The organism is Amycolatopsis sp. NPDC004079 (genome assembly GCF_040610415.1).
Taxonomy (GTDB): domain Bacteria; phylum Actinomycetota; class Actinomycetes; order Mycobacteriales; family Pseudonocardiaceae; genus Amycolatopsis; species Amycolatopsis halotolerans.
In genome coordinates this window covers 1-112,288 of record NZ_JBEXMH010000009.1, presented here as the reverse complement: position 1 = coordinate 112,288, position 112,288 = coordinate 1, and the positions used below count along the sequence as shown (strand labels likewise).

Genomic DNA, 112,288 nt, shown 5'->3' with positions numbered 1-112,288 from the left:
GATCCGTGCCGGGTGCGCCGATCCGTTCGGCGCACCCGGCCTACTCTGAATTAGCTGTCGCGGCAAGGGAAACCTGACGGCACAGTAGCGATATTGGCTCACTGCAACGTTTTCCGAACTCTGCTGACAGTGCGAATTCCGCCGACTACTGTTGATGGTCCGTCGGGGGACGCGCTGGTCAAGCAGGGGGCGACGTGGGTACGGCTGACACCGATCTCGCGGACAGACCGGCGCGTTCGTTCCGTGCCGCGGTGTTGCTTCCGCGGTGGAAACTGTGGACCCAGCGGCCCGGTCTGATCGCCTACTGCCTCTTGATCGAGACCGCGGCGGTGGCCACGACCGCGACCGCCGTCTGCACCGAACACTTTTCCGGCCGGGATCTCCTCGTCTTCGGCCTGCTGGGCGGATGCGGGCTGCTGCAGGCCGAGCTGGGCCGCGAGGTCGAACGGCTTCGGCTCATCTCCGGCACCCCGCACATCAACCTGACTTCGGTGTGGAGCTTCGCCGGGGTGCTCGTGCTGCCGTCGGCCCTTGTCACGGGGCTTGTCGCGGTCCTCTACCTCTATCTGGCCACCCGAAGCCCTTATCGCGCCCGCCGTATCTCGGCGTTCCGCGTCGTATTCAATGCCGCACTGGTCATCGTCACCTGCCAAGCCGCCGACGCTGTCTTCGCCCGGACCGCCACCCCCAACCTCGACGAGGCCCTGCACGCCGGCTGGACCGGCTTCGGCAGTCTCGCCCTCACCGCCGCCGCCTACTTCGTCATCGCCGCCCTCATCACTGTCCCCGGGCTCGACGCCTCGGACCGCTCGCTGCGCACCCTTTTCGGCGGCTGGGGCGACAATCTGCTCGAAGCCGCGACCCTCTGCCTCGGCATCCTGACCGCGCTCGCCGTGACGACGATGGCCGAGCTGGCCCTCTGCATCCTGCCGCCGCTGCTCGTCATCCATCGTGCGGTCCTCGTGAAGCAGCTGGAAATCGCCGCGACCACCGACGAGAAGACCGGTCTCTTCAACACCACCGGCTGGCACACCCTGGCCGCCCGTGAGCTCGACCGGGCGCAGCGGGCGGGCTCCAGTTTCGGCGTGCTGATGGTGGATCTCGACCGCTTCAAACGGATCAACGACCAGCACGGGCACCTCAGCGGCGACGCCGTCCTGCGCGCCGTCGCCACCGCGATCACCGGCGCGGTGCGCGACTACGACTCCGTGGGCCGGTTCGGCGGCGAGGAGTTCGTGGTTCTGCTGACCGACACCCGTCAGCCAGCTGTCGGGGTCGTCGCCGAGCGCGTCCGCGAAGCCATCGAGCGGCTCGCCGTAGAGGTGCCCGACCTGAACGGCACGAAGACGATCGACGGGCTCTCTGCTTCGATCGGCATCGCGACCTATCCCGAGGCCGGTTCCGCCATCGATCACCTCGTCCACTCGGCCGACCAAGCGCTCTACAACGCGAAGAACACCGGCCGCAACAAGGTCGTCAGCAGCGCCGACCTCGGCTGACCGCATTGCCCTCGCCGTAAAAATGACATACGGTTCCGCCACTGACACATGATTCCGCAGAGGTGGCCGATGACCCAACGCGCACTGGTACTCGGGTGTGGCGGCACGCTCGGCTTCGCCTGGACCGCTGCCGCCGTCGCCGCGGTCGAGGACCAGCTGGGCTGGGACGCACGCGACGCCGACGTCCTGGTCGGCACGTCCGCGGGCGCGGAGATGGCGGCGTTGCTCGGCTCGGGCATCGGGGTCGGCGAGATCGTGGCCGCGCTGTGCGGGGAGCCTTCCGACGAGCGCGTCGCGCACCACCTCGCCCAGCATCCGGGCATGCTGCCGCCGTTGCCGACACCGGTTTGGCCTGGTCTCGGCCTCACCGCCGCAGCGCTGCGCGGCCGCGTCGACCTGCTGGCCGGGCTCGCCGGAGTGCTGCCGAGAGGGCGCGGCGACGCTGGATGGCTGCGCGATCTCGGCGCCGCGCTGGCCAACGCCGACGGCTGGGTCGACCATCCGCGGACGTGGCTCGTAGGGGCCGACATCCGCACGGGGGAGCGGGTCGCGTTCGGGAATTCGCACCGAACGGATCTCGGCACCGCCATAGCCGCGTCCTGGGCTATTCCGGGATGGTTCCCGCCGGTCGCCGTCAACGGCCGCAAGTACGTCGACGGCGGCACTGTCTCGCCGACGTCCGCCGATCTCGTCCTCCCGACCGGCGTCGAGGAGGTCGTGCTCATCCCGCCGATGTCCACCTCCGGCGGCGCACGGGGGCGCGGCTTCGCCCGGGTCGAACGGCTCGCCCGGCACGCGATGACAAGACGCGTCGACGCCGAGGTCAAGCAACTCCGCGCCGCTGGCATCCGGGTGCTCCGGATTGAACCGGGCCAGGCCGAACTGGACGTCATGGGCCCGAATTTCATGGACCTGCGCCGTCGAGCCGACGTGCTCCGCGCCTGCCGCACCCTGACCCCAGCGCGCGTCCGCGCCGCCATCGAGCAAGGAGCGACCCGATGAACTACCCCAAAATCAACCTCGACGGCGCGTCCGTCGCGATCACCGGCGGCGGTGCCGGGATCGGCCGCGCGGTCGCCAAGTTGTTCGCCAGCAAGGGAGCCCGCGTCGCGATCGGCGACCTCAACAAGGCGGCCGCCGAGGAGACCGCCGAGATGATCGGCGGCACCGCCCACCATCTCGACGTCGCCGACCGCGACTCGTTCGAGTCCTTCGTCGCCGCGGCCGAGAAGGCCCACGGACCGTTGCACGTGCTGGTGAACAACGCCGGCCTCATGCCGAACGGCGGGTTCCTCGAACTCTCCGACGCCACCGACCGGCTGCAGATCGACGTCAACCTCGGCGGCGTCCTCAACGGCCTGAAACTGGCGCTGCCCGGCATGGCCGAACGCGGTTTCGGCCACGTCGTCAACGTCGCCTCGCTGGCGGGCAAGTTCCCGGTCAAGGGGCTGGCCGTCTACAACGCGACCAAATTCGCCGTCGTGGGACTGACGGCCGCGACCCGCCTGGAGTTCGCGGACGCGGGCGTCAGCATCACCGCCGTGCTGCCGTCAGCCGTCGACACCGCGCTCGCCTCGGGCCTGGACATGCGGCCGATTCCGAAGGTGCAGCCGGAAGACGTCGCCAGGGCGGTCGTCGATTCGGTGCACAACCGCCGCGCCGAAATCGCCGTCCCCGGCTACGTCGGCGTGCTCGCCGCGGCCGCGGGAATCACCCCGGAGCCGGTCCTCAACCGCATCCGGCGGCTGGTCCGCGACGACCGCGCGCTGCACTCGGACCGCCCGGAACGCACGGAGTACCGGGCGAATCTCGAGGCACAGCAAGGATCCCGGCGGTAGTCAGGCGACCAGGCGCAGCCAAGCCGCCGCGTGCCCGGCCGGAGTCGGATGGACGCCGTCCGCGGCCAATGCTCCAGCCGGATCTGCCGTGCGCGCTACAGCATCACCATGCTGGATCCGGCTGTCCTCACCCGGGTTGCCGGTGCCGAAAAGCCGGTAGAGCTGCAGCCGGTGCCCAGCATCTGCGCGCGGCCTTGCGCCGCGCTGGTGCGTTCATCGAAACCACGCCGATGGCTTATCTGCGGCGAGTCCGCCTCGACCACGCGCGAGCGGAGTCGCGCGCTGTCCCTGGGCAGACGACTGTCACGCGGGTCGCGGCGCGATGGGGGTATACGCGGCCTAGCGCTTTTACCGCGCACTATCGGGCTGCGTATGAGGAGCTTCCCTCGCAGACCCTGCACGGTGATTTTCGCTCCGCGGCCGCAGCGGAGTCCTAGGCTTCGTCGAAGACTTGTTCCGCCTCAACGGTTATCGCAGCACCTCAGTCGCGACTGTGGGGCGGCCGGAGATTCCCGGTCGCCCCACAGTCGGAAGAAGCTGGGTCAGGGGTGGTAGATCTCCTTGACCTGGGCGATCTGGTCGTCGCCGCTCACCAGGATCTGGGCCAGCGCCGGGGTTCCGCCGGCGAGGGTGCGGCGCAGCTGGTCGGCGTCGCAGCGGAAGGTGCCGAGGCCGTCTTCGCCGACGGTGGCCTGGTTGTCGTTCTGGCACAGCGTGGCCGCACTCCACACGATGGCCCGCTCGGCCAGCGGGAGACGGTAGGTCTTGGTGTCGCCCGCGACCGGCACGTACTCGCCCTGGCCCTGCGGCCGGACGAGCTGGAAAGTGGCCATGTTGACGCTGGCGTCGAAGCCGGTGAACTGCACGGTCTGGGTGGTGTTCGGGAACCGGCGAGGCTGCGGCGCCGTCCCCTTGCCGCTGCCGGAGGGCCGGGTCTCGATCGTGTAGTCGGTGCGGCCGTCCTTGCCGCAGACGCTGCCCTGGGGGTTGGCCTGGTCGCCGGATCCGGCGCAGGTCCAGTGGCCGAAGATGTCGAGCACGCGGTGGCCGGGGCCTTCGCCCTTGGCCGGGATCTCCTGGTAGTACTCGGTGATCACCTTGAAGGCGTCGTTGCAGCCCGGGTTGGTGCCGCTGGTCGCGGACACGGCGATCACGTCCATCTGCGGACCGCCGGGCGGGGTGACCTGCTTGCCTTCCAGCTTGCTGCAGTTGACGTCGCCGTTCTCGTCGGTGCTGCCCTTGCCGGTCGCCTTGCTGGAGCCCCCGGACCCACCGGTGGCCGCACCCGGCGCGGACTGCTGGACGGCGGCGTTGTTCACCGGCGACCCGTTCCCAGCGGTGTTCCCGCTGCAGGCGGAAAGAAGCGCGGTGGCGGCGATCGCCCCGCCGATCATCGCCATCTTGACCGTCTTCTTCGCGGTGAATCCCATCTCCGGCGTCCCCTCTAGCGGCAATTGGTGAAGCTTTGCCCGAGAAGACGCCAGGCGGTCATGGAGGTTGTGCCGGTCGGCCGCCACCACGCAACGCTGCCCGAACGGACGGCCGCATACGACCGGGAAGGCACGGCTCCGGTCAGACGAGCAACCGGGAAGTCAGCCCGCACACCTTGTTCCGGCAGCGCTCTCGCCTGCCGCCGGAACTAGGTGGGAGGTATTGCCACACAGGGGTTTTCAGGCCGCCCACGACAGCGCCGCGATGGCAGTCACGCGGATTCCGCTAGCTCTTCCCGGCTCACCGCCTGCCGCACCAGCGCACCGATCCGCGCCTCCGCTTCCGCCGTCACGTCGGCCAGCGCGAAGCCCGCCGCCCACATCGGGCCGTCGTCCAGCGCGGCCAGGTCGCTGAACCCGAGGGTCGCATAGCGCGCCTTGAACTTCTCCGCGCTCTGGAAGAAGCAGACCACCTTGCCGTCCAGCGCGTAGGCGGGCATCCCGTACCAAAGCTTCGGCTCAAGAACCGGCGCGCTGGCCTTGACGACGGCATGGACCCGCTCGGCCATGATCCGATCCGACGGCTGCATCTCGGCGATCTTCGCGAGCACGTCCCGCTCCGCCTGCGCCGCCTTGTCCGCCCGCGAACCGCCGCGTCTCGCAGCCCGCAGTTCCTTGGCATGGTCCTTCATCGCGGCGCGCTCTTCGGCGGTGAAGCCCTCATGCGTTGTGCCCATAGCCGGTGTCCTTTCGAGAATTTCAGCATCGGCACGCACCGTGCCGATCGAGAATGATGATGGACTCGACCCCCGCTGGTTGTCAACGGCACGCAACGTGCCGATAAGATGACGACATGGCCGACCAGCCCGCCGCACCGCGACGCAGAGGCGCCGCCCGCACCGACGAACTGCTTCAAACGACCCTCGACCTGGCCGCGGAGGTCGGCTACGCGGGCTTGAACATCGAAGCGGTCGCCCGCCGGGCCGGAGTCGGCAAACACACGATCTACCGCCGCTGGCCGTCCATGTCGGCACTTCTGCTGGACGCGCTGAGCCGCGTATGGACCACGGACCTGGACTACCGCGACACCGGCGACGTCCGAGCAGACCTGCGCGAGCAATTCCTGCGTTCCGGCCCCGCGCTCTCCGGCCCGCCAGTCGGCCCCGTCTACCGGGGGCTGATCGCCGAGGCGCAATCCGATCCCGCCCTGCGAGCGACCCTGCACGAACGATTCCTGCTCACCGTGGAGAGGCGCACGCTCGAACGGATCACCCGTGCGCAGCACACCGGAGAACTGGTGGAAAACGCGAACCTGGAATTCGCGGCCGAGGTGCTGTGCGGCACGTTGTACTACCGCCATCTGCTGTCGACCCGCGTGGTCGACGAAGGCACCATCGACCAGCTGCTGGACATGTTCATGGCCGCGTACGGAACTGCCGGTCGGGCGAGCGGGCCCGCGGTCTGACCTGCAGCCGCTGGATGCCGGGCGACCCCGTACGGCTTCTCCTCGAACCGAGCGTGCCAGTTCCGTCATCGGCCGAGGTCCGCCGTGTCCGTGGTCTACCATGGAAACGGTAAGGAGTCCTAACTTCAAGGCGGAGCGCATGACCGGATCGCACGGCGAGGCCGACCTGGATCGGAGGGTGGCCGACGCCATCGAACGGCTCGGAAACGGTCTGCGGTCGCTCTCGCAGCGCAGCGCCCGCGGCCACGGCTTGTCGCCGTTGCAGCAGCAGGCTGTGCTGGCGTTGTCCCGGCAGCCCGAGGCCCGGTGCGAGGTGAACGCGCTCGCCGCGGAGTTCGACGTCACCACGCCGACGATGTCCGACGCGGTCGGCGCGCTGGAGCGCAAGGAACTGCTCACGCGGTCCCCGATCCCGGACGGCCGCCGTCGGCGGCTCGTCTTGACCGCCCGAGGCGAGGAGGTCGCCCGTGAACTGGCGGCGTGGGACGAGCAGGTGGTGACCTCGCTGGGAAAGCTGCCCACGAGCGACCGGGCGACGACCCTGCACACCCTCCTCCAGGTCATCGCGGACCTGCAACGCCAGGGCGTGGTGAGTGTCGCGCGTACGTGCACCACCTGTCGCTTCTTCAGTCCCGACAAGCACTCTGACCCGTCGGCGCCGCATCATTGCGAGCTGCTGCGGACACCGTTGCCGCTGACCGATTTGCGCACCGACTGCCCGGAGCATCAGCCAGCGGCGTAGTGCTCAGAGCGCGCCAATCGCCTCGCAAGCCTTGCGGACTCCGGCGCCGTAAGCGGGGTCTGCCCGGCTGCAGTTCGCGATGTGCTTCTCGACGGTTTCCGTTCGCGCACCCTTGATCGCGCGCGCGGTGTTGTCGAAGAGGGCCTGCTGTTGCGTCTCAGTCATGCGTCGGAACAGGTCGCCTGGCTGCTCGAAATAGTTGTCGTCGTCCTCGCGGTAGTCGAACCGGTCGGCAACCGCTCCGACGGCGGACGCGGGCTCGGCGTGCTGTGGCTGTTCCGTCCAGCGGCCGAAGTTGTTCGGCTCGACGCCCGGGACGCCGCCCTGGTTGCCGTCGACGCGCATGGCTCCGTCGCGGTGGTAGGTGTTCACGAGCGTGGCTGCGCGCGGATAGTTGACCGGGATCTGGTGGTGGTTCACGCCGACCCGGTAGCGGGTCGCGTCGCCGTAGGAGAACAGCCGACCCTGCAGCATTTTGTCCGGGCTGACCGAGATTCCCGGCACCAGGTTGGCCGGGGTGAACGCGGCCTGCTCGACGTCGGCGAAGTAGTTCTCCGGATTCCGGTTCAGTTCGAGTTCGCCGACCTCGACGAGCGGGTAGTCCTTCTTGCTCCACACCTTGGTGAGGTCGAACGGGTGGAACCGGTAGGTCGCCGCGTCCGCCTCCGGCATGAGCTGCACATACAGCGTCCACTTAGGATAGTCGCCGCGCTCGACGGCGTCGTAGAGGTCGCGGTGGTGCGATTCGCGGTCCCGGCCGATGAGTTCGGTGGCCTGCTCGTCGCTGAGGTTCTCGATCCCTTGCTGGGTACGGAAATGGAATTTCACCCAGTGGCGTTCGCCTGCGGCGTTGATGAGGCTGAAGGTGTGCGAACCGAAGCCGTGCATGTGCCGGTAGGTCTTCGGGATGCCGCGGTCGCTCATCACGATGGTGACCTGGTGCAGCGACTCCGGCAGGTTCGTCCAGAAACCCCAGTTGTTCTCGGGATTCCGCAGGTTCGTCCGCGGGTCCCGCTTGACCGCGCGGTTCAGGTCGGGGAATTTCAGCGGGTCGCGGTGGAAGAAGACCGGGGTGTTGTTGCCGACCAGGTCCCAGTTGCCTTGCGTGGTGTAGAAGCGTGCGGCGAATCCGCGGATGTCGCGTTCGGCGTCGGCGGCACCGCGTTCCCCGGCGACCGTGGAGAAGCGCACGAATGTCTCGCACTCGTTGCCGACCTGGCCGAAGAGCGCGGCTTTCGTGTACCGGCTGATGTCGTGCGTGACGGTGAACTTCCCGAAGGCACCGGACCCCTTGGCGTGCATCCGCCGTTCTGGGATCACCTCGCGGTCGAAGTGGGCGAGCTTCTCGAGCAGCCAGAGGTCTTGGAGCAGCACGGGACCGCGCGGACCCGCGGTGAGGCTGTTCTGGTTGTCGGCGACTGGTGCGCCGGCCGCGGTGGTCAACGGATCGGTGTTGTCGGCGGAGGTCATTGCTTCTCTCTTGCTCTCGAGAACGGATAGGTAGGACTCCTAGCGATATTGTGGCATGCTGTCGATGCAGGCACAAGGAAGGCCTTGGCCCCAAGGAAGGCAGCACATGAGATGAACGCTCCCGCCATACCCGGCTACACCCATGACGATCCCGCGCTCCCGGCGTCCCCGGTCACCGCGGAAGACCTCGAAAAACTGAAGGCGACAGTCCTTTTCGGACCGGACGACGAGGCCGCGTTGCGCACGGCCGGCGAAGTCCTCAATGGACAGATCGAGCAGGTCCTCGACGTCTGGTACGGCTTCGTGGGCTCGCATCCGCATCTGCTCGCGTACTTCTCCACGCCGTCCGGCGAGCCGATAGCCGACTATCTCGGCCGGGTGCGGTCGCGGTTCGGACAGTGGATCGTCGACCAGGCCGACTCGGTGCCGCACATCCCGTTGCGCTACCTGATCGCGTTCAGCTACCCGATCAGCGTCACGATCCGCCCGTTCCTCGCCGCGGGCGGGCACAGCGAGGAGCAGGACGAGGCGATGTTCCAGGCCTGGTTCAACCACGACCCGGTGGTCCACCAGCGATCCGCTGACGCTGGCCGGTCTGGAGGCGTTCCTGTCCGAGTACAAGATCAGGTTCCCGGCCGGGTTCGACGCGCACCGCGGCAGTGATCCGACGCCGATCACCTTCGGCCGGTACGGAATGCGGGGCACACCGTCCCCGATACTCATCGACCGCGACGGCAAACTCCGAGGCCGCCTGCACGGTCGACACCTGCACCTGAGGTTCGCACTCCTCGGTGCGCTCGCAAAACAACTCCACCTTTACCTCTGACAGGAGCACTAACCCCGATGTCTCGAGTGACCTTGATCGACCCCCAGGACGCCACCGGCGACGCGAAGTCCCTCTTGTCCGAAATCACCGCGGCATTCGGCACCACCCCGGCCATGTTCAAAGCCGTCGCCAATTCCTCCGCCGCGCTCAAGATGATGTGGGGCGGCTTCGGCGCGCTCGGCGGCGGACGGCTGGGCGCCAAGCTCGGAGAACAGATCGCGGTGCTGGTCGCCGACCGCAACGGCTGCGAGTACTGCCTGGCGGCCCACACCGCACTCGGCCGGAAAGCCGGGGTCTCCGCCGAGCACATGAGCCACGCCCAGGCCGGCCACTCCGCTGATCCGCGCACCGACGCCGCGCTCGGTTTCGCGGCCAAGCTGGTGGAAAACCGCGCCCACGTAACCGACTCCGATGTGGAAACCCTGCGCAAGGCAGGCTTCGACGACGAAGAGATCGTGGAGCTGGTAGCGCACGTCGCGCTCAACCTCTTCACCAACTACCTCAACGTCGCGCTGTCGGTTCCCGTCGACTTCCCGAAGATCGCACTGCGCAAGGCCAACTGATCCGGAGCGGGCGGCAGGTCGAGGGCCTGCCGCCCGCATCGACTGGAAGGAAATGTCCGTGTCGTTAGTTTTCCTTGGCCCGCTGCCCGAGAAGACGCGATGAGCGTCGGACACGTCGCGGTCGTCTCCACCGGTGCCGTGCGACCGATGTCCTGGCGCGGCCGCACAGTACTGTCCGGCATCCAGAAAACCCCAGTGCGCGGTCCGATCGACGTCGGTCCGCTCGGCCTGGCACACGATGAGCAAGGCGACCGGAAAAACCACGGCGGTCCCGACAAGGCAGTTCTCCTTTATCCGGGCGAGCATTACCAGGCCTGGGCCGGAGTCCTGGGCACTGTCGACCCGCCCGCGTTCGGCGAAAACCTCACCACTGCGGGGATCCTGGAAGACGATGTCGTGGTGGGCTCGATCTACCTCGTCGGCACCGTCGCGCTGCAGGTGACTCAGCCGCGGCGGCCCTGCTACCGACTCGCCGCCCACCACAGCCTTCCGGACCTAGCCGTCCAAATCCAGCGCACCGGCCGCACCGGCATCTACTGCCGGGTCGCACACCCGGGCAAGGTGGCTCCGGGCGACCGGCTCGACCTGGTTCTCCGCCCAGCGCACGGAATCACTGTCGCCGAAGTGCACCGCGTGCTCAACATTGACCGCACCGACCGGGCCGCCGCCGAACATCTCCTCAAACATCCCGAGGTACTACCCGCTTCCTGGTCGGCGCTGCTGCGCAAACGCCTCGCCGGGCACCTCGACGACCAATCGACTCGCTTGTACGGCAGTCGAGATTAGGCGTCCGCACTCGATGTCTGCCGTCGCCCGCTCCGGGACGGTCGGTGGTTCGCCCGGCCGGGCCCAGCGGCCCCGACCTGGCGACTCTGGTGGAGGCGGGCATCCCGCGCTCAGGAGACCAGCTCCGCTACTCCCGACGTGTCAAGGGCGAAGTGCACACCGTCCGCGTGCTTGAGGACGGCCAGTTGCAACTGGCGAACGGCTGGCGCTTTCTTTCCGCGACACCTCGTGTCGTGGTCGCGGCACGCGGAAACGAACGTTCTTGTGCGGAAGCTACCCCCAGCGGATCACCGAGCTGGTTGGAGCGCCGGTATTCGAACCCGTGCTGTATCCCGGGGTCTCGCAGTGCGGATGATCGGCGCGGCCGTCGTAGCTCGGGGGCTCTGCCCGGGCGTTGCGCCGTGATCGAACCGCTCAAGACTCTGCTCAAGGCTTTGCTTTGCCACTGGGCGGGTTCTGGCCAAGAGAGGGGTTGGTGACCGCTTCCGGAGTCTGGCTCGGTTGTGCCAGTGGGACGCCGAGCCAGGTCTGCAGTGCTTTGTCCAGCGAGCCCGGGTCGGGTTCGCCCGCCCAGGCAACGTAACCGTCGGGTCGTACGAACAGGGCCGCCGGAGCGTCGTCGGTCAGCGGGGCCGTGGTGATCGTCCGCATGCGGTCGCGGTAGGGGGCAGCGAACTCGTGCAGCGCACCGGAGGGGTCCAGCAGGAGCGCTTTGCCGTCGTGCATGTGGTCGGCGAGCCGGGATCCGTCAGCCAGCGCGTAGTCGGGTGTGCTGGCTCCGGCCAGCGGATGGCCGCCGGAAAGGTCGTATCGCTGCCAGACGCCCGAGATCTTCTTCGCGAGGTACGTGGTGCCATCCACGGTCCGTGCCAAGTCGGCGACCACCTCGCGCAGCGCACGGGCATGGGGCTCCGGGCGCATCACCGCGATCTGGGCACGCGTCCAGTTCAGCACCCAGGCACCGAGGGGATGCCGCTCCGCGGTGTAGGTGTCCAGCAGCCCGTCCGGCGCCGTCCCCCGCACAGTGGCGGCGAGCTTCCAGCCGAGGTTCATCGCGTCGCCCACACTCAGGTTGAGCCCTTGCCCGCCGAACGGAGGGTGCACATGGGCCGCGTCGCCGGCGAGCAGCACTCGCCCCTGCCGGTAGGTCGTGGCCTGACGGGTGTTGTCGGTGAACCGGGTCAGGCTCGTGATCCCGGTGACCGTGGCGTCGGCGCCGGTCACGTGGCGAATGGCTGCCTGCAGGTCCTCGGCGGTCGCTGGGGTGTCGCGGTCGGCCGGTGCGCCGTCGAACGCGACCGTGGTGATCCGCCCGCGCGGCGGGTCGTTGAGGTAGACGCCGGTGTCGGTCGCGTGCCAGCCGACACCAAGGCCCTCCACGCCGACGATATCGGCGATCCCGTGGTAGCCGGTGATTTCCGGGTCGGTGCCGGGGAAGTCGAACCTGGCGAGCTTGCGCACGGTGCTGCGGCCGCCGTCGCAGCCGACGAGCCATCCGCACTGGATCGGCCCCTGATCGGTCGCGACCGTCACTCCTTCGTCGTCCTGCTCGAAACCAGTCACTGCCACCCCGCGGCGAACTTCCACGCCGAGCCTGGCAGCGCGGTCCGCGAGGATCGCCTCGACCTGCTTCTGGTGGACCAGGGCGACCAGGTCCGGGGGACAGAGCCCAGCCAGGTCCGGGTCGGACTCTTCCAGCATCTCGTCGCTGAGCATGATCGCCGCGAAATGTCCGGAGAACCTGGGCAGCGCGCTCGTGCCGTCCGGACGCCGGGTGGAAAGGTAGGAGACGGTCCACTCCGTCTCCTGCTGGGCTTTCCGCAGCGCGGGAAGCAGGCCGCGCCGGTAGAACGCCTCGATATTGGGCCGGTTCAGGGTTCCTGCCTTGAGGATCGGATCGACCTCGGTCAACCGTTCCAGCACGATGACCGAGGCGCCGCCGGCCCGCAACTCGCCGGCCAGCATCAGCCCCGCGGGGCCGGCCCCGGCGACCACCACGTCGCAGTCGACCGGACGCCCGGCCGCGTGGGATCGCGAGGAAGCGGTGGATGGTGTGGTCATGGCGTACCTCCGCACTGGATCGGGTGGCCAAGTCGTCAGGACCTGGCCTGGGCCTCCGACTGGCGAGCGGTCTCGCTCAACCGCTGGACGATCGGTCGAATCACGTGCATCGCCAACCGAAGCGAGGCGTCGTCCTCGGGGGAGAGCGTTGCGAGTAACTCCGTCAGGCGGTCATGGCGCTCGCGGAGACGGTCGGCCACCAGGGTGCGACCGGCGTCGCTGAGCGCGATGAGCGACGCCCTCCCGTCCTGGGGATCCCTGACCCGCGCCACCAGCCCCTGCCGCTCCAGGCGCTGCACCAACTGGCTCGTCGAGGGCTGGCTGGCACCTACCGCCTCAGCCAGTGCGGTCAGCCGGGTCGGGCCGTCCCGGTAGAGCCTGCCCAGGCACGTGATCGCGGGGAACGTCAGGCTTCCGTGGTCGTTCAGGTGCCGGATCATCAGGTGGATGACCTCGTCGAAAGCCTCCGTGACGTCATCCCGCCCGTGGTCGCGCTCGCTCTCGCCCATAGCCAATTTATATCACTAGATTATGTAACGGGCTAGCGACTCAAGGGTCGGCACTGCCCTTTAGGTCCGTTTTATCTTGATATAGACTGGATTTTGGTTGCCCGAGCCTTCTCGCCGATCGGGACAGGTTAGATAACATTCATATGTAATGAAGCGCGGCCGATGTCTGATGCCGTTGCGGATCGGTTCAGCGCGGCCTGGGCGGCCTCGCGGAAGGCGGCCACCAAGTGCGCGGTCTCCCCGTCGCGGGTGGCGAGCACCACCTGGCAGGGCTCGAAGCCGTGCAGCGGGATCGAGGTCAGGTCCGGGCGGGTGCGGTCGGCACGCAGCCCGGCGGGCACGATGGCGACGACCTGCCCGGAGGCGATCAGTTCGAACGAGTCCTCGAGGTGGCCGATCAGCGGGCCGTCGGGTGCCGGCGTGCCGTCCGGCCGGGGGTCCAGCCGCCAGTACGCGTCCCACTCCGCATCGGGCAGCCTCGGCATGGGCTCGGTCGCGATGTCGTCGAGGGTGACTGATTCCCGGCCGGCCAGCCGGTGGTCCCCGGCCACGAGCAGCACCCGGGGCTCCTCGTGCAGGACGGTGACGCGCAGCCCGTCAGTGGCGAACGGCAGTCGCGTCACGACGGCGTCCACCCGGTGGCCGAACAGGGCCGTCCGCACCTCGGACAGCTCCAGGTGCACGGTGTGCACCTCGGCCTCGGGGTGGTGGTGGCGCAGTCGCCGCACTGCCGGCGTGATGATCAGCCCGCGCGTGTGGCCAACGGTGACCCGGCTGGGCGCCGCGGCCGCACGGGCCTCCGCCGCGGCCGTTGCGGCGACGGCGAGCAATTGCCTGGCGTGGGGAAGGAACGCGGCTCCGGCGAGGGTAAGGCGGGTGCCCTGCCGGTCGCGATCGAGCAGCCGGGCGCCGACGCGCTGCTCAAGGGTCCGGATCTGGCGGCTCAGGCTCGGCTGTGTGACGTGCAGCAGTGCCGCGGCGCGGCCGAAGTGCTGCTGCTCGGCGACCATCGCGAAGTAGCGGACCAGCCGGAGGTCGAACTCGGCCGGTGGCAGCGCGTTGGTCGAGTGCACAACACCCAAGGTAGCCCGCTCGCCGGGCCGTGATGCCTGAAACGCGTCATGGGATGCGAAACAAGCCTTGGACGCCCTCCTCGGCAGCGGGGGAGTGTTAGTGCGGAGCGCGAGAACCGCTTAAGCAGAGCCAATGTGGGAGTGTCATCATGATCGAGTACCACGAGACTGTCGTGGTCGGTGGGGGTTTCGGCGGCATCTGCGCTGCGCACGACCTGCTGGCCGAGGGTCGCGACGACTTCGTCATTCTTGAGCGTGCCGCGGAACTGGGCGGGGTGTGGCGGGACAACCGCTACCCCAATGCGGCCTGCGACGTCCCAGCCCATTTTTACAGTCTCTCGGCCGCTCCGAACCCGGCGTGGACGCGCAGCTACGCGCCGTGGGACGAGATTCTCGCCTATATCAACACGGTGGCCGACGATCTGGGGATCCGGGACCGCGTCCGGTTCAACACCACGCTGGTGTCAGCGAGCTGGGAAGAACCCGCGGGCGTATGGAACCTGCGCACCGCCGAGGGAGGATCGCTGTCGTGCCGGTTCCTGATCGTGGCGAGCGGTTCGCTCAGCACTCCTCGCATTCCTGACCTTCCGGGCCGCGAGACGTTTCGCGGCGAGGTGATCCACACGGCGCAATGGGACGACCGAATCTCCCTGGCAGGCCGACGCGTGGTGGTCGTCGGTGCGAGCGCCAGTGCCGCGCAGGTTCTCCCCTGCGCCGTCGACGTGGCCGACAGCGTGCTGGCAGTGATCCGCACCCCGCCCTACGTCATGCCGAAGGACGAACAGGTCTACGACCTCGAGGCGCAGGCACGGTTCCGGGACGAACCGGCGCGGATGGACGCCATCCGTTCGGCGGCCGAGCACAGGTTCAACGTCGAGGCGGAGACACAGGCGGTCATGGACGAGGCCAAACTTGCCAAGCTCGAAGGACAGTGGCGGAGCTACCTGGAGTCGGAAATCCGCGACGCGGGCCTGCGCGAGCTCCTGACGCCGTCGTACCGGTTCGGCTGCCGCCGGCCGGTCATGTCCAGTGCGTTCTATCCCGCCCTCGCCGACCGCAAGACCACCGTCTGGTCGGCAGAGATCTCGGCGTTGACCGCGACCGGCGTCGTGACCGGCGACGGGCGCGCCTGGGACGCCGACGTGGTCGTTCTCGCGACCGGCTTCACCGCGACCGCCATGTTCGCCGGGATCGAGTTCCGCGGTGAATCCGCGCGCTCGTTGAAGTCGGATGCGTGGCGCGAATCGCCACACGCCTACAAGGGCACTGTCGTCGCGGGGTTTCCCAACCTCTTCCTCGTGACCGGGCCGCACACCCAGGCGAGCGGGTCGATCATCGCGGTCATCGAGGCGCAGATGAAGATGATCATGCACTACATCCGGCTGGTCGACGAGAACGGCGCTGCCTCCGTCCAACCGTCGCAGCGGGCTCAGCGGGACTTCAACACCTGGGTCGACGGTGCAATGGCTGACTCTGTCTGGGAGGCCGGTGCGTGCCACAGCTGGTACCGCCAGGGCATGACGGGCAAAGTGGTGACCAAATGGCCCGGAAACCTCGCGAGCTTCCAGAAAATGACCAGCACGCTCGATCTTGACGACCTCGTGCTGAAGCCCGGCGCGGCAGGGTCTCAAGCCCTGTCGGCCACCGGGAAGCGGGTCAGTTCCTGCGCCGAATCGGCGTCGGCCGTGTGGTGCGCGAAGTAGGTCACCGCCAGACCAACCTCGTGGCGAACCGGTTCACCGGTTGACCGATCACAGCGGCTACCCGACGCTCTCCGCGTGGACGCAGGAGATCTCTTCGAGCTTCTGCGCGCCTTCCTGGCGACCGGCCAGCCGCGCACCCTGCCGACGAAGAACATGTGCTCCGCATCGGCGTAGCGCGCGGCAATTTCGTCTTCCGCGGAGAGGATTTCGTCGGTGCGGGCGGGCAAGACCAACGCTAATCCCATGTTGGTGAAGGATTTGGTGGCTGGCGTGATGATTTTTGAGTGGCTCGGTGAGGAAAGGAACTTCCGCAGCTGCCGCGTTTTCGTGAGGCTGTTTTAGTTCGTCAATAAAGGAGACTCATGAGACAGCTAATTCGATTCGGCTCCGTGGTCATGGTGGCCGCGTGCCCAGCCTTCACCGCGGGCCCGGCAGGAGCCGAGGCCGCGGGAATGCACGATGACGCGGCCGTGACGTCCGCGGTGGAAAAAGCGGTCGCGTCGGCAGGTCAGGAACCGGCCGTGCCGTCGTCCGGCCGGGTGGCATTGCGGGACGGGATGGTCACGGTCGCCGGTCAGGCTGCGGGATCGGTACGGATGACCCTGCCTGGCGGTACGGACAAGAAAGCGGTTTCGTTATCCGCGGGGCGATCGGTCACCCGTGACGCGGGACGTGGATACGCGGTTGCTGCGGAGTCGGTCAGAGACGGTGCGCGAGGGCTTGTGGTGCTGAAGGACGCGTCGGCGCCGGAACGCTTCGATTTCACCTTTGACCTGCCGAAGGGCGTATCGCTGAGCCCGCGTGCCGGCGGCCGGGTCGCGATCGTCATGAAGAAGGGGGCTGGAACGCTGGAACTGGGGGACATCGCTGCCCCGTGGGCTCGCGACGCGACGGGCACGGCCCTTCCCACCCGCTACGAGGTCTCCGGTTCCACGGTCACCCAGATTGTCGACCACCGCGGAGCACGGTATCCGGTTGTCGCCGACCCGAAGCTCACCTACGGGCGTGGCGTCTATCTGAACCTGTGGGGCTGGGAAGGCAACGCGATCGGTGCCGCGCTCGGCGCCCTCATCGGTGCAGGCGGATTCGTCGGCTGCAATGTGGCAAATGTGACCGGCATCGCGGGTACTGTGGTGAAAATTATCTGCAACGCGGGTGCTTCGAAGAATGCGGTGGGCATTCTCAAGAATCTAGGGGCGCGTAATTTGGTCCCCAAATGGTGTTACCAGAATCTCATTCTGCCAACGTCGGGTGGTTGGCGGCCTGTCGACGCGTCGAATTGCCGGTAGCGTGGTGATCATGTCGATCGAATTCAGAAAACGGTCCTCATTGGTCCGTTCTTTCAACCGGCTGGTTCCGGCGGGGGTCGGGATCCCGGTCGGCATCGTCCTGGCGATTCTCGACGCGTCGTGGCTCGCGTGGGTGGTCAGTGCCGCAGTGACGTTTGCGCTGATGGCGGCGTTCTACCTTGCCTGCTACCTGACGAGGGACCGGTGAGCGCAGGGGCTTCGCCTGCCAATGCCTGAATCTGGTGCCTCGGCCTGTCGTGACAGCAGGCCGAGGTGCTGCGGCTGGGGATCGGACACGGCCGCGCGCTGCGCGTGTGCCATCAGCAGCGGTGGCGGACATCGCGGCCGAACCTGAGCCCTGCCTGCCCGATGCTGTCGGAGTGTCACCGCGGCAGGCTCAGAGCCAGCCCGCGTCCTGGGCTCGGCGGACGGCTTCGACTCGGTTGCGGGCGCCGAGTTTGTGCAGGATCCGGGTCATGTGGTTGCGGGCGGTTCCGGTGGCCATGTGCAGCTCCCGGCTGATGTCCTTCGCCGTGCTGCCGGTGGCGACCTGCCGGAGCACGGCCTGCTCGCGTTCAGTCAACGGGTTCTGTCCGCCGCGCATCGCGGCGGACAGCAGCGTCGGCGAGATGACCAGTCCACCGGAGTCCACCTGCCGGATCGCGTCGATCACGGTGTCGACGGACACGCCCTTGGGCAGGAACCCGCGGACGCCGGCGTCGAGTGCCTCCCGGATGGTGCCGGCGCGGTCGAGCGCGCTGAGCACGAGCACCCGCGGCCCGGCGTCGCGGATCTGCCGGGCCAGGGCGAGCCCGTCGATGCCGGGCAGGTCGATGTCGAGCACGAGCACGTCCGGTCGGCAGTCCCGCAGCAGCGCGGGAACCTCGTCACCGCGCTCCGCGGCGCCGACGACTTCGATGTCGTCCTCGAGGGCCAGCAGCGCGGTTAGCGCGTCTCGCAGCACCCGCATGTCCTCGGTCACCAGAACCCGGATCGGTTTCACCGTCGTCGTCATCGGATCGGGAGCTCCACCAGCAACCGGAACCGGTCGCCGCCGGCGGGACCGGACCAGGCGTGCCCGCCGAGCTCATGGACCCGGTCGGCGATGATGGACAGCCCGCTCCCCGGGACGGAGAAGCAGCCTGACGCTCCGTCGTTCTCCGCCGTCATGCGGAACACGCCCTCCCGGATCTCGGTCTTCAGCAGGCATGTCCGGGCGCTGCTGTGCTTGAGCACGTTCGTGATTCCTTCCCGCAGTGCCCAGCCGACAACGCGGCCGATCCGCTCGTCCGGCAGGGCGGTGATCTCGATCCGGCAGCGGACACCGGCGGATTCCAGCAAGGCGGTCCCGGTGCTCAGCTCGTTGTCGAAGTCCGGCTGCCATTCGCTTCGTGCGACCTGCCGGACGCCGTCGAGGGCCTGCTCGGTCAGGGTCTGCACCGCCTTGATCTCCATGGCCGCGCGCCCCGGGTCCTGCGGCATGAGGCGCGCCGCGAGTTCCGCGCGCAGCCCGGCCGCGGTGAGCTCCTGGCCGAGCTTGTCGTGCAGCTCACGGGCGACCCGGATGCGTTCCTGGTCGACGGCGAGACCGGCGAGCAGGTCCTGTGCCCGCCGCAGGGCGACCGCTAGTTCGCCCATGCGCACCACGGCGTAGAGGACCGCGCAGGCCAGGAGGTTGTGCAGGACAAGGCCGAGCATGGCCGGCCACGCTGAGATCCAGTTGACGGCGATGCCAGTGAGGATGGCCACGCCGATCAGCGGGAATGCCCATGGCGGGGGAAGCGTGACCAGGATCGTGCAGCCGAGCAGCAAGTTCAGGATCGTCGTGTTCGCTTGGAACTGGGTGACCACGATCACCGTGAGCTGCACCAGCACGATCACGACACCCCGTGGCCACGGCGGCGGCCCATGACGCAGGCGATGCCACGTCGCCCACACCAGAATCGTCGTCGGGGCGAGTAGCAACGTCAGCAAACGTTCGCTCGTCGGGAAGCGTTCGGCCAGCTGTGGTGAGATCTCGAACACGAAGGAACGCCACGCCAGCATGCTCAACGGGAAGCCGATCTCGACGGCGGCCACGAACAGACCCGTCCGCTGGACAACGCGCACGTGCACCCTTCCCGCTGTTCTCTACCCGCCACCCAGGAAACCGCGCACCGGTAACGTCCTGCCGCCGAATCGCCACGAATGAGATCGGCGACACGCTCCAGCGGACGAAGTACTGCGGCCGTGCCGACACCCCCGGTCCCGTGCCCTCCCATCGCGCCGGGAGGGCACGGCCGCAGCGATTGCCAGTGTCGTCGGCAGCCGCACGGACCCGCCAGTGCAAAAAGTCACCGGTCACCGTGCCCCGAGGTCGCCGAGGCAGTCACTTTGTGGACTGTCGGGCCTGGCCCGGTTTCCCGATGCGGATGGCGTGGACTATGAAGAAAATAGTGGCCGTGACGGCCTGCGTCGTGGCGGTCACCGCGGTAGCCGCTCCGCAGGCTTCGGCCAACAGCAGTTCGGCGAGTTACGGCTATCCCGGCGGCAATCGCCTGGGAACCAACGTGCGGGTTGCAGCACGCTGGTCCTTGGCCAGCGAATGCACCTTTCCACTTCAGGCTTGGGCACCCGGGCTTCTCCGCGGGCTGGGAAGCGGATGCGCTGGGACGGTTGCACTCCAGACTTCGCGGGATATGCCGGCGGCGAGCATTCGGGCGGAGGCGCTGACTGCGGAAGCCACGTTGCCCCAGCGGAAGGCGTGATCCTGCCGCCCCTCAAATCGCAGTGGCCTGACCGCGCGCGGCACCAGCCGGGCACAGTCCTGACGATCTCGGCCACTCGCTGGAACGTGACATCCGGGCCGCATGAGGCTGGGCCAATTCCGGTCTACACACCTGAAACCGCGCCAGCTTCAGTCCTGGCCACCGTTCCCGAACTCAAATTGCGTCGGCTGGAACGCGCTCGCCCGAAACCCGCCCTCGCGATCGTGAAGTCCGCCGCTGGCAACAAAAAACAGCTTTACGCGATCGCCGACGCGGTGGAAATACCGGCGACTAAGAAGGCCAAACCGATGCGAAACGCCGTCGGACCTGCGCCCGCATCTCCATCAGCCCGATCCCGGAGGCGTCCGACGGCCGACGCTACTGCACGGAGCACACCTCGGCCGAGGAACGGTGGGATCGCGCGTTACGCCGTCTCGGACGGTCTGTCAGCGCGGCGTGGCCCGCCAGTTTCTCGCCGATCCGCAGTCGGTTCTGGTCGTCTTGGCGCGCGCAAGCGACATCCTGCCGGTCCGGGTTGAAGAACTCGACGGCACAGTGCTGCTCGCGGAGGAAATCCCCCAGGTCCGAGATTCCATCCGAGGACGATGTCGTCTTCGGCCGTGTCGACGCCGGGCGTTTGCCCGCGTGGCTGAACGAGCCGCGCGCACGCTGCATGATCGGACGCCGCGTCGCGCTGGCCATCACGATCGGTGCCGACAGGTCCTACGCGAGGTTGCTGTCCCTGGCCAACGGGGAAGGGCGTTGGCGGAACCAATGCCCGCATCCAGCGCCCTCAGGCAAGCGGAGGGGCGGCATAGTGTCTGGCTCGACAGTGAGTGGTCATACGACGAATATCGATCGTTCGACACGGAGCACCTCGACGTTTTTTCCCCGCCGCTTGCCGGAGGCCGATGACGTCCAGGGCTTTCCGACGAAATGCGGCACCGTATCTCGGAGATGGCCGAGACCCGTCTAATCCGCGAACAGGAAGCCTCCGCGACGACGTGGCTGGCCACGGTACCGGAGGAAGTCACCGACCGCGAGCAGTTGCTCCACCGGTGCCCGCTCGAGAAGAAGCTGCTGCAGGTCTTCGGCGGCGGCGATTGACCGCTGCATTCGAGGTGTGTCCGTGACGCCATGTTCTTTGTTCCCCGGCCGCCTGATATCTGGGCGAGTTGCGGGTACTGGGCTTGAGCCTGGATAGAGGCGTTCCTCGTGATCGGGTGGCAGCAGTCGCGGCTGCTTGCCGCCCCCGAGCCCCGGCGAAATCGGCACGCCAGCGCAATCGGAGGCGATTGGCCTGGGCGCACAGCCCCGAAGTGGATCTTTCGGAAGTCGTTTATGCTGGTCAACGCGTTATAATCGTGGTGGGCCGCCTGGGGCTCGAACCCAGAACCTACGGAGTCAAAGCCCAGGCCAGTGGCTGTTTCTCGTCATCTGCCGATCTTGGCCCTCACCTGCGCGGCCTCACTCCGCGGCTGATCATGCTCGGCCGCCGGTTCTCGTCGTTTTCGATCGTTTTCCGGGGGAAAACCGGGGAGTTGATCATGTTCTCTGACGGGGACTGACGCTCGCCCGCTCAGCCCGCATCTTACCCGCCCACACTTCCCCCAACCCCGATACGAAGCTCACACGCGGTCGGTAGGGCCGGGTCAAGGCACGCTTTCCAGCCTTGACGCGGTGCTACCGACCGTTGTCACGATCAGGCTTCGGGGTGGCCTCAGGCGATGTGTGTGCGTAACAGGTCCAGGATGGTCGGCGACTGTTTGCGCATGGGTGGGTTGTCCGGTTCTGGCACGAGGGTCACGCGTGCTGCTGTCGGGCGGCGCTGGGGTCCGGCACCGCTGGCGGCCGCGCGGCCCGGCCGGTGGGCGGAGCGGAGCGGGAGCCCGCCGTGCCGGGATCGCGGCGGCCGCCTAGGTGAGGGGCTACGGACCGCAGCAGGCGCGCCGCCCGGCGGCGCGCCCTTGATCCCATAGAGCCAAGTTCGGCAGCAACCACTTGTCCGCTCGAATTTTAAATCTCAAGGAGAAGGAAATGCGTAGCAAGTTTCTCGGGAACTACCCCTTGGCGCACGGCGATCGCGCGCGGATCTGGGAAGCTGGAACTATTGTGCTAGATACAAATGCGCTTCTCAATCTGTATAGATACTCCCCGGATGTTCGCGAGAAATTCATAAATGGATTGAGTGCAGTTGCTACGAGATTGTGGAGTCCGTATCAGGTCGCGGCGGAATTTCATGAACTAAGAGTCGGCATCATACGTGAACAAAACGGTCTAAATAAGGAGATCATTGACGCTTTAGAGAGTGCCTTCAATCAGGTTTCTGCGAAGCTTAAGCGGTACAAGAAGAATCCAGTCTTAGACATGGATTCAATAGAAAAGAAGGTCAGGGAATTCGCGGAGAAGACGAAGTCTGAAGTTTCGCAAGAGTACGGCAAGAAGTTTTCAAAGCATGGCCTTACTCCGCAAAGTGACTCCGTTCTGATAGCGGTGGGTGAATTATACGATGGAAGGGTAGGGGATGGATTTGACGATGAGACGCTTGCTGAAATCTACAAGGAAGGGGAATCCAGGTACAAGAATAAAGTTCCGCCGGGATTTCTAGATTCCCGAAAGGGGGGTAATAGAATGTACGGTGACTTGGTTCTTTGGAAGGAGATCATTGCTTATTCCGCCGAAAAGAAAGTTGATGTCCTATTTGTCACTGATGATGCTAAAGAGGATTGGTGGTGGAAATCGCAGGGGGAGATACTGGGACCATTGCCTGATTTGCGACAAGAGTTCCACAAGGAGACGGGAAGACTCTTTTACGCATACAGTCCTGTTAAGTTCATCGAAGAAGTTGGCGCGAAGTTCGAGCTAAATTTGGCCGCGACATTGCTGGATGAGGTCGAGGACACTAGCAAGAGAAGCGCGGAGCGGAATATTCGAGCGTGGGTGGGTGCTGGTGATTTGAAGTCGGATAGAGTGGCGAGAGGGGAAGCGGTTTCTCGTCAGTACTTAAAACTTCAGATAGCCGAACGCGAACTTGCTAAGCTGCGATCTGAGTTGACTAAATCGGAGCGTCGGATAGGAATGCTTCGCAATGATCAAGAAGGGATACGGGACCTTACGCGCCACACTCTTCATCGGGTCGGGCGATTGGAGGCGACACTGGATAGTATCGACGGGTCTGTTGAGCCGGAGGCCTATGCAAATGGCCTAGATAATCGCGATCGGCTTGCCGAGATGGCGAAAGAATTGGACTTGAATAACCGCACTCTGTCGGCAGAGATAGATAAAGCGGTGCGCGAGCGGGAGAGGCTAAGGATAACAATCGAGGATGTGGAGCAGGGTTTAACGAATAGTGAATTCCGACACTTAGTTTCGCGAGGAAGGGAAGGCTGGGAGTCAGGCATCCCTGACGATGGGGGAGAATTTTTGAACGAAGTTGAGGCGAGGGAAGTATGAGTCTCAACTAGTGCTTAATGGGTTAATTGACAAAAGCTATCAACTCAAGTGAAAAATACTGATTCGGATGTTATTCCATGCGTGATGCGAAGACGTGTGGAAGGATGAATGTGGAGAGTGTCAAGAAGATCTACTCGTGTCCAGAGGGCTTCTTTGCTTTCGCTGCTGGTACGGAGCTTTCCGCCGGTCGGATTGGCGCGGAAGCATATAGAAAACTCTTGCCTGATCTCGCCGTCGCTATAGGCAATGACATGATCAGGGTTAGAGTAGAGGCCTATTACGGCGGTTACCTCGCACTGAATCCCAGTTTCCTCGCGCACTTCTCGAACAGCAGCGTGCGCTAGGGTTTCGCCTAGTTCTAGCTGCCCGCCTGGGATTGCGTAGAGGTCGTTGTCGGTGCGTCGGATCATCAAGATCCGGCCTTTGTCGTCCTGGATGAACGCGGACACCGCGACGGCGATGCTGTTGGCTTTGGGTGCGTTGGGGTCGTTGTAGTAGTCGACGCGTGCCATGTGGTGCCTCCTAGATGGTGGCGGGCTTGGCGAGGTTCCAGACGGTCTCGAAGCTCTCCGAGTAGGTCTCGAAGAGGTCCCCGGCGGAGAGTCGGCGCAGGTGGAGCGACGGTGCGTGGGCGCCCTGGAATCCGTAGACGTGCGTGTTGATGATCATCTCGTCGTCGAAGCGGAAGATGGAGTTGTAGAGCGTCGTGTTGTGGAACCGCATCTCGACGCCCTCGACGCCGACGAGCGGCCGGTAGAACGCCAGCGCGTTGCGGACGCGTGCGGGGAGCGTCCCGTCGCCGAGTTGCTCTTCTTCTCCGCGCAGGGCGACGCTGTCGCCGTCCGGGTCGCCGAACGCCAGGCGGACCTTCGCGCCGGCCGCGGCCTTGGCTGCGATGTCCTTGATGAACCGCGGGCGTTCGACCAGGAACAAGGCGGCGTGTACCAGGATTTCCACGGTCTCTGACGCGTCGTTGATCAGCCGGTTCCACAGTTCGACCGGGATCGCGTTGCGGTGCGGGAACACGCTCACCACCTCGGCGGCGGCGGTCTCGGCCCTGCGTTCCGGTGCGACGGAGTCGGGCCACAGGTAGGTCTCCGATTCGCGCGCCATGGCGGCGATCTTGTGCCGGTGCTTCGGGTACGGGGTGCGGCCTTTGGTGATCCATCGCTCGACGGTCTTCTGGTCGACGCTGAGCGCCTTGGCGACTTGTTCCAGCGTGAGCCCGTTGCGCAGCAGCGCGTCACGCAGCCGTTCGTTCGGCATCCGCACCCCTTTGGGACTTTTAGGGACGTCTTCGACCGTACCAGGGACGTCCCAAGATGTCCCGCCACGTGGTGATCATGTCCCGCCTTTTGCCGGAGATTGGGTGGCACGTTGCCGAGACTCGCTCGGCGGCGGAGCCCGAAGGAGGCAGGCATGACGATTGCAAGTGCGGCCCCGGTGATCGGCGGTTGGTCGAGCGATCCGGTAGCGCAGGTGTTCCGTACCCGCGTGGTTTAGGCGCGGGCGACATGCGCGACACGGTCCAGATCCACGTGACGGCAGACCTGCCGATCCGCGTCCGCGCGCTGACGTATGCGAACCGAGCGGAGATCCGCTTCGGCAAGGCGTTCCCCGTGGTCCTTCTCGTGGACTTCGACGCGATCGCGGTTCTGGGCAAGCAACTCGAAGAGGCAGGGACAGCGCTGAGCGCAGCGACACGGACGAACCACGGCGACGAGACGCCGGACACGACTGACTGACACAGAACACTGGGAGCTAGCGGTTATGGCTATCGAAAAAGGACACCGGTTCGCGATCGACTTCGACGACGCGTTCCCGCAGGGGCTTGTGATAGTGGGGGAAGTTATTCCGGACAACGAGTTTCAGTCGCGTGAGGACCGCGCTGCCGGGCGTCCGGTGCGGCAGCGCATCGACGAGGCGACCGGCAAGCGGCAGTGGCGGGCTGCGGTGACGGACCCGGGCGAGACGAAGGCGAAGCGGGCCTCGTTCGAGGTGACGTTCCTGGCTGATGTTCAGCCGGTGCCGACGACGGCGGAGGCGTTGCCTGGGATGCGGCCGATCGAGCTGGACGGGTTGACGGCGGAGCCGCGTGTCGGTGGGCAGGGCGAGTTCAAGTATCAGACGTACGTCTTTCGGGCGACGGGGTTCAAGGCTGCTGCGGGCAAGTCGTCGTCGCGGTCGGCCAGTGCGTCGTCTGCGTCGGGTGAGGGCAAGGCGGCGTAGATGGGTGTTCTCGGTTTGCAGACAGGGACGATCCCGGGTCGGAGGTGTGGTTGATGCGTGGCACGGATATGGCGAGCCCGCGAGCACGCGGTTTGGGTGCTGCGTTGCGGGATGCGCGGATCGAGGCGCGGTTCGGGTTGCGGGAGCTGGGGCGGCGGATCGGGGTGAACCCGGCGTTGTTGTCGAACTGGGAGCTGGGGCAGCGGGTGCCGACGCCGGTGGAGGTGTCGGGAGTGCTGGGCGCGCTCGGGGTGACCGGGGAGCGCAAGGCGTGGATCATGCTGCTGGCGCGCGGAGTGTCGGGACCGAGTTGGTTCTCGGCGGGGTCGCAGGCGGATCCGGCGCACTACACGACGTTGATCGCGCATGAGCGGGTCGCGACGTCGGTGACGGTGTGGGCTCCGCTGCTGGTGCCGGATCTGTTGCAGGTCCCGGATTACGCGCTGCTGGTGTTCGGCCCGGATTTGCGGGACAAGGAGAAGCTGGACCAGGTGGTGGAGAACCGGTTGGACCGCAACCGGATCGTGTTCGGTGCGGGCGCGATTCCCGCGCGGATGTTCGTCGGGTCCGAGGCGCTGCGGAACCATTTCGGGGATGCGGAGGTGATGTTGCGGCAGATGCGGTTTCTCAAGGATCTGATCGGGATCTCGCGGGCGGTGACGATCCGGCTGGCTCCGAGTCAGGTCGTGACGCAGGGCGCGTTCAGTCGCTACACGATGAAGGACACGTCGGATGTCGTGTACTGCCCGCACCACGGTGCCGGGGTGTTCCTGGTCGGCAAGGAAGCGGCCCCGTACACGGGCACGATCGAGCGGCTTGAGAAGGCGGCGTTGTCCCCGGCGGAGTCGCTGGCGCGGCTGTCGGTGGTGGTGGACCAGCTCCTGAAAGAGGTGAAAGCGCAGCAGCGGGCGAATGACGCCGGGCTGACCCAGCTCCTGACCGGCGAGGAACCGAACACCGACGAATCCACCGGCGAATCGAACACCGACTAGCCGGAAAACCAAGCGAGTACTGAAAAAAGCACACGGTGACGTGTGCTGTGTTCAACGCGCCCTTGAACCGGCGGAATTGTTCCGTATTAACGCAGAACCGGCCTCTGGCTGCCAACCTTCACCGGTTCTGCGCTGTCCACTGGGAAGTGAACAATGACGAACATAACCGGTTCCGGACGGTGAGCGTCACCCGGATACGTTGCGCCGCATGCAAAAAGTTCGCCCGCCTCGTTCGAGGCGAAACGAAGTGCGCGGCATGTCAAGGAATGTTGTCGCTGAACCTCGCCGCGGCTGAGGGCGGGGCGGTGAGCGCCGATGAACGCGGCGGTGCTGATCGCCGTTGGTGCGGGTGTCGCGGTGGTGCTGTGGGTACCGGCGAAGCTCGTCCGTGCGTTGGCGTCCATTGCGGAGACGCTGGGGTCGTTGGCGCTGTTGAAGCGGCGGTGGGCTGAGGCGCGGAAGGACGGTCGGTCGCTAGCGAGTCCGGTGTTCGCCAGCACGGTCGGCGGACTGCGGGACCCGAACAACGTCCTGCGGGTCATCCGGGAGATCCGCGGCGGCGATGAGTTCATCTGGCTGACGTCGCACAACTTCCGCAAGACGACGGCGACCGCGATGGACGACGCGGGCATCCCGACCCGGCTGATCGCGGACCACCTCGGCCACTCGCGGGTGTCGATGACGCAGGACAACTACCTGGAGCGGAAGGCCGTCGATCCGGTCACAGCACTGGCCCTGGAAGGGCTGCTGGATAATCCGTCCCCGCTCAAAACCGGGGAGCTGATCTTGACCGGCTGCGAGCAAAGAGCCGCTGACCTGGAAGTTTGAGTGGGCCGCCTGGGGCTCGAACCCAGAACCTACGGATTAAAAGTCCACAGCTTTCGACTTCCGGACTGTATCGCACGGTGTCATTATATGCCGGTTAATGCAGGTGGCGGCCATTTTTACCGGTGCTCGAATGCCGGTGGATGTCGGACAGTGTCGGGCTCTGCGTCGGCTCTGGAGCACATTTTGAGCACATCGACGTGCTGGGGGTGTGACTGGGCATAGGGGCGGAGAGGTTGCGAAATGCCGTTGGCAGCCCTTGCGTCGGGTTCAACGTTCGTTGGTGGTGGGGTCAGTGCTGTCGCTGGACACCGGCAACAGGTCAGCGAGCGGCCGACTGCTCGCCCAACCAGATCTCCGCTCCGGATTGCACCGGACTACTCCACGGTTACGCTCTTCGCCAGGTTGCGCGGTCGGTCGATGTCGCGGCCGAGAGTCTTCGCGAGGTGGTACGAGAACAGTTGCAGCGGTATCGACAGCGCGATCGGGGCAAGCTCCGGCTGCAGGTGCGGGATCTTGATCACGTCGTTCACGAGTCCGTGCGGGAGGTCGGCGTCGGTTACCGCGATCACCGGACCGCCCCGGGCCTTGATTTCCTCGATGGTTGAGATGTTCTTGACGAGCAGTTCGTCGTCGGGCACGACTGCGACGGTGGGCATGTGCGGGTTGATCAATGCCAGTGGTCCGTGTTTGAGTTCGGACGACTGGTACGCCTCTGCGTGGATGTAGGAGATCTCCTTGAGCTTCTGCGCGCCTTCCCTGGCGACCGGCCAGCCCCGCACCCGGCCGACGAAGAACATGTGCTCCGCCTCGGCGTAGCGTGCGGCGATCGCGGCGATTTCGTCTTCCGCGGCGAGGATCTCGCCGATGCGTGCTGGCAGGTCGGCGAGCCCTGTGACCAGGCGACGGCCCTCGCTCAGGGACAGGTCTCGCACCCGGCCGAGCTCCAAGGCGAGCAGTGCCAGCGCCACTCCCATGTTGGTGAAGGACTTGGTGGCCGCGACGGAGAACTCAGGGCCGGCGTGCAGGAACATGCCGCTGCCGCATTCCCGTGCGATCGAGCTGCTGACGACGTTGACCAAGCCGACGACTCGGCCGCCCTTGCGCTTGAGTTCGTGCACGGCGGCGAGGGTGTCCAGGGTTTCGCCGGACTGGCTGATCGCGACGTAGAGAGTGTCGGGGTCGACGACCGGATTGCGATAGCGGAATTCGGAGGCGGGTTCGGCGTCTGCGGGGATCCTGGCCAGTTCCTCGATCATGCCCGCCCCCAGTTGCCCGGCATAGTAGGCCGAACCGCATCCGAGCAGCTTGACCCGGCGGACCTGCTGGTATTCGCGAGGGGACAGGCCGAGACCGTCCAGGCGGGCCGACATGAACTGATGGTCGAGCCGGCCGCTCAGGCAGCGGTCCACGGATTCGCTCTGCTCGTGCATCTCCTTGCTCATGAAGTCCGGGTGGCCGCCCAGTTCGTACTCCGCGGAGGAGAGGGTGATCGAGGTCGGCGACTTCGTGGTCGACTCGGCTTGCAGGGTGCTGGTGCGGTAGCCGTCGGCGGACACCGTGGCCAGTTCGTCGTCGTCGAGGTAGATCACGTGCTGGGTGTAACGCACGAGCGCGGCGACATCGGACGCGATCAGCATCTCCTGGTCCCCGAGGCCGAGCGCGATCGGGCTGCCTCGGCGGGCTGCCACCAGCTCGCCGGGACTCCCGGCGTCCATGACGATGATCCCGTAGGTGCCCTCGACGCGGCGCAGGGCATCACGGACAGCATCCTCCAGCGTCGGCGCTTCGCTGCGGGCGATCAGATGGGCGAGAACCTCGCTGTCGGTGTCCGACGAGAGGGTCACTCCGTCAGCGGCCAGCTGGGCTCGCAACTGTGCGGAGTTCTCGATCACTCCATTGTGGACAATCGCGATCCGCTTGCGTTCATCGAGGTGCGGATGGGCATTGCGATCGCTCGGCTCCCCGTGAGTGGCCCACCTGGTGTGCGCGATGCCCGCGGACGAACTCAGTCCTACGGGCACGATGCGCCGCAGATCAGCGACCCGGCCCTTGGCCTTGACGACCTCGAGCCCGCGGCCTCCTTCCACCGCGATGCCAGCCGAGTCGTAACCCCGGTACTCCAGTCGATGCAGGCCCTCGAGCAGCAACGGAACAGCGTTCCGCGACCCGACGTATCCCACGATCCCGCACATGATCATGTCCTCCGCTGATCAGCCGTAGACGATGCGGCGCAACTGCCGCTCCGACAGTCGCGGTGCCGCCACCGGGCGAAGGTTCAGTTCATCGCTGATCACTGCCCAGATCCGCGCGTTCGGCAACTGCTCCGCGCGCAATTCGGTGTGTCGACGCCGCACGTACTCTTCTGTGGTCTCGACGAAATACCCCATGACATCCGACACGACCCGGGCGGCAATGGCCGCGGGCAGGCCTGTCGTGCGCACGATGTGGCGCACCAGGTCATCTGGAATCTCGTCCCCCACGACGCTCAGCATGGCCAACTGCGCGATCTCCGGCAACCTCCGTACCCGAAATCGGGCACGGTCCGACTATGGACGTGACCCGCTTAGGGGAGGTTTGCAAAATTGGTTTAGACAATGCTGCGAAGATCGGGTGATTAAAAAATCACGTCTTGTGATGGCGGTCACTTGCGTATTGATCGCCGATGATTCAGGCCCGTAGGTTCCTGTTTCGCGATGGTTTTCATCCCGGGGAGGGGACGAAATCTGGTGGAGTCAACTGCGCGGTTGCGCTCGCCGTATGCAAGGCGGGCGGCAGGGTGAAGAACTCTATTTCACTTGCATTGGATGATCGTCAGAAATCATTTTTGGCTGAACTGTGTGATTTTTTCGGGGATTCCGAGAATCTGGAACTGCTGGCGCGCGCGGATGCTGATCCGCGTGAGCTGTACCGTCGAATGGGGGATCTTCGCCTTCTTGCGCCTGACTGGCCGGAGCGGTACGGCGGCCGAGGATACGGTCAGGTGGAAGTGTGTCTCTTGCTGGAGGCGATGGGGCTTGCCGGCTGCCCCGACACTCTTTATGTCACCTCCGTCCAGGTTGCCGGAAACGTTGTCTTGCACCACGGTTCTGATGCGCTCAAGGAAGAGTTCTTGCCAGGTGCGGCGGCGGGCGAGCGGTTCGCAAGCGTTCTTTTCTCTGAATTTGCGACAGGGTCCGACCTGGCAGCAATTAGCACGCACGGCGCAGCGTTCGCAAGGGGCGATTGGCTGGTTTCCGGAACTAAGGCATGGAGTGCCAGGACGCCGTTCGCGACTGATCTTCTGTGCGCGTTCCGAACCGGTGATGAAGGTTCTCGGTACGAAGGTCTTTCGCTCGCGTTGGTTCCAGCAGCAGACCCAGGCGTGCAGATAACGGCGCTTTCGACCTTGGGCGATGAAGCTTTTCATGAAATCCGCCTGGACGATGTGCCGGTTTGCGCCGACCGGTTGGTCGGTCCGCCGGGCGGTGCGTGGCCGGTGCTGAGCGGCTCCATTTCCTTCGAGCGCACCGGCTTCGACTACCTCACTCGTGCCGCCCGCTGGTTGAACCTGTGTGCGGACAGTGCGGAAGCTCGGTGCCTCGAAGAGCGATACCAGGCGGCTCGCTTCTTCGCCTACCGCACCGCGGAACGAGTCGACCGCAACGGACGAGACGACGGAGAGGCGGCCTTGGTCAAGCTGCTGTGCAGCGAGCTGGCTCAAGACTGCGCCTACCTGTTCGCGAACCAGACCGGCTCCTTGGACTCAGCAGTACGGGAGGCTCCTGGCCTGACGATCTCCGCAGGGGCCAGCGAGGTCTTGATCGACCTGGTTGCGAGCGCTTTGCCCGATTCGGCGCTGAGCGAGGTGCGGTGACGGTGTTCGACGACGAGCTGGCCTCGGAATTTCGGCAGCTCGCCTCCGCTGCCCTCGCTGGTCGTCCGGTCGCCGACTCTGGTGCGGTGCCCGCCGCGCTTGCCTCGGCTGGCTGTTTCGACCTCGAACTCTCCGAGGAGTTCGGCGGTATGGATTTGGGTCTGGCCCCGGTGACGGAGGTCTTCGCCGCGATGGGCGGTGCGATCGCGGCTGCCGAGCGCGCGGAAGCCACGTCTGCCGCGCTCGACCTGGTCACGAGCACCTCGCCGGCGAGCGCGTCCGTCATCGACCGGCTGCGAGCGGGTGACACTACCGGTTGGGAGCTGGCCAGGACCTCGACGCACGAGTGGGTGCTGCGCAGTGACTCCGGCGAACTGCCCGCGTCTACCGACACACCGTGGTGGTCTCGGCGGCTGCTGCGCCAAGCCGCGTATCTGGTGGGCCTTGCCGACGCGGGCTATCGAGAAGCGGTCGTCCATTGCGGTCGCCGCGTCGTGGGCGGCCAGCCGTTGCTGAGCAAGCAGCTGGTGGCCGGGCGGCTCGTGCGGCTGCTCGGCGAAGTCCGGTTGGCCTGGTCCGCGTGCCGCGAAGCCACGCTATGGCTCGACCACGGACAGACGGACGTCTCGCCGGTGGCTCGCGCGCACCGCCTCGCCGCGCAGACGGCGGTCGCCTCGAGCCGGGACCTCGTGCAGCTGCTGGGCGCTCGCGGACTGACGGATTTGTCCGTCGGACCGCGCCTCTACCGCATCGCGCACAGAGAAGCACATCGCTTGACGGCTGCGCTCTGACCGGCCGCACCTTAGGGGGAGAACAATGATCGAGAACGTTCGCGGCGGCTGGTCCGGTGGGCCCGCCGCTGTTTCCGGCCGCACTGTGGTCGACCTGATCGCGGGTATCGTCGAGACGCACGGCGACGCGCCCGCGGTGCGGCGCGGCGGCGAGTCGATGAGTTATCGGCGGTTGCACGACGAGGCAGATGCTATCGCCGCCGGGCTGCGCGAGCGCGGCATCGGCCGCGGGGACATCGTGGCTTTGCACCTGGCCCGGGGATGCACTGCGGTAGCTGCTGCGGTCGCCGTGCTGCGCGCGGGTGCCGCGTACCTCGCGTTGGATCCGGCGCTGCCGGAACAACGACGTCGGTTGCTCGTCGAGGACGCGCAACCGGCTCTGCTGATCGGTGACGTGCTGAGCGGTTCCGGAGTCCCCGCCTGCCAACCGATCGAGCTGCGCTCGGACCGGACGGTCAGTCTGCCTGAACCGCTCGATACGGCGTACCTGATCTACACGTCCGGTTCTACGGGCAAGCCCAAGGGCGTGCAGGTGCGGCATGAGGGGCTGGCCAACGCGGCCGTCGCCGGCGCGCGACATTTCGCGCTCGCGCCGGGCAAGCGGATGCTCCAGGCCGCCTCATGGAGCTTCGATGCCGCGGTTTGGGAGATCTTCATGGCCCTCACCACCGGCGCGACTCTGGTCATCGCCGAGATCGACGAGCTGGACACTGTGCTCACCGACGGCAGCGTGGATGCCGCCTTGCTCACCCCGACGGTGGCGGGCTGTCTGACCGCGGAGCAGCCCGTGACACTCAGCGTGCTCGGTTTCGGAGGCGAACGCTGCGGCGCGGATCTCATTCGCCAATTCTCTTACGTGCCGACGCTGCTGAACTGCTACGGGCCGACTGAGGCAAGCATCTGCGTAGCGGTTCACCGCTGCGTTCCCGGCGAATCCGCACCGGCAGTGGGCCCGCCGTTGCCCGGTGTGCGTGCCTACGTCCTGGACTCGCACGGCAACCCTGCCGAGACCGGCGAGCTATTCCTTGGAGGAACTGCGGTCGCCGCCGGGTACCTGCGCCGTGCCGAGCAAGACCAGGCGTCGTTTCTGCCCGATCCCTTCGCCGAAGGCGGGCGGATGTACCGCACCGGCGACCTGGCCTCGGTCTCCGCGGACGGCGTGCTCACGGTGCACGGTCGCATCGACGACCAGGTGAAGATCCGCGGTGTCCGCGTCGAACTCGGCGAAGTCGAGGCCGTGATCGCCGCTCATCCTCTGGTGACCGGCTGCGGAGCCGAAGTGGTCGAGGGAAGGCTCATCGCTGCGGTCGTGGCCTCCGCGCCGGCAGTTGACGATCTCCGCCGCAGGTGCCAGGAAACGCTGCACCCCGCAATGGTGCCTTCCTCGTTCGCCCAGATCGACAGCCTTCCCATGTTGCCCAGCGGCAAACTCGACCGCTCCGCGCTGCGTGAACTGCTCGCAGCCGAACCGGACACGGTGGATCCGCTCAGGCAGGTTCACTGGAACGACGAAGCCGAGCGAGTGATCGCCGGACTGTTCACCGAATTGTGCGGAACCGCGCCCGCGACGCGCGAGGACAACCTGCTCGCATTGGGCGGGCATTCTCTGACCGCGGCTCAGATCTCAGCACGGCTGCGCAAACAATTCGGCGTCGTCGTGCCGATGGCACAGATCCTGCGGCATCCCACCGTGCCCGAAGTCGCGGAAGCGGTGCGTCGATGGCACGGCGAGCCTGTTTCTGCAGCCCACCCCGTTGCTCTGGCATCGGACGACCAAGACCTGTCGTTCGGCGAAGAACGGCTGTGGTTCCTGTGGACGATCGAGCCCACCAGCACCGCCTACTGCGTCCCCGTCGAGATCACGCTGGACGGGCCGGTGGACGCTGCACGGCTCCAGGCTCAGACCTCCGCGGTGCTCGCGCGGCACGACCTGTTCCGGTCTCGCTACATCCGCAGAGCCGACGGCACTCCGGCCCGGCGGGCAGACGGCCCAGCGCCGCTCGTCACCGTACTGGACCTCACGGAGGAGGCCGAGCCTCAGCAGGCTGCCGACGACTGGACCGGCAGCGTCGGCCGTATCCCGTTCGACCTGGCGACTGGCCCCCTGGTGCGAGCGCACGTGCTGAAGCTCGCCGAGAACCGGCATCGTCTTGTGCTGCACCTGCACCACATCGTGTGCGACGGATGGTCGAACGTAGTGCTGGTCGAGCAGATCCTCGCAGCGTACGCGGGCAACGAGATTCCAGTTGTCGAGGCCACCTACCAGGACTTCGTTCGATGGCAGCAAAAGCAGCTCACACCGGTCAGGCTCGCCGCGCTCACCTCGGCCTGGCGAGAGTACCTCCGAGGAGCGCCCGTCGAGGTGCGGCTGTCAGCAGCCCGGACCAGACAGGATTCGACTTCGGCTGCGGCCGGATCACTGCGGACAACGCTCTCCCGCACGGCCACCAGCCGACTGCACGCTCTCGCGGCACGGCACGGCGTGACCCAGTTCCACCTCCTCCTGGCAGCGCTGGCCTGCCAGCTGGCCAGGCTGACGGGGCAGCAGGACGTCGTGCTCGGGAGCATCGTCGGCGACCGGCCGTTGCCGGAACTGGAATCTGTGGCCGGATTCTTCGTCGACACGGTGCCGATCAGGGTCATTCTCGACCAGAATATGACGGCCGCACAGGCGATCGCCGCTGTGCGGGCGTCGGCCCTCGTCGCACTGGAACAAGCGGAGTTGCCGTTCGACCATGTGGTTCGCGCGATGGATCCGCCTCGGGTGCCTGGCATGAACCCGGTGGTGCAGGTCGCGCTCAATGTGCTCACCACTCCCGACGTCGAGCGCGAGGTGCCCGGGGTGCGCACCGCCGTCCGCTTCGACACCGGTGAAGAGAGCAAGTTCGACCTGACTGTCTACGCCGAACCGAACTCGCAAGGACTCGGATTGAGGTGGGTGTATCGAACGGACCTTTTCGACCAGGAAACGGTGCGAGAAATGGCCGAACAGTACGTCGCGGTGCTGGAGCAGCTTCATGACGACCGGCTCGCGGTCGCCGACATCCTGTTGGATTCCCCGAGCAGGCGTGCACTGGCTGACAAGTGCGTCGAACCTCCGCTCGCTGCCGTTCCCGGTGCGACAACGGCCTCGTTCCGGCGCGCCGTCGCTGAGCATCCGGACGGGATCGCTGTGTCGTGGCGTCATGACCTGACCTACCGCGAGATCGCAGACCAAGTCGACGCATTGCGGTGCGAGCTCGCTCGCCACGAACTCGACGAGGCAACCTGCGTCGCGGTGGTCGCGCGCCGGGCGCCGTCGCTGCCGATCGCCGTTCTGGCATTGCTGGAGCATGGGGTGCCATTCTCGATCATCGACGCCGGCCTGCCGCCCGCCGCAATCGACGATTACCTCGACAACCTGTGTCCTGCCGCAGTCCTGTCCGAGACGGCGATCCAGCCGCTCGGCGAGCGCCGCATACCGGTACGGGAAGGCGTCGCGTACCTCGCCCACACGTCAGGCACGACCGGCCGGCCGAAGATCGTACTCGGGCCGAAGGCCGCGATGGATCGGCAAGTCGCGTGGGAGACGTCTGCATTCGACATCACGCGTTCTGATCGAGTGGCTCTGCTCTCCGGGCTGATGTACGACCCGTGTTTGCGTGATGTGCTTGTGCCATTGTCGTGCGGCGCTGTCCTCTCTATTCCCGAAGAGGACCTCGGTGCCGACGGATATGCCTTGAGCGAGTGGCTCCGAACCTCGGAGACAACGATCTGGCACACGACTCCGGGACTGCTCAGCGCGACCGCTTCGGGCGCGACCGCGCCTCTCCCACACCTGAATCTGATCATGATCGGCGGGGACCGCCTGCGCCGCGACGACGTTGCTCATGCGCGTGAGGTGTTTCCGAACGCCCGGCTCGTCAACGTTTACGGCACGACCGAGACACCGCAGGTGATGAGTTCGCACGACGCGGACGACAGCCGTGAGGTCGTCGCCCTCGGCAGCGGGACGCCGTCCAGCCGACTTCTCGTACTCGACGTCGGCGATCGGCACACCGGCACCGGCGAGCCAGGCGAGATCGCGGTGCAGAGCCAGCATCTTGCTCTCGGATACCGCGACGACGCTGATGACGCCTTCCAAGTCGCAGGAGCTGTAGGCGAGGTGGCTGGGCCGCTGTACCGTACCGGCGACATCGGCTGGCGGGACAACGCTGGCGTTGTGCACCTGATCGGCAGGCGGGACGACCAGCTCAAGGTTGGCGGTGTCCGGGTCGAGCCCGCGCAGATCGAGCAGGTTCTGTTGCGCCACAAGGACGTCAAACAGGTCGCCGTGCGTCCAGTCCCGGGTCTCACCGCGTTTGTCGTCGGCTCGGCGACCGCCGGTGAACTCCGTCTGCACGCCCAGCAGCTTCTGCCAGCCCCGCTCGTGCCGGAGATCGTGCTGGTGGCGGAACTCTGCTACACCCGCAACGGAAAGCTCGACGCGGAGCTCACCGCGCAACGAGCCACATCATCGCGAGACCGGGCCGAGCAGCCGGCGACCGATGTCGAAACTCAGATTCTCCAGCTGTGGTCCGAGATTCTGCGCCGACCGGTCAGCTCGCCGAACGACGACTTCTTCCGTCTTGGCGGGCACAGCCTGCTCGTCACCAGGATGCTCGCGTCGGTTCGCGCGGAGTTCGGCACGACTGTCAGCTTCCGAGCCTTCTTCACCACGCCAACGGTGCGCAATCTCGCTGCGCTGGTCGAGGCAGAGCTTTTGTCCGAACTGGACGAAGAAGGACTGGCACTGCTCCGCGACGAGCTGGCCGCAACTACTAACGACGACGAGGGGAATCGCTCGTGACCGACCTCGCATCCCGCTTGGCGAAGTTGCCCAAGGAGAAGCGTGAGGCGCTGTTGCGCAAGCTCGCCGCTGGGCGCTCCGCCGAGCCTGTCCTGGGGCCGCGCAACTCGGACGCGCCAGTACCCGCATCGGTGCAGCAGCAACAACTCTGGTTCATAGACCGGATCGATCAGCGGGGTGCCGCGAACAATCTTGCCTATGTGTGGACACTGCGCGGCGCGTTGAACGTAGACGCGCTGCGGTCCGCGCTCACAGCGGTCGTGGAACGGCACGAAAGCCTGCGTACCTCCCTGGTCGAGGGCGACTCGGTCGACCTGCGGGTCGCCGGGGACCCCGGGGTGTCTTTCGACGTGCGCGACGTCGCAGCCGCGCCAGATCCCGATGCCGCGTTCGCGAAGCTCGCCGACGAGCTGCGCGGGACGCGGTTCGATCTCACCCGACCCCCGTTGTACCGGGCAGTACTAGTGCGGCTTGCCGACGACGAGCACCGGCTCATCTGGGTGGTGCACCACATCGTCTGGGACGCGGGCTCGGTTGGAGCCTTCCTCCACGACCTCGCCGCCGCTTACAACGGCGATCAGCTCGTTTCCCCGGAGCTTACCTACCGAGACTATGCGGCATGGCAGCACGCGCTGCTCGAGAGCAAGCGGAGCAAACTCGCGACGTGGTGGCGCGAGCGGCTTGCCGGCAGCACACCCACAGAGCTGCCTGCCGATTCCCCTCGCCCTGCAGAACAGACATTCGGCGGGGAGGCCGTCGACGGAGTGCTGCTCACGGGCGCGTCGCTGGACACATTCCGGCAGTTGTGCGAAGAACAGCGGGTGACCGCCTACATGGCAATGGTCGCGATGTTCTCTCATCTGATAGGCCGGTGGACACGCACTGACGAGGCAGTCATCGGTTCCCCGTTCAGCCTTCGGCCGGATCCCCGGCTCGAGAACGCTGTCGGGTTCTTCGTCAACATGCTGCCGATCCGGTGTGCCAGCGGCGAGACGCTCAGCATGCGCGAACAGCTAACCAAGGCACGGGAGTGCGTGCTCGACGCGATCGATCACCGGGATTTGCCATTCTCGGAGATTGTCGCGGCGGTCAACCCGCGGCGGGACCCCTCTCGCCCGCCGCTGTTCCAGATTGAACTGGCTTACGAGGCCGGTTCGGTCGAGGGGTTCGGCATCGAGTTCGACAGGCTCGCGTTCGCGCACAGCAAGCTGCACGACGGGGGATCGCGGTTCGACGTCTCGCTGGTCGTGCGCGACTCCGGCAGCCAGCTGGATTACACGGTCGAGTTCAACCCGGACCTGTACCACCCCACGACCGTCCAGTCGCTCGTGGATGCCTTCCGCACGCTGCTGGAGCGCGCGATCGCACGACCAGACCTCCCGCTGCGCGAACACGACTTGGCGTCGGCAGGCGAGCGCGACCGGCTCGCCCGGCTGGGCGACGGTGGCGATGTGGACGAAACGGCACCAACCGTGTGGGAGCGGGTACTCAAGCACGAGGCCGAACGTCCGGGGCAGCCGGCGGTGGGCACCATGACGTACGCCGAGTTGGCAGGGCGGGCTCGAGGAGCGGCGGCGAGGCTCTCCGAAGCAGGCGTTGAGCGCGGCGACCGCGTTGTGCTGCTGGCGCGCCAGTCGGCGGATGCTGTCGTCGGAATGCTCGGTGCGCACCTGCTCGGTGCGGCATACGTTCCGTTGGACGTGGACGCGCCGAGCGCGCGGCTGCGCCAGATTATCGGACAGGCCGAGGCTAGTGCTTGGCTGGTTGGGGAAACCGAGACGTTCGAGCGTCTCGGCCCGCCGGACGTGCCCGCTGTCGAACTCTCGGGCGGTGGCGTCGGCGAAGCAGACGGGGGGCCGCGGGAGGGCGATCCGGCATACGTGATTTTCACGTCCGGCACGACAGGCAACCCGAAAGGTGTCGAGGTTCCGCACAGTGCGCTCGCGCATTTCTGCGCGGAGATCAACCGCGCTTACGGGATCGGCCCAGGCGACCGTGTGCTGGGTTTCGCCCGCCCCAGTTTCGATGTTTCGGTGTTCGAGGTGTTCGCGACCTTGGCCGCCGGGGCTACCTTGTGCGTGCCAGACCTGGAAACCAAGCGGGATCCGGCCCTGCTCAGCGAGTTCCTGCGAGCGGAGCGGATCACCGTCGCGGAGTTGCCGCCAGCACTCATGCCGCAGCTCGACGCTTCGCTGCCGGACTTGCGCCTGGTTTCAGTCGGAGGCGAGGCATTCGCCGGCGCCCTGGTCGCCGAGTGGACCCGCGGAACACGCGAGTTTTGGAACGGCTACGGCCCAACGGAGACCACAGTGGCCGTCACGCTCAAACGGTGCGAAGGCGAGTGGAGGGTGAACCCGCCGATCGGCAGGCCGATGCGCGGTTGCCGAGCTCACGTCGTCGACGAATCACTGCGACCGGTGCCCCGCGGCGCGGTCGGCGAACTGGTGATCGCCGGTCCTTGCGTCGCGACCGGCTACTTCGGCGATGAACAGCAAACCGCTCGAGCTTTTGTCACGGAACCCGGGGCGGCAGGACAACGCGCCTACCGGACCGGTGATCTCGTGCGGTGGCGCAGCGACGACGACCTCGACTTCCTGGGCAGGGCGGATCGCCAGGTCAAGATCAACGGGTTCCGCATCGAACTTGCCGAAGTCGAACGGGCGCTCGCCTCGCACGAATCGGTGGACCACGCGACTGCTGCGGTGTTCGATGTCCCGGATCTGGGCAGGATCATGGCCGGATTCGTCGTCGGCGGAGAGACCGCGGACGACGGCACAGTCCTCAGGCACGCGAGCGGTCTGCTGCCGCGCTACGCAGTGCCCTCTCGTCTGGTCCGTCTGAGCGCAATCCCCTTGACCCCGAACGGAAAAGTCGATCAGGCAGCGCTCGAACGGCTCCTGCGCGCGGACTTGGACACCCAACCCGACACCGATGCGCCCCTGCGAGAACTCACCGACACCGAACGGATTCTCGTCGAGGACGTCATCGGACCGGTTCTGAAGCGGCCAGGGGCCGATCCGGACACGAGTTTCTTCGAACTCGGCGGGAACTCGCTGCAGGCGACTCAGGTCACCGCGTCGATCTCGCGACGGTTCGACGTCGCTGTCACGATCGGCGAGTTCTTCCGCGATCCCACTGTGCGCGGGCTCGCCTTGCTGGTCGACAGCAAGGAAAAACGCTCGGCCAGGGCGGAGAACCGGCTGCGCGCGATGATCGGAGAAAGCGCGTGACGAACCTCCCGGACTTGGAGCAACTGTCCGAAGAAGATCTTCTCCTCTTGGAGGAACTGCTGGGCGACGAGTATCCGGTGACTGCGGCGCAAGCGGACATGATCGATTGTGCCGCGGCGCATCCGGACAGCAGGGCGGCGGGCATCCACCTGGCGATGCGTGTCGAGGGAGGCGTGTCGGTCGAACGGCTGCGCGCTGCGCACGATGCAATGTGGGATCGCCATGCGGCATTTCGGACCACATTCCGGCACACCGGTGACGGTTGGGTTCAGGGCGTCGCGACAGGCGGCACGTTTCCGTTCACGTTGCGCACGGCCGAGACCTTCGACGACCACCTCGTGCGCAGGGTGCTGAACAAGCACCAGCGCGAAGGGTTCGACCTCCTCGGCGGCGGTGCCTTGGCCCGTGCCGAACTGGTCCTGACTCGAGATGGCACGCACCTGCAGGTGTGGTCGTTTCACCATGCCGTTGTGGACGGATACTCGCTCGGGCTCATCTGGGACGATTTCACCGCTCACTACAACGGACTCCCGCACGCATCCGCTCCCGCGTCGTTTGGCGAATACGCACTCTGGCAAAGAGAGTGGCTGCACGGTGCCGAGGCCAATGGGCAACAGCAACGTCTGCTCGCCCTCGCCGAGCCGGCGGTTTCCCCGTGCACCGTGCGTCGACCGAATCCCTCTATCGGATCGGTAGACGTAGCGGTTCCGCCTGACGTCCACGAGGCTGTCGCACGACTCGGCGCCGCGTCCGCGACCACGACACACATGGTGTTGCTGGCCGCTTACCGGCACTCGGTGGCGGCTGAGGGATTTCTGGACGCCTCTGCGCCGGTGTGGACGCCTCTGGCCGGCCGGACGGACGCGCGCTTCGCCTCTACCGTCGGCATGTTCGCCAATGCTGTGCCGGTGTTCGGCGGTGCTGCCCCCGCGTCCACCGTGGCGGGGTCACTGGAGGAGGTGAAGAACGGCTGCATCACCGCGATGGAGTGCCAGTCGGTGCCGCAGCGGGAGCTCCCTGATGTCCCAGTGCAAGCACTGTTCGCCCTCCAGAACACTTCGAGCGGCAGCGGTGCCCTTTCCGGCAGCACCACCACTGTCGTCCGGCCGGACGGCGTGCCGCAGGTCGCGCCGATCCTCGAGTTCTACAGCCCCGCGGACCGAATGTTCCGCACAGCATTGTCCTTCGGGTATCGCGGCGGGGGACTCGCAGGCGTACTGGAGCACGACCGGGCCGTGGTGCCGGACGAGGCGGCAAGGCTGATTGCCGCACGGTTCAGCGAGACGGTGGCGCTGTTCGCGAGCGGGACCGTGCCGTGGTGACTCGCACGCGCTGCTTGCGGCCGATGAGTCCGAGCAGTCGCCTGGCGATGGTTCGCCTGGTCGTCTTTCCCCACTCGGGAAGCGGGCCGACGAGTCTGCGGCCGTTGCTGAGCCGCCTGCCCCCGTGGACTGAGGTACTGGGCGTCGTACTTCCCGGCCGCGAAGAACGGATCGGCGAAGATCCAGAGGTAGCACTCGACGAGGTGCTCGGCCAGATCGCCGAGGAGATCGACGCACTGCCCGCGTTGCCCACCGTTCTTTTCGGACACAGCCTCGGAGCGCTGTTCGCGGCTCTGGTGTCGGCGCAGAACCCCCGAGCCGTGGCGGGAGCCATCCTCAGCGGACAGACCCCGGTCGCTTTGCCTGCCCGCGACGCCGAGGATGTCTTGTCTGAGGCCGGCCTCACCCCGCCGGAGGTGCTGGACGACGAGGAGTGGCGGAGCCGCCTCGTTCGGTTGCTCCGTGCTGACGGGGATCTCGCGGCAGAGGCGAGGAGACGGCTGGTTGGCGTACGTGTTCCGGTGCGCACGACAGTGCTGGGCGGACTCGCCGACCCGCTCGTGCCGTCGGCTGAATTGCGGGGTTGGAGAACGCACGCGCCTTGCGTGCCCAAATTGTTCGCGGGCGGTCATTTCTATCTGCTCGACGAGAGCGTCGAGCAGGTGGCGGGTGAAATCACGTCGGTGCTGAGGGAAGCGGCCGCGAGAGTGGAGTGGTAAACGCATGAAGCGAGTACTGGTGGTCGGTTCGGGCTTTGTCGGGTTTCGCCGTTACCTTCTGGAGAATATGGCGCGGCGGCACCATGTGCTGCTGCTCAACCCCGGCCCGGTCACGTGGCAGTCGGCCTACGCTGCCGAGCATGCCGAAGCGGACTTCACCGACCGGGACGCAGTGCTCGACAGCGCGTCCCGGCTCGCAGGAGAGCCCGGCGTGGACGGCGTGCTCACCTGGGACGAGAGCCTGCTGGACATCACCGCAGAAATCGCGCATCACCTGGATGTCCGTGCGCTTACCCGCGACGCAGCTCGAGCCTGCCGGGACAAAGCCGTGCAGCGTGCGTGCTTCGCACGCCACGATGTGCCCTCAGCGGAGTTTCGCGCTGCGACCACGCTCGACGAGGCGGCCGCAGCCGCTGGCGAGATCGGCTATCCGGTAGTGGTGAAGCCCCGGGCCTTGGCGGGCAGCATCGCCGTGCGCCTGGTGCGCGACCCCTCCGAACTGGCAACCGCAGCGGAAGCGGTGCTCGCTGCCGAGGGGCCGGGGTTCTCCGGATCAGGAGGGCTTCTCGTCGAGGAATATCTGACCGGTCCGGAGATCAGCGTCGACAGCTGGGTGCTGGACGGCGACGTGGTGCCGTTTGTCCTTGCTCGCAAGACGATCGACGCGCCGCCGTTCTTCCTCGAGATCGGCCATGAAGTCGGCGGCGAGCTTGAACCGGGACTCGCCGACCAGGTGCACCGCGTGGTGCGGACCGCCAACCTGGCGCTCGGAATTGACAGGGCGGTCACGCACACAGAGCTGAAGCTGACACCGGACGGCCCGCGGGTGGTGGAGGTCAACGGGAGGCTCGGCGGCGATCTCATCCCGTATCTCGGGCAGTTGGCCACCGGAGTCGAGGCGGGAGAGGTCGTCGCCGCTGTCGCGACTGGTGCCCGCCCGGAGACCGCGCCCACCCGCAAGGGCTTCTCTGCTGTCCATTTCGTATACCCGCCGCATCAGATGGTGCTCGACGATCTAGTGGTCGACCCAGAGCTGAGCGATGTGGACTGGCTCGAACCTGTGTCGCTGCTTCTGCCGCCCGGGACCGAGCTCTTCCTGCCTCCCCGGGCATTCCTGACTCGAGTGGCTGCCGCCGTCGTGACCGCGGACGACCAGCAGACGCTGAACCAGCGGCTCGACCGCGTCCGAGCAGGACTACGCCTCGTAGGTCCGCGAACCTCAAAAGGAGAACGATGACAGCACGTCCTCGCATCGGCATCGTCGACGCGTACTCGTCTGCGCACAGGCTGGCACCGGGCTTCCACGCGGCCGGCTTCGACGTCGTACATGTGCAGAGCACTCCGACGATCCCCCAGGTGTACCGTGCGTCATTCCGCCGAGAAGATTTCGTCGACAACGTCGTGCACGACGGCGACATGAAGCAACTGCTCCGGCAGCTGAAGAAGCACGAGCCAACCCACGTCATCGCGGGCATCGAGAGCGGCGTCGAGTTATCCGACCAACTCAGCGAACGACTCGGCCTGCGGACCAACGGCACGGCGCTGAGTGCCGCGAGGCGTGACAAGTTCCGCATGATCGAGTCCGTTCGCGCCGCAGGACTCCGTACAGCACAGCAGATCCGCACCTCGGATGAGCAAGAGCTGGCAATGTGGCACGAGTCCGTCGGCGACCGCATCGTGGTCAAGCCACTGAAGAGCGCCGGCAACGACGGCGTCTTCTTCTGCGACACACCGGAACAAGCGGGCGCAGCGCTCAGGTCGATTATCGGGGCGAACAGCGCGTTGTCCGCCCGCAACGACGCAGTGGTGGCGCAAGAATACCTCTACGGTACGGAATTCTACGTGAACACGGTGAGCCTCGACGGCAAGCACCGTGTCTGCGACATCTGGCGCACCAGTCATATCTCCGCCAACGGGGTGCTGGATCTGCTGGAGGGTTCCTATCTGCTTCCCCGCCGCGGCCCGGTCCAGGACGAGCTTGTCACGTATGCGCTCGGCGTGCTCGACGCCCTCGGTATCCAGAACGGTCCCGCGCACATGGAGGTCAAGCAGACCCCGCACGGTCCTGCGCTCATCGAAGTCGGTGCCCGCGTGTGCGGCGGCGATATGCCACATCTCGCCGGCCAAGCTGTCGACGGAGGGCAGCTGGAGTGGACGGTCGACGCCTACGCTCGTCCTGACCGGTTCCTGGCCCGGCACGCCGACGACTATCGCATCGCGCGCTACGCCGGCTGCGTCGGCCTGGTCTCCCCAGTGCGAGGAACGCTTCGCAGCTACCGCGGGCTCGACCGCGTCGAGCAATTGGACAGCGTGCACCAGGTCAAGGTTTTCGTCCAGCCCGGCGATCAACTGGTGGAGACGATCAACGACTTCACCTTCCCCGCGTCGATCTACCTGCTGCACGAGCTGGAGAGCGTCGTCATGCGCGACTTCGCGACCATCCGCCACCTGGACGGAGCGCACTTCTATGAACTCGCGTAACCGAACGAACGTCTACTACCTCGTCAGTCAGGTCATGTACGGCCTGGCCACCGGAACGTTCGACATGTTCTACAACCTGTACCTGCGACAGGTAGGCATCGAATCCAGCCAGATCGGCACGATCATGCTGGTCGGCTTCATCGTGATGGCGGTGTCGGTCGTTCCGCTCTCCTGGCTCGCCGACGTAATCGGGCAGCGCAAAGCCATGCTGTGGAGCAGCTTCGGCATGGGCATAGTCATGATCACGTTCCCGTTCACGACATCGTTCATCGGCAACCTGGTCCTGTTCTCCGTGGCGAACCTCTTCTCGCCGGTAATGCTGGCGACCGTCACCGCCGTTGTTGCGCGCAACAACCCGGACGAGGAACAGCGATTCGCCATGTTCCGCTGGGGTTTCATCTGGTTTCTCGTCAGCTCGGCATTGGTCAACGTGCTCGGCGGACGACTCGTCGCCTGGACCGGCGGAACCGGCTACGAGGGGCCGATGATCGTCGCCGCGGTGCTGGGAATCGGCATCGGCCTGGCTCGCCTCGGCATGCGGGACCAGCCTGCTGCTGCACCCGACGGAGCGGCGTTGCCTGATCCGGCTGGCTTGCCGAGGCCGAAGGTGTGGCCGGTGGTCGCCGTAGCCGCGTGCGTCGGCGCCTTCTCGGTGCTCGCGGTGCGATTCTTCAACCTGCTGGTGACCGGTATGTTCGATGTCTCAGTCGACGTGCTGGGCTACCTCATGGCCTTGGAGCGGCTTACCAGCGCCATCGCGGTCCTAGTGCTCGCACCGTTGCTCAAGCGAGTCGGCCCGGTCGCCGTCACCGGTGTCGCACTGATTCTCGTGCTGCCGCTGCAGATGTGGGGCATGTTCAGCGCGAGCGCGGCGGCATTCATGCTGCCGTACCTCATGCGGCAAGGCGTGCACTACTCGCAGATGCCGGTGCTTGACCTGGTCACCAACCGTGATGTTCCCAACGCTCGCAAAGGCTTTGTGAACGGTGCCCAGAAGTTCGGGCTCTTCGCTGGAAGTGGAGTCGCGGCCCAGTTGTACGGCATCCAGCTCAGCCAAGGTTCCTACAAGCAGGCGCTACTGGTCTCCGGTGCCTTCGCCGTCGTTGCCGGTCTGCTCTACCTGGTGTTCTTCCTTAAGCCTGTGGCACGTACTTCCGAAGTTACGAACGTTTAAGGACCTCCATGATCTCTACCATCGACATCCAGTCATCGGACTTCTACCGCGACCCGTACCCGTTTTACGAGATGTTGCGTCGCGAGGATCCGGTGCACCATGTCACCCAGTTGGATGTCTGGCTGGTGACCCGATACGACCTAGTCGCCGAAGTGTTCAGTGACTATCGAAGGTTCGGCAAGGCGTGGCCAGAGGGTGTGGCTCCGTACAACGGGCCGAGGCCTGCGGAGTTCGCGGCGCTCGACGACATCCCGGCAGACATGCTCGATTCCGACCCGCCTGACCACACGCGCCTGCGCAGGCTCGTGTCCAAGGCGTTCACGCCGAAAGCTGTGGAACAGCAACGCGACCGGATCCTGGCCCTCGTCGACCGGCTGATCGACGCCATGCTCGACAAAGGCGAGTTCGACCTGGTCGAGGACTTCGCAGTCCCGATCCCGGTCCGGATCATCAGCCACATCCTCGGTGTCCCCGAGACCGACTACGTCCAGTTTCAGAACTGGACCGTCGACTTTGTCCGCAGCTTCGATGTCACCCAATCCGCAGAGGTGAAGAATCGAGGCATGGCCGCGCATCTCAAGCTGCTGAACTACTTCGACGAACTGGTCGCAGAGCGCCGCGGTCGCGGCGGCGACGATCTGATCAGCCGCCTGCTCGAGGTCGAGGACCAAGGCGACACTCTCAGTCACGGCGACCTGCTGGCCATGTGCGTGCTGATGCTGTTCGGCGGATACGAGACAACTTTTTCCTTGATTTCCAACGGCACCCGCCTGATGCTGGGGCATCCCGAACAAAGGGACCTCATGCGGACTGGCCCGCACCTGGCCCGCGCAGCATGCGAAGAACTCGTCAGATACGAATCCCCGGTGCAACGCATCGGGTACATCGCCCAGCACGACATGTCATTCGGCGGAGCTGAAATTCCCAAGGGGGGCGTGGTCCTGGCATGCATAGGCGCAGCCAACAGAGACCCCGCCATATTCTCCGATCCCAACGTGCTGGACATCACCCGCGCAAACAACAAGCAGATCGCTTTCGGCCGAGGCGTGCACTATTGCATCGGCGCACCCCTGGCAATCCTGGAAGCGTCTATCGCCATTCCGCGAGCACTGGAACGCATGCCTGACCTGCACATCGTGGACACCGAACTCGACTGGGCGGCAACTTCCGCTCATCGACGTCTGCAGTCGTTGACCGCACGGAGCCGTTGATCGGGACTGGTCACGAGCCTGGTGCTGGCCTGCGCGCCCCGACTGTTTGCGCGCTGCCGGGCGGTAGGCAGCCGACGAAGAGCGGTCTGATCCGGTTTCGGTCTTGGTGTCGCTCTCCGCTCCGAGCAATCTCAGGTTGCTGTTTGACCGTCTGGTAGCTCTTTGTGCCCGTCGGCGGCGCACGCTGAGAGGCGTCCGTCGAAGGCGTGGGCGGTGTGCCATGAAGGTCGCTGGCGTGTACAAGCGGTGCGGGTGCCGGGACAGTGCGGGAGATCTGCTGGGAGGCCGGTGCCGGGGGTTGTCGGCGAGGGGGCACGGGAGTTGGTATTTCCGGGTGGAGATGCCGCCGCGGCCGGACGGGCGGAGGCGGCAGGTTCGTCGGGGCGGGTTTTCGTCGCAGCGGGCGGCGCGGCAGGCCCGTGCCTGTCTGTGCGATCCGGGCGGGCGGGAGTTGTCGGCGGCGGTGCTCACGGTCGGGCAGTGGCTGCGGTTGTGGCTAGACTCGCGGGTGGGGCCGGGTGCGTCGACGTTGCGCAGCTACCGCCAGCATGTCCGCGGGTACCTGATCCCGTACCTGGGCGACCGCCTGCTCGGCGAGTTGAGCAACGCGCAGGTGCAGGCGATGTTCACCGCGATCATCCGGACCCACGGCGCGGCGGGCCGCCCGGTCACTGCGGGCACGCTGCAGCGGATCCAGGCGACGTTGCGGGCGGCGCTGAACGCGGCGGTGCGGCGCGGATTGATCGAGCGCAACCCCGCTCGTTTCGTCGAGTTGCCCCGGCATCGGCGGCCGCACGCGGTGGTGTGGACGCCGCCGCGGGTCGCGTTGTGGCGGGCGACGGGGGATCGGCCGCGGGTGGCGGTGTGGACGGCCGCGCAGACGGCGGCGTTCCTGCGGGAGATCCGCGGTCACCGGCTCTACCCGCTGTTCCACCTGCTCGCGCTGGTGGGTCTGCGGCGGGGCGAGGTGATCGGTCTGCGGTGGAGCGACGTCGACCTCGAGGGCGGCTATCTGACGGTGTCGCATCAGATCCGGCAGGTGGGCGCGACGGTCGAGGTCGGGAAACCGAAGAGCGACACCAGCAACCGTGTGATCGCTCTCGACCATGGCACCGTCGCCCTGCTGCGCCGCCACCGCGCCGGACAGGACTGTGATCCGGCGGGGTATCTGTTCCTCAACGGGGACGGGAACCCGATCCGGCCCGACGCCTTGACCAGTCTGTTCCGGCTGCTCAACACGCGGTCCGGGCTGCCGCCGGTCCGGCTGCACGACCTGCGGCACGGTGCGGCCAGCCTGTCGCTCGCCGCGGGCGCAGATCTCAAGACGGTGCAGCATCTGCTCGGTCACAGCAGCATCGTGCTTACCGCCGACACCTACGTCAGCGTGCTGCCGACACTGGCCCGCGACTCCGCGGAAGCCACCGCGCGTCTCGTCCTCGACGCCGCCTGCACCACGGGCACGCGCCTGCGGGTGCCGCGACGGCGACGCCGCGAGGCGACCCGCCGCCCGGTGACCGCCGGCAGACGCACCCGCCGCACGAAAACCGCCGCCTGAGATTCAGAGACCTGTAATAGCCGACCGGAAAGGGCACAAACCCGCCGCGGTGAAGCACGTCCTCGAACACGCCGTTTCTCCAGCGCGGCAAGGGTTTTCCTGCCCGGTGCACAGCGAGGGCCCACCGCGAGCCCACACAAGATCACCGCGAAGACCCGCAAGATCCGCAGACGAGAACATCCCCGCTGGCCAGCGGGGATGTCGATCGTGGTGGGCCGCCTGGGGCTCGAACCCAGAACCTACGGATTAAAAGTCCGCAGCTCTACCAATTGAGCTAACGGCCCGCGCGCTCAGTCTAGCGGGCACCGCCCGGCCGCTCGCCGGGGTGGGTGTCCACCCCGGCGGCCCAGCTTCACCGCATAGACCGGACCTGCGTCACGAAGCGAGCGAGATCCGCTGCGTAAGCCTCCGGCTGGTCCATCGCGATGAAGTGATGGCCAGCCGGATTGTCGACCGGCCAGTGCACGATCTCCGACTCCCGAGCCGCCAGCCGGCGGATCCCGGGCATCCCGCTGTACACCCCGGTCGGTGCCTCCTTCTGCCCCCGCGGCCAGGCGAAACCGGTGCTCGAGTAGAAGGACCATGACGACGTCCCGAAGGTCCCGGTGAACCAGTACACGCTCAGGTTCGTCAGGAACGCGTCCAGCATCTCGTCCAGTGGCCGACCGCCACCGCCGAACTCGTGGAACTTCTGCGCCATCCACGCCAGCGCGGCCACGGGGGAGTCGTTCCAGCCATAAGCGAACGTCTGCGGCGCGGTGCGCAGCAGGGCGTGGTGGTCGACGCCGTTCATCCAGTCCTGCGACATCATCTCGGTGAACGCCAAGCGCTCCGCAGAGTCCAGATCAGGCAAGTCGGCTTCCGTGGGAATCCCCAGGCCAGCGGTGATGTAGACGCCCAGTACCGGACCGACCCGTGCGACTTCTGGGGCCACGTAGGCGCCGAGGTCGCCGCCTTGGACGACGTAGTCGCGGTAGCCCAGGCGACGCATCAGTTCGGCCCATGCGCGGGCTACGCGGGCGACGTCCCAGCCCTGCGCCGGGCGCGGAGGAGAAGCCGAAGCCGGGCAATGAAGGCACGACGACGTGGAAGTCCGAGAGGTGCTCGATCAAGGTCGCGAACTCGACGAAGGAGTTCGGCCAGCCGTGCGTCAGCAACAGAGGCGTGGCATCCGAAACAGAAGAGGGGACGTGCAGGAAGTGCAGGTCGACGCCGTCGATTTCGGTCTGGAACTGCGGGAATTCGTTCAACCGGGCCTCGTGGGCGCGCCAGTCGTAGCCGGTCGTCCAGTACGACGCGACCTCGCGCAGCCAGTCGACCGGCACCCCGCGGTCCCAGCCTTCGCCGGGCAGCGGCGCCGGCCAGCGGGTCTGCGTGAGCCGGGCGCGCAGGTCGGCTAGGGCGGCGTCGGAGATGTCGATGCGAAACGGGCGAATGTTCATGAGGAGAACGCTAGAGGCCATGTAGGTCAGATATGGTCCTAGATCATGAGCGCGGCGCGGTTATTGCAGTTGCTGTCCTTGTTGCAGACGCCGAGGCAGTGGCCGGGCAGTGAGCTGGCGGAGCGGCTGGGCGTCGAGGGGCGCACGGTTCGCCGGGACATCGAGCGGTTGCGCGAGCTCGGGTATCCGGTCGAGGCGACGATGGGCGCGGAGGGCGGATATAGCCTGGTCGCGGGCAGTGCGATGCCGCCGTTGCTGCTCGACGACGAGGAGGCGGTCGCGATCGCCGTCGGGTTGCGGATGGCGTCGGGGCACGCGGTGACCGGGATTGACGAGGCGTCGGTGCGGGCGCTGACCAAGCTGGAGAGGGTCTTGCCGTCCCGATTGAGGCGCAGGGTGAGTGTGCTCAGCAAGGCGACGGTGCCGCTGCCGGTGAACGACGGGCCGCGCGTCGATCCGGAGTCGCTCACGGTCCTCGCGACGGCGATCGCCAACCGCGAGCGGCTGCGGTTCGACTACCTCGCCAAAGAGGCGACGAAAAGGCTGGTCGAACCGCATCATCTGGTGTCGTCCGGCCGTCGCTGGTACCTGCTCGCGTTCGACAGCGACCGCGACGACTGGCGGGTCTTCCGGGTCGATCGCATCGAAAAACTAAAACCCATCGGGACCCGGTTCACCGCAAGAGACCTGCCTGCGGAGGACCCGGCGGCGTACGTGACCAAGAAGCTGCACACCTCCCGCCCGACGCATCGCGCGGTGGTCACCGTGCACGCGCCGGCGGACGAGGTGGCGCGGATTTGGGGCGCGGCAAGCGAAGTGACCGCGGTGGACGACCGCACCTGCCGCGTCGTCAGCCCGGCCGACACCCTGGAGTGGCTGGCGTTCCGGCTGACCAGCCTCGGCCGCGAGTTCGAGGTGCACGAACCGCCGGAGCTGGTGGAGCACCTGCGCGAACTCGGCGGCCGGGCGCTGCGTGCGGTCAGTCCTGCGTGATCACGCTGAAGTGCGCGGACGTGGTCAGGTCGTTGCCGGGCCAGTAGACGCCGATCGGCGTGCGCGACGCGTCGGACGGCAGGTGCATTTCCAGCGCCTTCACCGAGTTCGGGCCGGGCTCGGCGGTGGTCGGGATGACGACGTACGAGCTGGCGGTGTGCGTCGCGTCGATGAGCACGTCCGGCGCGCCTTCGCTGGAGTCCGAAGTGGTCGGTACGCCCAGCGGGGCGTTGGCGTTGTCGTAGAAGACGGTGTTGTACGGAGCGCCGCTGAGCGTGCAGTGCGTCGTCGGAGTGGCCGCGGAGTAGTGCAGGACGTCGGCGTGGTGCCCGGCCGCGTGGTCCGTGGCCGGGGTGGCGGTGACCGTGACGTCGGCGTCGGTGCAGAACGGTGTTTCGGCTGGTGCAGCGCTCGCGGAGGTCGCGGTGAGGGCAGCGGTCCCACCTGCCACAGCGAGGACGGCAGCGGCGGCGAGGGTGCGGCGAAGAGCGATCACGATGGCCTCCTGGTGATTGTTTGACCGAACTTTCTTCTACCCAGGCAGACGCTCACTACAAGCTGAAGGTGCGCCCGCAGTGCCGTTTCGCACTCTCGGGCAACCTCAGCGCACCCCAAACGTCAAACAGCCAGTTCCGCCAACGATTCCCGCAACTTCCCGGCCACCTCGACCGGCCGCCGCGATTCGCGGTCCACGAACACGTGCACGAAATGCCCCTCCGCGACCAGGGTTTCCGAAGCCGTGTACATCCCGATCTCGTACCGCACACTCGACCGCCCGAGGTGTGCCACCCGCAGTCCGATCCGCAGCGTGTCCGGGAACGAAACCGAAGCGTGGTAAGCACAACGCGATTCCACGCACAGCCCGATCACCGGCCCGGATTCGATGTCGAGGCCGCCGCGTTCGATCAGCCAGGTGTTGATGACGGTGTCCATCAGCGAGTAGTGCACGACGTTGTTCACGTGCCCGTAGACGTCGTTGTCCTTCCACCGCAACGGAACCGTCTGCCAGTGCGGGTAGCTCACCACAGCCGCACCGAGTCGCGCAGAATCCCCGACAAGTCCTCTTCGGACGGTGTGCGCGGAGCGGTGGCCAGCAACCGTTGCTGCTTCAGCGTTCCCTCCACGAGAGAGTCCACATCGGACTCCGTGTACCCGACCGCACCGATTCCGGCGGGCAGGCCGATCTCGCGCATCAGCATGGTCAGCACGGCGGGCAGGTGATCGGCGAAGTCGCCGGACCATTCGAAATCCGGGGCCAGCAGCCTTGCGACGCGCTGGTGGCGTTCCGGGTTCGCGGCGAAGGTGAACCGGAACGCGGCGGGCGCGGTGAGCGAGACCGCCATGCCGTGCGGCACCATCGCTTCGTCGCCGGGATAGCCGTCGGGGTGGAAATCCCGGACCTGCCCGGCGATCGGGTACGCGTTGGCGTGCGGGATGTGCACGCCGGCGTTGCCGAAGCCGAGCCCGGCGAACGTCGCGGCCAGCGCCATCGCCTCGCGTGCGGCCAGATCTTCGCCGTTGCGCACCGCGGCGGGCAGCGCCCACGACAGCAGCTGCAGCGACTTCTCCGCGAACATGTCCGCCAGCGGATTCGACCCGCAGTACGGCACGCGCTCCTCCGGCCGCTTCCGGCCGAACTCGGTGTAGGGCTTGGCGGTGTAGCTCTCCGCGGCGTGGCACAGGATGTCCATCCCGCTCGCCGCGGTGACCCCGGCGGGCTGGCTGACCGTGAGCCGCGGGTCCACCACCGCCAGCGTCGGACGCAGCCGCAGATGGCTGATCCCGCTCTTCACCCGCAGCGACAGCACGTCCAGCACGCACACGGTGGTGCTTTCGGATCCGGTTCCGGTCGTCGTCGGCACCGCGACCAGCGGCTTCAGCGGCTTCGCTGGCGCGCGGCCGCCGCCGACCGGCGCGTTGACGTAGTCCATCAGTTCGCCGTCGTTGCTGGTCAGCAGGTTGGCGGCCTTCGCGGTGTCGATGCTGGAGCCGCCGCCGACCGCCACGAACGCGTCGTACGGGCCGGTGCCGCGGGCGAAGTCGACTGCCTTCTGCATGCTGACGTCAGTGGGTTCGACGTGTACGCCGTCGAACGTCTCGGCCGCGATCCCGTAGCCGCGGATGCCCTCGGCGATCCGCTCCGGCCATCCGGTCGCCGCGACAACTGGGTCGGTGACGACGAGCACTCTGCGCGCGCCGAACTGGGCAAGATCGTATCCGATCTCGTCGCTCGAGCCGGTTCCGTATTTGAGCGCCGGAGCCCCATAAGTGAAAACAGTCTCATGTTCGGCGGATGTCACGACGGCGTCCTCCCAACTGGTGGGCAGCGCGATCCGGCAATCGGCACAATCCCGCGGCGAGTTGTTCAAGATCACTTGACGCCGGTTCACGGTGCCGCCCTAAGCTCTCCTCATTAGATACCAAGTGGGAACCACCGTCGCGCAAACGGCCGTACGCGTCTTGAACGAGGCCCGGGTTCGCCGGGTGTACGCGGTCGTCGGCGAGTCGTTCCTGGAATTGCTCGACGCGCTCCGCCGCGAACGCGACGTCACGCTCGTTTCGGCCCGCCACGACTCGGGCGCCGCCTTCATGGCCGAGGCAGAGGGCAAGCTCACCGAACGCCCCGCCGTGCTGCTCTCCAGCCGCGGCCCGAGCGCCGCCGCGCTGGTCATGGGCGTGCAGACGGCGTACCAGGACGAGACGCCGATGGTGGTGCTGCTCGAAACCCCCGCGCTCGACCCGGTGCTCACCGGCGAGGTGCCCGCGTCCGATTCGACCGGGATGTTCGAAACGGTCGCCAAATGGGTCGTCCGCGCCGACGATCCCGACGACGTGCCGCACCTCCTCGCCGAAGGTCTCGCCCGCTGCCGCGAAGGACGGCCGGGTCCGGTCGTCATCGGCGTGCCCAGCGACGCGTGGGGGGTGCCGTACGACTCGGCCAAACCGGTGGCGAAGGTTCGCCCGCCCGTCACTGGAACGCTGGGCCGTTCGGCGGAAGCGGTAGCCGGTCTGGTGGACGAGGCGCGTTACCCGGTGGTCATCGTCGGCGGGCGCGCGCGGTCGGCGCGGGACGAGCTGATCGCGGTGGCGGACGAGCTGGCGCTCCCGGTGTACAACGCTTTCCGCCGCCAGGACGCGTTCCCGGAGAACCACGCGCGCTACGCCGGACACCTCGGTCTCGGCATCCCCGCGCGCCAGCTCGACGCGCTCGAACGGGCCGACCTCGTGCTCGCGCTCGGCACTCAGCTCGACGAAGTCACGACGCAGGGCTTCCGCTATCCGACTCCGCAGCAGACGCTTGTCCTTGTCGGCACTGGCATCGACGAACAACGCCGGCGCGGCCTGACGTTCCGGGTCGACACTGAGGTGGAGCCGTTCCTGAAGGAGCTGCGCGCGATCGCTTCGCCGCGTACGCGCAGAGCGTCGGCCGCGAACGCCGCCGTACACACCTTCATGACACCGCCGAACACAAGCAACAACACCCGCGTGCATCCGGTCGACGTCGTGCGCGCGCTGCGAAAGCTCGCGCCCGAGGACGCCATTGTCACAAGTGACGCTGGCAACTTCGCGCAGTTCATGCATCGCTACTGGTGCTTCACTGCTCCGCGCAGCCAGCTCGGTCCGAGCAACGCCGCGATGGGGTACGCGGTCCCTGCCGCGGTAGCGGCCAAGCTCGCCGAGCCGCGGCGCACTGTGGTCGCGATGGTCGGCGACGCGGGCACGCTCATGACAGGGCAAGAGATCGAGACCGCTGTGCGTTACCGCGCGCCGGTGATGGTGGTCGTGTTCCAGAACGGCTTGCACGGCCCTCTCGCGATGCATCAGGCGCGTACGCACGGACGGCTGTCCGGAGTGACCATCCCACTGACTGACTTCGCGTCGTGGGCGCGAGGGCTCGGTGCGGCCGGGTACACGGTGGACGATCGCGAGCGGCTCGAGCCGATCATCGCGAGTGCGCTCGTCCGGCAGCGGCCGTGCGTGATCGACGTGCGCACAGACCCGGATGTCGTTACTCCGGACGTGCGGCTCAGCACGCTTCTCGGAGCCCCGCGACCCTCGGGGACCTGAAATCTTCCTGAGAACACAGGGAAACGCCGGGAACGTGCGCTAGCTGCCGGGGGTTCGCTCAGGTAGCCTGACGGTGTTCCCGGGGTTCGGCATCCGGACCCGGTTCGCTCGGCTAGGTTCGGCCGGCGTTCGGTTGGGGAAATTCCCGGGTGGACACGCTCCCCGGCTCGGTTCGCGGCCATTCGGCCCGTTTCAGGGGTGGGGAACAACCGGTTTCGGCCGGATTTTGTCGGTGCCGGATGGCACCATCGCGGTCATCGCCTCGCTTGCCGCGAGGAAGGAACGAGGGGAGTTCGTCATGGCCGACGAAAAGGACGGGAAATCCCGTACCGCCGCGGCGACGGCTCGCGGCCGGGCCCGGTCCGCGCGGGCCGGTGCGCTGGTGTCCGTAGTGCGCGAGGAGCCGGAGCACGGCGCGGTCGCCGAGGTGCCCGAGCAGAACCGGTCCGGAGTGGTTCCGGTGCTGTTCAGCGCCAGTTCGGAGGCGCACGACGTAGCCGTGGTCGCGTCCGACCAGGGCGCTGAGTGGCGCTCGCCGTTCGGCGCGCCGCTTCGCCAAGCCAGCGGGGAGTGACCCGGTAGCGCGAACTGGGGTGAGTCGGCTTGTCCGGGCCCGCTCCGCTGTGCTTTACTTTGGTTGGTCTCGATTTTTGTGTTCGTGGTTAAGCACGCTCGCAAGACTCAGCGGGCGTGATCTTCCTCTTCGGGGAACACATCTCGCCCGTGTCTGGGCCCAGGACGTCGGTCGGCTTCCTGTTTTGGTTTTATGTATGGAGATTGTTTAGATGACTGAGGGCACCGTGAAGTGGTTCAACTCCGAGAAGGGGTTCGGCTTCATCACTCCCGACAACGGCGGCGGCGACGTCTTCGTGCACTACAGCGAGATCCAGGGCAACGGTTTCCGTACCCTCGAGGAGAACGCTCGCGTGTCGTTCGAGATCGGCCAGGGCCAGAAGGGCCCGCAGGCCACGTCGGTCAACCTGATCTGACCTGCGTCTGATCGCTAAGTCGCCACCACTCCCGGTTTCGGGGGTGGTGGCTTCTTTCGTTTCAGCGGCCGTCTCGCGACCAGGGTCGTCTCACGATGCGGATTGTGTTGCCCGCCAAGGCTTTCTGTGCCTGACCGACCATTGTGGATCACCCGATCGTGGCGTGCCCGGATGCTCGTAGGCTCGCGGACATGAGCGAAAACACTTATCTCGTCACCGGGATGTCCTGCGGCCACTGCGCGCAGTCGGTCACCGAAGAACTCACCGAGGTGCCCGGGGTCGAGAACGTGACTGTCGACGTCGAAACCGGGCACGTGACGGTCCGCAGCGCCGAAGCCCTCGACGAGACCGCCGTCCGCGCCGCCGTCGAGGAAGCCGGGTACACCTACGAAGGGCTTGCTTCTCTCGTTTGAACGATGGGTAGCCACGCGGGAACCCAGGGTAGGCTCTGGCCGGCGTGGAGGCACGGCGCGATGCAACGTCCGTGCAACCCTTTCCTCCGCGCGGCCGGACGTGTGTGCTGGCCCCCTGGCGGCAGCAGACTTGGGGGTGCCCGATGGGGGCAGTCGTTGCGGGGATAGTGGCGAACCCTGCTTCCGGACAGGACATCCGAAGACTCGTCACGCAGGCGTCGGCCGTCCCGGTCGAGGAGAAGGCCAATCTGGTGCGCCGGCTGCTGTCGGCATTCGCGGTGACCGGCGTCGAACGCGTGCTGCTCTCGACTGATCTCGGCGGCATCTCCGCCGCCGTCCTGCGCGACCTCGGCCGCGATCCGCTGCCCGCGGTCGAGTTCTGCGACGAGGACACGCTCACCGGCACCGCGCAGGACACCGTCAACGCGGTGCGCCGGATGGTCGACGCCGGGGCCGGCGTGATCGTGTGCCTCGGCGGCGACGGCACCGCCCGCGTCGCCGCGAAGGCCTGCGGCGACGTGCCGCTGCTCGCACTGCCGACCGGCACCAACAACGCGTTTCCGCAGGCCGGCGAGGCCACGGTGGCCGGGCTCGCCGCCGGGATGGTCGCGAGCGGCCAGGTCGACGCGGACCTCGTGACCCAGCGGGTCAGCATGCTCGAGGTCGTCACGAAGAACCGCCGCGAGATCGCGTTGGTGGACGTCGCGGTCTCGATGAACAAACACGTCGGCGCGAAGGCGCTCTGGGATCCCACCGCGCTCACTGAGTTGTATTGCACCTTCGCCGAGCCGGACGGCATTGGCCTGTCGAGCATTGCCGGACAGCTGTGTCCGAGTTCTCGTTCCAGCGCGGATGGCGTGGCGCTACAGCTTGGTCCGGTCGAGAGTTCCGCGTACGTGGTGCACGCCGCGATCGCGCCCGGCGTGGTGCGTCCAGTCGGCGTACGCGGCTGGGGAGTGTTGCGTCCCGGCGTACGCGTGGACCTTGCCGCAGGTGGCGGCGTTATCGCGGTAGACGGAGAACGCGAGCTGGAGCTGAAGAACGGCGAAGGCGCGTACGTAGAACTGCGCGCCGACGGCCCGTGGTGCGTCGACGTACGCGCGGCAATGGCCGAAGCCGCAACCCAGGGGTTGCTGCGCAGTACCGCTACAAGCGGAACCGGCGAGAAAGGCCGAAGCCACGGTCGCTGCGCTGGCTGAGATCACGTGCAGGTGACACCTTCCGGGTGTCGTTCGCTGCGACTTGCCCGACCGGCTACCTTCTGCGAGTGGCACACGGGGAGGATCGGGGATGAGCAGCACTGCGACGCGGCCGGAAACGACTGCCGAGCCCCCACCAGAGGAATTTCGGGGCCGCAGCGGAATCGCCGGGCTGCTTGACCTGCCCGGCCAGGCGGTGCGCGCGGTCGTCAGATCGTCGACCACCACGCCCGGCAAGCTGTCGCTGATCGCGGTCGCGCTGGTGCTGCTGTCGCTGGTGGCCGGGCTCGTCGGCGTGTTGTCCGTGAAAGACAAGGACAACACGATCAACGGCCTGATCGACCACCGCGAACCGCTCGCGGCGGCCGCGCAGCAGGTGTTCCGCTCGCTGTCGGACGCGGACGCGACCGCGGCCAGTGCCTTCCTTTCCGTCGGCACCGAACCGCCCGCGCTGCGAAAGCGGTACGAGCAGGACATCGCCGAAGCGGGATCCGCGCTCGCGCGCGCGGCGTCGGACACCGCTGACGTCCGCAACGCCGCCGACCAGGTGGACATCCTGAACCAGAAGGTCCCGGTCTACGCCGGGATCGTCGAGACCGCGCGGGCGAACAACCGGCAGGGTTTCCCGTCCGGCGCTTCGTATCTGCGCGAGGCTTCGCAGTTGATGCGCTCGACGATCCTTCCCGCCGCGGACGCGCTCTACAAGGCGCACACCCAGAAGCTTTCCGACGAGCAGGACAGCAGCAGCGACGTGCCGTGGGCAGCGGTCGCGCTGGTCCTCGCCGCGCTCGCGGCGCTCGTGGCCGCGCAGATCTACTTGACCCGCCGGACAAACCGGGTGCTGAACATCGGTCTTCTCGTGGCCACCGGCTGCTTGGTGCTGTCGCTGCTGTGGGGCGCGGTCGCGCTCGTCGTGCAGGGCAGTCTCGTCGCGACCGGGCGCACCGACGGCACGTCGCAGGTCGACATCCTGGTGCGGGCCCGGATCTACGCGCTGCAGGCACGCGCGGACGAAACCCTCACGCTGGTCGCGCGCGGCGACGGCGGTGCGTACGAGCAGCAGTTCATCAAGCTGGCCGAGAATCTCGTCGGCGCCGACGGCAAGGGCGGGCTGCTCGGCCAGGCGCGCGATCTCGCGTCCGGCACCTCGGGAGAGAAGAAGATCGAAGCGGCGGAGCAGGCCGCGCGCGAATGGTCGCTGGCCCACCTTCAGGTGCGCCGCCTCGACGACGGCGGGCAGTACCAGGAGGCGGTGGACTTCGCGACGAGCGTGAGCCCGAACAGCGCCGCCGCCGCGTTCGCCCGGCTCGACACGAACCTTCAGGCCGCGATCGACGTCTGCCGTCAGGAATTCCTCGACAGCACCAGATCCGGCGACAACGCGCTCACCGCGCTCGCGGCGGGCGTCGGCGTGCTGGCGGTGCTCGCCGCCGGCGGCGCGACAGTCGGCGTGCGAGAGAGATTGAGGGAGTACAGGTGATCCGGTCGCGGCACTTCGTCCGGACTGCCGTCCTCGCGGTGGTCGCGGTTCTCGCCGCCGCCTGCGGGACGGCGGACCAGCCGATGGAGGCCGCGCCGGTCACCGACGCGGCCTGGCCGACCCCGGCCGGCGTCGGCGGCCCCGACGCCACGGCCGGCGGCGACTCCGACACCAGCTGCAACCCGCTCGCCAGCCTCGCGCCGAATGGTCTGGACACGTCTGGACCGAGCCTGCAGAAGATCAAAGAGCGCGGAAAGCTCATCGCGGGCGTCGACCAGACGACCTATCTCTTCGGCTTCCGGAATCCGAAGACCGGCAAGCTCGAAGGCTTCGACATCGACCTGGTCAACGAGATCGCCAAGGCGATTTTCGGTTCCGACGGGCACGTGCAGTACCGGGCGATCACGTCGTCGCAGCGCGAGACGGTGCTCAAGGACCACCAGGTCGACGTGGTGGTCCGGACCTACAGCGTCACCTGCGCCCGCCGGAAGCAGGTGCAGTTCTCGTCGGTGTACTACGTGGCCGGGCAGAAGATCCTGGTGCCGAAGTCATCGAACGCGCAGTCGCTGAGCGACCTCGCCGGGAAACGCGTGTGCGCGGCGGCGAAGTCGACCTCGCTCGCGAAGATCGCCACCGACCCGGCCAAACCGGTCGCGGTGTCGGTGCCGAACTGGTCGGATTGCCTGGTGATGCTGCAGCAGGGCCAGGTCGACGCGGTGTCCACGGACGACACGATCCTGGCGGGCATGGCCGCGCAGGACCCGACGGTGAAGGTCGCGGGCGATCCGATGACCCAGGAGAATTACGGCGTCGGGATCCCGAAGGACGAGGAGGACCTGGTCCGCTTCGTGAACGCGGTGCTGGACAAGATCCGCGGCGACGGCACCTGGGCGAGCAGTTACCAGAACTGGGTCGGCGCGCGGCTGGGGCCGGCGAACCCGCCGTCCCCGCAATACGGCTGACCGGCCGGTCTTGCGGCGCGGGCGCCGCGCAAGTTGTACTTTTTGAGCGGCAGGTTTGCCGCGGGGAGCTCGGGAGGTAGTTGTGTCGGAGGAGGCGCGCCGTCCTCGGCACGCAGCACCGGAGGGGGACGGCGACCAGGCGAAAGCCGCGGACCAGCCGTCCGGGCGGGGCGAGGCGGCCGACGCTTCGTGGACTCCGCCGCCGCCGGTGCGCTGGGACACCCCGGAACCGTCGGTGTCCGGGCGGCTCAACCCGCAGCCGGATCCCGACGCCGAGACGTTGATCAACGCTCCGGTGCAGCGTCCCCAGGGCGCTCAGGGCGGCCAAGCCGGTCAGCAGGGGCAGCGGGGGCCGTCCGGTCCCGGGGCTCAGCAGGGGCAGGCCCAGCAGCAAGGACAGCCCGGTCAACCGGGTCAGGCAGGACAGCCCGCGCAGCCGGGGCAGTCGGCTCAGCCGGGTCAGCCGCCGTGGACGCAAGGCCGTCCGGCTCCGCGCGGCGGCCAGCCGATGCCGCCGCAGGGCCGTCCGCCTGCGCAAGGCCAGCAGTATCCGGCCGCCGCGCCAGGCCAGCCCGCGCCGCCGTCGCAGGGGCAGCCGTATCCGCCGCAGTCGCGCACCGGACAGCGACCGGTCCCGCCGAACCGCCCGCAGCAGCCCCAGGGCGCGCAGGGAAACCGTCCGTCGAGGCAGCCGGAGAACCGCGCCACCGGCCCGAACTCCGGCCCGATCCCGATGGGCGCCGCGGCCCAGGGCCAGCGTCCGGTCGAGGGAGGGGAAGCCCCCACGCGTCCGCCGGGCGACCTCGCGCCGGTGATCCTGCCGCAGTCGAACCAGCCGGTCGCTCCGGTCGACCCGGCCGCGCCGATGCCGACCAGCGTGCTGGCCAGCCCGACGCCGCACACCCAGAGCATCATGCCGCCGGCGCCGCGGGTGGCCCCCGCCGACGGCGGCCCGCTGCCCGACCACGGCACGGACAGCGTCCTGCCCTCCGGCGGCAGCGAAGGCCACGGCACCGGCACCCACGGTTCGCAGGGCTCGCAAGGCACCGGAACCGGAACCGGCTCGTTCCCGGGCACCTCGCGGCGCACCGGCTCGCGCGGCACCCGCCGGTCCCGGCGCGGACGGCTCGGCGCGGGTCTCATCGACGTGCCGCCGGTGCCCTACCGCGATCCGTCGACGGCGGTGCTGGCGAACCCGGTGGTGGCCGAGGACAAGCGGTTCTGCGGCAACTGCAGCGCGAAGGTCGGCCGCGGCAAGGACGGCCAGCCGGGCGAGCCCGAGGGCACCTGCGAGAAGTGCGGCACGTCGTTCTCGTTCATCGCGAAGCTGAAGGCGCACGAGGTCGTCGGCGGCCAGTACGAGGTGCTCGGCGCGCTCGCCTACGGCGGTCTCGGCTGGATTTACCTGGCCAAGGACCACAACGTGTCCGACCGCTGGGTCGTGCTGAAGGGCCTCATCGACACCGGCGACTCCACCGCGATGGCCGCCGCGGCGAACGAGCAGCGGTTCCTCGCCGAGGTCGAGCACCCGAACATCGTCAAGATCCACAACTTCGTGCAGCATCCGGACGCGCAGACCGGCAACTCCGTCGGCTACATCGTCATGGAGTACGTCGGCGGCCAGTCGCTGCGCGAGCTCGCGCTGCAGCACCACCGCGAGAGCAACCGGCCGGAGCCGCTGCCGATCGGCCAGGTCATCGCGTACGGCCTGGAAATCCTGCCCGCGCTCGGCTACCTGCACGGCCAGGGCCTGCTGTACTGCGACCTCAAGCCGGACAACGTCATCCAGACCCGCGAGCAGCTCAAGCTGATCGACCTCGGCGCGGTGCGGCGGCTCGACGACTACGAGAGCCCGCTGTTCTTCACCACCGGCTACAGCGCGCCCGAGCTGGCGTCGCACGGCGCTTCAGTGTCTTCGGACCTGTATACGGTCGGCCGGACGTTGGCTGTGCTGAGCTTCGAGTTCGCCGGTTACACGCGGGAGTTCAAGAACACGCTGCCCGGGCCCGACGCGGTGCCGTTGTTCGCGCTTTTCGGTTCGTACTACCGGTTCCTCAAGCGCGCTACGCATGCCGATCCGGATCGGCGGTTCATCGCCGCCGACGACATGGCTGATCAGCTGACCGGGGTTCTGCGCGAGATCATGGCGCTGGGGACTGGTCAGCCGCGGCCGGCCGCGTCGACGGTGTTCGGGCCGGAGAGCCGGACTTTCGGCGTTCATCTGGTGGTGCCCGAGCAGGGTGAGCGGGTGCCGTTGCCGGATGCCGCCGAGGTTGTTGCCGGTCTGCCGATTCCGCAGGTGGACACGGACGACCCGGCCGCCGGTGTGCTTGCCACGACTACCGCGCTTGATCCGCACGAGGCGATCGAGGCTCTTGCCACCGCGCCGCGTGAGTCGATTGAGGTGCGGTTGCGGATCGTCCGGGCTCGGATCGAGCTGGGCGAGTTCGTGGAGGCGCAGCGGCAACTGCAGGCCGCGCAGTATTTGGCGATCCGGCACGGGTTCCCGCATGACTGGCGGATTGACTGGTACCGCGGGCTGATCGAGCTGGCCGGTGGTCGGCCGCGGGTCGCGCACGTGGCGTTCGACGCGGTTTACGACGATCTGCCCGGCGAGATCGCGCCGAAGCTGGCGTTGGCGGTCAGTGCTGAGGGCGTTGGGGATTACTTCGGTGCCGCCCGGTTCTATGAGCTGGTCTGGCGGACTGACCGGACGTATGTGAGTGCCGCGTTCGGTCTGGCGCGGGTTTATCTGGCGCAGGGAGCGCGGGAGAGTGCGGTCGAGGTGCTGGAAGGGGTTCCGGCTACTTCCACGCACTACGTGGACGCGCAGGTCGCCGCGATCAAGATCAAGACTCGCGCACAAGGCGTTGGTACTGGCGAACACCCGACTGTCACCGAGGGCGACTTGGTCGATGCTTCAGGCCGGTTGCAGCGGCTCAACCTCGACGCCGAACGGCACACGCGGCTCAGCGCGGAGGTTCTGGAAGCGGCCTACGACTGGCTGAAGGTGCCCAACCAGACGAAGCCGGTTACTGCGGCGAAGGTGCTGGGGTGTGAGCTGGAGGAGCGTGACGTCCGATTCGGACTGGAGCGCTGCTACCGGTCGCTTGCCCGGCTCACCGACAACACGACCGACCGGATCGCGCTGGTGGACCGCGCCAACGCCATCCGCCCCCGCACCCTGACCTGACCGTCCGTGAAGGGCTCCTTGAGGGACTTAGATTCCCTCAAGGGGCCCTTCACGGACCTCAGGGGTTGATGTCCCACTCGCGCTTGTTGCGGCGGTGCTGCTCGGCGAGCTTCTCCAACGCCTGCGGGTCGCCGTGCGTGCTGAAGTGCTCGAAGCCCACCGCGATGAACACCGCCCGGGCATTCACCGCCACGGGCCCGTCGGCGGCGTCCAGGTGCCCGTCCGCGCTCACGTAGATCTTCCGGCCGGCGATCCCGTCCAGCCGGGCCTCGATGTACAACGTGGACCCGACCGGCACCGGACGACGGAAGTCCGTCTCGAGCTTGCCCGTCACCGCGGGCCGGTGCAGCAGGTTCCCGACCGTCGAGCCGAGCGCCTCGTCGAAGGCGCACGCCAGCAACCCGCCGTGAGCCAGGCCCGGGGCGCCCTGATGCGCGGACGTCACGGTGAACTTCGAGTGCACCGTGTATCCCTCGCCGATGGCTGAGCGCAGGTGCAGGCCATCGTCTACCTCGTCGCCGCAGCCGAAGCATTCGGCGAAGTGGGCGCCCAGTTCAGTGCCGGGCGCGGGGGCTTTCGGGTGGATCTCCGGCGGCTCCACCGGCACGGGCGGCCACGGGCCGGAAACAGGACTCATGGGACGACGTTAACCCGGCGGAAGGACCCGTCGGCACCCGCCCTGACCGGCGCGGGCCCATTTCCTGAGCGCAGGGTAGTCGGAAAATTCCGCACGGTAGAAATTTCGCGACTCACCCTGCCAGCTTGGTTCAACGGGTCAAGACTGGGGAAATGTGCTCCAACGGATGTACCGGGACGTGTGCAGGAGGAGGTCACCGCCGGGATGAGTGAGCCAAAAGCGGGGAAACCCGAGGTTGATCAGAGAACAGTCAAACGCGCGGTGATCGCGTCCGCGATGGGTAATGCGACCGAGTGGTACGACTACGGCGTATTCACCTCGGGCGCGATCGCGACGAGCATCGGAACACTGTTCTTCCCCGGCGAGGGCAACGCGGTGCTGAAATCGCTTGCCCTGCTGGCCGTCGGCTTCATCGTACGGCCGTTCGGCGGAGCGTTCTTCGGGCCGTTGGGGGACAAGCTCGGCAGGCAGAAGGTTCTCGCCCTCACCATTTTGCTGATGTCCGGCTGCACCTTCCTGGTCGGCGTGCTGCCGACGTATTCGGGCGGTTACAGCATGGGCATCGCGGCGCCGATCGCGATCTTGTTGCTGCGGCTCATCCAGGGCTTCTCGACCGGCGGCGAGTACGGCGGCGCGGCGACGTTCATCGCGGAATACGCGCCGACGAAACGGCGCGGTTTCTTCGGCTCCTTCCTGGAGATGGGCACGCTGGCCGGCTACGTGCTGGGCAACGCGACCGTGCTGATCACGTCGCTGTCCCTGTCGACCGAGCAGTTCGACTCGTGGGGCTGGCGGATTCCGTTCTTCATCGCGCTTCCGATCGGTGCGATCGGTCTCTACCTGCGGTCGAAGCTCGAGGACACGCCGGAGTTCCGCAGGCTCGAGGCGGCGGGCGAAAAGTCGGAGAAGGCTCCGCTCAAGGAGACCATCCAGCGCAACTGGCGGATGATCCTGAACCTGATCGGGATCGTGCTGCTGGTCAACATCGCGGACTACATGCTGCTGACCACGATGCCGTCCTACTTCACCGACACGCTGAAGATCGGTTCCACGGAATCGAGCCTGATCATCATCGGCGTGGAAATGGTGCAGTTCGCCTTGCTGATCCCGCTGGGCGCGCTGTCCGACCGGATCGGCCGGAAACCCTTGATGCTCACCGCGGCGATCGGGTTCATCGTGCTGAGCTGGCCCAGCATCAAGCTGATGCAGTCCGGCAGTCTCCTGTGGCTGATCATCGGCTTCCTGGTCGTGGCGATCCTGCTGGCGCTGCTGCTCGCGGTGATCGGCTCGACGTTCCCGGCGATGTTCCCGACGCGCGTGCGCTACGGCTCGTTCGCCATCGGGTACAACATCTCGACGTCGCTGTTCGGCGGCACCTGCGGCGTGATCGTCACCGCGTTGATCGACGGCACCGGCAACGCGGACTGGCCGGCGTATTACTTGATCATCGCCGCGCTGATCGCGCTGGTGCCGATCATCAAGATCCCGGAGACCTCCCAGGTGCCGATCGAGCAGATCGACACCTCGGACACCGGCGGCAAGCTGGCCGGTGCCAGCAAGTGAGTAGCTGAGACCATGCGAAAACCGCCCTCCGTCCATTAAGGACGGAGGGCGGTTTTCGTTGCGAAGTCAGCTGTTCTGCGTCGCCTCGATCACCTGCGGGGCGAAGCGCTTACGGGCCCAAGCTGCCAGGCCACCGGCGACCACGACGGCAACAACGGTTTCGATCATCAGTGCAACGAGCACCATGGTGCTTCCTCCTCAGGTTCTCGGGCCGGCCAATCCTGTGCCGGCTGAGCGACTGGTTCGACGGCCGCTCCGGCCGCCACTGAGAACATCGCCCCGAAAGCCCGGGATATTTCGTCGAAAACCCACTTGATCTGGTGACGTCCGCCACTCTTGCCACGAAAGCGTTTCAGCCGGAGGTCGGGCTGGGTAACGCCGCGGTTCCCGCAGGTGAACGCAGGGATGCGGGAGCTCGTTCGCTCGTGGTCGGATGCGCCCGCGGCGGTTGCGCGGGCCGCGAGGTTCCCGCCCGCTGACCGGGTTCCGTCGGCGGTTGCCTGTCCGGCGAGCCCGGGCTCACCTCCGGACCGGGCGCCGGATACGACGGGGTCTTCATCGGCCCGGCCGGGCTGGACGGGGCGGGCGAGACGGTCGCGAGTCCCGGTCCGGCGGGCATGACCGGCGGCTGCTCGGTCCCGCGGCTGCCCACCGCGAGACCGGCCACCACGATCACCGCGACCGTCGCGGCGGAGCTTCCCGCGACCGCCCAGCGCTTGCGCTTCCGGCGGATAGCGGCACCGCGCACGATCACGTCGGCGGCGTCGACCCGCATCGGCGGGCCGTCCGGCGCCTGCGCGAACAAGGCGCGCACAGCTTCAGTGTTTTCGGCATCTTCGGAGACCATCTCGTTCACCTCCTTCCCGGGACGGGCAAAGCCTCGAAATGCGGGCCCAGCCGGGTCCGCAAGGTGGCCAGACCGCGCGCGGCCTGGCTTTTCACCGTGCCAGTCCGGCAGCCGAGCGCCGCGGCGGTCTCCTCGACGGACAGGTCCTCGAAGTACCGCAGCACCAGCACCGCGCGCTGGCGCGGGGCCAACGCGGCGAGTGCCTGCTGGATCAGCTGGTCGTGCTCAGTCTCGGCGGCAGGAGCCGGGACGTCGGGTGGTGCGTCGGTGAGCCGCTCCCGTTTCCAGCGGCTGCGGCGGTTTTCCGCGAGGAAAGTGCGCAGCACGATCTTGCGCGCGTAAGCGTCGAGCGCGTCGTGCCGGGCCAGCCGCGGCCAGGCGAGGTACAGCTTGAGCAGCGCCGCCTGTGCGAGATCTTCGGCCCGGTGCCAGTCCCCGCACAGCAGGTAGGCAGTGGACCGCAGGCTGTGCGCGCGCTCGCCGAAGTACCGGGCGAACTCGCCGTCCCACGGCGAGCTCGGCCCGGACGCCGGACTGGAGCGGGAGGGCACCGGGTGATCAGCCCCAGACCGAGGGCAGGTGCAGGTCGCCGGTCGGGCCCGCGGGCACGGCGGTCGGAACGCGCTTGCCCGTCTTGGGCGCGGTGCCCGGAGCGGCGACCCGCGGCGCACCCGGGGCCGGAGCGGCGGTGGTCTGGCGGTCCGTGGGTGCCGGGGCGGGCGCGGCGGTGGGCCGCTCGGCCGGGGCGGTCTTCGTCGGGGCCGGCTGCGCCGACGGCGGGGCGTCCGCGGCGAAAGCGACCGCGCCGCCGGTCAGCGCGCCTCCGGCGAGCAGCAGCGAACCGATGGCGAGAGCGAAGCGAACACGCACGAGTTTCCTCCTGGTTCCACGAGCGCCGGGTGGCGCTTGTCTGCTCTAGTCATGCGGCCGGCGCTCGCCGGGGTTGCATCGGGTTTTTCTTTTTCCCGCCGGACAGGCGAACGGCCGGGAGCGTTCGAGCTCTCCCGGCCGTCCGGTGGTGCTTGTTCGGTTCTCGGTTACGCGGACAGCGCCGACAGCTTGGTCCACGACGCCCAGTCGTAGGTCCAGTCGTTGTAGTCGCCGTCCTTCGCGCCCAGCTGCTGGGTGCTGCCGGAGATCTCCACCGGGTCGCCGGGAAGGACGCTGTCGTAGTAGATCTTCGCGTTCGCCGGCGACAGGTTGAGGCAGCCGTGCGAGATGTTCTTCTTGCCCTGCGCCCAGATCGACCCGGCGAGACCGTGGATGAACTCGCCGTTGTTGGAGATCCGGACCGCCCACGGCACGTTCACGTCGGTGTAGCCGTAGCGCGGGTTGCTCATCGAGTACGTCGCGTGCTTCGACATCACCACATGCGTGCCGCTGTGCGTGACGCGGCCCGGGTCGGAGTCGAGGCCGTAGCTCACCGGGAAGTCCATGACCTGCTGGCCGTCGCGGACGACCTGCATGGTGTGTTCCTGGGTGTTGCCCTTGACGATCTGCGAACGGCCGATGTTGAAGCTCGCCGAGACGTCCTGCTTGCCGTAGACGCCGTCGCCCATCGAAACGCCGTAGATGTTGGCCGAGACGACGACCTTCGTGTTCGGCTTGAAGTACTCCTTCGGCCGCCAGTGCACCGAAGTGTCGCCTTCGAGCCAGGCCCACGACCCCTCGGTCTTCGGCGTGGTTTCCACCGACAGCGCGCGCTCGACGGAGGCCTTGTCCTTGACCGGGCTCGGGAACGTGAGCGCGATCGGCATCGCGATGCCGTAGGTCTGCCCGTCGCCGACGTTCAAGCTGCCCTGCATCTGGCGGCGCGGTTTGACCGTGGTGAACGAGCCGTTGATCTGGACCTGCTTGCCGTCCTCGCCGGTGGCCTGGCCGGACCAGGTGTAGGTCTTGCCGTAGCCGAGGTCTTCGGTGCTGCTCCAGCTCTTCTTGTCCGGAGACGGTTGCCCCTGCACCTGTTTGCCGTCGGCGTTCGTGAGCGTGACAGCCCCGATGGTGCCGTTGGCGACGGTCACCTTCGCCGGTGCGCCTGGTGCCACGTCCCCTGCCCCAGAAGCGGGCGTAAGCGCCACGGCCGCCGCTTTCACCGGCGTGGTCGGCGCCTCGGTAGGCCCGCCGCCCGCGGTCCCGCCCGCGTTCACGCTCGACCCGCCGCCGCTGCACGCCCCGAGCGTGAGCGCGGCGACCAAGCCCAGCACCGCGACGCCGGCCCGGCGGCGTGCGAAGTGTCGGATTGTCACACCGATCCCCAATCTCCCCTTGGTACCCCGAACACCCAGACGTCCCGAGATGCCTTCACGTTCACCGGAAAAGGGGTGACCAGCATCACACTGCACCGAGTGACCATTACGGAGGCGGCTCGACCGACCGCGCACTGTGCATCACCGAACTGCGCTGGGTGTACTGGATCAGAGTAGCCGCGGGGTCCGACAGCGGTGCGTAGGCGGCGATACGACGTTCCGGTGATGCGCGCACGATGGAACCGATCCTTGCGATCAACGGGGTTCAGATTTGGTGAGATCCCGGTAGGCTGCTGACCAGGCCGTCGTTTTGCGTGTTCGTGGCTTCACACTCGCGGAACTTCTGACGCGAGCCGTGGGGCCGAAAAGCTCTTCGCTCGTCTCGTTGGAACCGCCCGGGACGGCCTGGGTGCCGCTTCGGTGGCATTCGAAGCGGATCTGTTACGAGGAGTACAGCGGTGGCGCAAGGCACTGTGAAGTGGTTCAACGCGGAGAAGGGCTTCGGCTTCATCGCGCAGGACGGCGGCGAAGGCGACGTTTTCGTGCACTACTCGGAGATCGAGGGACGCGGCTTCCGCACCCTCGAGGAGAACCAGCGAGTGGAGTTCGAGGTCGGCCAGGGGCAGAAGGGCCCGCAGGCCCAGAAGGTCCGCGCGATCTGAGTCAGGCCCGCGCGTTTTCTCAGGCCTGAAAGAAGGGCCCCGACGGGATTTCCCGTCGGGGCCCTTTTTCATTGCGAGTTCCGTTGTGGGGAATGTTTGGGGCGACGGTTATCGCGGTTGATCCTGGGTTGTTGATGGGGCGGCGGTTCGGTGGTCGCGGGTTGGGGTCTTGGGTTGAGCGCCGGTCGGGGTGGCTCGTGGGGTGCGCCACAGGTTGATCGGATTCGGGCAGTCGGCGGGCTGCCGGGGTTCGGGGGAGTGCGGCTGGGGTCGGTTCGGCTGGGGTCTGGGGAGCACGGCCGAGGCCTGGTTCGGCGGGGTTGGTGCGGGCGGATGTCGGCGGGGCCGGGCACGGATGGGCGACGCCGGATCGGTTGGTTGCCCCGACTGTGAGTGGGTGCGGCCGAGTTGACTCGATCGGGTGGCCGTGGGGCGGTGAAGGCCGGAGGCTTGGGCTGATTGCCGGGTTTGGCGGCTTGGTCGAGGGGCCTGTGGTCGGTCGTCTGAGCCGGAGTCGGCTGCGTGAGTCGGCTGCCGGAGTTTGCGGGTGGAGTTGGTTCGCCGGAGTCGGCTGCCCGAGTTGGCTGCGTGAGTCGGCGGCCGGGCACCGGGCGTCAGGGTTGGTCGCAGGCGTTGGCGGCCGGTGCCGGGATAGGCGGCGCGAATCGGCTGGCCAAGTCGGCTGCACGAACTGGCGGTCGGGGTTGCTTGCGTGAGTTGGCTGCCGGAGTTTGCGGGTGGAGGTGGTTCGCCGGATTCGGCTGCCCGAGTTGGCTGTGTGAGTCGGCTGCCCGAGTTGAGGCAAGGGAGCCAGCTGCCCCGAGCTGGAGGCCGGAGCGGGCTGCCGGGGCCTCGCCGTTGGCGGTGATCGCGGGTCTCGCCATGGAGCGATCTGATACGCGCCTTGCCCAGTGCGCCGCCGTCATGCCCAGCCCCGCCGCCGCGATGCCCTGCCACACCGCTGCCAGGCCGGGTGCCCGCACGTCACGTCTCCGTCGCGCCGCGCTGCCGGACTGCCGTTGCGCCACGCCGTCGGGTCGCGCCGCTGCCCGGCGCCCCTCGCTGTGGGCCTGCTCGCGAGCCGTGCCCCAGCCCGCGGCGAACTATCAGCCAGGACGTCCGTTTCGCGCCACAGCCAAGACATCCCCAGGCGAATCCGGGAAGCGTCCCACTCACCGGGACCCCGGCCGCTCGGCGACCCCGGAAAAGGGAAAACCCCCGGCCGTCGGGGGAAGCCGGGGGTTTTCGTTCAGGGGGCGGGGATCAGCGTCCGACGAGGGGCTGTTCGAAGGTCTCCGCCGGGAAGTGGAACTCGTCGGTCATGGCGTCGGAGTGGCGGCGCTCCTGGGCGGAGGCGGCCTGGCCCTCCCACGAGAGGCGCTCCAGGATCCATTCCTGCGCCAGGGCCTGCGGGGTCAGGTTCCTGGCGACGGCGATGTCCTTGAGCTGCTGGCTGGCGATGAGGTTCATGCGCAGCTGGTAGACCTGCGCGTCGCCGAAGCGGCTGCCGGTTCCGGTGCTCTCCGGGTCGGAGTCCGGGGCGAGCGCGGCGAGGTAGCTGGTGAGCTCCTTGTCCTCGACGACTTCGTCGCCGGCGACCTTGGCGGCATTGCGGTGCCGCCCGCTCGAGACGGCTTTGAGATTCGTGCGGCTGCTGAGGCGGCCGAGGGAGGGAAGAGGCACGCGGTCACGATAACGGTTGGGTCTCGGCAAAGAAACCACTGTGAGCCACGACACACGCATTTCCGTGCTCGGCCAGCCCAATTTGATCACCTGTTCAGCCCAGTCGGTAAACGCATTTCGCGACTGTCTGTTGATCAGGGGTACGGAGAGTAGATCCGCAGGTCAGCACCGGTGTGCAGAAATGGAGAGACCCCCGCGCCAGGGGGAGGAACGCGGGGGTCGGAGGGGATCTCCACAGGCGCTGACCGGGGGTGTGTCAGCAACACCGATTGTTGCACGAGTTCCGGGGATCGGCGAGGGGAAGCCGGGAGAAATCGTTCTGCGCGATCTTGGAATGCTTTACCAGGGAAGCTTCGGAGAGTGTTCGCAGGTTCACTCTCCGGGGGGCTGCCGGTGCCGCTCGTCGCTGGTTAGCCTCGCGGCCAGTTGTTGCGAACCGCATGGAGGGGCCATGAGCGGATCAATCGAAGTTCGTCAGTTCCTCCTTCGGTACGAAGGTGCCGACGGGGGAAGCACGTCACTGTCCGGCGGCGTGCCGGCGCAGCGCGGGCCATCGGAAGGGCAACGGGTCTCCGACGACCAGGTCCGCCGAGCCCGGCTCGCTGTCGCGGCCGGCGCGCTGGACGTGGAGGACTGCGTGCAATTGCTGGAGATGCTCGGGCTGAGTCCGGGTGACGACGGTCAGGCGCCCGTGCAGCGCTGACCCGGCCGTCGGTGTGCGGGCGGGCTGGTCGTGTTCGCCGGTCTTGGCGCGAACTCGTGTCTCGATGGCCGGGAAGCGCGGCTTGATCTCGGCCTGCGGGCCGGCGTCCGGCGTAGAGTGGCGTGGCGCACACCGATCGTCCGGAGCGGGTTCGGACGGGCCGATCGGCGTCGCACGGTGCGGTCAGGGCGTCGGCGTGGACGTTGTCGCAGGTCGGAGGCTCGCTGACCGCTTAAGGAACCCCCGGTGCAAACCCCTTGGAACGTGCCCTATGCTTGTAATCGCTCCCAGGGGAACACCTGAGAGCGCGGCCGGTCGGTACACCGAAACCGACCGGGCTCCCATCGTTCAGTGGCCTAGGACTCCGCCCTTTCAAGGCGGCAACGCGGGTTCGAATCCCGTTGGGAGTACGCAGTACCAGTAAGGCCCTGTGGCGCAGTTGGTTAGCGCGTCGCCCTGTCACGGCGAAGGTCGCGGGTTCGAGTCCCGTCAGGGTCGCAAGATCGTTCGGCTCCTAGCCGGCGTTCCCGGCCAGGTAGCTCAGTTGGTACGAGCGTCCGCCTGAAAAGCGGAAGGTCGCCGGTTCGACCCCGGCCCTGGCCACACCGTTACCTGCGAAAGAAGCCCTCATCCACCCGGATGGGGGCTGTTTCGTTTTTCCGGCCGTCTTGGCTGTGGTTCCGCGGGGCCGTCCAGGAGAGCCGCTGCCGCGCGACGCTTCCTTGCTGCCGTCGGGGAGTCCGGACCGCCCGCAGTGCGGGGCTCAAGCTTGATGGCTGTGATGTCGTGCCGTCGAGGCGGTATTCACTGAGTGGCTGCCGCGCCGACCATGGTTCCGCTTCCGCCGACTTGCCCGGATTTGCCATTCGGAAGCAGTCTTGCCAAACCTCCGGATCGCTACTTAGCCTCAATAACATCTCAGAGGTCTGGACCACTTGGAGGTCGAGAATGCCGGGAGATGTGGGGCGTCGCAGTTTTCTTGCCGGGTCGGCGGCGGTGGGGGTCGGGGCAGTGGGGGCGATGACTCCGTTGGGAGCTGAGGCCGTGGCCGTCGAGGCGCAGGCCGGGGTGGCGGTTTACGCGAACAACGTCGGTTACGCGCCCGGTGCGCCCAAGCGGGCGGTGCTCGCGGCCGGGTCGCCGCGGGCGATTCCGAGGTTTACCGTCGTCGACGTCGCCACCGGGAAGGTCGTCTTCACCGGGAGCCCGCGGCCGGCGGCTCAGGTTCCGGGGTGGGACGACCGGCATTACTGGACCGTGGACTTTTCCGCGCTGAAGACCGAAGGCGAGTACGTCCTGCTCGCCGCGGACGGGCGGTCGCAGCCGTTCCGCATCGATCAGCTGGTGCTTGAGCGCTACACGCTCTCCCACGTCGTGCACTACTTCAAGGGCACCCGGAGCTCGGACCGGTTCGATCGCCAGGACCGCGCAGCGCCGATCGGCTCCAAGGGCACGCAGGTCATGGACGCGCACGGCGGCTGGTACGACGCGACCGGCGACTTCGGCAAGCACTTCACGCAGCTCTCGGACCGCAGCTACTTCAACACTCTGCAGATCCCGCTCACCGCCTGGGTACTGGCCAAGGCGTACCAGCGGCTCACTGCGCGCGGCGACACCAACTTCACCCAATTGCGAACCTGGCTCGCCGACGAAGCGCTGTTCGGCGCGGACTATCTGCGTCGGGTGAAGCTCGCGGACGGCACGTTCGTCACGTCGGTCATCCAGCCTGGGCCGCCGAAAGACCCGAAGCTGCGGTTCGTCCTGGCGAACGACGACGGCGAGCCCGTTCAGGTGAACTACCGCGAAGGCGGCGGGGTCGCGATCGCGGCGCTGGCCGCGGCGACCACGCTGGACGCGTCGGGCGACTACTCCCACGAGGAGTATCTGGCGACAGCGGAAGCGGCGTTCGACTTCCTGGAGCACCACAACGTCGAAATGACCAATGACGGCAAGGAAAACATCCAGGACGACTACGGCGCGTTACTGGCGGCGGTCGAGTTGTATCAGGTGACCAAGAAGCCAGTATACCGCGAGGCGGCGGACCGGCGGGCGCATAATCTGTTGCAGCGCTTGGTTTCCTGGAAGTCCTACCGGGACTACTGGCGCGCGGACGACGGCGACCGGCCGTACTTCCATCCCTCGGACGCTGGGCTGCCGGTGCTCAGCCTGCTCGCGTACGCCGAGATCGCCGACGCGCCAACGGTTTCCGAGGTGCTGAAGGTGGTGCGGCGGTCGCTGGAGTTCGAGCTCGCGGTGACTTCCGAGGTGCCTAACCCATTTGGGTATGCGCGGAATCTTGTGCAAGATGGAGAGGGTAAGAGGTACAGCTCATTTTTCTTCCCGCACAACGTCACGCCGCGCGTGAAAGACCAGTGGTGGCAGGGTGAGAACGCGCGGATCGCTTCGCTGGCGACCGCGGCTCGGCTTGCCGCGCAACGGTTTTCGGGCGAGTTCGCGGGCCGGTTGCGGTCGTATGCGGCGGACCAGCTGAACTGGATCTGCGGCAGCAACCCGTACGGCGTGTGCATGCTCGACGGCAGCGGCCGCGACAACCCGCAGTACAGCTGGCTCGGGTCGTGGCAGTTCCTGCCGACGGCGGGCGGGATTGTCAACGGCATCACCGGCTTGAACGAGGACGGCAGCGGAATAGCGTGGGACCGCGGCTACGTGGTCACCGGAAAGGACGACGACTGGCGGTGGGATGAACAGTGGTTGCCGCACTCGACTTGGTACTTGTACGCGGTCGCGGTGGGGGACTGAGGTGTTGGGCGATCGCCAGCGTTCGCGATTGCTGGATCAGCGAGCCGCGGTACTAGCCGTGCCCGGCACGGGTCGCACTGTGCCGAGCGCAGTGTGGGCCTGATCGATCGCGAGCCTCGGAACGTGGTCGTGCCCGGCACGATCTGAACCGTGCCGGGCACGCCAGGTACCTCAGCTCGAAGCTAGCGCAAACGCTAGATCAACGGCCCGCGGAACTTGGCCGTCCCCGGTACCAGTTCCACAGTCCCGAGCCCACCATGAGCACTCGCGTACGCCAGCTCACGCGAAAGGTCGCCGACGCCGTTCGTCCCCGGCTGGGGTGCCAGGTTCAGCGTGCTCAGCACCCCGAGTGCGTTCCCGGTCCGGTCGAGGAATCCGCTACCCGAATCACCGGGGATACCAGGGGTCACCGTCAGTACTGTGTGGCTCCAGCCGCCGCCGGTGTCACCCAGACTGGTGCCCTGCTTGGGGGACAGTTGGGTGATTCCGCCGCGGAGTTCGGAGTTGCCGTAGCTCAGCACCGTGCCGAGTTGCTTTGTGCCGGTGGTGTTCACGCCGGTCGGGCCGCCCCAGAACGGGAGGCTGGGGTTCACCTTCGACACGTCCGCCGGGTCGACCTTCACCAGCGCGAGATCGTTGTACTGGCAGGTGTTCGCGTCCGCTTCGTGGCGGGACTGCATGGTCAGCCACGAGTTGTAGACGAGCGTCCCCGGCTTGCTCGCCCCGGTGATCGAGACGGGAGTGCCGATCGGGAGCGAACCGGCGGAGCAGCCGTTCGTTTCGGTCGAGCCGCCGGTGCCGGAGCAGTGCGCGGCTTGTCCGAGGAAGACGTCCGTTCCGTTGCTGTACACGAAGTTCGAGGTGCATTGCGCCCCGTTGGTGTGCGTCTGCACCCCGGGGTGCACGGCGGCGGTGTCCGCCGGGGCCCAGGTCGGGGCCGCGGCCCACGCGGTCGCGGGCAGCAACGCGGCGGCGGTCGCCAGGGCCGTCACCGCACTGGCCCGGGCCAGTGGTCGAGGGGTCTTCATCGGGCTCCCTTCGAGAAGGCCAGCACTCACTCGGACGTGTGCTACTGACTGGTAGGCATCGCGGGGTACATCACACCAGAGAGTGGTGCCAGTCACAACCGTTGTGACCCTGGGTGACTGTTGACCTAGAGCTAGCTGGAGGTTGCAGACTGGCCGTATGACCGGGGAATGGAACATCGAAGCAGCGGACGTCGACGCTTACCTCGCGCGCGTGGGGCAGCGGCGGGAGAAGCCGTCCGCAGCGGCGCTGGGGCGGTTGGCGCAGGCGCACGTCCGGGCGATCCCGTTCGAGAATGTCGACGTGGTGATTGGGCGACACCGCGGGATCGAGCTGGACGTCGTCAGCGAGAAGCTCGTCGGACGCCGCCGGGGCGGGTATTGCTATGAGCAGGCCGGGCTTTTCGCGGCCGTCGCCGAGCAGCTCGGGTACGAGGTGCATCGCACGGTAGCGCGGGTGCAGCCGCGGAAGAGCGGGCCGTACACCCACATGACGCTGGTGATTACTGTTGAGGGGCAACAGTTTCTGGTGGACGTCGGGTTCGGCGCGGGGATCCTGCTGCCGATGCCGCTGACCGACGGGGCCGAAGTGGACCAGGCCGGGTGGACGCACCGGATGACGCTGCGCGACGGCTGGTGGGTGCTGCAGAAGCAGGACGGCGACGGCTGGGAAGACCTGCACGAGGTGCTCCCGCTGGTAAGCAGTCGTCCGATCGATTACCAGGTGTTCCACCACTACACGTCCACACATCCGAAGTCGCCGTTCACCGGACGCATCGTGGTGATGCGGCTTGAGCCGGGACGGTTCCGTCGGCTGCTCGGCCGCGAATACCAGGAGAGCCATCCGGACGGCACGGTCGAGACGCGCACGATCGAACCGGTCGATCTCGGCAAGACGTTGGAGGACCTGGACGTCTTCCTCACCGACGACGAGCTGGCGGCACTGCTCGAGACTTACTGAAACAGTTCCGCGGCAGCAAGCGGCCGGCCGAGGTGGTAGCCCTGGGCCTGGTCGCAGCCGAGTTCTCGTAGCAGCGCCAGCTCTTCCGCAGTCTCGACGCCTTCCGCGACCACCGTCAGATCCACCGCGTGCGCCATCGCGATGATGCTCGTGACGATCGCGGCCGCGTCGCGGGAGTCGGCGATTCCGGTGATGAACGAGCGGTCGATTTTGAGGGTGTCCAGCGTCAGGCGACGCAGCTGGGCCAGCGAAGAATAGCCAGTGCCGAAGTCGTCGATGGCGAGCAAAACCCCGAGAGAACGCAAGGCGGACAACACTTCCGCGGCCGCCGACGTATCGCGCATGAGGGCGCTTTCGGTGACTTCTAGCGTCAATGAGCCGGGCGGCAGGCCGGTGGTGGCGAGTGCGTCGCGGACCGCCGGGACCAGGTGCGGGTCGTCCAGTTGCCGGACGGAGAGGTTCACTTTCAGGCTGAGGTCGAGGCCCCGGCCGGTGCGCAGGGCGGCCAGTTCGCGCGTCGTGTCGCGCAGGACGTACTTGCCCAGCACGTTGATGAGTTCGCTTTCCTCGGCCAGCGGGATGAATTCCGCGGGCGAGATCGCGCCGTGTTTCGGATGGGTCCAACGCAGCAACGCTTCGACGCCGACCATTTCGCCGGTGCGCAGGTCGACCACCGGCTGGTAAGCGGGCCACAGCTGTCCACTGTGGACGGCGTCGCGGAGGTCTTGTTCCATCCGCAATCGGCGCTGCATGCGTTCGCGCAAAGCGACGTCGAAGAATTCGAACCGGCCACGGCCGCGGGATTTCGCTTGGTACATCGCGACATCCGCGTCGCGCAGCAAGTCCTCCGCGCTGCGGCGGTCGTCCGGTTCGACGAGCACGATGCCCATGCTCGCGTCGAGGTGCAGCTGCCTGCCGTGCACCGAAACCGGCTCCGCCAGCACGGAACGCAGGTGCGCGGCGAAGACGCCGACCTGCGCCTGGCCGGTCGTCGCGGACGTGACGACCACGAACTCGTCGCCGCCCAGCCTGCCGACGACGTCGTCGGGACCGGTGGCCCGGCGCAGGCGTTCGCCGGCGATGCGCAGCACCTGGTCGCCGACCGGGTGGCCGAGGGAATCGTTGATCAGCTTGAACTTGTCGAGGTCGAGGAACAGCACGGCGGCCGCCTCGGCGCCGTCGCGGCGGTCGAGCCGGTCCAGCACCAGGGTGCGGTTGGCGAGCCGGGTCAGCGGGTCGTGGGTCGCCTCGTGGGCCAGCCGGGCGCTGATCGCGCGCCGTTCGGTGATGTCGGTGAAGGACGTGACCACCGTGACGCCGTTCGGATCGTCCGAGTCGAGCAACCGGGAGGTCAGCGACACCCACACGTCGCGGCCGTCGGGCCGGCGCAGGCGCACGACCAGGCCGTTGTGCGTGCTTCCGGTACGGCGCGTGTGCATGGACGGCAGATCGTCGTCCGGGATCCGGTTGCCGTCCTCGTCGAACAGCACGAGCGTCGTGCACGGCACGCCGAGCAGCTGCGTCTCCGGCACGCCGAGGATGCGGCAGGCGGACGGGTTCGCCGACTGGATCAGTCCGGTCGGGCCGATCACCAGCACGCCCTCGTCGAGCGCGGCGACGACCGTCGCGTAGTGCTGTTCGACGCGTCGACGTGCGGTTTCGTCGGTGCAGACCAGGAGGAAGCCGTCGACGGTCTCGGTCGCGGAGACCCGGACCTGCCGAGGTGAGCCGTCCCGGCCGCGGTGGGTCTGCGCGGCGACGCCGTCGCGGATCGCGGCCGGGTTCGGGTCGATGCCGAGCACCTCGTGCACCCGTCGGCCGAGCGCTTCCGGGGCGGGCCAGCCGTAGACGGTCTCCGCGGCCGGGTTCCAGCCGGTGACGATGCCTTCGGCGGTGATCGTGACGATGGCGTCGCTGACGTGCGTGACCAGCGCTTCTTGCGCGCGCACGGCGGCCGCGGCGGCGTGCTTGACGGTGCTGTCGCGGATCACCACTTGGAACGACGGCGGGTTCGAGTCGCTGGTGCGTACTGACACGGTTTCCGCCACGAATTTGCTCCCGTCCAACCGTTTCAGCACCGCTTCACGCGGTTCCGCGCTGGGATCCTCAAGCAGCTGCGCGGATTCGGCGGCCACGAAATCCCCGAACTCCTGGCTGACGACCTCGTGTGCCGCCCGTGCCTCGAACAGGTCGAGCGCGGCCTGATTGGCGTAGGTGACGACGCCGCCCGAATGCACGCAGATCGCGTCCGGACTCTGTTCCATCAGCAGCTGGTAGCGGTCGGACAGCTCCGCGAGATCGGACTTGTCCGGCTCGGTTTCCGCGACCGCCGAGGCGACGCCGAGCAGGCCGGTCGTGTGGTCCTGTTCGCCGACGGTCCGGGCGCGCAGCCGGATGCGGCGAGGGGTCCCGTCGGCGCCGTCCTGTGGCTGTTCGAGTTCGAAATCGCGGCCGGGCGGGGTGCGGCGGAGGTTCGCGGTGAGCGGGCGCAGCAGCTCGGTGAGCCGGTCGCACAGCTCCTTGCCGGTCGCGCCGGGGAGGCCGAGGACGGCGTCGAGACCGGGCAGCCAGGTGAGGGTCGCCGGTTCGGAGGCATGCAGGGAGAACAGGACCCCCGCGCCTGCGTCCGGCCGCAGGCCCGCGAGCTGGGCGCGCCGGGTGATTCCACCCGGTTCACCGGCCAGGGCGTCAGCCTCCATGGTGCTTCCGATCCCCCTTGTCGGCGTATGGCCCGTCGATTACACCACCGAGTGAAGCCTGTGTATATCCGCACGGGGAGCCGCTTGCATCACTCGTCTGGACGCCGACGACGGGTGCTATCGGGCGACGCGGGGCACGCTGCGCAGTCGCGGACCCCACACGAGCAGGCCGAAGTGGGCCGCACAGGCATGTCCGAGGACGGTCACGACGGACGCGAGACTGGCCGGATCGTCGGTCACATAGACGCTGATAACGAATAGCTCAAGGGCCACGATCCCGGCGATCCTGGCCCGCCCGCGCAGCAATGCGACGAGCACGCCGGCGGTGGTGAGGAAGCCGTAGCTGACCCCGATGTCGAGCCAGCGGCCCGCGGAGTGCGGCAGGACGTCGCTGTGGATCAGGGCCATGACCGGAAGTTCGGTGGCGATCGTGGCGAGCACGTGCCCGCTGAAGAAGACGAGAGCCGTCCGGAGCCCGCCGAACCGCCGTTCGAACGGGGCGACCGCGATCGCGAAGATCACCGCGTACGGCAGCCAGCCGCCGTCGGCGATCCAGAACGCGCTGGTCAGGAGTGCGGTAAAGGGGTGGCGCGCCATGTTGTGCGCGTCGGTGCTCGATGCGGCGAGGAGTTTGCCGGTGAGCTTGGAGCTGCCGAACCGGAGGAGCAGCGAGGTGCCGAGGAGGAGAACGAGGTAGCCGAAGGTGAACGGCGTGGACCGCGGGCTGGGGACGAGGTTCAGCCAGGCTCGTTTCGGCCGCCAGGCCGCGGGGATCGCCAGGAAGGGAAGCCTGGGGGCGGGCTGGACGAGGTCGAGCGGATCGCTGTCCGGCAGCACGGCCGTCGCCGTCGGCCGAGGGGATCCGATGAGGTCGGCCAACTGGGTTCCGCCTGCCCGGGTCGTGGCCGCGGTCCCGGCCGGTTCGAGGACGTCGGTGGTCCCGGCGGGCGGGACAGCGGCCGGAGTCCGCCCGCGCAGCCACGTCAAGGACCGCCACTTCCGGGGAGTTCCCGTGGTGGCAGCACTGCGCGCCGGGCGGGGCACCGGGTCCGGTTCGCGCAGCGACATGCGTCCAGAGTGGCTGGGCATGCTGGGATTTTGGCCAAGAGCAGCTGTGAATGCGCTGTGATTCACACCCGCTAGAGTGAGCACTCAGGGTAGAAGGTTTCGCCCTTTGTCACCCGTTCGGTGGGCTCATCCGGTAGGAATAGGCCACTCCTGGTGAAAGGTCTCGCTGGTGAACGACGAGGTTTCGGTCGCCGAGCTGTTGGTGCGCGAAGGACACGAACGACGGATGCCGCCGCCGTCCCGGTCCCGGTGGCGCATGGTTTCGGTGATGCTCGCGGTGATCGTCGGCTGCGGGGCGGCGGCCATGCTCGTCTCTTACGGGACCACGGCGAGCGACGGGGCCTCCCGGATCACCGAGATGCGCGTGGTCGAGATGCCCGATCGCACCGGCGGCGCTGGCGGCGTCGACGAGACCAACCCGCCGACGCCCACCGGCGAGGAAACCGAAGGGGGCACGGTCGGCGTCGGGGACGCTCCTTCGAGCAAGGTGAACGTCAATCCGCTCGGCGAGCACAGCACGCCTGCTCACTCGGCTGATTCCGTTCCGTCGCATCCGGCGTCGAGCGAACGGCCGGAGACCACCGGTCCGACCGCGCCGCCGCATCCGTCGTCGAGCCCGACGGGTCCGTCGAGCTCGAGCCAGCCGTCTTCGCCGAGCAGCCACGAGCCACCGTGCGTCCTGAACATTATTTGTCTCTGACTTATTTGTCCGGTGAAACCCTGAGCGTCCGCTGAGCGCGGTCCGCGCGGCGGGGCGGAAACCGGCATGATCGGCCGCGTGCCGAATACAAAGCTGCGCGCCTGGCTCCTCGAAGGCGAGCACAAGCGCGCCCAGCAGATGACCGGTGGCAAGCGGGAGACCAAAAAAGCCGAACAGCCGTGGTGGAAGGTCATGTGCCTCACCGGCGTCGACTACTTCTCCACGCTCGGATATCAGCCGGGCATCGCCGCGCTCGCCGCTGGCGTGCTGTCGCCGTTGGCCACTGTGGTGCTGGTGGTGCTCACTCTTGCCGGGGCGCTGCCGATCTATCGGCGGGTCGCGCGGGAGAGTCCGCACGGCCAGGGGTCGATCGCGATGCTGGAGAAGCTGCTGTCGCGGTGGGGTGGCAAGCTGTTAGTGCTTGCGCTGCTTGGGTTTGCGGCTACTGACTTCGTCATTACGGTGACGTTGTCCGCGGCTGATGCTACTGCGCATGTTATTGAGAATCCGTTTGTTCCGGCCGCGCTGCATGGCGGGCAGGTTTGGATCACGCTGGTGCTCATCGCGTTGCTCGGGGCGGTGTTTCTCAAGGGGTTCGCTGAGGCGATTGGCGTCGCGGTCGTTCTGGTCGGGGTTTATCTCGCGCTGAACGTCGTGGTGGTGGTTGTCGCGCTGGCGCATGTTTTCGGGGCGCCGCAGCTGATTGTGGACTGGCAGAATCTGCTGGTCAGCGAGCATCCCAATCCTTGGCTGATGGTCGGGGTCGCGCTAGTGGTGTTTCCGAAGCTCGCGCTGGGGCTGTCCGGGTTCGAGACCGGGGTCTCGGTGATGCCGCTCGTCCGGGGATCCAGCGGCGACACGGAGGCGGACCCCGTCGGGAGGATCCGGAACACCCGGCGGTTGCTGCTTACCGCGGCGTTGATCATGAGTGCGTTCTTGATCACCTCCAGTTTTGCTACCGCGGTGCTGATTCCGCAGCAGGAGTTTCAGGCTGGGGGCAAGGCCAACGGGCGTGCGCTGGCATATCTGGCGCACAGTTACCTCGGTGACGGCTTCGGCACGGTGTACGACGTCAGCACCATCGCGATTCTGTGGTTCGCCGGGGCTTCGGCGATGGCTGGGTTGCTGAACATCGTGCCCCGGTATCTGCCGCGGTACGGGATGGCTCCGGACTGGGCTCGGGCTACCCGGCCGTTGGTGATTGTGGTTTCGGTGATCGCGTTTGTGATCACCTTGATCTTCGACGCTGACGTGGAGGCCCAGGGCGGGGCGTATGCGACTGGGGTGCTGGTGTTGATTTCATCGGCTTCGGTCGCGGTCACGTTGTCTGCGCGACGGCTCAAGCAGCGGGCGTACTGGGCTTATCTGGTGATCACTGTGGTGTTTCTGTACACGACGATCGCCAATATCGTGGAGCGGCCGGAAGGGGTGAAGATCGCCGGGTTCTTCATCGGGGCGATCGTGGTGACCTCGTTGATCTCCCGGGCTACGCGGTCGTTGGAGCTGCGGGTCGAGAAGGTCGAGTTCGACGCGGCCGCGCAGCGGATCGTGGACAAGGCGGTGCGGTCTGGGGCGGTTCGGATTATTGCTAATGAGCCGGATGCCCGGGATGAGGCGGAGTATCGGGAGAAGGAGCGGGAGGCGCGGGAGGACAATCATATTCCTCGGGATAGTGCGTTGTTCTTTCTTGAGGTTACTATCTCGGATGCTTCGGATTTTGAGACTACCTTGCGGGTGCATGGGGAGAAGCGGGCCGGGTATCGGATTTTGCGGATGAAGAGCCCGTCTATTGCTAATGCTATTGCGGCGGTTTTGCTGCATGTGCGGGATGAGACTGGGGAGCGGCCGCATATTTACTTTGCTTGGACGGAGGGGAATCCGTTCAAGTTCTTGGGGCGGTATTTGTTTTTTGGGGATGGGGATGTGCCTCCGGTTACTCGGGAGGTGTTGCGTCGGGCGGAGCCGGATCCGCAGCGGAGGCCGTTGGTGCATGTGGGGTGAGTCCCCGGGGGCTCGTCGCCTGGCGGCGACATTGCAGGCGTTGGGCTGCGTGGGGCACCCCGAAGCTTGATTGTGCTGACGGTTCGGGAGTGCTTGTCAAGGCGGGAAAGATGCCTTGACAAGCACCCCCGAACCGCAGGGAGGCTTCGTATCGGGGTTGGGGGAGGGGCTGGGTGCCTCGATCGTTGGGTGCAGCGGCGGCGGTTGGTGGGTGGGGCTTGCGCCCCAATGTGGCGTTGGGTGCATGCGACGCACCGAACGCCGCATTGGGTGCGTGGGGTGCACCGAATGCTTGCGTTGGGTGCATCGCGGAGATGGGGCGGGCTGTGAAGGGCTCCTTGAGGGAATCTGGTTCCGTGAAGGGGTCCCTCACGGACTGTCGAGGGTCGTGAGGGGAACCCTGAGGGAATCAGAGTCCCTGAAGGTGGCCCTCACGGAACGACGGGGTCAGTGGGTGGCCAGGGTGGTTAGGCGGCTGGCTAGCAGGTCGATGTCGGTTTCGGTGGTGCGGTGGTTCGTGATGCAGGCGCGGATGCAGGCTTGGCCGCGAATCCTTGCTGGGCCTAGCATTGCGGTGCCTTCTTCGTGGAGTCTCGTGAGGAGTTCTGCGTGTGCTTCGGCGTTGCGGCCGGGCATTCGGATGCAGACTGCGGTGAGCGTCACCGGGTTCATCAAGTCCAAGCCGGGGTTCGCGGCGATGTGCGAACCGAGTCGGGTGGCTAGGGACAGGCAGCGTTCGGTGGTCGTTCGGAAGGCTCCTGCGCCGAAGGTGCGGAGTGCGGCCCAGACCTTCAAAGCCTTGAAGCTGCGGGAAAGTTGCGGGCCGTGGTCCATGTAGTCGAGTAGGTGGGCGTCGTCGATTGCGGTGAGGTACGACGACGTTGAGGAGAAGGCGAAGGCTGCGCGTAGTTTCGCCATGTCCTTGACTAGCAGGGCTCCTGCTTCCAATGGGGCGAAGAGCAGCTTGTGCGGGTCCAGGGTGATGGAGTCTGCTCGGGACAACGGGGCTAGCGCCTCGCGGGTTGAATCGGCCAGGATGAACAGGGCACCGTAAGCGCCGTCTACGTGTAGCCAGAGGTTTTCTTTTTCGCAGAGGTCGGCGATGGGGCCGATGGGGTCGATCGAGCCAGTAGTTACTGTGCCTGCGGTGGCTACGACGCAGAACGGTTCTTTTCCGGCTGCCCGATCGTCGGCGATTGCTTTGGTCAGCAGGTCGACGCGGAGTTGGAAATGGTCGTCGGTCGGGATTGTGCGGACGTTGGCCAGGCCGATTCCTAGCAGGGTGGCGGCTTTGACAACGCTGCGGTGTGCTTCGTCGGAGGTGTAAAGCACTAGCGGGGCGCGGGTTTCCTGCAGGCCGCGTTCGCGGAAGTCTGGTCTGCGGTCGGCGATGGCGGCGGTGATCGCGTCCTTCGTGGCTCCGGAACCGCCGTTGGTGAGGAGGCCGCCGGAGGAAGGGCCTAGGGCGAAGAGGCCGGTGAGCCAGTCCATGACGGAGCGTTCGATTACGTTGGCAGCCGGGGAAATCTGCCACAGGTTGCAGTTCTGGTTCAGTACTGCGGCGATCGCTTCGGCGTAGGGGCTGATGCCGTTTGGCGGGCCTTGGACATAGGCGAGGAAGCGTGGGTGTGCGATCGTGGTGGTGTAGGGCACGATCCGGTCTACTACGTCGGCGAAGAATGCTTCTACGCCAAGGCCTTCTTCCGGGAACGGTTCGGCTAGCAGTTTGGTCAGGGTTTCCCGGTCCGCGTCAGGGGCGATCGGGCGACTGGTTAGTGAATTTTCGTAGCTGTCGGTGAACCTGGCCAAAAGTTCGGCCGCTTTGGTCCGTTCGGCGGCGTTGAGAATGAGGGTGGTGCCGTCCATGCGCCCTCTTCTGTTCGAAGGTCTTTTCCGGCACAAGGTGGCATGGGCTGGAACAGCGGCGCAATGGCGGAAAGCAGGGGGTGGGACTTTTGGCTGCTGGGCCGAATAGGGCGAGGAAAGGAGTGCCCGAACGGCCGGGGCAACTGGGGAAACCGGGCATGATCGGGGTGTGCGGCCGAACGGCGGTACCGGGGAAAAGGTTGGGGGACAAGGGGTTCCAGGGTCGGCTCCGGCGCAGCGGGACGGAGCCGACCCTGGGGGCGGGTCAGGAGAGTTTGTCGGTCAGGTCGGTGAAGTCCGCGGTGTTCCAGCGTTCCGGGCGCATGGAGATGACGACGTTGTGGCTCTGTTCGGGAGTGGCTTTGACGTAGGCGAGCGCCGCCTCCTCGGGCAGGTATCGGCGCGCCATCTCTAGGCGGTCTTCCTCCGTGACTGCGCGGACGCCGGTGACGGGGCCTTCGGCGGTCGCGTAGCGGATGGTCTTCGGGTCTTGCACGCACAGGGCGAAGCGGCCGGCGGCTTCGATCAATTTTGTCTTCCGGGCGCCGGGCGAGGTGAGCACAGTGACCTCGCCGCCGGGGGTGTACTGGTGCCAGATCGGGGTGGTCAGCGGTGCGCGGCCGGGCTCCGCGGTCACGCTCAGGACGCTGATGATCGGTTCGGCTAGCAGGGCCTCGCGTTCGGCGGGCGGGATCTTGCTGACCATGTCGGAGCTCCTTAAGGCCAATTGATTTGCCTTTAGGTTACGCACACTTCAGACGTTAAGGCCAGCCCCTTTGCTTTAGGATGGCCGGATGACTCGGCCGGGCGGGCGAAGCGCGCGGGTGCGCGAAGCGGTGCACCGTGCGGTGATTGAGCTGCTCGCGGAGGGGGAGACGACCGCGGGGGTGCCGCAGATCGCCGAGCGGGCAGGAGTGAATCCGACCAGCGTTTACCGTCGCTGGGGCAGTTGTGCGAGCGTGCTGCTCGACGCCGCGGTCGCTCGGTTGAGCCTTACGTCGCCGGTGCCGGATACCGGGTCGCTGCGGGGTGACGTCGAGCAGTGGGCGACGGCGGTCGAGCGCGCGCTCGCTGATCCGGACGGCGCGGTGCTGGTTCGGGCGTTGATCACCTTCATCGGGACCAACGCTGATCCGATCGAGCACCTGCTGTCGCGCGGCGAGGATCTGGAACAGATGTTGACGGCGGCGGCTGCCCGTGGCGAGCCCGCGTTGGACCTGCAGGAACTGCTGGATTACGTGCTCGCGCCGCTGTACCTGCGGGTGTTGCTGAGCAGGCCGATCGAACCGGGGATCGGCGTGCGGCTCGCCGATCGGCTGCTTACGGCAGCAGGTCTTCCTCCCGCTTCCGGCCAAGGTGGTTGAACAGCAGGTTCAGCACGAAGGCCAGCACCGCGGCGACGGTGATCGGGCTGCCGCAGATCGTGCGCAGCCAGGCGGGGAAGTGCTGGAAGAACACCGAGTTGCCGAAGCGGTCGAGGCCAAAAGCGGGCAGCAGGCCGACGCCGAGTGCCACGGAAACCACGAAAGCGTTGTGGTTGCCGGAGAACTCGACCTTCTTGAGCGTCTGCACGCCGACGACCCCGACCATCGCGAACATCACCACCGCGACGCCGCCGACCACCGGTTCCGGGATCGCGGCGATGAACGCGCCGATCTTCGGCACCAGGCCCATCACCACGAGCATGCCGCCGGTCGTGGCGACCACCCAGCGGCTGCGCACGCCGGTCATCTGCACCAAGCCGACGTTCTGCGCGAACGCGGTGTCCGGGAAGGAGTTCATGAAGCCGCCGAAGATCGCGGACAGTCCGTCGGTCGCCAGGCCGCGGGAGAGGTCGGACGGCGTGACCGGGCGGCCGGTGATCTCGCCGACGGCGATCAGGTCGGCGGTGGTTTCGGTGAAGGACACCAGCATCACCACGCACATCGACACGACCGCGGCGACGGGGAACGTCGGCGCTCCGAAGTGGAACGGCGAGGCCAGCCCGAACCAGCTCGCGTCGCCGACGCCGGAGAAGTGCGTGCGGCCGAGCGGGATCGCGATCAGCACGCCGGCGATGAGCGCGACCAGCGGACCGATCTGGCCGAGGAATCCGCGCAGCACCCGGGTGAACAGCACCACCAGCGCGATCACGCCGAACGCCAGCCCGAGGTTCGCCGGATCGCCGTAGGACGGGTCGCCGGTGTCGTGCCCGCCGATCATCGCCGTGCCGGGGCCGAGCAGCGAGATGCCGATGACCAGCAGCAACGTCCCGGACACCAGCGGCGGGAAGAACCGGATCAGCGCGGCGAACGGGCGGGCGATCAGCAGGCCGAAGACGCCGGAGGCGATCATCGCGCCGTACACCGCGGTGATGCCGTACTGCGCGGCGATCAGGATCATCGGGTTGACCACGGTGAACGTCGCGCCCGCGACCACCGGCAGGCGGACGCCGAACAGCCGCCCGATGCCGACCGATTGGACCACAGTGGCCAGTCCGGCGACGAACAGGTCGGCGTTCACCAGCAGCGCGATCGACGCGTTGTCCAGGTGCAGCGCGCTGCCGATGACCAGCGGCACGGCGATGCAGCCGGTGTACATGATCGCCATGTGCTGCAGTCCGAGCAGGAGCAGCCGTCCGGCGGGAAGGCCCCGGTCGACCGGGTGCGCGGCTTTGGTCATGAGCGGCTCCTTCTGTGTGGTCCCGCCGGATTATGGCTGCACATACCGCCGGTTTGTGTGTGACCATGCCAGACATGACTGCACGACCTCCGTTCCGTGCCGATCATGTAGGGAGCCTGCTGCGGCCGGCGGTGCTGCGCGAAGCGCGGCGCGACCACGCGGCGGGGGAGATCTCCGCCGAACAGCTGCGAGCCGTCGAGGACGACGCGATCCGCGACGTCGTGAAGATGCAGAAGGCGGCTGGCCTCGAGTCGGCGACCGACGGCGAGTTCCGCCGGTCCTCCTGGCACATGGACTTCATCTACGCGCTCGGCGGCGTCTCGCGCAGCGACGAGCGGCTGCACGTGAAATTCCACAATCTGGCAGGCGACCTGGAGTTCAGCCCGCCGGGCCTGCAGGTCGACGGCAAGGTGCGGCTCGACGAGCCGATTTTCGCCGACCACTTCGAGTTCCTGAAGGCGCACACCGACCCGGGCATCACGCCGAAGCTGACCATCCCGTCGCCGAGCATGGTCTATTACCGCGGCGGCCGGGCGGCGGTGAGCGAGACCGTGTACCCGGAGCTGGACGAGTTCTTCACCGACCTCAGCGCGGCGTACGCGGAGCAGCTGCGTGCGATGAACGCGCTCGGCTGCACGTATCTGCAGCTGGACGACACCAGCCTGGCGTACCTCAACGACCCGAAACAGCGCGAGCTCGTCGCGCGCATGGGCAGCGACCCGGACACCATGCACCTGCGCAACATCTCGACGATCAACGCCGCGCTCGCCGGGAAACCGGACGACCTGACCGTGACGACGCACCTGTGCCGCGGCAACTTCCGCTCGTCGTGGGTGGCGTCCGGGAGCTACGAGTTCGTCGCCGAAGCGCTGTTCGGCGAGCTGGCGGTGGACGGATTCTTCCTGGAGTACGACGACGAACGCTCGGGCGGCTTCGAGCCGTTGCGGTTCGTGCCGAAGGGAATGCGGGTCGTGCTCGGGCTCGTGACCAGCAAACGGCCGGAGCTGGAAGACCCGGACGCGCTGGTCCGGCGGATCGAGGAAGCGTCGCGCTATGTGGACGTCGACCAGCTGTGCTTGTCGCCGCAGTGCGGGTTTTCGTCCACTGAGGAGGGAAACAACCTGACCGCCAGCGAGCAGCTGCGGAAGCTGGAGCTGATCGTTTCGACGGCGGAGCGGGTCTGGGGTCGTTCGTGATCACCTGCGTTGTCGACTACGTGATCGACCCGGAGAAGATCGCGGATTTCGAACGGTTCGCCGCCGAGTGGATGCGGCTGGTGCGGCGCGAGGGCGGGGTGCACCACGGGTATTTCCTGCCCGCGGAAGGGGCCAGCGACGAGGCCCGGGCGTTGTTCAGCTTCGAAAGCCTTGCCGCGTACGAGCGGTACCGGACACTGTTCGGAGTGGACCCGGAGTTCGTGGCGGCGGACCGGATCCGGGACGAGAGCGGGTGCGTGATCCGGTACCGGCGGACGTTCATGCGGCCGTTGCTGCCGGAGTGACGCGCGGTCCGTGAGGGCCACCCTGAGGGAATCAGATTCCGTCAGGGTTCCCCTCACGGCAGTTGGCCAGGCGGGCGCTCGGCGAGGTAGCGCGACAGCTGGGCCGCCCCGTCCAGCATCGCGTGTGCCCGGGCGGTGAGCCGGGAACGCCAGGTGCGCAAGGCTTCTTCCAGCGGCGCGACCCCGCCCGCGTGCCGGACCTGCTCCAGAACCGCCGCGATGCGAGCCAGCGGGTAGCCGCCGCGGCGCAGCTGGTGGGCGAGGCGGGCGTCGCGCACCGCGGCCGGTGGGTAGCGGCGGTTTCCGGCTCGATCGCGCTCCGGCCGGAGGATCCCGGCGGCCTCCCATTTGCGCAGCGTGGCGGGGTGCACGGACAGCTGGTGCGCGAGCGCGCCGATCGACGGCACGGTCTGGCGGACGGCTGGTTCCTGCGTCAGGTTCCGCAGCGCGTGCTCGACTTCGGTGAGGGTGCCGCGGTCGCGCAGCAACTCGGCGTGGCCCTCGTCGATCAGCTGGAACGCGGTGTCTTCCGAACGTTCGTTGACCGCGCGCAGGATCGCCGCCGCGCGGGCGTGGCCGAAGCCGGGGCGCAGGGTGAGGAAGGCGCGCAACGCTTGCGCGTGGCGTTCGGTGTACGTCCGGTAGCCCTGTGGCCCGCGCTCGGCGGGCGGGAGGATGCCGTCCTCCTCGTAGTTGCGGACGGCCTGGGTCGACAGGCCGTGCTCGCGGGCTAGGTCCTTCGGACGCATGTCACCTCCGGTTTGAGGGTTTGCTGCCATTCAACCAGGTGAATCGCGAAGAAGTACCAACTGAGAGTTCAACGATACGGTCAAAGCAATGCAGACCTTTGACGACTTCCTCGCGCACCGTTCGCCGACACTGCTCGGCTTGGGAGAACCGACGCACTGGACCGAGGCGTTCCCGTTGTTCCGCAACGAAATCTTCCAGCACCTCGTCCTCGAACACGGCTACCGCTCGATCGCGCTGGAAAGCGACTGCCTGGCCGGACGCCTGGTCGACCACTACGTGACCACCGGCGAAGGCGACCTCGACAAAGTGCTGGCCACTGGGTTCAGCCACGGTTTCGGGGCGTTCCCGTCGAACCGCGCGCTGGTCGAGTGGCTGCGCGACCACAACGCTGGCCGGGCGACCGAAGACCAGGTCCACTTCCACGGCTTCGACGCTCCGCTCGAGATGGCCAGCGCGCCCAGCCCGCGCGGAGTGCTCACCGAACTGCATGGCTTCCTGGCCAAGCATCTTGACGACGTGCCACACGACGTCGCGACCATCGAGCGGCTGGCTGGCGACGACGCGGCGTGGGCCGACGAAGCGGCGATGTGGGACGGGGCGAAGTCCAAAGGGGACAGTCCTTGCGCGCGAGAGTTGCGGTTGGTCGCCGACGATCTCGCTGGTCACTTCGAACGGGCTCGCCCGGCGTTGCCTGAAGGCGGAGACCTGCTCGCCCGGACCGCGGTCGGGCTCTGCCGCTACCACTCCCTGATGGCCGACACCTCGCCGGAACGGATGGGCAGGCTCGGGGCGCAGCGCGACGCGATGATGGCGGACAACCTGCTCGCGCTGCCGGGCACGTTCGTCTCCGCGCACAACCAGCATCTGCAGCGTCGCGCGGCGTCGATGATGGGTGCGCGGTGGTGGAGTGCGGGCGCGCAGGTCGCTGATCGGCTTGGTGACCGGTATGTGTTCATTGCCACCGATTTCGGTTTCTCGGATGCGGTAGGGGAGCCCGCGCCGGGGACATTGCAGGCGTGTCTCGCCGCGACGGTTCAGGACCGTGAACTGGTCGAAACCGCCGGAATCGACCCGGAGCTGCCCGCGCGGACCGGCGACGGACGCGGGTATCTCCCGTTCGACGCGGTCGAGGCGGCGGACGCGATCGCCTTCCTGCGGCGGGTGTGACCGCTGCTCCTCGACGATCTTGGCCGAGGTGTGCTCAGATGGACCTGAGATGTCGGGAGGAGCGAGATGAGCACCGAGACCGTTCTCGTCGTCGGCGGTGGGCAAAGCGGGTTCCAGGCCGCGGCGTCCTTGCGCGACAAGGGGTTCGCCGGCCGCGTGGTTCTTGTCGGCGACGAGCCGGGGGTGCCGTATCAGCGGCCGCCGCTGTCGAAGGCGTATCTGGCGGGCAGCGCGGGCGTCGAGCAGCTGGTGCTGCGGCCCGAGGATTACTTCGCCGAGAAGGACATCGAGCTGGTCCGCGGCCGGGTCGCCGCGATCGACCGGGACGCGGCGAAGGTCCGGCTCGAGGACGGTACGGAGCTCGGTTACGACCATTTGGTGCTGGCCACCGGCGCGCGCAACCGTGCGCTGCCGGTGCCCGGCGCCGACCTCGAAGGCGTCCTGACGCTGCGCACGCGCGCGGACGCCGACCGGCTGCGGGCTTCGCTGGACGCGGCGGGCGACGTCGTGGTGATCGGCGGCGGGTTCATCGGACTGGAGTTCGCCGCGCACGCCGGCCGTCCGGTCACCGTGGTGGAGGCGCAGGACCGGCTGCTGGCGCGGGTCGCGTCGCCGGAGATCTCGGAATTTTTCGCCGAACATCACCGGGCGGCCGGGCACACGCTGTTGCTGGGCGTCGGAGTTACCGCGCTGCACGGGTCCGGCCGTGTGGAGTCCGTCGAACTCTCCGACGGCCGACGGCTGCCCGCGGACCTCGTGGTCGTGGCGGTCGGCGTGCTGCCGGAGACGGCGCTGGCCGAGGCGGCTGGACTCGAGGTGCGCAACGGCGTCGTCGTGGACGAACACCTGCGCACCGCGGACCCGAAGATCTTCGCGATCGGCGACTGCGCTTGCTTCCCGTGCGTGCAGGCCGGCGCCGCGACCCGCTTGGAATCCGTGCAGAACGCCGTTGACCAGGCGCGATCGGTGGCCGAGGCGATCGCCGGGGAACCGGCGCGCTACGACAGCCTGCCGTGGTTCTGGACCGACCAGACCGGCGCGAAACTGCAGATCGCGGGCATTCTCGGGGCCGCCGACCGGACCGTCGTGACCGGTGATCGGTCCGCCGGGAAGTTCTCCGTGCTGTCCTTCCGCGACGACGTGCTGATCGCCGTCGAATCGGTCAACCGCGCGCCGGACCACATCGCCGCGCGCCGGTTGTTCGCCGCTGAACCGCATCCGGCGTACGCGGATCTGGAAGCCAGCTCGTTCGATCTGAAAGCACACCTGAAGTCGCGCACCGCGGCTTGATCGGAGGTTTCGTTGCGCACGCAGGTCGCCGTGATCGGTGCCGGCCCAGCCGGGTTGCTGCTGTCGTATTTGCTGCACCAGGCGGGTGTCGAGGCTGTGGTGCTCGAAGCCCGCGACCGCGAGTACGTGCGGCAACGCGTGCGCGCCGGGGTGTGCGAACAACCGACGGTCGACCTGCTCACGGAGATCGGTCTCGGCGGCCGGTTGGCGGCGGAAGGCTTGCCGCACGAGGGTTTCTCGCTCCGCTTCGACGGTGCTGACCACCGTATTGCGCTCACCGAGCTGACCGGCAAGGCGATCACGGTGTACGGGCAGCAGGAGATCGTGAAGGACCTCGTGGACGCGCACGAGGACGCGGATCTGCCGCTGCACTTCGAGGTCTCAGAAGTTTCACTGTCCTCTTTGGATACTTCGCGCCCTGTTGTGCGTTACCGGGATTCCGCTGGTGTCTTGCAGACTCTGGAGTGCGACGCCGTGGCAGGCTGCGACGGTTTCCACGGTGTCTCGCGTCCGTCCATTCCGGACGGTGTGCTGACTGCCTTCGAGCGCGAGTACCCCTTCGCCTGGCTCGGGGTGCTGGCGCAGACGCCGCCGTCGCACGAGGAGCTGATCTACACCCATCATCCTCGGGGATTTGCCTTGCACAGTATGCGTTCCCCTGACGTCACGCGGCTGTATCTGCAGGTCGATCCGGAGGAGAACCTGGCGGCCTGGTCGGATGACCGGATCTGGACGGAGCTGTCGACGCGCCTGGCCGTTGACGGGGAGTTCACCCTGCAGGAGGGGCCGATCCTGGACAAGGGCATCACGCCGATGCGCAGCTTCGTCACGGAACCCATGCGCCACGGCCGCTTGTTCCTGGCTGGGGACGCGGCGCACATCGTGCCGCCGACTGGGGCCAAGGGGATGAACCTGGCTGTCGCGGACGTCGTGGTGCTGTCGCGGGCTTTGGTGGCTTTGCTGCAGGGGGATTCGTCGCTGGCTGAGTCCTATCCGGACACTTGCTTGCGGCGGGTGTGGCGGGCTGAGCACTTCTCGTGGTTCATGACGACGATGCTCCACGTGGACCCGGGTGCGGACGCCTTTGCCCGGCGGCTGCAGTTGTCGCAGCTGCGGTACACGGCTTCGTCGAGGGCTGCGGCGACGAGTTTGGCGGAGAACTACGTGGGGTTGCCGTTCGCCTGAGCGCGTCGGGGCGGCTACATGCTCACTTACTTGCTCACTTGGGTTAAAGTGAGCAAGTAAGTGAGCATGTAGGGGTAGGCGGGGGCGGGATGCTGAACGACGAGCTGGCGGAGATTGTCGGCAACCTTCGTCGGCTCGGTGGCGACGATGCCGACGTCGAAGCCAAACGCGCTGAGGATCGCCTGCCTAAGTCGGTCCGGGACACGGTCTCCGCGTTCGCCAATACGCGTGGCGGAGTGCTGATTCTCGGGCTCGACGAGGCCTCGGGGTTTAGCGCGAACGGTGTGCGCGACCCAGCGAAAATGACTGCCGACTTGTCCGCGGTCTGCGCCGACGAGATGGAGCCGCCGCTGCGGCCCTTGATCAGGACACACCGTTTTGAGGGTGCCGACCTCGTCGTCGCCGAGGTTCCCGCCCTCGACAGCCGCAGCAGGCCTTGTTTCGCCAAGCGGCTCGGAATGGCGCAGGGCAGCTACGTTCGGGTCGGCGACGGGGACCGGCGGCTCAGCGGCTACGAGGTCCACCTCATGGTGGCCAACCGGGGGCAGCCGCGAGACGACGAGGAACCGATTTCCGAAGCAAGTCTTGCTGACTTGGACTCCGAACTCGTCTCGACGTTCGTCGGACGGCTTCAGCAGCAGAGGCCCTACGCGTTCGCGGACCTTTCGCGAGAAGACGTTCTGCGCAGGGTCAAGGTTCTCGTCGATGATCGGGTGACTGTCGCGGGGTTGCTGGCACTCGGGCGCTATCCGCAGCACTTCTTCCCTCAGCTGATGGTTTCCTTCGTGCATTACCCGACGCCGGAGGGAGCAGATCTCCGCACCGGAGACAGATTCCTCGACAACCGGGTTCTCGAGGGATCGATCCCCACGATGGTCCGCGACGCGCTGGCTGTGCTTCGCGCGAACATGTCACGCCGGGCGACGGTGCGCGGTGCTGGGCGCATCGACAGTTGGGAGTACCCAGAACCAGCGCTGCGCGAGGCCGTGGTCAACGCGTTGGCGCATCGCGACTATTCGCCGGAATCTCGTGGTACCCAGGTGCAGATCGAGATGTACCCGGACCGGCTCGTCATCCGCAATCCCGGCGGCCTCTACGGGCCGGTTACCGAAGACACCTTGGGAGAGGAAGGTGTTTCTTCGGCGCGGAACGCTACGTTGCTCAAGCTTCTCGAGGATGTGCCGTTGCCGGGCACGGCACGCACTGTGTGCGAGAACCGCGGCTCGGGAATCCGCACGATGCTTATGGCGTTGCGGGACGCCTCGCTGAGTCCGCCACGGTTCGTCGACAAGATTTCCTTTTTCCGGGTCGAGTTTCCCAATCACGCGTTGATCAGCGACGAGGTTGTCGCCTGGATTCGAGGGCTCGGGGAATACGGGCTCACCGACAGCCAGTGTCTCGGGCTGGCCATGAGCAAAGCGGGAGACGTCCTGGACAACCATTCCTACCGCAGTGCGACCGGGGTGGACTCGCGGCGCGCGACTGCCGAACTCGGCGACCTCGTGTCGCGTGGTCTGCTGCGACAGACCGGAAGCCGACGGTGGGCGCGCTACGAACTCGTCGCTTCGGTCGGCGCCGGTCTTCGGACGAGCGGCAGGCGGGACCGGCGGCGCGAGGTGCTTGACGCCTTGGGCACCGCTGAACTGACCCGGGCCGAACTCGCGGCGCTGCTGGACATGCCGGACAAGACGGTGTCCCGATGGTTGCGCGTTCTTCGAGGCGAGGAACTGGTCGAGTTGATCGGCGAGTCCCCGCACAGCCCGAACGCTCGCTACCGGCGCACGGGCAAGGTCATGCTCGGCGAATAGCCCTCGCACTTCGTCAACCAAGGGTTGACGCAACCCAATCGTCAACCTACAGTTGACGCCATGACCGACTCAGTGAAACTCGACGACCTCATCAGCGCCATCAAGGCGAACAACGACAAAGACGCCCTCGCCCAGCTCACCGACGCCGTGTACGTCGGCCAGCACCTCGGCGACGTCGCGGACCACCTGATCGGCCACTTTGTCGACCAGGCGCGGCGCAGCGGGGCTTCCTGGACCGACATCGGGGCCAGTATGGGCGTGACCAAACAAGCCGCCCAGAAGAGATTCGTGCCGAAGGGCGACGATCCATCCGGCGGAGTACAACGCATGTTCGGCCGCTACACCGACCGGGCCCGGCACGTCATCGTCGCGGCTCAGCAGGCGGCCATCGACGGCAAGAGCCCCGGGATCGACACCGTGCACCTGCTGCTCGGCCTGCTCTCCGAGCCGGACGCGCTGGCCGCCGGTGCGATCGTCGCGCAGGGGATCACTCTCGACGCGGTCAGGGAAGCCGCCGAGGCGAAGCTGCCGGAACCGGTTGACGAGGCGCCGGAGAAGGTGCCGTTCACTCCGGCGGGCAAGAAGACGCTCGAACTCACCCTGCGCGAGGGGCTGCGGCTCGGGCACAACTACATCGGCACCGAGCACATCCTCCTCGCCTTGCTGGAACAGGGCGAGGGCGCGGGCTACGAAGTCCTTGCCGCACTGGGGGTCGACAAGGAACAGGCTGAAACGAAGATCAAGGAATTCCTCGCGGAAATTCTCGGCACCTTGCAAAAATGATCGCCATCGCGCTCGCGGTGCTGTTCATTCTGACCCTGATCTAGCAGAAGGGCTCTCCCCTGGAACAAGGGGAGAGCCCTTCTGCAGCAACAAAAATCAGGCCTCGACCTCAGACTGGTCTCCAGCCCACAGCGTGTGGAACGAGCCGGGACGGTCGACCCGGCGGTAGGTGTGCGCGCCGAAGAAATCGCGCTGTCCCTGCACCAGCGCGGCCGGGAGCCGGTCCGCGCGCAGGCCGTCGTAGTACGCCAGGGCGGTCGAGAAACCGGGCGTCGGGATGCCAAGGCGGACCGCCGTCGAGATCACCGAACGCCACGAGTCCTGCGCGTTTTCGACAGCTGCCCGGAAATCGCCGGACGTGAGCAGGGTCGGGAGGCCCGGCTCGGCGGCGTAAGCGGACGTGATGTCGTTCAGGAACTTCGCCCGGATGATGCACCCGCCACGCCAGATCGACGCGACGCGGCCCAGGTCGATGTCCCAGCCGTACTCCGCGGCACCGGCCTGGATCTGGTTGAAGCCCTGCGCGTACGCGACCACCTTCGACGCGTACAGCGCCTGCTCGACGTCGTCCGCGAAGGTCTCCAGCGCGGACCCGGTGAGCGGCGTGCGCGTCGGTCCGCCCAAGCCGCGCGCGGCCGAACGCAGCCCCGTGGACCCGGACAGCGAACGCGCGAAGACCGCTTCCGCGATGCCGCTGATGGGCACGCCGAGGTCGAGCCCGATCTGCACGGTCCAGCGGCCGGTGCCCTTCTGCTCCGCCGCGTCCTCGACGACGTCGACGAACGGTTTGCCGGACGCGCCGTCGACGTGCTTGAGCACCTGGGCGGTGATCTCGATCAAGTACGAGTCGAGCCGCCCGGTGTTCCAGGTGCCGAAGACGTCGGCGATCTCCGCCGGGGAGTAGCCCGCCGCGCCGCGCAGCAGGTCGAACGACTCGGCGATCAGCTGCATGTCGGCGTACTCGATGCCGTTGTGCACCATTTTGACGAAATGCCCGGCACCGTCGGCGCCGACGTGCGTGCAGCACGGTTCGCCGTCGACCTTCGCCGAGATGTCCTCGAACAGCGGGCCGAGCGACTCGTAGGACTCCTTCGACCCGCCGGGCATGATGCTCGGCCCGTGCAGCGCGCCTTCCTCGCCGCCGGACACGCCGGTGCCGACGAAGTGCAGGCCGCGTTCGCGCAGCGCCTGCTCGCGGCGGCGGGTGTCCGCGAAGTGCGCGTTGCCCGCGTCCACGATCACGTCGCCCGGCTCCAGCAGCGGCGCGAACTCCTCGATGACGGCGTCGGTCGGGCCGCCCGCCTTCACCATGATCACGATCTGCCGCGGCCGCTCCAGCGCGTCGACGAACTCCTGCGCGGAGTACGCCGGGATGAAGTCGCCCTCGTCGCCGAACTGCTCGACGAGCGAGCGGGTGCGCTCCTCGGAGCGGTTGTGCAGGGCGACCGTGTGCCCGTGCCGGGCCAGGTTCCGCGCCAGGTTGCGGCCCATGACCGCGAGGCCGGTGACCCCGATGCTCGCCTTCTTGCTCATCCGAAACCTTTCCGAAAAACCTCTGCCGGATTCCGAGCCTAGCCACAAAACCGGTGCTCACGAGAAGCAGCGGATCGGGCCCCCGTTCCAGGCCAGCATGTCCTTCAGCGGAGCCACCAGATCGAGTGGCGCACCCCACCCCTCGCCGTCGAGTTCGGCGTACGCCCGGTGCAGGTTCCCGGCCAGCCGTTCCTGTTCGGTCAGCTCGGCGAACCGGCCAAGATCAGTCGCCTTCGCCTGCTCCAACGGCGACCGCCCCGCCGCCTTGCCGGTTTCCGCGGTGCGCTGGACGAACTCCAGGTAGTCGTCGACCAAGTCCACCGTTTCGAGCCCGCACACCGGGCCGTGGCCGGGCAGGATGACCGCCGGGTCCAGTTCGCGGATCACGTTCAGCGCGGCCCGCCAGCCGGCGACCGAGCCCATCAGCGCGAACGGACTGCCGCCGTTGAACACCAGGTCGCCCGCGTAGAGCAGGCGCTGCTCGGGCAGCCAGACCAGGACGTCGTTGGTGGTGTGCGCGGCGTGCCCGGGGTGGATGAGGTCGATCCGGGTCTGTCCGGCGTAGAGGGTGACGGTGTCGTCGAAGACCAGGTCGGGCACGCGCAGTTCGAGCTTGCCCCAATCGCTGTCGGTGAAGACGCCCTCGTACCGCTGGATCCCGTCGGCCAGCAGCGTCTCGCGGGTCTTGCGGTGGCCGACGACGGTGGCGCCGCCGACGAGGTAGTTGCCGTTCGTGTGGTCGCCGTGGTGATGCGTGTTGACGAGCGTCGTGACCGGGCCGGCGGTGTCGCCTACGGCCGAAAGCAGGGCGCGCGTACGCCGTTCGGTCGCGCATGTGTCGATAAGCACAGCGTGCCCGTCGGCGTCGACGAAGCCGCAGTTGTTGATGAACCAGGAACCGTCGGGCTGGACGTAGCCGAAGGCGCCGTCTGCCAGCTGTTTGACGCTCGCCGCGCCGGGGGATCGATCGATCACGCCGACACTATGCCGCCCTGCTCGCCCGCGTGGGGTGTCGGCGGCTCAGCTGTGCCCGGAAGTCTCCTCTTAGTCCGAATGGAGTAGCCGAGATGTCCGCCGCGCCCGGAATCGACTGCTCCGGCAGGGTGACATGCCGGGTGACTGGCGTTCTCGTGCATTTCCTGAAACGCTGCCGGGTGTCATCATCGAACTCCGTTGGGTCGCAGTGGCCTGGGTGGTTCGTAGTTCGCGGTCCGGCGGAAAGCCCGTCGGCAGTAGTGTTCAGGAGAGCAAGGGGAGATGGCGAGCACCGTCACCTCGCGCCGCAAGCAGCTCGGCAACGAGCTCCGGCATGCTCGAAACGCCGCGAAGATGACGCAGCAGCAAGTCGCCGAGGTACTCGGCTGCACCCAGGGCAAGGTCAACAAGATCGAGTCCGGTGCGGTGGGGGTCAAGCTCGGAGATGTGCGGACCATGCTGAACGCGTTCGGGATCAACGGCGAAGAAGCCGACACTCTGATGAACCTGGCCCGGGCCGCGGCCGGCCAGCGCGGCCATTGGTCGGGCTACCGGTCGGTGGTGCCGCACTGGTTCCGCACCTTCACCGACCTCGAACCCGCCGCCGCGGAGATCCTCACCTGGCACGGCGAGCGCGTCCCGGGGCCGCTGCAGTCCGAGCACTACATGCTCAAGCAGTTCACCGAGGCGGGAGCCACCGACGTCACGTCGCTCGTGCGCAACCGGCTCGACCGCAAGGCGGTGTTCGACCAGCAGCAGCCGCCGTACTACCGATTCATCATCAGCGAGGGCGCGCTGCGCCGCGCGCCCGGAGGGATCGCGCCCGCGGTGATGCTGGACCAGGTGGAGCACCTGCTCGCGCTCGACCGGCACCCTCGGGTGTACGTGCACGTGCTGCCGTTCGGCGCGAAGCTCGCCGCGGTGCCCAACGACTTCACGATCATGCGGTTCCCGGACCGCACGCGCGACTTCGTCTACATCGAACACTCCGCGGGCGGGCTGTACCTCGACGACGTGAAGGACTTCAACATCTTCGTGGACTCGTGGGACCGGCTGCGCGGCGCCGCATTGGAACGGGGCGAGACGCGGCAGTTCCTCAAGGAGCTGGCGGAAAGCTACCGCTCCCAGATGATGTGACCAGTGCTTCGAGCACGGGCACGGTTTCCCCGGCATCGGGCAGTGCGTTGATCTCCGCCTGCAGGTGTCGCGCGGCCTCGCGATAACTGGGGTCGGCGAGGATTTTCGCGGCGGCTTGGCAGATTTCGTCCGGAGTGGACGTTTCCGGGTCGAGCGCGTGCCCGACGTTCAGCGCGGCGCAGCGCCGGGCGTTGCCGGGCTGGTCGGCGCCCATCGGGAAAAGCAGCGAGGGCAGACCGTGCGAGAGCGCGCCGATCACGCTGCCGGATCCGGCGTGCGAGATCATCAAATCGAGGCGTGGCAACAGTTCGGCCTGCGGCACGAACCGTTCCACCCGGACGTGCGCCGGTTGCGGTCCGAACTCGGCGGGGTCGATCTGGGTGCCGACGGTGGCGGTCACGTCGGCGTCCAGTTGGCCCAGCCCGGCGAGAGTGCGCTCGATGAGGTCGCCGGACTCGAGGTTGAAGTTGGTGCCGAGCGTGAAGTACACGCGCGGCCTATCGGCGGGCTGGCGGGGCGCGACCGGATCTCCTTGGCGGAACGAGAAAGTGCCGGCCGGCAGTGGCGAGCTGGGGTCGCGAAAGGACGGCGGGAGCGGCGAGAGCACCTGGCCGCGGGTCAGCATTTCGAGCTCCGGGTCGTCCGGAAGGCCGTGCGCGGCGCGGGCCTCGGCGAGCGGTTCGGCGAGGAGTTCCTTGCGCAGCAACGTTCCCGCGGCGAGCACCAGGACGGTCGCGCACGGCAGGCCGAGCACCTCGGCGACGATCGCGCCGGAGAAGTCCACTTCGTCCCGGACGATCAGGTCCGGCCGCCATTCCCGGGCGATCTCCAGCAGCACCGGCACGTGTTCCTGAGTCGCACGGCGGGCGAACAGCTCCCGGATTTCCCAATCGTCGCGCGCCGGATCGACCGGCGGCATCGGCTGTCGCGTCGCCTCGACCTCGCGCGGTTCGTTGACCGCGAAGGTCGTGAATCCGGCTTTGGCCAGCGAGGGCACGTGTGAACCGCCGCCCGCGACCGCTACGGTGTGGCCGCGCGCGAGGAGCGCTCGCGCGACCGGTGCCATCGGATCCCAGTGGCCGCGACCGCCGACGAACGAGAAGAGGATGCGCATCCCTCGCAACCTAGTGGCCCGGACGTACCGGAGTCGTGGCATTTTCGGGCGATTGCCGGGGGCGGCGGCGCGCGGGCGCGGCGAATGGGCACACTGGTACCCGCACGGAAGGGGAAGCTGATGACTCAGGCACCGGATCCGGAAGCCCCGGAGGGCGTCGACCTCGATCGGCCGAACGCGGCGCGGATCTACGACTGGTTCCTCGGCGGCACCGCCAACTGGGCCATCGACCGCGAGTTCGGCGAAAAAGCGGTCCAGACCTTTCCGATGATCAAGACCATCGCCAAGGCCGGCCGCGAGTTCCTCGGCCGCGGCGTGCGGTACATGGCCGAACAGGGCATCGACCAGTTCCTGGACATCGGCTCCGGCGTGCCCACCGTCGGCAACGTGCACGAGATCGCGACATCGGTGAACCCGAACGCGCGCTGCGTGTACGTCGACAACGAGCCGGTGGCCGTCGCGCACTCGCAGATCCTGCTGGAACGAGACGGCGTCGCCGACCGGCACGCGGTCCTGCAGGGCGACCTCCGCAACCCGGCCGACGTCTGGCCGCGCGCGCTCGACACCGGAGTACTCGACCCGAAGCGCCCGATCGGGCTGATCATGGTCGGGGTGCTGTACTTCGTCGGCCGCGACGAACCGGCGCTGGAGATCGTGCGGAAGTACCTGTCGCTCCTGCCGTCCGGCTCGTACTTCCTGTCCTCGCACCTGACCGACGACGGCGTCCCGACGTCCGACGGCGAACGCCGCGACGCGATCCACAAGCAGTACCAGAAGTCGAGCACGCCGTTCCACTACCGCTCGCGGGCGGAGTTCGGGGAGTTCTTCTCCGGGTTGGAACTGGTGGAGCCGGGCATCGCGTGGGTGTCGGACTGGCACCCGGAGTCGGGCGAAACGACGGCGAGCGCGCGGATGGCGGACGATCCTTCGTTCAGCGGCGGGATTTGCGCTTTGGGTCGCAAGCCCTGACCGTTCGCTGTTCGCGTCTCGAGGAGTTTTCTCAGCAGCGGCTGCGCGTGGCTGCATCCTCCCGCAGAAGTCCGTGAAGGGCCCCTTGAGGGAATCAGATTCCCTCAAGGGGCCCTTCACGGACCTTGGCAGCGTCGGATAGGCCGATCGTTCCGGAAGAACCCCACGCACTGCCGACTCCGCATCCGCTGCCGAGAAATCCCCATGCGGCATTGGGGCGCGCGCGGCGGCATGGTCTAGACCGGCCGCAGTGGTCTGAACCTCCGTCGCGGCCAGGGTCCGGACACGAAAACGCTCCCCGGGCAAGGAATTCCGGGGAGCGTGGACGATGCGGGCTTCGGCTCAGCCGAGCCCGTGGAGAATCGGTACTCGTGTCTCGCGACGGTGGCGGGTGGCGTGGACGGTGTCCGCTTGGCGCGGAGCAGGTACTTCGATCTCGGTGTCCACAACCATCGGGCTGCGCAGCGGGGCCTGGATCAGGCTGAACCCGAACCGGTTGCGCAATTCGTGATTGATCCCACGCCGGCCGCGAGTGTGTTCGTCCTCACGGCGGAAAAGCGTGGTGAGCCGGACGGCCATGGGATCACACCCCCAGTTCGGATAACGGGAACCGGCGCGGGTCGGCGCCGGCCGGATCGGGGTATGCGCTCGGCGGGTCAACGCCGGGCACCAGGGAAACCGCTCCGTTGCGGCGTCTCCTCAGGGTCGTCGCAGCACCTGGACCAGTGCGGATCCCGGAAAGGCGGGCGGATCGGCTCCTGGCCGGGCCGAACGGGTCGGCTCGCATCCGCACTCCTCCCGATATCTCGCGGCTGTTCCGCCGCCCGGGCCGGGTGCCCGGGCCGGTGCTGACGGTGTTGGGCTGAATGTCGCAAGCCATTCACCCACCACTGACGCCCCGATCGCTGCGATTAATCCTACTCCTGGAATAATCTTCATGTCGAGATCGGGTCGAGTTGATCACCCGCTTGGCCCTGCGGTTTGCTCCGTAGTGACGCAAAGAAGCCGGGGACGTGCACCAGACCGCACGCCCTGCACAAGGCTCGGAGGTGGACGACCCATGGCGGATTATCCGTCGCCCCAGGATTACGACCCGGACACGGCAGAGTCGCTGTTCGCGGCCGCGGCCTGGGCGAAGTCGTTCGCTAGCGAGCCCAACGGCGGAAACTGTGTCGAGGTCAACCTCTCCCGTCCCGGCTTGATCGGCGTGCGCGACACGAAGCTCGCCGCGAGCCCGGTGCTGGTCTTCGACCGCGGCGAGTGGGACGCCTTCCTCGTCGCGGTCAAGGCTGGTCAGTTCGACCTGCCGCCGAGTTCGTAGTCCACCACGGCGAGGTCTCAACGGAGAACGATTCGCCAACAGTCACTCGATCGGGTGGAGTGTGGATTAGCTCTGGTCACCGTGGGTGCCGGGGGTTGTGGGTTGAATGTCGGCTTGGCGAGGGTCGCCTGCTGAGTAGGTTGAGCGGCCCGACCCCACGGAGCGCGCGATGACCTCACTCCACTACCTCTCCGCCTTCGAAGCGCTGCGGCTCTTCCGCGCCCGCGAGCTGTCACCCGTGGAGCTGATGCGCGCGGTCGTGGAGCGGGCCGGGCGGGTCGAGCCGGACGTCAACGCGTTCGCCGAGGAGATGTTCGAGCAGGCGTTGCGGGCGGCGGCCGTCGCGGAGAAGCAGTACGCGCCCGGCGGCCGGCCGAGGCCGCTCGAAGGGCTGCCGGTCGCGGCGAAGGAAGAACAGCCGCTGGCCGGGCACCCGGTCACCGACGGCACCCTCCTGCGTCCGCCTCAGCTGGCGCGGGAGACCGCGATCGGGCTCGGCCGGATCCAGGCGGCCGGCGGGATTCTGCACGCTCGCACGACGACGTCCGAGTTCTGCTGCATGCCGCTGTCTCACACGCGGCGCTGGGGGACTACGCGCAATCCGTGGAACCTTCAGACCGCGGCGGGCGGTTCGTCCGGCGGTTCGGGCGCGGCGCTGGCGGCTGGGACTGCCTTCCTCGCCACGGGGTCGGACATCGGCGGTTCGCTTCGCGCGCCTGCGTCCTTCACCGGTGTCGTCGGGTTCAAGCCGCCGCACGGCCGTAATCCGGTCTTGCCGCCCGCTGGATTGGACACCTACTACCACCACGGTCCGATGGCCCGGACGGTCGCCGATTGCGCGCTCCTGCAGAACGTCATGGCGGGCGAAGACCCGCGCGACCCGCACTCTCGGCTCCCGGCGGTTTCTGTCGAGCTGGGTGACGTGCGCGGGCTGCGCGTCGCGTGCTGTCCGGTGCCTGGCGACTTCCCTGTCGACACTGAGGTCGCGGCTAATACCCGCGCGGTCGGGGAGGCGCTGGCGTCCGCTGGTGCGGTGGTGACCGAGATTGAGATCGACTGGACGCTCGACATGGTCAAACAGGCTTTGTGGGCGCACTTCGGGACCGGCTTGGCTGCCGAAGTCCTGGAACTGGACCGGCGAAACCCGGGCGTGATCACGCCGTACTGCGAGGCGTTCGCGCGCAAGGGTGTCGAGAACATTGTGGACGCTCAAACCGGCTACGCGGTCGAAGCGGCGATCCGCGAACGCCTTGACGCGGTGTTCGGCCAGTTCGACGCGCTCATCGTGCCGACTCTCGGTGCCACCGCGTTCGCCGCTGGCGAGGACTATCTGTCTGCGGAGGTCGTGGTCAACGGTGTTGCGCTGGAACACTTTTCGGACGCTTCGCTGACTCCCGCGTTCAATGTCGGCAGTGAGCATCCGGTGCTTGCCGTGCCGTCCGGTTGGGCCAGCAACGGGGTGCCGACCGGTGTTCAGGTCGTCGCGGACAAGTACGACGACGGCACGGCATTCCGCGTCGGCGCGGCGATCGAGCAGACCGTGGGCGCTGGGTTTGCCCGGATTCCGTTAACTGGCCAGGAATTCCCGCAGATGCGCCACGACTTGTGAGGGTTGTTCCTCGGGGAGGAAGTGACCGCAGTCTTCGAGGCCGATGCCGGTGACGTGGCCCGCGTAGTCGCGCCAGATGTCCAGCGTGGGCAGGCTGCCGAGCAGGCCGGCTTTGCCCCACATCGCGAGTACCGGCTGGGTGAGGCGTTTTCCGGCGGCGTAATCGGCATCGTCCAGTTCGGCGTCGTCGGGGAAAGAGGCGCGGTAATCGTCGAAACCGGCTCGGAGCGCGCCGGGTGCTTCGAAGGCGCGGACGTACTCGGCGACGTCTTCGGCGGGCAGTCCGTGGCGTTGGAAGGTCCAGCGCTCGAAGAAGTAGCCGAGGTAGGCGGCGATGTTCTGCCCGGCCAGCAGTTCGGGCAGGTCTGGCTGCAGGTGGAAAAGCCAGTGCCAGTACGCCTTTCCGAGGTCGCGGTCGAGGCGACGCCACATCTCTCGCGTCGGCGCGATGTCCAGTACGGCCAGTCGTTCCACCTGGTCCGGACGGTCGAGCGCCCACCGATGCGCGACCCGCCCACCGCGATCGTGTCCCGCGACCGCGACCCGGTCGAACCCGAGCTGCTCGGCCAGCTTCGCGACGTCGGCGGCCATCGTGCGCTTGTCGTAACCGGTGCGGGGTTTGTCGGTGCGCCCGTAGCCACGCAGGTCAGGGGCGATCACGGTGTGCGTTTCGGTCAGTGGCCCGGCGACGCGGTGCCAGCAGTGCGACGTCTGCGGCCAGCCGTGCAGGAGGAAGAGCGGCGGACCGTCGCCACCGCGGAGGTAGTGCATGCGCAGGTCGTCGACTTGGGCCATGGCTGCTTCTAACCGGCTCATAGGGTTAGACGGTAGCGCGGGTTCTCACCGGTTTCAATGGTTAGAATGGGCGGCATGGATTGGGTGTTCGACGCCGGACGGCCGTGTCTGCACCTGGTGAACACGGTGCGCTCCCGGCATCTCCCGGAAGGCATCGAGCTGCTCACCGACCCGGACGCGCTCGCGGAATGGCTTGAGCTGGCCGGGTTCGGCCGCCTCCGAGTGACCGCCGCCGAGTTGGCGGCGGCCAAGGAACTGCGCGAGGCAGTGAACCGGCTGCTGACCGTCAAGCCGCTGGTCGCCGACGTCCGGCTGGTCAACGACGCGCTCGCCGCCGCACCGAAACCGGACCGGCTGCTGGTGAAAGACGGCTTGCTGCAGCGGGAAGTGCCCGCTCCGGCGGATCCAGTGGCGACGGCCCTCGCAGTGCTGGCCGCGGACGCGGTCGATCTCGCTACCGGCGCGGAGGACATCCGCATCTGCTCGGCGGACGACTGCGGTCTGCGGTTTGTCGACACGTCGCCACGCCGGACTCGGCAGTGGTGCTCGATGTCGCGCTGCGGGAACCGGGCGAAGGCCCGGGCGCACTACGAGCGCACGAAAAACCGGTAGCCCAAGGGTGCTCGCGCAGCCACACGTTCAGCTTGCCGACCACTCGCATGGGGTCGGTGGGCACGGGACTTTCCCCAAGTCGCGCTTGCTGTGGACAACCCGGCCGAAGTGGGCGGGGTTGTCAGTGGGGGCGGATAGACTGGACAAGGGCCGTCCCCCGGAGAGGGTGGGGGCTGCGCTGGCGGGGCCGGGGCGAGGGGGAACGTCCGGCGTGCGGATCAGGAACATCTGTCTGGTCGAGTGCTCCTTTTTGGAGCTTCGACCACCGGTGATCCGACATGCGCGCGAACGGTTTCCCCACGGTGTCGATGGTTTCGAACAGCGTGCTGATCGTCTCGTCAGGACCGAACCCGGCGATCATCTCCCGGTAGTATTGCTCGAATTCCGGCCAGGTCGGCGGCAAATACCGCTCGCGTACGCCGAGGATCCGGCCGATGCCGCACAGCTGCGCGTAGTACTCGTCAAGATCCGAAGTGGACATTGGGCGGCCGAAGAACCGTTGTGCGTCAAAGGGAGCCAGCGTCGCGTGTACCCATGCGTACGCGCCAGGATCGAGGGCGCTGTAGCGACGACCGTCAGCGGTCCCGGTGAAGGGTTCGGTGCAATTTTCGCAGTCGCGCGGCCTCGACTTGCGCGCCTTTCGTCCTGCCGTACACACAGATCGACAGCGAAGCGACGGTGCGCATCAGCCGGGTCCACGGATCCTCGCGGTGGTCCGAATGATCGCGAACCCCAGCCGCCGCAACCGGATGCGCGACCTGCAGCACGAGCACCTGCCCCGCGAGCAGCGCGTCGCGGAAGTCGCCGAAATAGCGCCAAGCCGCGGTACCTCGGACGACCGGCGGGGCCACGTCAGCCCCGGGCGCCATGCAGCAGCATCATCAACGGCTCGGCGGCCGGAACGTCCGTGCCGGTGGCGAGCCGACGCAACTGCAGCCCGGCGATCAACGCGACCACCGGCCCGGCCACTCGTTCCGGATCCGGCAAACCTAGCGCGGTGAGGATCGTGATGGCCAATTCGTCATACGCCGCAAAGCATTTCGCCGAAGCTTCGTGCAGCCCGGGGTCGCGCGCGGCTTGCAGGTACAGCTCGTGCGGCGCGAGTTCGTCCGTGCCGAACGGCAGTTGCTTGATCACGTGCTCCACGACGGTCGCCGCTTGTTCGAGGCTCAGCCCTTGTTCCCGGTATACCTCGACAATCCCCGCCAGCTTCGCCGTTTCCTCCTCGGCGAACAACAGCATCGCTTCGCGCAACAGTTCGGTCTGGCTCGGGAAGTGATACGTCAGCGTGCCGAGCGAAACCCCGGCCGCGGCGACGATGCGCCGGTTGGTGAGCCCGCCGACGCCCTGTTCGCCGACCACTTTCAGGGTGGCGCGGAGGATCGCGTCGCGAGTGCTCACCACCCCGGCTCGGGACGTCGGTCCGGCCATCGCAGTACCTCTTCCAGTTGCGCGGCAACGGAAATCAGCCGCTCCTCGGAATGCGACGGGCCGAGCAGCTGGGCGCCGAGCGGCAACCCGTCCGCGGTCAGTCCGGCAGGCACGTTCACCCCGGGCCAGCCCAGCACGTTCCACGGCCAAGCGTACGGGCACGCGGCGATCATCGTCTGATCGGTCTGCCAGCCGGAAAGCCCGTCGAAGGACCCGATCGCGGGCGGCGGGGTGGCGGTGGTCGGCGTGAGCAGGACGTCGATGTCGCCGAACATCCCGCCGATCCGGCGGCGCAGCACGGGTTCGAGCGCGCGGGCGAGTTTCAGCGCGGGCCCGGCGAGCAGGCCGCCTTGCTGGGCGTTGCTGCGGGTGCGCGGGTCGAGCGCGGACGGCTCCGGCACGCGGCGGGCCCAATCGCGCACGCCGGTGAGCGACCGCGGCAGGAAGGTGAGTCCGATCAGGCCGTACCCGGGTTCGACCGGCACGATCTCGTGCCCCAGCCCGGCGAGCGTTTCGGCGGTCTGCCGCACTGCCGCTTCGACCACTGGGTCGAGCCTGGTTTTGGTGGCGGTGAAGGGAATCCGCGTGGAGAGGCCGATTCTCAGCCGTCCGGGTTCGCGCTGCACGGCGGTCTGGAACGAGGTGCCGGTGCCCGCGGTGACGTCGAGCAGCAGGGCCGCGTCGGCGACCGTCCGGGCGAGCGGGCCGAGCACGGTGAGGCCGTGGAACAGTTCGCTGCCGGTCGGGATCCGCCCGCGCTGGGTCTTGATCCCGACGAGCCCGGTCCACGCCGCCGGGATGCGCACGGAACCCGCCCCGTCCGACCCGAGCGCGGCGGCCACGACCCCGGCCGCCACCGCCGCGGCCGATCCGCCGGACGACCCGCCTGGCGTGTGCTCGGGCTGCCACGGATTGCGCGTCGCGCCGAACGCCGTGCCCTCGGTGAACGGCCATTGGCCCAGCTCAGGCGTGTTGGTCTTGCCGATGATGACCGCGCCGGCCTGCTTGAGACTCGCTACCGCCGGTGCGTCTCCGGTGGCCGCCGGGAAGTCGCCGGGGCAGCCGAACGCGGTGGGCAGGCCGGTGATGTCCACGTCGTCCTTGATCGCGACCGGCACCCCGAGCAAGGGCGCGCGATCACCGTCGGCCCGGCGCTGATCAGCGTCGGCGGCCTCGGCGAGCGCGGCTTCGTCCCGCAGGACACGGAACGCGTTGAGCACCGGCTGGCTCGCGTGGGCCCGCTTGAGCGCGAGTTCGGTGAGCTGCACGGCCGTGACGTCGCCGGCTTCGAGCGCGGCGGCCTGGTCGGCAAGGGTCGTGAACTCTGTCATCGCGGAAGGCATCAGCGGCTCCCCGTTCTCTCGTTCGCTCGAACGAACGTATCACGGCGGACGCTCGGAAAGCACCCCTGACCACGGTGGCCGAAGTTCGGGCATGCTCGTACCGGTGATCGATGACTTCGCGAAGCAGTACCTGCACGACGACCTGAAAGAGGTCCGGCAGACGATGCTCCGGAAGCTCGGCGGACTGCCCGAATACGCCATTCGCCGTCCGCTGACCTCGACCGGGACCAACCTTCTCGGCCTGGTCAAACACCTTGCGCTGGCCGAGGCCCGGTACTTCGGCGAGGTTTTCGACCGGCCCTTCCCCGAGCCGGTTCCGCGATGGGACGACCTCGGCCAGCGCGGTGCCGACTTCTGGGCGACCGAGCACGAGACCCGCGAGGAAATCACCAGCCGCTACCAGCGCGTCTGCGAGCACTCCGACGCGACGATCGCCGCTCTCGCGATCGACTCGCCCGGCTACGTGCCTTGGTGGCCGCGCCCGGATGTGCTGCTGTTCACCGTTCTTGTCCACATGCTGACCGAGACCAGCCGGCACGCCGGGCACGCCGACATCCTGCGCGAACAGCTGGACGGCGCGGTCGAGATGGACCTGGCTGCCATGGCGCGGCGCGGCCGAGACGAGGCCTTCTGGCAAAGCCGGTGGGCCGAAATCGAGCGGGCAGCCAAGGCTGCGGACCCGGCCACCGCCTGAGGAAGCCACCTAAGCTCCAAGCCATCAGCCCGGCCAGCGCACGGAGGATCGATGACGTTCGACTTCGCCCGGTTCCCCAGCTTCGACGGCTTTCCGCGCGCCGGTCTGCACTACGGGCCGACACCGCTCGTCCCGGCACCGCGGCTTGGCGAAGCGCTCGGCATTCCCCGGCTGCTCTTGAAGCGCGACGACGTCCACCCGCTCGGCGTCGGCGGCAACAAGCTGCGCAAACTCGACTTCCACCTCGGCGCGGCGCTCGCCGACGGCACCGACACCGTGATCACCTTCGGTGCCCTGCAGACCAACCACGGCCGGCAGACCGCCGCAGCGTGCGCGAAGCTCGGGTTGCGCTGCGAGCTGGTGCTGACCGCTGAGGTGCCGCGCTCCGGTGACGCGTACGAGCGGTCCGGCAACGTTCCACTTGACCACCTCTTCGGCGCGCGGGTGCACATCTGCGCGTCGGGCGCGGAAGCGACCGCGACGTACGAACGGCTGCTCGCCGAAGCGGCAGAAGAGGGTCGGAAAGTTAGGACGGTCCCAGTCGGTGGGTCCGACCCACTGGGCGTTCTCGGCTATGTGGATGCCGCTCGCGAGCTGGCTGCTCAGCTGGTGGAGCTGGGCCTGGACCACGCCCGGATCGTCGGTCCGCACGCCAGCGGGGCCACCGCGGCCGGGCTCGCGCTCGGCACGGAGGTGCTCGGTTCGCTGGACCTGGACATCGCCTGCGTCAGCCACCCGCTCGACGAGGCTGTGGACAACTTGTCCCACCTCACCGCCGGGGCCGCGCAGTTGCTTGGGTTCGACCCACCGAAGCTCGAGCACGTGTGGCTGAACGACACGACGATCGGCGAGGGGTACGGCATTCCGGCGTCGGGGACCTGGGAAGCGATCCGGTTGTTCGGCCGTGCCGAGGGTGTGGTGCTCGACCCGGTCTACACCGGAAAAGCCGCCGCCGCCCTGGTGGAATGGGCGGCGGCGGGACGGTATTCGCCGGAGGAGACCGTGGTGTTCGTCCACACCGGAGGTCTTCCCGGATTGTTCGGTTACGCGCCCGAATTCATGGCCGAGGCGCGGAAGTGACGAGCACCGCGGCGCGAGCGGTTTCGGTCCGCACGGCGATGCGGAGCAGGACCAGCAGCAGGGCGACGTTCGCGATCAGCGTGAGCCGCTGCGTCGCACCCACCGGCAGCACTTCGGTGAGCACGTGGAACGGCCGCACCCCGGCCTCGTCCAAGCGGACAAACAGGAAGCTCAGCGCGAACAGCCCGACCGCGGCGAGCCCGAACTTCAGCCAGCGCACCACGAACACGCGTTCCGCGGTGCCGCGTAACGGTTCCAGCATCGTGATCGCCGCGCCGGGCAGGCTCGCGAAGGCGACCAGGCACGAGTAAAGGTGGATGTCGCCGCTGAGCGGGTTCGGGCTCGGCGGGTAACTGGCCGGAAAAACCGCGGCGACCGCCAGTCCGAGCGCCCACAGCATGAGCAAAGCCTTGGTGCTGAACGTCATCGGCACGCCGCCGGCGATCAGCGCGCCGAGCACCGCGAGCGATCCGACGGCCACCGACAGCACGCTCGCCCCGAGCATGCCTTCCCCTCGGTCGGTGATCGTGTAGCTCGAAAGCGTGTCGTAGATCGGGTCGTGCGAGCTGATGATGTGCAGCACCGTGATCGTGAACAGCCCCCAGGCGATCGCAGCCAGCGCGGTCAGGCGCCATCCCCGGACGCCTCGTGAGTTCCCCATGTAGCCAGATTGGCCGCTCGGCGGCGTTTCGTGATCAGGGAAAACCCCTGATTCAGCCCCTACCCCGCGAAGTCGGCGAGGACGAGGACCTGGTCGTCGTGGCGTTTGGCCCGGGGCCAGCGGACGGCGTGCGGGTCGTCGTTTTCGGCGGCGCGTACTGCGTCCAGTACTGCTTCTGGGCCCTTGTTTTTGGCTATTTGCAGGACTTCTGGCCACTTGAAGAGGCCGTACTCGTCTACTCCGATTGCCACGCCGTCGGTGGCTATGAGGACTGCGTCGATGTCTTTGCGGGGCCAGTTGCGTCGGACGGCTTTGTGGGCTGCGGCGGGGTCGGCTTCGGCTACCCAGAAGCCGTCCTCGGCGTTGCGCCTGCGGCGGACGTCTGCGCTGGTTTGGAGGAGGCCGTTGTTGCGCAGGGAGATGAGGCGGTCGTCCGCGACTACGTCGGTTCCGGAGTGTCCAAACGCGACTATCGGGCTGTCGGCCAGGACCAGGGCTTCGATTTCGTGGTCGGTCCAGCGGAGGATCGAGACTGTGCTGGAGGGGGAGCGGCCTGGGTTCAGGTCGTTCGTTTTGGCTACCGCGGTGATTGCGGTTGCCAGTGCGGTGGTTAGGGGTTGGTGGGGGTGGGTGGTCAGTTCGTGGGCCAGTTGGTCGCGGAGTAAGTGGGCGTACCAGCCGCCTGGGGGGAGGTCCGGGCTTGGGGAGGTGGCGCCGTCCAGGACCAGGATGGCTTGGGGGAGGAGGGCGATGTGGTCTTCGGTTGGACGGGGGTGGCCGTCGGAACCGACTCCGGCTCGCTCTGCGGTCGAGATCTCGGGCACGTCGTTGACTGTAGCTCTCGTTGGGTGTGGGTTTCGGCTCGTCGCCTGGCGGCGACATTGCGCGCGGGTGGGGCCCCACACCCCGAAGCTTGATTGTGCTGACGGTTCGGGGGTGCTTGTCAAGGCGGGAAAGATGCCTTGACAAGCACCCCCAGACCGCAGGGAGGCTTCGTATCGGGGTGCGGGGGTGGGGCTGGGTGCCTCGATCGTTGGGTGCA

102 protein-coding genes and 4 tRNA genes (1 of these 106 cut by a window edge) are annotated in these 112,288 nt (G+C 67.3%); 64 read left to right on the top strand and 42 right to left on the bottom strand.

The genetic code is table 11. The annotated features are described in order from the left end of the window. The 5 genes from ABZX37_RS12650 to ABZX37_RS12630 form a co-directional block, all read left to right on the top strand. On the top strand, positions 1–2 hold a 2-nt sliver of the coding sequence (locus tag ABZX37_RS12650; protein WP_354738861.1) for a hypothetical protein. 310 nt of this gene lie to the left of the window's left edge; a 2-nt sliver of its 312-nt coding sequence is all that appears in the window; its start codon lies off the left edge, out of view; the stop codon is cut by the window's left edge — 2 of its three bases fall inside, at positions 1–2. 192 nt (positions 3–194) lie between these two features. Beyond that, entirely contained in the window at positions 195–1,499 is a 1,305-nt protein-coding gene (locus tag ABZX37_RS12645) for a GGDEF domain-containing protein (RefSeq protein WP_354738860.1), read from the top strand. 69 nt (positions 1,500–1,568) lie between these two features. Further along, positions 1,569–2,501, top strand: a complete 933-nt coding sequence (locus ABZX37_RS12640) for a patatin-like phospholipase family protein (RefSeq protein ID WP_354738859.1) — start codon at positions 1,569–1,571, stop codon at positions 2,499–2,501. After that, positions 2,498–3,337, top strand: coding sequence for an SDR family oxidoreductase (locus ABZX37_RS12635; RefSeq protein ID WP_354738858.1), 840 nt, complete (start codon positions 2,498–2,500; stop codon positions 3,335–3,337). Before ABZX37_RS12640 ends, ABZX37_RS12635 begins: the two co-directional genes overlap by 4 nt. A gap of 68 nt (positions 3,338–3,405) precedes the next feature. Then, positions 3,406–3,774 (top strand): helix-turn-helix domain-containing protein, encoded by a 369-nt coding sequence (locus ABZX37_RS12630; RefSeq protein ID WP_354738857.1) that lies wholly within the window; start codon positions 3,406–3,408, stop codon positions 3,772–3,774. 105 nt (positions 3,775–3,879) lie between these two features. Here the strand turns inward: ABZX37_RS12630 and ABZX37_RS12625 are convergent, their stop codons facing one another. Beyond that, the gene (locus tag ABZX37_RS12625; protein WP_354738856.1) at positions 3,880–4,767 is read right to left on the bottom strand and encodes a hypothetical protein; all 888 of its coding nucleotides are present in this window, start codon (positions 4,765–4,767) and stop codon (positions 3,880–3,882) included. A gap of 272 nt (positions 4,768–5,039) precedes the next feature. Then, entirely contained in the window at positions 5,040–5,504 is a 465-nt protein-coding gene (locus ABZX37_RS12620) for a DUF1801 domain-containing protein (protein ID WP_354738854.1), read from the bottom strand. Between the two features lie 116 nt (positions 5,505–5,620). Between ABZX37_RS12620 and ABZX37_RS12615 the strand changes: the two genes are divergently transcribed. Next, on the top strand, positions 5,621–6,232 hold the full coding sequence (locus tag ABZX37_RS12615; protein WP_354738852.1) for a TetR/AcrR family transcriptional regulator: 612 nt from the start codon (positions 5,621–5,623) through the stop codon (positions 6,230–6,232). A 139-nt stretch (positions 6,233–6,371) separates the two neighbouring features. Then, positions 6,372–6,974, top strand: a complete 603-nt coding sequence (locus ABZX37_RS12610) for a MarR family winged helix-turn-helix transcriptional regulator (RefSeq protein WP_354738850.1) — start codon at positions 6,372–6,374, stop codon at positions 6,972–6,974. A gap of 3 nt (positions 6,975–6,977) precedes the next feature. Here the strand turns inward: ABZX37_RS12610 and ABZX37_RS12605 are convergent, their stop codons facing one another. Continuing rightward, positions 6,978–8,444, bottom strand: coding sequence for a catalase (locus ABZX37_RS12605; RefSeq protein ID WP_354738848.1), 1,467 nt, complete (start codon positions 8,442–8,444; stop codon positions 6,978–6,980). Between the two features lie 111 nt (positions 8,445–8,555). On the opposite strand from ABZX37_RS12605, the gene ABZX37_RS12600 reads away from it, so the two are divergent. The 3 genes from ABZX37_RS12600 to ABZX37_RS12590 all read left to right on the top strand — a co-directional run bounded on the left by ABZX37_RS12600 (position 8,556) and on the right by ABZX37_RS12590 (position 10,619). Continuing rightward, on the top strand, positions 8,556–9,107 hold the full coding sequence (locus ABZX37_RS12600) for a protoglobin domain-containing protein (protein ID WP_354738846.1): 552 nt from the start codon (positions 8,556–8,558) through the stop codon (positions 9,105–9,107). A gap of 180 nt (positions 9,108–9,287) precedes the next feature. Then, positions 9,288–9,833 carry a peroxidase-related enzyme gene (locus tag ABZX37_RS12595; RefSeq protein WP_354738844.1) on the top strand — a complete coding sequence of 182 codons (546 nt, stop codon included), beginning with the start codon at positions 9,288–9,290 and terminating at the stop codon, positions 9,831–9,833. 99 nt (positions 9,834–9,932) lie between these two features. Next, positions 9,933–10,619 carry an MOSC domain-containing protein gene (locus ABZX37_RS12590; RefSeq protein WP_354738842.1) on the top strand — a complete coding sequence of 229 codons (687 nt, stop codon included), beginning with the start codon at positions 9,933–9,935 and terminating at the stop codon, positions 10,617–10,619. A gap of 426 nt (positions 10,620–11,045) precedes the next feature. On the opposite strand, the gene ABZX37_RS12585 is transcribed toward ABZX37_RS12590, so the two are convergent. The 3 genes from ABZX37_RS12585 to ABZX37_RS12575 all read right to left on the bottom strand — a co-directional run bounded on the left by ABZX37_RS12585 (position 11,046) and on the right by ABZX37_RS12575 (position 14,262). After that, positions 11,046–12,680 carry an FAD-dependent monooxygenase gene (locus ABZX37_RS12585; RefSeq protein ID WP_354738841.1) on the bottom strand — a complete coding sequence of 545 codons (1,635 nt, stop codon included), beginning with the start codon at positions 12,678–12,680 and terminating at the stop codon, positions 11,046–11,048. A 35-nt stretch (positions 12,681–12,715) separates the two neighbouring features. Continuing rightward, positions 12,716–13,189 (bottom strand): MarR family transcriptional regulator, encoded by a 474-nt coding sequence (locus tag ABZX37_RS12580; protein WP_354738839.1) that lies wholly within the window; start codon positions 13,187–13,189, stop codon positions 12,716–12,718. Positions 13,190–13,317: 128 nt separating this feature from the next. Continuing rightward, a complete protein-coding gene (locus tag ABZX37_RS12575) occupies positions 13,318–14,262 on the bottom strand; it encodes a LysR family transcriptional regulator (protein ID WP_354738837.1) in 945 nt (314 codons plus the stop codon). Between the two features lie 149 nt (positions 14,263–14,411). Between ABZX37_RS12575 and ABZX37_RS12570 the strand changes: the two genes are divergently transcribed. The 3 genes from ABZX37_RS12570 to ABZX37_RS12560 all read left to right on the top strand — a co-directional run bounded on the left by ABZX37_RS12570 (position 14,412) and on the right by ABZX37_RS12560 (position 17,462). Next, the gene (locus ABZX37_RS12570; RefSeq protein WP_354738835.1) at positions 14,412–15,965 is read left to right on the top strand and encodes an NAD(P)/FAD-dependent oxidoreductase; all 1,554 of its coding nucleotides are present in this window, start codon (positions 14,412–14,414) and stop codon (positions 15,963–15,965) included. Positions 15,966–16,327: 362 nt separating this feature from the next. Then, positions 16,328–17,254 carry a hypothetical protein gene (locus tag ABZX37_RS12565; RefSeq protein ID WP_354738833.1) on the top strand — a complete coding sequence of 309 codons (927 nt, stop codon included), beginning with the start codon at positions 16,328–16,330 and terminating at the stop codon, positions 17,252–17,254. Between the two features lie 10 nt (positions 17,255–17,264). Next, a complete protein-coding gene (locus ABZX37_RS12560) occupies positions 17,265–17,462 on the top strand; it encodes a hypothetical protein (RefSeq protein WP_354738831.1) in 198 nt (65 codons plus the stop codon). 189 nt (positions 17,463–17,651) lie between these two features. Here ABZX37_RS12560 and ABZX37_RS12555 read toward each other — a convergent pair whose 3' ends face one another. Further along, positions 17,652–18,269 (bottom strand): response regulator transcription factor, encoded by a 618-nt coding sequence (locus ABZX37_RS12555; protein ID WP_354738829.1) that lies wholly within the window; start codon positions 18,267–18,269, stop codon positions 17,652–17,654. After that, positions 18,266–19,363, bottom strand: a complete 1,098-nt coding sequence (locus tag ABZX37_RS12550; RefSeq protein ID WP_354738828.1) for a histidine kinase — start codon at positions 19,361–19,363, stop codon at positions 18,266–18,268. The genes ABZX37_RS12555 and ABZX37_RS12550 overlap by 4 nt, the downstream gene beginning before the upstream one ends. A gap of 1,595 nt (positions 19,364–20,958) precedes the next feature. On the opposite strand from ABZX37_RS12550, the gene ABZX37_RS12545 reads away from it, so the two are divergent. Beyond that, positions 20,959–21,108 carry a hypothetical protein gene (locus ABZX37_RS12545; RefSeq protein ID WP_354738826.1) on the top strand — a complete coding sequence of 50 codons (150 nt, stop codon included), beginning with the start codon at positions 20,959–20,961 and terminating at the stop codon, positions 21,106–21,108. Positions 21,109–22,038: 930 nt separating this feature from the next. Continuing rightward, positions 22,039–23,454, top strand: a complete 1,416-nt coding sequence (locus ABZX37_RS12540; protein ID WP_354738824.1) for a PIN-like domain-containing protein — start codon at positions 22,039–22,041, stop codon at positions 23,452–23,454. A 44-nt stretch (positions 23,455–23,498) separates the two neighbouring features. Here ABZX37_RS12540 and ABZX37_RS12535 read toward each other — a convergent pair whose 3' ends face one another. Further along, positions 23,499–23,966: an NUDIX domain-containing protein gene (locus tag ABZX37_RS12535; RefSeq protein WP_354738822.1), complete on the bottom strand. Its 468-nt coding sequence runs from the start codon at positions 23,964–23,966 to the stop codon at positions 23,499–23,501. A gap of 10 nt (positions 23,967–23,976) precedes the next feature. After that, a complete protein-coding gene (locus tag ABZX37_RS12530) occupies positions 23,977–24,720 on the bottom strand; it encodes an XRE family transcriptional regulator (protein WP_354738820.1) in 744 nt (247 codons plus the stop codon). Between the two features lie 248 nt (positions 24,721–24,968). On the opposite strand from ABZX37_RS12530, the gene ABZX37_RS12525 reads away from it, so the two are divergent. From ABZX37_RS12525 to ABZX37_RS12510, 4 genes are all read left to right on the top strand, one after another. Beyond that, a complete protein-coding gene (locus tag ABZX37_RS12525; RefSeq protein ID WP_354738819.1) occupies positions 24,969–25,199 on the top strand; it encodes a hypothetical protein in 231 nt (76 codons plus the stop codon). Between the two features lie 25 nt (positions 25,200–25,224). After that, positions 25,225–25,683, top strand: coding sequence for a hypothetical protein (locus ABZX37_RS12520; RefSeq protein WP_354738817.1), 459 nt, complete (start codon positions 25,225–25,227; stop codon positions 25,681–25,683). Positions 25,684–25,736: 53 nt separating this feature from the next. After that, the gene (locus tag ABZX37_RS12515) at positions 25,737–26,675 is read left to right on the top strand and encodes a Scr1 family TA system antitoxin-like transcriptional regulator (protein ID WP_354738815.1); all 939 of its coding nucleotides are present in this window, start codon (positions 25,737–25,739) and stop codon (positions 26,673–26,675) included. Between the two features lie 315 nt (positions 26,676–26,990). Beyond that, entirely contained in the window at positions 26,991–27,503 is a 513-nt protein-coding gene (locus ABZX37_RS12510; RefSeq protein WP_354738813.1) for a tyrosine-type recombinase/integrase, read from the top strand. 374 nt (positions 27,504–27,877) lie between these two features. Here the strand turns inward: ABZX37_RS12510 and glmS are convergent, their stop codons facing one another. Together glmS and ABZX37_RS12500 are read right to left on the bottom strand one after the other, a co-directional pair. Further along, complete coding sequence (glmS, locus tag ABZX37_RS12505; protein WP_354738811.1) at positions 27,878–29,695, bottom strand: glutamine--fructose-6-phosphate transaminase (isomerizing); 1,818 nt, start codon at positions 29,693–29,695, stop codon at positions 27,878–27,880. A gap of 18 nt (positions 29,696–29,713) precedes the next feature. Then, the gene (locus ABZX37_RS12500; RefSeq protein WP_354739046.1) at positions 29,714–29,971 is read right to left on the bottom strand and encodes a hypothetical protein; all 258 of its coding nucleotides are present in this window, start codon (positions 29,969–29,971) and stop codon (positions 29,714–29,716) included. A 194-nt stretch (positions 29,972–30,165) separates the two neighbouring features. Here ABZX37_RS12500 and ABZX37_RS12495 point away from each other — a divergent pair, with 194 nt between their 5' ends. The 11 genes from ABZX37_RS12495 to ABZX37_RS12445 all read left to right on the top strand — a co-directional run bounded on the left by ABZX37_RS12495 (position 30,166) and on the right by ABZX37_RS12445 (position 48,667). After that, a complete protein-coding gene (locus ABZX37_RS12495; RefSeq protein ID WP_354738810.1) occupies positions 30,166–31,356 on the top strand; it encodes an acyl-CoA dehydrogenase family protein in 1,191 nt (396 codons plus the stop codon). Next, entirely contained in the window at positions 31,353–32,147 is a 795-nt protein-coding gene (locus ABZX37_RS12490; RefSeq protein WP_354738808.1) for an acyl-CoA dehydrogenase family protein, read from the top strand. Before ABZX37_RS12495 ends, ABZX37_RS12490 begins: the two co-directional genes overlap by 4 nt. A gap of 25 nt (positions 32,148–32,172) precedes the next feature. Then, positions 32,173–36,975: an amino acid adenylation domain-containing protein gene (locus ABZX37_RS12485; RefSeq protein WP_354738806.1), complete on the top strand. Its 4,803-nt coding sequence runs from the start codon at positions 32,173–32,175 to the stop codon at positions 36,973–36,975. Then, positions 36,972–40,205, top strand: a complete 3,234-nt coding sequence (locus tag ABZX37_RS12480; protein ID WP_354738804.1) for an amino acid adenylation domain-containing protein — start codon at positions 36,972–36,974, stop codon at positions 40,203–40,205. Before ABZX37_RS12485 ends, ABZX37_RS12480 begins: the two co-directional genes overlap by 4 nt. Next, the gene (locus ABZX37_RS12475) at positions 40,202–41,527 is read left to right on the top strand and encodes a condensation domain-containing protein (RefSeq protein ID WP_354738802.1); all 1,326 of its coding nucleotides are present in this window, start codon (positions 40,202–40,204) and stop codon (positions 41,525–41,527) included. Before ABZX37_RS12480 ends, ABZX37_RS12475 begins: the two co-directional genes overlap by 4 nt. 23 nt (positions 41,528–41,550) lie before the next feature. Next, the gene (locus ABZX37_RS12470) at positions 41,551–42,246 is read left to right on the top strand and encodes an alpha/beta fold hydrolase (RefSeq protein WP_354738800.1); all 696 of its coding nucleotides are present in this window, start codon (positions 41,551–41,553) and stop codon (positions 42,244–42,246) included. A 4-nt stretch (positions 42,247–42,250) separates the two neighbouring features. After that, positions 42,251–43,483, top strand: coding sequence for an ATP-grasp domain-containing protein (locus ABZX37_RS12465; protein WP_354738798.1), 1,233 nt, complete (start codon positions 42,251–42,253; stop codon positions 43,481–43,483). Beyond that, positions 43,480–44,727 carry an ATP-grasp domain-containing protein gene (locus tag ABZX37_RS12460; protein WP_354738796.1) on the top strand — a complete coding sequence of 416 codons (1,248 nt, stop codon included), beginning with the start codon at positions 43,480–43,482 and terminating at the stop codon, positions 44,725–44,727. The genes ABZX37_RS12465 and ABZX37_RS12460 overlap by 4 nt, the downstream gene beginning before the upstream one ends. A gap of 34 nt (positions 44,728–44,761) precedes the next feature. Beyond that, positions 44,762–45,901, top strand: a complete 1,140-nt coding sequence (locus tag ABZX37_RS12455; protein ID WP_354738794.1) for an MFS transporter — start codon at positions 44,762–44,764, stop codon at positions 45,899–45,901. Between the two features lie 8 nt (positions 45,902–45,909). Then, positions 45,910–47,112 carry a cytochrome P450 gene (locus ABZX37_RS12450; RefSeq protein ID WP_354738792.1) on the top strand — a complete coding sequence of 401 codons (1,203 nt, stop codon included), beginning with the start codon at positions 45,910–45,912 and terminating at the stop codon, positions 47,110–47,112. A 340-nt stretch (positions 47,113–47,452) separates the two neighbouring features. Continuing rightward, positions 47,453–48,667: a site-specific integrase gene (locus ABZX37_RS12445; RefSeq protein ID WP_354739044.1), complete on the top strand. Its 1,215-nt coding sequence runs from the start codon at positions 47,453–47,455 to the stop codon at positions 48,665–48,667. Between the two features lie 208 nt (positions 48,668–48,875). Here the strand turns inward: ABZX37_RS12445 and ABZX37_RS12440 are convergent. The 3 genes from ABZX37_RS12440 to ABZX37_RS12430 all read right to left on the bottom strand — a co-directional run bounded on the left by ABZX37_RS12440 (position 48,876) and on the right by ABZX37_RS12430 (position 50,109). Next, a tRNA-Lys gene (locus tag ABZX37_RS12440) sits at positions 48,876–48,951 on the bottom strand. Positions 48,952–49,019: 68 nt separating this feature from the next. Then, on the bottom strand, positions 49,020–49,520 hold the full coding sequence (locus ABZX37_RS12435; protein WP_354738790.1) for a hypothetical protein: 501 nt from the start codon (positions 49,518–49,520) through the stop codon (positions 49,020–49,022). Next, on the bottom strand, positions 49,513–50,109 hold the full coding sequence (locus ABZX37_RS12430) for an epoxide hydrolase (RefSeq protein ID WP_354738788.1): 597 nt from the start codon (positions 50,107–50,109) through the stop codon (positions 49,513–49,515). Before ABZX37_RS12430 ends, ABZX37_RS12435 begins: the two co-directional genes overlap by 8 nt. 45 nt (positions 50,110–50,154) lie before the next feature. On the opposite strand from ABZX37_RS12430, the gene ABZX37_RS12425 reads away from it, so the two are divergent. Beyond that, on the top strand, positions 50,155–51,102 hold the full coding sequence (locus ABZX37_RS12425; RefSeq protein WP_354738787.1) for a YafY family protein: 948 nt from the start codon (positions 50,155–50,157) through the stop codon (positions 51,100–51,102). Here the strand turns inward: ABZX37_RS12425 and ABZX37_RS12420 are convergent. From ABZX37_RS12420 to ABZX37_RS12410, 3 genes are all read right to left on the bottom strand, one after another. After that, positions 51,089–51,598, bottom strand: a complete 510-nt coding sequence (locus ABZX37_RS12420) for a hypothetical protein (protein ID WP_354738785.1) — start codon at positions 51,596–51,598, stop codon at positions 51,089–51,091. The genes ABZX37_RS12425 and ABZX37_RS12420 overlap by 14 nt on opposite strands. A 122-nt stretch (positions 51,599–51,720) precedes the next feature. Further along, positions 51,721–52,128, bottom strand: coding sequence for a thioesterase family protein (locus ABZX37_RS12415; protein ID WP_354738783.1), 408 nt, complete (start codon positions 52,126–52,128; stop codon positions 51,721–51,723). Beyond that, the gene (locus ABZX37_RS12410) at positions 52,122–53,402 is read right to left on the bottom strand and encodes a hydroxyacid-oxoacid transhydrogenase (RefSeq protein WP_354738781.1); all 1,281 of its coding nucleotides are present in this window, start codon (positions 53,400–53,402) and stop codon (positions 52,122–52,124) included. Before ABZX37_RS12410 ends, ABZX37_RS12415 begins: the two co-directional genes overlap by 7 nt. 124 nt (positions 53,403–53,526) lie before the next feature. Here ABZX37_RS12410 and ABZX37_RS12405 point away from each other — a divergent pair, with 124 nt between their 5' ends. The 8 genes from ABZX37_RS12405 (at position 53,527) to ABZX37_RS12370 (ending at position 63,406) form a co-directional block, all read left to right on the top strand. After that, positions 53,527–55,170: a thiamine pyrophosphate-dependent enzyme gene (locus ABZX37_RS12405; protein WP_354738779.1), complete on the top strand. Its 1,644-nt coding sequence runs from the start codon at positions 53,527–53,529 to the stop codon at positions 55,168–55,170. Between the two features lie 298 nt (positions 55,171–55,468). Next, the gene (locus ABZX37_RS12400; RefSeq protein ID WP_354738777.1) at positions 55,469–55,744 is read left to right on the top strand and encodes a hypothetical protein; all 276 of its coding nucleotides are present in this window, start codon (positions 55,469–55,471) and stop codon (positions 55,742–55,744) included. 211 nt (positions 55,745–55,955) lie between these two features. Further along, complete coding sequence (locus ABZX37_RS12395; protein WP_116199576.1) at positions 55,956–56,159, top strand: cold-shock protein; 204 nt, start codon at positions 55,956–55,958, stop codon at positions 56,157–56,159. A 191-nt stretch (positions 56,160–56,350) separates the two neighbouring features. Continuing rightward, positions 56,351–56,572, top strand: a complete 222-nt coding sequence (locus ABZX37_RS12390) for a heavy-metal-associated domain-containing protein (RefSeq protein WP_009071751.1) — start codon at positions 56,351–56,353, stop codon at positions 56,570–56,572. Between the two features lie 143 nt (positions 56,573–56,715). Beyond that, positions 56,716–57,771 (top strand): NAD(+)/NADH kinase, encoded by a 1,056-nt coding sequence (locus tag ABZX37_RS12385; protein WP_344287959.1) that lies wholly within the window; start codon positions 56,716–56,718, stop codon positions 57,769–57,771. A 91-nt stretch (positions 57,772–57,862) separates the two neighbouring features. Then, positions 57,863–59,251, top strand: a complete 1,389-nt coding sequence (locus ABZX37_RS12380) for a hypothetical protein (RefSeq protein ID WP_354738774.1) — start codon at positions 57,863–57,865, stop codon at positions 59,249–59,251. After that, positions 59,248–60,213 carry a glutamate ABC transporter substrate-binding protein gene (locus tag ABZX37_RS12375; RefSeq protein WP_354738772.1) on the top strand — a complete coding sequence of 322 codons (966 nt, stop codon included), beginning with the start codon at positions 59,248–59,250 and terminating at the stop codon, positions 60,211–60,213. Before ABZX37_RS12380 ends, ABZX37_RS12375 begins: the two co-directional genes overlap by 4 nt. A gap of 733 nt (positions 60,214–60,946) precedes the next feature. Next, entirely contained in the window at positions 60,947–63,406 is a 2,460-nt protein-coding gene (locus ABZX37_RS12370) for a tetratricopeptide repeat protein (protein WP_354739042.1), read from the top strand. Positions 63,407–63,464: 58 nt separating this feature from the next. Here the strand turns inward: ABZX37_RS12370 and ABZX37_RS12365 are convergent, their stop codons facing one another. Next, complete coding sequence (locus ABZX37_RS12365) at positions 63,465–64,043, bottom strand: PaaI family thioesterase (protein ID WP_354738770.1); 579 nt, start codon at positions 64,041–64,043, stop codon at positions 63,465–63,467. A gap of 204 nt (positions 64,044–64,247) precedes the next feature. On the opposite strand from ABZX37_RS12365, the gene ABZX37_RS12360 reads away from it, so the two are divergent. After that, positions 64,248–65,606 carry an MFS transporter gene (locus ABZX37_RS12360; RefSeq protein WP_354738768.1) on the top strand — a complete coding sequence of 453 codons (1,359 nt, stop codon included), beginning with the start codon at positions 64,248–64,250 and terminating at the stop codon, positions 65,604–65,606. Positions 65,607–65,958: 352 nt separating this feature from the next. On the opposite strand, the gene ABZX37_RS12355 is transcribed toward ABZX37_RS12360, so the two are convergent. From ABZX37_RS12355 to ABZX37_RS12340, 4 genes are all read right to left on the bottom strand, one after another. Next, on the bottom strand, positions 65,959–66,453 hold the full coding sequence (locus ABZX37_RS12355) for a hypothetical protein (RefSeq protein ID WP_354738764.1): 495 nt from the start codon (positions 66,451–66,453) through the stop codon (positions 65,959–65,961). Positions 66,454–66,458: 5 nt separating this feature from the next. Beyond that, a complete protein-coding gene (locus ABZX37_RS12350) occupies positions 66,459–67,004 on the bottom strand; it encodes a SigE family RNA polymerase sigma factor (protein ID WP_344287969.1) in 546 nt (181 codons plus the stop codon). Between the two features lie 7 nt (positions 67,005–67,011). Continuing rightward, positions 67,012–67,323, bottom strand: coding sequence for a hypothetical protein (locus tag ABZX37_RS12345; RefSeq protein WP_354738762.1), 312 nt, complete (start codon positions 67,321–67,323; stop codon positions 67,012–67,014). A gap of 167 nt (positions 67,324–67,490) precedes the next feature. Continuing rightward, a complete protein-coding gene (locus tag ABZX37_RS12340; protein WP_354738760.1) occupies positions 67,491–68,699 on the bottom strand; it encodes an Ig-like domain-containing protein in 1,209 nt (402 codons plus the stop codon). A gap of 458 nt (positions 68,700–69,157) precedes the next feature. On the opposite strand from ABZX37_RS12340, the gene ABZX37_RS12335 reads away from it, so the two are divergent. Continuing rightward, positions 69,158–69,361, top strand: a complete 204-nt coding sequence (locus ABZX37_RS12335) for a cold-shock protein (RefSeq protein ID WP_003097368.1) — start codon at positions 69,158–69,160, stop codon at positions 69,359–69,361. A gap of 1,263 nt (positions 69,362–70,624) precedes the next feature. Here the strand turns inward: ABZX37_RS12335 and ABZX37_RS12330 are convergent. After that, the gene (locus tag ABZX37_RS12330) at positions 70,625–71,044 is read right to left on the bottom strand and encodes a hypothetical protein (RefSeq protein WP_354738757.1); all 420 of its coding nucleotides are present in this window, start codon (positions 71,042–71,044) and stop codon (positions 70,625–70,627) included. A 451-nt stretch (positions 71,045–71,495) separates the two neighbouring features. Here ABZX37_RS12330 and ABZX37_RS12325 point away from each other — a divergent pair, with 451 nt between their 5' ends. The 5 genes from ABZX37_RS12325 to ABZX37_RS12305 all read left to right on the top strand — a co-directional run bounded on the left by ABZX37_RS12325 (position 71,496) and on the right by ABZX37_RS12305 (position 74,507). Next, the gene (locus tag ABZX37_RS12325) at positions 71,496–71,747 is read left to right on the top strand and encodes a hypothetical protein (RefSeq protein ID WP_354738755.1); all 252 of its coding nucleotides are present in this window, start codon (positions 71,496–71,498) and stop codon (positions 71,745–71,747) included. Positions 71,748–72,084: 337 nt separating this feature from the next. After that, positions 72,085–72,157, top strand: a tRNA-Glu gene (locus ABZX37_RS12320). A gap of 14 nt (positions 72,158–72,171) precedes the next feature. After that, positions 72,172–72,245: transfer RNA gene (locus ABZX37_RS12315), tRNA-Asp, on the top strand. Between the two features lie 31 nt (positions 72,246–72,276). Beyond that, positions 72,277–72,350, top strand: a tRNA-Phe gene (locus ABZX37_RS12310). A gap of 417 nt (positions 72,351–72,767) precedes the next feature. Further along, positions 72,768–74,507, top strand: a complete 1,740-nt coding sequence (locus tag ABZX37_RS12305; RefSeq protein WP_354738752.1) for a glycoside hydrolase family 9 protein — start codon at positions 72,768–72,770, stop codon at positions 74,505–74,507. A 194-nt stretch (positions 74,508–74,701) separates the two neighbouring features. Here the strand turns inward: ABZX37_RS12305 and ABZX37_RS12300 are convergent, their stop codons facing one another. After that, positions 74,702–75,535 (bottom strand): serine protease, encoded by an 834-nt coding sequence (locus ABZX37_RS12300; protein ID WP_354738750.1) that lies wholly within the window; start codon positions 75,533–75,535, stop codon positions 74,702–74,704. A 157-nt stretch (positions 75,536–75,692) separates the two neighbouring features. On the opposite strand from ABZX37_RS12300, the gene ABZX37_RS12295 reads away from it, so the two are divergent. Beyond that, on the top strand, positions 75,693–76,493 hold the full coding sequence (locus ABZX37_RS12295) for an arylamine N-acetyltransferase (RefSeq protein ID WP_354738748.1): 801 nt from the start codon (positions 75,693–75,695) through the stop codon (positions 76,491–76,493). On the opposite strand, the gene ABZX37_RS12290 is transcribed toward ABZX37_RS12295, so the two are convergent. Together ABZX37_RS12290 and ABZX37_RS12285 are read right to left on the bottom strand one after the other, a co-directional pair. Then, entirely contained in the window at positions 76,487–79,192 is a 2,706-nt protein-coding gene (locus tag ABZX37_RS12290; protein WP_354738746.1) for an EAL domain-containing protein, read from the bottom strand. The two genes, ABZX37_RS12295 and ABZX37_RS12290, sit on opposite strands and share 7 nt — an antisense overlap. Positions 79,193–79,309: 117 nt before the next feature. Beyond that, positions 79,310–80,281: a rhomboid-like protein gene (locus ABZX37_RS12285; RefSeq protein ID WP_354738744.1), complete on the bottom strand. Its 972-nt coding sequence runs from the start codon at positions 80,279–80,281 to the stop codon at positions 79,310–79,312. Between the two features lie 148 nt (positions 80,282–80,429). Between ABZX37_RS12285 and ABZX37_RS12280 the strand changes: the two genes are divergently transcribed. Next, positions 80,430–80,960, top strand: coding sequence for a hypothetical protein (locus ABZX37_RS12280; protein WP_354738742.1), 531 nt, complete (start codon positions 80,430–80,432; stop codon positions 80,958–80,960). Positions 80,961–81,026: 66 nt separating this feature from the next. Further along, the gene (locus tag ABZX37_RS12275; protein WP_354738740.1) at positions 81,027–82,961 is read left to right on the top strand and encodes an amino acid transporter; all 1,935 of its coding nucleotides are present in this window, start codon (positions 81,027–81,029) and stop codon (positions 82,959–82,961) included. 447 nt (positions 82,962–83,408) lie between these two features. On the opposite strand, the gene ABZX37_RS12270 is transcribed toward ABZX37_RS12275, so the two are convergent. Continuing rightward, positions 83,409–84,827, bottom strand: coding sequence for an aminotransferase class V-fold PLP-dependent enzyme (locus tag ABZX37_RS12270; protein WP_354738738.1), 1,419 nt, complete (start codon positions 84,825–84,827; stop codon positions 83,409–83,411). Between the two features lie 265 nt (positions 84,828–85,092). Then, a complete protein-coding gene (locus tag ABZX37_RS12265; RefSeq protein ID WP_354738736.1) occupies positions 85,093–85,533 on the bottom strand; it encodes a pyridoxamine 5'-phosphate oxidase family protein in 441 nt (146 codons plus the stop codon). Between the two features lie 88 nt (positions 85,534–85,621). On the opposite strand from ABZX37_RS12265, the gene ABZX37_RS12260 reads away from it, so the two are divergent. Next, complete coding sequence (locus ABZX37_RS12260) at positions 85,622–86,191, top strand: TetR-like C-terminal domain-containing protein (protein ID WP_354738734.1); 570 nt, start codon at positions 85,622–85,624, stop codon at positions 86,189–86,191. Here ABZX37_RS12260 and ABZX37_RS12255 read toward each other — a convergent pair. Beyond that, on the bottom strand, positions 86,148–87,488 hold the full coding sequence (locus ABZX37_RS12255; protein WP_354738732.1) for a nucleobase:cation symporter-2 family protein: 1,341 nt from the start codon (positions 87,486–87,488) through the stop codon (positions 86,148–86,150). The genes ABZX37_RS12260 and ABZX37_RS12255 overlap by 44 nt on opposite strands. Positions 87,489–87,562: 74 nt before the next feature. Here ABZX37_RS12255 and ABZX37_RS12250 point away from each other — a divergent pair, with 74 nt between their 5' ends. Beyond that, a complete protein-coding gene (locus ABZX37_RS12250) occupies positions 87,563–88,684 on the top strand; it encodes a 5-methyltetrahydropteroyltriglutamate--homocysteine S-methyltransferase (RefSeq protein WP_354738730.1) in 1,122 nt (373 codons plus the stop codon). Further along, entirely contained in the window at positions 88,681–88,989 is a 309-nt protein-coding gene (locus ABZX37_RS12245; RefSeq protein WP_101436231.1) for an NIPSNAP family protein, read from the top strand. Before ABZX37_RS12250 ends, ABZX37_RS12245 begins: the two co-directional genes overlap by 4 nt. 53 nt (positions 88,990–89,042) lie before the next feature. Here the strand turns inward: ABZX37_RS12245 and ABZX37_RS12240 are convergent, their stop codons facing one another. Beyond that, positions 89,043–89,738, bottom strand: a complete 696-nt coding sequence (locus ABZX37_RS12240; RefSeq protein ID WP_354738728.1) for a MerR family transcriptional regulator — start codon at positions 89,736–89,738, stop codon at positions 89,043–89,045. Positions 89,739–89,826: 88 nt separating this feature from the next. On the opposite strand from ABZX37_RS12240, the gene ABZX37_RS12235 reads away from it, so the two are divergent. The 5 genes from ABZX37_RS12235 (at position 89,827) to ABZX37_RS12215 (ending at position 95,972) form a co-directional block, all read left to right on the top strand. Then, positions 89,827–90,906: an erythromycin esterase family protein gene (locus ABZX37_RS12235; protein ID WP_354738726.1), complete on the top strand. Its 1,080-nt coding sequence runs from the start codon at positions 89,827–89,829 to the stop codon at positions 90,904–90,906. Between the two features lie 66 nt (positions 90,907–90,972). Next, positions 90,973–92,196 carry an FAD-dependent oxidoreductase gene (locus tag ABZX37_RS12230; protein ID WP_354738724.1) on the top strand — a complete coding sequence of 408 codons (1,224 nt, stop codon included), beginning with the start codon at positions 90,973–90,975 and terminating at the stop codon, positions 92,194–92,196. Positions 92,197–92,208: 12 nt separating this feature from the next. Next, a complete protein-coding gene (locus ABZX37_RS12225) occupies positions 92,209–93,381 on the top strand; it encodes a 4-hydroxybenzoate 3-monooxygenase (RefSeq protein ID WP_354738722.1) in 1,173 nt (390 codons plus the stop codon). Between the two features lie 89 nt (positions 93,382–93,470). Continuing rightward, positions 93,471–95,189, top strand: coding sequence for an ATP-binding protein (locus tag ABZX37_RS12220; RefSeq protein ID WP_354738720.1), 1,719 nt, complete (start codon positions 93,471–93,473; stop codon positions 95,187–95,189). Positions 95,190–95,249: 60 nt separating this feature from the next. Beyond that, a complete protein-coding gene (locus ABZX37_RS12215) occupies positions 95,250–95,972 on the top strand; it encodes a Clp protease N-terminal domain-containing protein (RefSeq protein ID WP_354738718.1) in 723 nt (240 codons plus the stop codon). 96 nt (positions 95,973–96,068) lie between these two features. On the opposite strand, the gene gndA is transcribed toward ABZX37_RS12215, so the two are convergent. Both gndA and ABZX37_RS12205 read right to left on the bottom strand, forming a co-directional pair. Beyond that, entirely contained in the window at positions 96,069–97,505 is a 1,437-nt protein-coding gene (gene gndA, locus ABZX37_RS12210; protein ID WP_354738716.1) for an NADP-dependent phosphogluconate dehydrogenase, read from the bottom strand. 57 nt (positions 97,506–97,562) lie between these two features. Beyond that, on the bottom strand, positions 97,563–98,480 hold the full coding sequence (locus ABZX37_RS12205; protein WP_354738714.1) for an MBL fold metallo-hydrolase: 918 nt from the start codon (positions 98,478–98,480) through the stop codon (positions 97,563–97,565). A 282-nt stretch (positions 98,481–98,762) separates the two neighbouring features. Between ABZX37_RS12205 and ABZX37_RS12200 the strand changes: the two genes are divergently transcribed. Further along, positions 98,763–99,617: a helix-turn-helix transcriptional regulator gene (locus ABZX37_RS12200; RefSeq protein WP_354738712.1), complete on the top strand. Its 855-nt coding sequence runs from the start codon at positions 98,763–98,765 to the stop codon at positions 99,615–99,617. Here ABZX37_RS12200 and ABZX37_RS12195 read toward each other — a convergent pair. Next, complete coding sequence (locus tag ABZX37_RS12195) at positions 99,577–100,731, bottom strand: glycosyltransferase (RefSeq protein WP_354738710.1); 1,155 nt, start codon at positions 100,729–100,731, stop codon at positions 99,577–99,579. The genes ABZX37_RS12200 and ABZX37_RS12195 overlap by 41 nt on opposite strands. 120 nt (positions 100,732–100,851) lie before the next feature. On the opposite strand from ABZX37_RS12195, the gene ABZX37_RS12190 reads away from it, so the two are divergent. After that, positions 100,852–101,700, top strand: coding sequence for an SAM-dependent methyltransferase (locus tag ABZX37_RS12190; RefSeq protein WP_354738708.1), 849 nt, complete (start codon positions 100,852–100,854; stop codon positions 101,698–101,700). Between the two features lie 342 nt (positions 101,701–102,042). On the opposite strand, the gene ABZX37_RS12185 is transcribed toward ABZX37_RS12190, so the two are convergent. Next, positions 102,043–102,279 carry a hypothetical protein gene (locus tag ABZX37_RS12185; RefSeq protein WP_344288058.1) on the bottom strand — a complete coding sequence of 79 codons (237 nt, stop codon included), beginning with the start codon at positions 102,277–102,279 and terminating at the stop codon, positions 102,043–102,045. Positions 102,280–102,760: 481 nt separating this feature from the next. On the opposite strand from ABZX37_RS12185, the gene ABZX37_RS12180 reads away from it, so the two are divergent. Next, positions 102,761–103,021, top strand: a complete 261-nt coding sequence (locus ABZX37_RS12180; RefSeq protein ID WP_354738706.1) for a DUF397 domain-containing protein — start codon at positions 102,761–102,763, stop codon at positions 103,019–103,021. A gap of 169 nt (positions 103,022–103,190) precedes the next feature. Beyond that, complete coding sequence (locus ABZX37_RS12175) at positions 103,191–104,630, top strand: amidase (protein WP_354738704.1); 1,440 nt, start codon at positions 103,191–103,193, stop codon at positions 104,628–104,630. On the opposite strand, the gene ABZX37_RS12170 is transcribed toward ABZX37_RS12175, so the two are convergent. Then, a complete protein-coding gene (locus ABZX37_RS12170) occupies positions 104,589–105,425 on the bottom strand; it encodes an alpha/beta hydrolase (protein WP_354738702.1) in 837 nt (278 codons plus the stop codon). The genes ABZX37_RS12175 and ABZX37_RS12170 overlap by 42 nt on opposite strands. Positions 105,426–105,500: 75 nt before the next feature. On the opposite strand from ABZX37_RS12170, the gene ABZX37_RS12165 reads away from it, so the two are divergent. Beyond that, the gene (locus ABZX37_RS12165; RefSeq protein ID WP_354738701.1) at positions 105,501–106,037 is read left to right on the top strand and encodes a CGNR zinc finger domain-containing protein; all 537 of its coding nucleotides are present in this window, start codon (positions 105,501–105,503) and stop codon (positions 106,035–106,037) included. Positions 106,038–106,158: 121 nt separating this feature from the next. On the opposite strand, the gene ABZX37_RS12160 is transcribed toward ABZX37_RS12165, so the two are convergent. From ABZX37_RS12160 to ABZX37_RS12145, 4 genes are read right to left on the bottom strand one after another with little or no spacing between them, the layout of a single operon-like run. After that, complete coding sequence (locus ABZX37_RS12160) at positions 106,159–106,695, bottom strand: oxygenase MpaB family protein (RefSeq protein ID WP_354738699.1); 537 nt, start codon at positions 106,693–106,695, stop codon at positions 106,159–106,161. Further along, complete coding sequence (locus tag ABZX37_RS12155) at positions 106,613–106,906, bottom strand: oxygenase MpaB family protein (RefSeq protein WP_354738697.1); 294 nt, start codon at positions 106,904–106,906, stop codon at positions 106,613–106,615. Before ABZX37_RS12155 ends, ABZX37_RS12160 begins: the two co-directional genes overlap by 83 nt. Then, positions 106,890–107,468, bottom strand: coding sequence for a TetR family transcriptional regulator (locus tag ABZX37_RS12150; RefSeq protein ID WP_354738696.1), 579 nt, complete (start codon positions 107,466–107,468; stop codon positions 106,890–106,892). The genes ABZX37_RS12155 and ABZX37_RS12150 overlap by 17 nt, the downstream gene beginning before the upstream one ends. Then, the gene (locus ABZX37_RS12145) at positions 107,435–108,811 is read right to left on the bottom strand and encodes an amidase (RefSeq protein ID WP_354738694.1); all 1,377 of its coding nucleotides are present in this window, start codon (positions 108,809–108,811) and stop codon (positions 107,435–107,437) included. The genes ABZX37_RS12150 and ABZX37_RS12145 overlap by 34 nt, the downstream gene beginning before the upstream one ends. A 91-nt stretch (positions 108,812–108,902) precedes the next feature. Here ABZX37_RS12145 and ABZX37_RS12140 point away from each other — a divergent pair, with 91 nt between their 5' ends. Continuing rightward, the gene (locus ABZX37_RS12140) at positions 108,903–109,505 is read left to right on the top strand and encodes a DinB family protein (protein ID WP_354738692.1); all 603 of its coding nucleotides are present in this window, start codon (positions 108,903–108,905) and stop codon (positions 109,503–109,505) included. Positions 109,506–109,556: 51 nt separating this feature from the next. Further along, complete coding sequence (locus tag ABZX37_RS12135; protein ID WP_354738691.1) at positions 109,557–110,585, top strand: D-cysteine desulfhydrase family protein; 1,029 nt, start codon at positions 109,557–109,559, stop codon at positions 110,583–110,585. On the opposite strand, the gene ABZX37_RS12130 is transcribed toward ABZX37_RS12135, so the two are convergent. Beyond that, positions 110,563–111,246 (bottom strand): DUF998 domain-containing protein, encoded by a 684-nt coding sequence (locus ABZX37_RS12130; protein ID WP_354738689.1) that lies wholly within the window; start codon positions 111,244–111,246, stop codon positions 110,563–110,565. The two genes, ABZX37_RS12135 and ABZX37_RS12130, sit on opposite strands and share 23 nt — an antisense overlap. A gap of 59 nt (positions 111,247–111,305) precedes the next feature. Further along, a complete protein-coding gene (locus ABZX37_RS12125) occupies positions 111,306–112,070 on the bottom strand; it encodes a protein phosphatase 2C domain-containing protein (protein ID WP_354738687.1) in 765 nt (254 codons plus the stop codon). Positions 112,071–112,288 lie beyond the last annotated feature (218 nt).

What these genes read in the sequence shown, in the direction of transcription:
- ABZX37_RS12640 (WP_354738859.1), top strand. Translation starts at nt 1,569, where the DNA reads ATGACCCAACGCGCACTGGTACTCGGGTGTGGCGGCACGCTCGGCTTC.
- ABZX37_RS12635 (WP_354738858.1), top strand. Translation starts at nt 2,498, where the DNA reads ATGAACTACCCCAAAATCAACCTCGACGGCGCGTCCGTCGCGATCACC.
- ABZX37_RS12630 (WP_354738857.1), top strand. Translation starts at nt 3,406, where the DNA reads ATGCTCCAGCCGGATCTGCCGTGCGCGCTACAGCATCACCATGCTGGA.
- ABZX37_RS12625 (WP_354738856.1), bottom strand. Translation starts at nt 4,767, where the DNA reads ATGGGATTCACCGCGAAGAAGACGGTCAAGATGGCGATGATCGGCGGG.
- ABZX37_RS12620 (WP_354738854.1), bottom strand. Translation starts at nt 5,504, where the DNA reads ATGGGCACAACGCATGAGGGCTTCACCGCCGAAGAGCGCGCCGCGATG.
- ABZX37_RS12615 (WP_354738852.1), top strand. Translation starts at nt 5,621, where the DNA reads ATGGCCGACCAGCCCGCCGCACCGCGACGCAGAGGCGCCGCCCGCACC.
- ABZX37_RS12610 (WP_354738850.1), top strand. Translation starts at nt 6,372, where the DNA reads ATGACCGGATCGCACGGCGAGGCCGACCTGGATCGGAGGGTGGCCGAC.
- ABZX37_RS12605 (WP_354738848.1), bottom strand. Translation starts at nt 8,444, where the DNA reads ATGACCTCCGCCGACAACACCGATCCGTTGACCACCGCGGCCGGCGCA.
- ABZX37_RS12600 (WP_354738846.1), top strand. Translation starts at nt 8,556, where the DNA reads ATGAACGCTCCCGCCATACCCGGCTACACCCATGACGATCCCGCGCTC.
- ABZX37_RS12595 (WP_354738844.1), top strand. Translation starts at nt 9,288, where the DNA reads ATGTCTCGAGTGACCTTGATCGACCCCCAGGACGCCACCGGCGACGCG.
- ABZX37_RS12590 (WP_354738842.1), top strand. Translation starts at nt 9,933, where the DNA reads ATGAGCGTCGGACACGTCGCGGTCGTCTCCACCGGTGCCGTGCGACCG.
- ABZX37_RS12585 (WP_354738841.1), bottom strand. Translation starts at nt 12,680, where the DNA reads ATGACCACACCATCCACCGCTTCCTCGCGATCCCACGCGGCCGGGCGT.
- ABZX37_RS12580 (WP_354738839.1), bottom strand. Translation starts at nt 13,189, where the DNA reads ATGGGCGAGAGCGAGCGCGACCACGGGCGGGATGACGTCACGGAGGCT.
- ABZX37_RS12570 (WP_354738835.1), top strand. Translation starts at nt 14,412, where the DNA reads ATGATCGAGTACCACGAGACTGTCGTGGTCGGTGGGGGTTTCGGCGGC.
- ABZX37_RS12565 (WP_354738833.1), top strand. Translation starts at nt 16,328, where the DNA reads ATGAGACAGCTAATTCGATTCGGCTCCGTGGTCATGGTGGCCGCGTGC.
- ABZX37_RS12560 (WP_354738831.1), top strand. Translation starts at nt 17,265, where the DNA reads ATGTCGATCGAATTCAGAAAACGGTCCTCATTGGTCCGTTCTTTCAAC.
- ABZX37_RS12555 (WP_354738829.1), bottom strand. Translation starts at nt 18,269, where the DNA reads ATGACGACGACGGTGAAACCGATCCGGGTTCTGGTGACCGAGGACATG.
- ABZX37_RS12545 (WP_354738826.1), top strand. Translation starts at nt 20,959, where the DNA reads ATGGCCGAGACCCGTCTAATCCGCGAACAGGAAGCCTCCGCGACGACG.
- ABZX37_RS12540 (WP_354738824.1), top strand. Translation starts at nt 22,039, where the DNA reads ATGCGTAGCAAGTTTCTCGGGAACTACCCCTTGGCGCACGGCGATCGC.
- ABZX37_RS12535 (WP_354738822.1), bottom strand. Translation starts at nt 23,966, where the DNA reads ATGGCACGCGTCGACTACTACAACGACCCCAACGCACCCAAAGCCAAC.
- ABZX37_RS12530 (WP_354738820.1), bottom strand. Translation starts at nt 24,720, where the DNA reads ATGCCGAACGAACGGCTGCGTGACGCGCTGCTGCGCAACGGGCTCACG.
- ABZX37_RS12525 (WP_354738819.1), top strand. Translation starts at nt 24,969, where the DNA reads ATGCGCGACACGGTCCAGATCCACGTGACGGCAGACCTGCCGATCCGC.
- ABZX37_RS12520 (WP_354738817.1), top strand. Translation starts at nt 25,225, where the DNA reads ATGGCTATCGAAAAAGGACACCGGTTCGCGATCGACTTCGACGACGCG.
- ABZX37_RS12515 (WP_354738815.1), top strand. Translation starts at nt 25,737, where the DNA reads ATGCGTGGCACGGATATGGCGAGCCCGCGAGCACGCGGTTTGGGTGCT.
- ABZX37_RS12510 (WP_354738813.1), top strand. Translation starts at nt 26,991, where the DNA reads ATGAACGCGGCGGTGCTGATCGCCGTTGGTGCGGGTGTCGCGGTGGTG.
- glmS (WP_354738811.1), bottom strand. Translation starts at nt 29,695, where the DNA reads ATGTGCGGGATCGTGGGATACGTCGGGTCGCGGAACGCTGTTCCGTTG.
- ABZX37_RS12495 (WP_354738810.1), top strand. Translation starts at nt 30,166, where the DNA reads ATGATTCAGGCCCGTAGGTTCCTGTTTCGCGATGGTTTTCATCCCGGG.
- ABZX37_RS12485 (WP_354738806.1), top strand. Translation starts at nt 32,173, where the DNA reads ATGATCGAGAACGTTCGCGGCGGCTGGTCCGGTGGGCCCGCCGCTGTT.
- ABZX37_RS12470 (WP_354738800.1), top strand. Translation starts at nt 41,551, where the DNA reads ATGAGTCCGAGCAGTCGCCTGGCGATGGTTCGCCTGGTCGTCTTTCCC.
- ABZX37_RS12465 (WP_354738798.1), top strand. Translation starts at nt 42,251, where the DNA reads ATGAAGCGAGTACTGGTGGTCGGTTCGGGCTTTGTCGGGTTTCGCCGT.
- ABZX37_RS12460 (WP_354738796.1), top strand. Translation starts at nt 43,480, where the DNA reads ATGACAGCACGTCCTCGCATCGGCATCGTCGACGCGTACTCGTCTGCG.
- ABZX37_RS12455 (WP_354738794.1), top strand. Translation starts at nt 44,762, where the DNA reads ATGTACGGCCTGGCCACCGGAACGTTCGACATGTTCTACAACCTGTAC.
- ABZX37_RS12450 (WP_354738792.1), top strand. Translation starts at nt 45,910, where the DNA reads ATGATCTCTACCATCGACATCCAGTCATCGGACTTCTACCGCGACCCG.
- ABZX37_RS12445 (WP_354739044.1), top strand. Translation starts at nt 47,453, where the DNA reads ATGCCGCCGCGGCCGGACGGGCGGAGGCGGCAGGTTCGTCGGGGCGGG.
- ABZX37_RS12430 (WP_354738788.1), bottom strand. Translation starts at nt 50,109, where the DNA reads ATGAACATTCGCCCGTTTCGCATCGACATCTCCGACGCCGCCCTAGCC.
- ABZX37_RS12425 (WP_354738787.1), top strand. Translation starts at nt 50,155, where the DNA reads ATGAGCGCGGCGCGGTTATTGCAGTTGCTGTCCTTGTTGCAGACGCCG.
- ABZX37_RS12400 (WP_354738777.1), top strand. Translation starts at nt 55,469, where the DNA reads ATGGCCGACGAAAAGGACGGGAAATCCCGTACCGCCGCGGCGACGGCT.
- ABZX37_RS12395 (WP_116199576.1), top strand. Translation starts at nt 55,956, where the DNA reads ATGACTGAGGGCACCGTGAAGTGGTTCAACTCCGAGAAGGGGTTCGGC.
- ABZX37_RS12390 (WP_009071751.1), top strand. Translation starts at nt 56,351, where the DNA reads ATGAGCGAAAACACTTATCTCGTCACCGGGATGTCCTGCGGCCACTGC.
- ABZX37_RS12385 (WP_344287959.1), top strand. Translation starts at nt 56,716, where the DNA reads ATGGGGGCAGTCGTTGCGGGGATAGTGGCGAACCCTGCTTCCGGACAG.
- ABZX37_RS12380 (WP_354738774.1), top strand. Translation starts at nt 57,863, where the DNA reads ATGAGCAGCACTGCGACGCGGCCGGAAACGACTGCCGAGCCCCCACCA.
- ABZX37_RS12370 (WP_354739042.1), top strand. Translation starts at nt 60,947, where the DNA reads ATGGGCGCCGCGGCCCAGGGCCAGCGTCCGGTCGAGGGAGGGGAAGCC.
- ABZX37_RS12365 (WP_354738770.1), bottom strand. Translation starts at nt 64,043, where the DNA reads ATGAGTCCTGTTTCCGGCCCGTGGCCGCCCGTGCCGGTGGAGCCGCCG.
- ABZX37_RS12360 (WP_354738768.1), top strand. Translation starts at nt 64,248, where the DNA reads ATGAGTGAGCCAAAAGCGGGGAAACCCGAGGTTGATCAGAGAACAGTC.
- ABZX37_RS12355 (WP_354738764.1), bottom strand. Translation starts at nt 66,453, where the DNA reads ATGGTCTCCGAAGATGCCGAAAACACTGAAGCTGTGCGCGCCTTGTTC.
- ABZX37_RS12325 (WP_354738755.1), top strand. Translation starts at nt 71,496, where the DNA reads ATGAGCGGATCAATCGAAGTTCGTCAGTTCCTCCTTCGGTACGAAGGT.
- ABZX37_RS12305 (WP_354738752.1), top strand. Translation starts at nt 72,768, where the DNA reads ATGACTCCGTTGGGAGCTGAGGCCGTGGCCGTCGAGGCGCAGGCCGGG.
- ABZX37_RS12300 (WP_354738750.1), bottom strand. Translation starts at nt 75,535, where the DNA reads ATGAAGACCCCTCGACCACTGGCCCGGGCCAGTGCGGTGACGGCCCTG.
- ABZX37_RS12295 (WP_354738748.1), top strand. Translation starts at nt 75,693, where the DNA reads ATGACCGGGGAATGGAACATCGAAGCAGCGGACGTCGACGCTTACCTC.
- ABZX37_RS12290 (WP_354738746.1), bottom strand. Translation starts at nt 79,192, where the DNA reads ATGGAGGCTGACGCCCTGGCCGGTGAACCGGGTGGAATCACCCGGCGC.
- ABZX37_RS12285 (WP_354738744.1), bottom strand. Translation starts at nt 80,281, where the DNA reads ATGCCCAGCCACTCTGGACGCATGTCGCTGCGCGAACCGGACCCGGTG.
- ABZX37_RS12275 (WP_354738740.1), top strand. Translation starts at nt 81,027, where the DNA reads ATGATCGGCCGCGTGCCGAATACAAAGCTGCGCGCCTGGCTCCTCGAA.
- ABZX37_RS12270 (WP_354738738.1), bottom strand. Translation starts at nt 84,827, where the DNA reads ATGGACGGCACCACCCTCATTCTCAACGCCGCCGAACGGACCAAAGCG.
- ABZX37_RS12265 (WP_354738736.1), bottom strand. Translation starts at nt 85,533, where the DNA reads ATGGTCAGCAAGATCCCGCCCGCCGAACGCGAGGCCCTGCTAGCCGAA.
- ABZX37_RS12260 (WP_354738734.1), top strand. Translation starts at nt 85,622, where the DNA reads ATGACTCGGCCGGGCGGGCGAAGCGCGCGGGTGCGCGAAGCGGTGCAC.
- ABZX37_RS12255 (WP_354738732.1), bottom strand. Translation starts at nt 87,488, where the DNA reads ATGACCAAAGCCGCGCACCCGGTCGACCGGGGCCTTCCCGCCGGACGG.
- ABZX37_RS12250 (WP_354738730.1), top strand. Translation starts at nt 87,563, where the DNA reads ATGACTGCACGACCTCCGTTCCGTGCCGATCATGTAGGGAGCCTGCTG.
- ABZX37_RS12240 (WP_354738728.1), bottom strand. Translation starts at nt 89,738, where the DNA reads ATGCGTCCGAAGGACCTAGCCCGCGAGCACGGCCTGTCGACCCAGGCC.
- ABZX37_RS12235 (WP_354738726.1), top strand. Translation starts at nt 89,827, where the DNA reads ATGCAGACCTTTGACGACTTCCTCGCGCACCGTTCGCCGACACTGCTC.
- ABZX37_RS12230 (WP_354738724.1), top strand. Translation starts at nt 90,973, where the DNA reads ATGAGCACCGAGACCGTTCTCGTCGTCGGCGGTGGGCAAAGCGGGTTC.
- ABZX37_RS12220 (WP_354738720.1), top strand. Translation starts at nt 93,471, where the DNA reads ATGCTGAACGACGAGCTGGCGGAGATTGTCGGCAACCTTCGTCGGCTC.
- ABZX37_RS12215 (WP_354738718.1), top strand. Translation starts at nt 95,250, where the DNA reads ATGACCGACTCAGTGAAACTCGACGACCTCATCAGCGCCATCAAGGCG.
- gndA (WP_354738716.1), bottom strand. Translation starts at nt 97,505, where the DNA reads ATGAGCAAGAAGGCGAGCATCGGGGTCACCGGCCTCGCGGTCATGGGC.
- ABZX37_RS12200 (WP_354738712.1), top strand. Translation starts at nt 98,763, where the DNA reads ATGGCGAGCACCGTCACCTCGCGCCGCAAGCAGCTCGGCAACGAGCTC.
- ABZX37_RS12195 (WP_354738710.1), bottom strand. Translation starts at nt 100,731, where the DNA reads ATGCGCATCCTCTTCTCGTTCGTCGGCGGTCGCGGCCACTGGGATCCG.
- ABZX37_RS12190 (WP_354738708.1), top strand. Translation starts at nt 100,852, where the DNA reads ATGACTCAGGCACCGGATCCGGAAGCCCCGGAGGGCGTCGACCTCGAT.
- ABZX37_RS12185 (WP_344288058.1), bottom strand. Translation starts at nt 102,279, where the DNA reads ATGGCCGTCCGGCTCACCACGCTTTTCCGCCGTGAGGACGAACACACT.
- ABZX37_RS12180 (WP_354738706.1), top strand. Translation starts at nt 102,761, where the DNA reads ATGGCGGATTATCCGTCGCCCCAGGATTACGACCCGGACACGGCAGAG.
- ABZX37_RS12175 (WP_354738704.1), top strand. Translation starts at nt 103,191, where the DNA reads ATGACCTCACTCCACTACCTCTCCGCCTTCGAAGCGCTGCGGCTCTTC.
- ABZX37_RS12170 (WP_354738702.1), bottom strand. Translation starts at nt 105,425, where the DNA reads ATGGCCCAAGTCGACGACCTGCGCATGCACTACCTCCGCGGTGGCGAC.
- ABZX37_RS12165 (WP_354738701.1), top strand. Translation starts at nt 105,501, where the DNA reads ATGGATTGGGTGTTCGACGCCGGACGGCCGTGTCTGCACCTGGTGAAC.
- ABZX37_RS12155 (WP_354738697.1), bottom strand. Translation starts at nt 106,906, where the DNA reads ATGGCGCCCGGGGCTGACGTGGCCCCGCCGGTCGTCCGAGGTACCGCG.
- ABZX37_RS12150 (WP_354738696.1), bottom strand. Translation starts at nt 107,468, where the DNA reads ATGGCCGGACCGACGTCCCGAGCCGGGGTGGTGAGCACTCGCGACGCG.
- ABZX37_RS12145 (WP_354738694.1), bottom strand. Translation starts at nt 108,811, where the DNA reads ATGCCTTCCGCGATGACAGAGTTCACGACCCTTGCCGACCAGGCCGCC.
- ABZX37_RS12140 (WP_354738692.1), top strand. Translation starts at nt 108,903, where the DNA reads ATGCTCGTACCGGTGATCGATGACTTCGCGAAGCAGTACCTGCACGAC.
- ABZX37_RS12135 (WP_354738691.1), top strand. Translation starts at nt 109,557, where the DNA reads ATGACGTTCGACTTCGCCCGGTTCCCCAGCTTCGACGGCTTTCCGCGC.
- ABZX37_RS12130 (WP_354738689.1), bottom strand. Translation starts at nt 111,246, where the DNA reads ATGGGGAACTCACGAGGCGTCCGGGGATGGCGCCTGACCGCGCTGGCT.